The 115,343-nt window shown below is 64.7% G+C and carries 94 protein-coding genes and 6 tRNA genes (1 of these 100 running past the window's edge); 22 read left to right on the top strand and 78 right to left on the bottom strand.

Annotated features, from left to right (window positions below):
• The 9 genes from QF819_01855 to QF819_01815 form a co-directional block, all read left to right on the top strand.
• Window positions 1–546, top strand: the end of a protein-coding gene (locus QF819_01855) for an ATP-binding protein (GenBank protein MDP6801909.1). It extends 1,455 nt beyond the left edge of the window; the window shows 546 of its 2,001 coding nt (coding positions 1,456–2,001); its start codon lies beyond the left edge, outside the window; the stop codon is at window positions 544–546.
• Window positions 531–1,922: a sigma-54 dependent transcriptional regulator gene (locus QF819_01850; protein MDP6801908.1), complete on the top strand. Its 1,392-nt coding sequence runs from the start codon at window positions 531–533 to the stop codon at window positions 1,920–1,922. The genes QF819_01855 and QF819_01850 overlap by 16 nt, the downstream gene beginning before the upstream one ends.
• A gap of 235 nt (window positions 1,923–2,157) precedes the next feature.
• A complete protein-coding gene (locus QF819_01845; protein MDP6801907.1) occupies window positions 2,158–2,577 on the top strand; it encodes a hypothetical protein in 420 nt (139 codons plus the stop codon).
• Complete coding sequence (locus QF819_01840) at window positions 2,574–3,446, top strand: FliA/WhiG family RNA polymerase sigma factor (GenBank protein MDP6801906.1); 873 nt, start codon at window positions 2,574–2,576, stop codon at window positions 3,444–3,446. Before QF819_01845 ends, QF819_01840 begins: the two co-directional genes overlap by 4 nt.
• A 55-nt stretch (window positions 3,447–3,501) precedes the next feature.
• Complete coding sequence (locus QF819_01835) at window positions 3,502–4,704, top strand: hybrid sensor histidine kinase/response regulator (GenBank protein MDP6801905.1); 1,203 nt, start codon at window positions 3,502–3,504, stop codon at window positions 4,702–4,704.
• A gap of 327 nt (window positions 4,705–5,031) precedes the next feature.
• Window positions 5,032–6,018: a hypothetical protein gene (locus QF819_01830; protein ID MDP6801904.1), complete on the top strand. Its 987-nt coding sequence runs from the start codon at window positions 5,032–5,034 to the stop codon at window positions 6,016–6,018.
• Window positions 6,019–6,252: 234 nt separating this feature from the next.
• Window positions 6,253–6,717: a hypothetical protein gene (locus QF819_01825; GenBank protein ID MDP6801903.1), complete on the top strand. Its 465-nt coding sequence runs from the start codon at window positions 6,253–6,255 to the stop codon at window positions 6,715–6,717.
• Window positions 6,718–6,880: 163 nt separating this feature from the next.
• A complete protein-coding gene (locus tag QF819_01820) occupies window positions 6,881–9,172 on the top strand; it encodes a M28 family peptidase (protein ID MDP6801902.1) in 2,292 nt (763 codons plus the stop codon).
• 91 nt (window positions 9,173–9,263) lie between these two features.
• Entirely contained in the window at window positions 9,264–9,944 is a 681-nt protein-coding gene (locus QF819_01815) for a tetratricopeptide repeat protein (protein MDP6801901.1), read from the top strand.
• 655 nt (window positions 9,945–10,599) lie between these two features.
• Here QF819_01815 and leuS read toward each other — a convergent pair.
• The 28 genes from leuS to QF819_01675 form a co-directional block, all read right to left on the bottom strand.
• Window positions 10,600–13,218, bottom strand: a complete 2,619-nt coding sequence (gene leuS / locus QF819_01810; protein ID MDP6801900.1) for a leucine--tRNA ligase — start codon at window positions 13,216–13,218, stop codon at window positions 10,600–10,602.
• Window positions 13,219–13,223: 5 nt separating this feature from the next.
• A complete protein-coding gene (locus QF819_01805) occupies window positions 13,224–13,748 on the bottom strand; it encodes an LptE family protein (GenBank protein ID MDP6801899.1) in 525 nt (174 codons plus the stop codon).
• A gap of 107 nt (window positions 13,749–13,855) precedes the next feature.
• Window positions 13,856–15,274: a sigma-54 dependent transcriptional regulator gene (locus QF819_01800; protein ID MDP6801898.1), complete on the bottom strand. Its 1,419-nt coding sequence runs from the start codon at window positions 15,272–15,274 to the stop codon at window positions 13,856–13,858.
• A complete protein-coding gene (locus QF819_01795) occupies window positions 15,271–16,233 on the bottom strand; it encodes an SDR family oxidoreductase (protein MDP6801897.1) in 963 nt (320 codons plus the stop codon). The genes QF819_01800 and QF819_01795 overlap by 4 nt, the downstream gene beginning before the upstream one ends.
• A gap of 18 nt (window positions 16,234–16,251) precedes the next feature.
• Window positions 16,252–17,550 (bottom strand): nucleotide sugar dehydrogenase, encoded by a 1,299-nt coding sequence (locus QF819_01790; protein MDP6801896.1) that lies wholly within the window; start codon window positions 17,548–17,550, stop codon window positions 16,252–16,254.
• A 676-nt stretch (window positions 17,551–18,226) separates the two neighbouring features.
• The gene (locus QF819_01785) at window positions 18,227–18,913 is read right to left on the bottom strand and encodes a sugar transferase (GenBank protein ID MDP6801895.1); all 687 of its coding nucleotides are present in this window, start codon (window positions 18,911–18,913) and stop codon (window positions 18,227–18,229) included.
• A 336-nt stretch (window positions 18,914–19,249) separates the two neighbouring features.
• Window positions 19,250–20,362 (bottom strand): hypothetical protein, encoded by a 1,113-nt coding sequence (locus QF819_01780; protein MDP6801894.1) that lies wholly within the window; start codon window positions 20,360–20,362, stop codon window positions 19,250–19,252.
• A gap of 67 nt (window positions 20,363–20,429) precedes the next feature.
• Complete coding sequence (locus QF819_01775) at window positions 20,430–22,784, bottom strand: tetratricopeptide repeat protein (GenBank protein ID MDP6801893.1); 2,355 nt, start codon at window positions 22,782–22,784, stop codon at window positions 20,430–20,432.
• The gene (locus QF819_01770; protein ID MDP6801892.1) at window positions 22,781–23,434 is read right to left on the bottom strand and encodes an EpsI family protein; all 654 of its coding nucleotides are present in this window, start codon (window positions 23,432–23,434) and stop codon (window positions 22,781–22,783) included. The genes QF819_01775 and QF819_01770 overlap by 4 nt, the downstream gene beginning before the upstream one ends.
• Window positions 23,398–24,255 (bottom strand): exosortase/archaeosortase family protein, encoded by an 858-nt coding sequence (locus QF819_01765; GenBank protein MDP6801891.1) that lies wholly within the window; start codon window positions 24,253–24,255, stop codon window positions 23,398–23,400. Before QF819_01765 ends, QF819_01770 begins: the two co-directional genes overlap by 37 nt.
• The gene (locus QF819_01760) at window positions 24,252–25,115 is read right to left on the bottom strand and encodes a DUF3473 domain-containing protein (GenBank protein MDP6801890.1); all 864 of its coding nucleotides are present in this window, start codon (window positions 25,113–25,115) and stop codon (window positions 24,252–24,254) included. The genes QF819_01765 and QF819_01760 overlap by 4 nt, the downstream gene beginning before the upstream one ends.
• Window positions 25,109–26,323: a TIGR03087 family PEP-CTERM/XrtA system glycosyltransferase gene (locus QF819_01755; protein MDP6801889.1), complete on the bottom strand. Its 1,215-nt coding sequence runs from the start codon at window positions 26,321–26,323 to the stop codon at window positions 25,109–25,111. The genes QF819_01760 and QF819_01755 overlap by 7 nt, the downstream gene beginning before the upstream one ends.
• Window positions 26,324–26,363: 40 nt before the next feature.
• A complete protein-coding gene (locus QF819_01750) occupies window positions 26,364–27,785 on the bottom strand; it encodes a sigma-54 dependent transcriptional regulator (protein MDP6801888.1) in 1,422 nt (473 codons plus the stop codon).
• A gap of 219 nt (window positions 27,786–28,004) precedes the next feature.
• A complete protein-coding gene (locus tag QF819_01745; protein ID MDP6801887.1) occupies window positions 28,005–32,378 on the bottom strand; it encodes a FlgD immunoglobulin-like domain containing protein in 4,374 nt (1,457 codons plus the stop codon).
• 490 nt (window positions 32,379–32,868) lie between these two features.
• Window positions 32,869–33,903, bottom strand: coding sequence for a FemAB family PEP-CTERM system-associated protein (locus QF819_01740; protein MDP6801886.1), 1,035 nt, complete (start codon window positions 33,901–33,903; stop codon window positions 32,869–32,871).
• 20 nt (window positions 33,904–33,923) lie between these two features.
• Window positions 33,924–34,487, bottom strand: coding sequence for an acyltransferase (locus tag QF819_01735; GenBank protein ID MDP6801885.1), 564 nt, complete (start codon window positions 34,485–34,487; stop codon window positions 33,924–33,926).
• Between the two features lie 38 nt (window positions 34,488–34,525).
• A complete protein-coding gene (locus QF819_01730) occupies window positions 34,526–35,716 on the bottom strand; it encodes a glycosyltransferase (protein MDP6801884.1) in 1,191 nt (396 codons plus the stop codon).
• Window positions 35,713–36,873: a glycosyltransferase gene (locus QF819_01725; protein MDP6801883.1), complete on the bottom strand. Its 1,161-nt coding sequence runs from the start codon at window positions 36,871–36,873 to the stop codon at window positions 35,713–35,715. The genes QF819_01730 and QF819_01725 overlap by 4 nt, the downstream gene beginning before the upstream one ends.
• Window positions 36,870–38,000, bottom strand: coding sequence for a glycosyltransferase (locus QF819_01720; GenBank protein MDP6801882.1), 1,131 nt, complete (start codon window positions 37,998–38,000; stop codon window positions 36,870–36,872). The genes QF819_01725 and QF819_01720 overlap by 4 nt, the downstream gene beginning before the upstream one ends.
• Window positions 37,997–39,349: a putative O-glycosylation ligase, exosortase A system-associated gene (locus tag QF819_01715; protein MDP6801881.1), complete on the bottom strand. Its 1,353-nt coding sequence runs from the start codon at window positions 39,347–39,349 to the stop codon at window positions 37,997–37,999. The genes QF819_01720 and QF819_01715 overlap by 4 nt, the downstream gene beginning before the upstream one ends.
• Before the next feature lie 128 nt (window positions 39,350–39,477).
• On the bottom strand, window positions 39,478–40,458 hold the full coding sequence (locus QF819_01710) for a glycosyltransferase family 2 protein (GenBank protein ID MDP6801880.1): 981 nt from the start codon (window positions 40,456–40,458) through the stop codon (window positions 39,478–39,480).
• Between the two features lies 1 nt (window position 40,459).
• A complete protein-coding gene (locus QF819_01705; protein MDP6801879.1) occupies window positions 40,460–42,205 on the bottom strand; it encodes a glycosyltransferase family 39 protein in 1,746 nt (581 codons plus the stop codon).
• Window positions 42,198–43,142, bottom strand: a complete 945-nt coding sequence (locus QF819_01700; GenBank protein ID MDP6801878.1) for a lysylphosphatidylglycerol synthase transmembrane domain-containing protein — start codon at window positions 43,140–43,142, stop codon at window positions 42,198–42,200. The genes QF819_01705 and QF819_01700 overlap by 8 nt, the downstream gene beginning before the upstream one ends.
• Entirely contained in the window at window positions 43,139–44,122 is a 984-nt protein-coding gene (locus tag QF819_01695; protein ID MDP6801877.1) for a glycosyltransferase family 2 protein, read from the bottom strand. Before QF819_01695 ends, QF819_01700 begins: the two co-directional genes overlap by 4 nt.
• A complete protein-coding gene (locus tag QF819_01690; protein MDP6801876.1) occupies window positions 44,119–45,072 on the bottom strand; it encodes a lysylphosphatidylglycerol synthase transmembrane domain-containing protein in 954 nt (317 codons plus the stop codon). Before QF819_01690 ends, QF819_01695 begins: the two co-directional genes overlap by 4 nt.
• Window positions 45,069–45,848 (bottom strand): CpsD/CapB family tyrosine-protein kinase, encoded by a 780-nt coding sequence (locus tag QF819_01685; protein MDP6801875.1) that lies wholly within the window; start codon window positions 45,846–45,848, stop codon window positions 45,069–45,071. Before QF819_01685 ends, QF819_01690 begins: the two co-directional genes overlap by 4 nt.
• Before the next feature lie 3 nt (window positions 45,849–45,851).
• Entirely contained in the window at window positions 45,852–47,462 is a 1,611-nt protein-coding gene (locus QF819_01680) for a GNVR domain-containing protein (protein ID MDP6801874.1), read from the bottom strand.
• Between the two features lie 16 nt (window positions 47,463–47,478).
• Window positions 47,479–48,528 (bottom strand): polysaccharide biosynthesis/export family protein, encoded by a 1,050-nt coding sequence (locus QF819_01675; protein MDP6801873.1) that lies wholly within the window; start codon window positions 48,526–48,528, stop codon window positions 47,479–47,481.
• Window positions 48,529–48,720: 192 nt separating this feature from the next.
• Here QF819_01675 and QF819_01670 point away from each other — a divergent pair, with 192 nt between their 5' ends.
• Together QF819_01670 and QF819_01665 are read left to right on the top strand one after the other, a co-directional pair.
• Window positions 48,721–50,448, top strand: coding sequence for an ABC transporter ATP-binding protein (locus QF819_01670; GenBank protein MDP6801872.1), 1,728 nt, complete (start codon window positions 48,721–48,723; stop codon window positions 50,446–50,448).
• Complete coding sequence (locus QF819_01665; GenBank protein ID MDP6801871.1) at window positions 50,445–52,202, top strand: ABC transporter ATP-binding protein; 1,758 nt, start codon at window positions 50,445–50,447, stop codon at window positions 52,200–52,202. The genes QF819_01670 and QF819_01665 overlap by 4 nt, the downstream gene beginning before the upstream one ends.
• A gap of 80 nt (window positions 52,203–52,282) precedes the next feature.
• On the opposite strand, the gene QF819_01660 is transcribed toward QF819_01665, so the two are convergent.
• Window positions 52,283–52,639 carry a PEP-CTERM sorting domain-containing protein gene (locus tag QF819_01660; protein MDP6801870.1) on the bottom strand — a complete coding sequence of 119 codons (357 nt, stop codon included), beginning with the start codon at window positions 52,637–52,639 and terminating at the stop codon, window positions 52,283–52,285.
• A gap of 118 nt (window positions 52,640–52,757) precedes the next feature.
• Between QF819_01660 and QF819_01655 the strand changes: the two genes are divergently transcribed.
• Window positions 52,758–53,414 carry a TIGR04282 family arsenosugar biosynthesis glycosyltransferase gene (locus QF819_01655; GenBank protein ID MDP6801869.1) on the top strand — a complete coding sequence of 219 codons (657 nt, stop codon included), beginning with the start codon at window positions 52,758–52,760 and terminating at the stop codon, window positions 53,412–53,414.
• Here QF819_01655 and QF819_01650 read toward each other — a convergent pair.
• From QF819_01650 to miaA, 23 genes are all read right to left on the bottom strand, one after another.
• A complete protein-coding gene (locus QF819_01650; protein MDP6801868.1) occupies window positions 53,411–54,076 on the bottom strand; it encodes a DUF2225 domain-containing protein in 666 nt (221 codons plus the stop codon). The two genes, QF819_01655 and QF819_01650, sit on opposite strands and share 4 nt — an antisense overlap.
• 263 nt (window positions 54,077–54,339) lie before the next feature.
• Window positions 54,340–56,232, bottom strand: coding sequence for a cytochrome c biogenesis protein CcsA (ccsA, locus tag QF819_01645; protein MDP6801867.1), 1,893 nt, complete (start codon window positions 56,230–56,232; stop codon window positions 54,340–54,342).
• Window positions 56,229–57,347 carry a cytochrome c biogenesis protein ResB gene (locus QF819_01640; protein MDP6801866.1) on the bottom strand — a complete coding sequence of 373 codons (1,119 nt, stop codon included), beginning with the start codon at window positions 57,345–57,347 and terminating at the stop codon, window positions 56,229–56,231. Before QF819_01640 ends, ccsA begins: the two co-directional genes overlap by 4 nt.
• Before the next feature lie 35 nt (window positions 57,348–57,382).
• The gene (locus QF819_01635) at window positions 57,383–57,928 is read right to left on the bottom strand and encodes a hypothetical protein (GenBank protein MDP6801865.1); all 546 of its coding nucleotides are present in this window, start codon (window positions 57,926–57,928) and stop codon (window positions 57,383–57,385) included.
• 112 nt (window positions 57,929–58,040) lie between these two features.
• Window positions 58,041–58,117: transfer RNA gene (locus QF819_01630), tRNA-Arg, on the bottom strand.
• Window positions 58,118–58,157: 40 nt separating this feature from the next.
• Window positions 58,158–59,987, bottom strand: a complete 1,830-nt coding sequence (locus tag QF819_01625; GenBank protein MDP6801864.1) for a tetratricopeptide repeat protein — start codon at window positions 59,985–59,987, stop codon at window positions 58,158–58,160.
• Entirely contained in the window at window positions 59,984–61,240 is a 1,257-nt protein-coding gene (locus QF819_01620) for an ABC transporter permease (GenBank protein ID MDP6801863.1), read from the bottom strand. The genes QF819_01625 and QF819_01620 overlap by 4 nt, the downstream gene beginning before the upstream one ends.
• The gene (locus QF819_01615) at window positions 61,233–62,462 is read right to left on the bottom strand and encodes an ABC transporter permease (GenBank protein MDP6801862.1); all 1,230 of its coding nucleotides are present in this window, start codon (window positions 62,460–62,462) and stop codon (window positions 61,233–61,235) included. Before QF819_01615 ends, QF819_01620 begins: the two co-directional genes overlap by 8 nt.
• 5 nt (window positions 62,463–62,467) lie before the next feature.
• The gene (locus QF819_01610; protein ID MDP6801861.1) at window positions 62,468–63,814 is read right to left on the bottom strand and encodes an efflux RND transporter periplasmic adaptor subunit; all 1,347 of its coding nucleotides are present in this window, start codon (window positions 63,812–63,814) and stop codon (window positions 62,468–62,470) included.
• 133 nt (window positions 63,815–63,947) lie between these two features.
• The gene (locus QF819_01605; GenBank protein MDP6801860.1) at window positions 63,948–64,697 is read right to left on the bottom strand and encodes an RNA 2'-phosphotransferase; all 750 of its coding nucleotides are present in this window, start codon (window positions 64,695–64,697) and stop codon (window positions 63,948–63,950) included.
• Window positions 64,698–64,844: 147 nt separating this feature from the next.
• Window positions 64,845–65,813, bottom strand: coding sequence for a bifunctional methionine sulfoxide reductase B/A protein (locus tag QF819_01600; GenBank protein MDP6801859.1), 969 nt, complete (start codon window positions 65,811–65,813; stop codon window positions 64,845–64,847).
• Between the two features lie 19 nt (window positions 65,814–65,832).
• Complete coding sequence (locus QF819_01595; protein MDP6801858.1) at window positions 65,833–66,357, bottom strand: adenine phosphoribosyltransferase; 525 nt, start codon at window positions 66,355–66,357, stop codon at window positions 65,833–65,835.
• Window positions 66,358–66,385: 28 nt separating this feature from the next.
• Window positions 66,386–66,463: transfer RNA gene (locus tag QF819_01590), tRNA-Pro, on the bottom strand.
• Window positions 66,464–66,477: 14 nt separating this feature from the next.
• The gene (locus QF819_01585; GenBank protein MDP6801857.1) at window positions 66,478–67,077 is read right to left on the bottom strand and encodes a YqaA family protein; all 600 of its coding nucleotides are present in this window, start codon (window positions 67,075–67,077) and stop codon (window positions 66,478–66,480) included.
• Window positions 67,074–67,754, bottom strand: coding sequence for a protein-L-isoaspartate(D-aspartate) O-methyltransferase (locus tag QF819_01580; GenBank protein MDP6801856.1), 681 nt, complete (start codon window positions 67,752–67,754; stop codon window positions 67,074–67,076). Before QF819_01580 ends, QF819_01585 begins: the two co-directional genes overlap by 4 nt.
• Window positions 67,751–68,512, bottom strand: coding sequence for a 5'/3'-nucleotidase SurE (surE, locus tag QF819_01575; GenBank protein MDP6801855.1), 762 nt, complete (start codon window positions 68,510–68,512; stop codon window positions 67,751–67,753). Before surE ends, QF819_01580 begins: the two co-directional genes overlap by 4 nt.
• Before the next feature lie 61 nt (window positions 68,513–68,573).
• A tRNA-Pro gene (locus tag QF819_01570) sits at window positions 68,574–68,651 on the bottom strand.
• Window positions 68,652–68,800: 149 nt separating this feature from the next.
• Window positions 68,801–69,154, bottom strand: a complete 354-nt coding sequence (locus tag QF819_01565) for a MerR family transcriptional regulator (GenBank protein ID MDP6801854.1) — start codon at window positions 69,152–69,154, stop codon at window positions 68,801–68,803.
• Window positions 69,155–69,230: 76 nt separating this feature from the next.
• A complete protein-coding gene (locus QF819_01560) occupies window positions 69,231–70,220 on the bottom strand; it encodes an NAD(P)H-dependent glycerol-3-phosphate dehydrogenase (protein ID MDP6801853.1) in 990 nt (329 codons plus the stop codon).
• Entirely contained in the window at window positions 70,217–70,828 is a 612-nt protein-coding gene (plsY, locus tag QF819_01555; protein ID MDP6801852.1) for a glycerol-3-phosphate 1-O-acyltransferase PlsY, read from the bottom strand. The genes QF819_01560 and plsY overlap by 4 nt, the downstream gene beginning before the upstream one ends.
• Window positions 70,825–72,267 carry a ribosome biogenesis GTPase Der gene (gene der, locus QF819_01550; GenBank protein MDP6801851.1) on the bottom strand — a complete coding sequence of 481 codons (1,443 nt, stop codon included), beginning with the start codon at window positions 72,265–72,267 and terminating at the stop codon, window positions 70,825–70,827. Before der ends, plsY begins: the two co-directional genes overlap by 4 nt.
• 107 nt (window positions 72,268–72,374) lie before the next feature.
• Window positions 72,375–72,450 (bottom strand) — tRNA-Gly (locus QF819_01545).
• A 39-nt stretch (window positions 72,451–72,489) separates the two neighbouring features.
• A complete protein-coding gene (gene miaA, locus QF819_01540) occupies window positions 72,490–73,446 on the bottom strand; it encodes a tRNA (adenosine(37)-N6)-dimethylallyltransferase MiaA (GenBank protein MDP6801850.1) in 957 nt (318 codons plus the stop codon).
• A 138-nt stretch (window positions 73,447–73,584) separates the two neighbouring features.
• Between miaA and QF819_01535 the strand changes: the two genes are divergently transcribed.
• Window positions 73,585–76,029, top strand: coding sequence for a FlgD immunoglobulin-like domain containing protein (locus tag QF819_01535; protein MDP6801849.1), 2,445 nt, complete (start codon window positions 73,585–73,587; stop codon window positions 76,027–76,029).
• Window positions 76,030–76,117: 88 nt separating this feature from the next.
• Here the strand turns inward: QF819_01535 and mutL are convergent, their stop codons facing one another.
• From mutL to QF819_01490, 9 genes are all read right to left on the bottom strand, one after another.
• Window positions 76,118–77,845, bottom strand: coding sequence for a DNA mismatch repair endonuclease MutL (mutL, locus tag QF819_01530; protein MDP6801848.1), 1,728 nt, complete (start codon window positions 77,843–77,845; stop codon window positions 76,118–76,120).
• A complete protein-coding gene (gene mutS / locus QF819_01525) occupies window positions 77,842–80,514 on the bottom strand; it encodes a DNA mismatch repair protein MutS (GenBank protein MDP6801847.1) in 2,673 nt (890 codons plus the stop codon). Before mutS ends, mutL begins: the two co-directional genes overlap by 4 nt.
• Window positions 80,511–81,548, bottom strand: coding sequence for an SPOR domain-containing protein (locus QF819_01520; GenBank protein ID MDP6801846.1), 1,038 nt, complete (start codon window positions 81,546–81,548; stop codon window positions 80,511–80,513). Before QF819_01520 ends, mutS begins: the two co-directional genes overlap by 4 nt.
• A complete protein-coding gene (locus tag QF819_01515; GenBank protein MDP6801845.1) occupies window positions 81,545–82,669 on the bottom strand; it encodes a hypothetical protein in 1,125 nt (374 codons plus the stop codon). The genes QF819_01520 and QF819_01515 overlap by 4 nt, the downstream gene beginning before the upstream one ends.
• The gene (locus QF819_01510) at window positions 82,666–83,010 is read right to left on the bottom strand and encodes a LapA family protein (protein ID MDP6801844.1); all 345 of its coding nucleotides are present in this window, start codon (window positions 83,008–83,010) and stop codon (window positions 82,666–82,668) included. Before QF819_01510 ends, QF819_01515 begins: the two co-directional genes overlap by 4 nt.
• Window positions 83,007–84,383: a tRNA (N6-isopentenyl adenosine(37)-C2)-methylthiotransferase MiaB gene (gene miaB / locus QF819_01505; protein MDP6801843.1), complete on the bottom strand. Its 1,377-nt coding sequence runs from the start codon at window positions 84,381–84,383 to the stop codon at window positions 83,007–83,009. The genes QF819_01510 and miaB overlap by 4 nt, the downstream gene beginning before the upstream one ends.
• Window positions 84,380–85,693, bottom strand: coding sequence for a tRNA (N(6)-L-threonylcarbamoyladenosine(37)-C(2))-methylthiotransferase MtaB (gene mtaB / locus QF819_01500; GenBank protein MDP6801842.1), 1,314 nt, complete (start codon window positions 85,691–85,693; stop codon window positions 84,380–84,382). Before mtaB ends, miaB begins: the two co-directional genes overlap by 4 nt.
• Window positions 85,694–85,749: 56 nt before the next feature.
• Window positions 85,750–86,838 (bottom strand): hypothetical protein, encoded by a 1,089-nt coding sequence (locus QF819_01495; GenBank protein ID MDP6801841.1) that lies wholly within the window; start codon window positions 86,836–86,838, stop codon window positions 85,750–85,752.
• A 93-nt stretch (window positions 86,839–86,931) separates the two neighbouring features.
• Complete coding sequence (locus tag QF819_01490) at window positions 86,932–87,897, bottom strand: PfkB family carbohydrate kinase (GenBank protein ID MDP6801840.1); 966 nt, start codon at window positions 87,895–87,897, stop codon at window positions 86,932–86,934.
• A 38-nt stretch (window positions 87,898–87,935) separates the two neighbouring features.
• Between QF819_01490 and QF819_01485 the strand changes: the two genes are divergently transcribed.
• Entirely contained in the window at window positions 87,936–89,045 is a 1,110-nt protein-coding gene (locus QF819_01485; protein MDP6801839.1) for a hypothetical protein, read from the top strand.
• Here QF819_01485 and QF819_01480 read toward each other — a convergent pair.
• Together QF819_01480 and QF819_01475 are read right to left on the bottom strand one after the other, a co-directional pair.
• The gene (locus QF819_01480) at window positions 88,982–90,181 is read right to left on the bottom strand and encodes a glycosyltransferase family 4 protein (protein MDP6801838.1); all 1,200 of its coding nucleotides are present in this window, start codon (window positions 90,179–90,181) and stop codon (window positions 88,982–88,984) included. The two genes, QF819_01485 and QF819_01480, sit on opposite strands and share 64 nt — an antisense overlap.
• Window positions 90,178–90,702, bottom strand: coding sequence for a hypothetical protein (locus QF819_01475; GenBank protein MDP6801837.1), 525 nt, complete (start codon window positions 90,700–90,702; stop codon window positions 90,178–90,180). Before QF819_01475 ends, QF819_01480 begins: the two co-directional genes overlap by 4 nt.
• 81 nt (window positions 90,703–90,783) lie before the next feature.
• On the opposite strand from QF819_01475, the gene QF819_01470 reads away from it, so the two are divergent.
• Complete coding sequence (locus tag QF819_01470; protein ID MDP6801836.1) at window positions 90,784–91,365, top strand: peptidylprolyl isomerase; 582 nt, start codon at window positions 90,784–90,786, stop codon at window positions 91,363–91,365.
• A gap of 17 nt (window positions 91,366–91,382) precedes the next feature.
• On the opposite strand, the gene QF819_01465 is transcribed toward QF819_01470, so the two are convergent.
• The gene (locus QF819_01465; GenBank protein ID MDP6801835.1) at window positions 91,383–91,742 is read right to left on the bottom strand and encodes an STAS domain-containing protein; all 360 of its coding nucleotides are present in this window, start codon (window positions 91,740–91,742) and stop codon (window positions 91,383–91,385) included.
• Window positions 91,743–91,955: 213 nt separating this feature from the next.
• Between QF819_01465 and QF819_01460 the strand changes: the two genes are divergently transcribed.
• Window positions 91,956–92,031, top strand: a tRNA-Gln gene (locus QF819_01460).
• 30 nt (window positions 92,032–92,061) lie between these two features.
• A tRNA-Glu gene (locus QF819_01455) sits at window positions 92,062–92,136 on the top strand.
• Window positions 92,137–92,173: 37 nt separating this feature from the next.
• On the opposite strand, the gene QF819_01450 is transcribed toward QF819_01455, so the two are convergent.
• From QF819_01450 to gltX, 3 genes are all read right to left on the bottom strand, one after another.
• A complete protein-coding gene (locus QF819_01450) occupies window positions 92,174–93,883 on the bottom strand; it encodes a glycosyltransferase family 39 protein (GenBank protein MDP6801834.1) in 1,710 nt (569 codons plus the stop codon).
• A 36-nt stretch (window positions 93,884–93,919) separates the two neighbouring features.
• Window positions 93,920–94,597, bottom strand: coding sequence for an XRE family transcriptional regulator (locus QF819_01445; GenBank protein ID MDP6801833.1), 678 nt, complete (start codon window positions 94,595–94,597; stop codon window positions 93,920–93,922).
• A gap of 183 nt (window positions 94,598–94,780) precedes the next feature.
• Window positions 94,781–96,253: a glutamate--tRNA ligase gene (gltX, locus tag QF819_01440; protein ID MDP6801832.1), complete on the bottom strand. Its 1,473-nt coding sequence runs from the start codon at window positions 96,251–96,253 to the stop codon at window positions 94,781–94,783.
• A 196-nt stretch (window positions 96,254–96,449) separates the two neighbouring features.
• Between gltX and QF819_01435 the strand changes: the two genes are divergently transcribed.
• Together QF819_01435 and QF819_01430 are read left to right on the top strand one after the other, a co-directional pair.
• Window positions 96,450–99,785, top strand: coding sequence for an FG-GAP-like repeat-containing protein (locus tag QF819_01435; GenBank protein ID MDP6801831.1), 3,336 nt, complete (start codon window positions 96,450–96,452; stop codon window positions 99,783–99,785).
• Window positions 99,782–100,456, top strand: coding sequence for a glycerophosphodiester phosphodiesterase (locus QF819_01430; protein ID MDP6801830.1), 675 nt, complete (start codon window positions 99,782–99,784; stop codon window positions 100,454–100,456). Before QF819_01435 ends, QF819_01430 begins: the two co-directional genes overlap by 4 nt.
• On the opposite strand, the gene QF819_01425 is transcribed toward QF819_01430, so the two are convergent.
• The 3 genes from QF819_01425 to QF819_01415 are packed head-to-tail and all read right to left on the bottom strand — an operon-like array spanning window position 100,453 to window position 104,241.
• Window positions 100,453–102,153, bottom strand: coding sequence for a potassium transporter TrkG (locus QF819_01425; GenBank protein ID MDP6801829.1), 1,701 nt, complete (start codon window positions 102,151–102,153; stop codon window positions 100,453–100,455). The genes QF819_01430 and QF819_01425 overlap by 4 nt on opposite strands.
• A gap of 22 nt (window positions 102,154–102,175) precedes the next feature.
• The gene (asnS, locus tag QF819_01420; protein MDP6801828.1) at window positions 102,176–103,468 is read right to left on the bottom strand and encodes an asparagine--tRNA ligase; all 1,293 of its coding nucleotides are present in this window, start codon (window positions 103,466–103,468) and stop codon (window positions 102,176–102,178) included.
• Window positions 103,468–104,241 (bottom strand): TrkA family potassium uptake protein, encoded by a 774-nt coding sequence (locus QF819_01415; GenBank protein MDP6801827.1) that lies wholly within the window; start codon window positions 104,239–104,241, stop codon window positions 103,468–103,470. Before QF819_01415 ends, asnS begins: the two co-directional genes overlap by 1 nt.
• A gap of 48 nt (window positions 104,242–104,289) precedes the next feature.
• Here QF819_01415 and QF819_01410 point away from each other — a divergent pair, with 48 nt between their 5' ends.
• The 3 genes from QF819_01410 (at window position 104,290) to QF819_01400 (ending at window position 108,364) form a co-directional block, all read left to right on the top strand.
• Window positions 104,290–106,053 (top strand): hypothetical protein, encoded by a 1,764-nt coding sequence (locus QF819_01410; protein ID MDP6801826.1) that lies wholly within the window; start codon window positions 104,290–104,292, stop codon window positions 106,051–106,053.
• Window positions 106,050–107,114, top strand: a complete 1,065-nt coding sequence (locus QF819_01405) for a DUF4388 domain-containing protein (protein MDP6801825.1) — start codon at window positions 106,050–106,052, stop codon at window positions 107,112–107,114. The genes QF819_01410 and QF819_01405 overlap by 4 nt, the downstream gene beginning before the upstream one ends.
• Window positions 107,115–107,233: 119 nt before the next feature.
• Window positions 107,234–108,364: an aminotransferase class I/II-fold pyridoxal phosphate-dependent enzyme gene (locus QF819_01400; GenBank protein ID MDP6801824.1), complete on the top strand. Its 1,131-nt coding sequence runs from the start codon at window positions 107,234–107,236 to the stop codon at window positions 108,362–108,364.
• A gap of 85 nt (window positions 108,365–108,449) precedes the next feature.
• Here the strand turns inward: QF819_01400 and pnp are convergent, their stop codons facing one another.
• The 8 genes from pnp to QF819_01360 form a co-directional block, all read right to left on the bottom strand.
• Window positions 108,450–110,621, bottom strand: a complete 2,172-nt coding sequence (pnp, locus tag QF819_01395) for a polyribonucleotide nucleotidyltransferase (GenBank protein MDP6801823.1) — start codon at window positions 110,619–110,621, stop codon at window positions 108,450–108,452.
• Window positions 110,622–110,667: 46 nt separating this feature from the next.
• Window positions 110,668–110,937 carry a 30S ribosomal protein S15 gene (gene rpsO / locus QF819_01390; GenBank protein ID MDP6801822.1) on the bottom strand — a complete coding sequence of 90 codons (270 nt, stop codon included), beginning with the start codon at window positions 110,935–110,937 and terminating at the stop codon, window positions 110,668–110,670.
• Between the two features lie 46 nt (window positions 110,938–110,983).
• On the bottom strand, window positions 110,984–112,006 hold the full coding sequence (gene ribF, locus QF819_01385) for a riboflavin biosynthesis protein RibF (protein MDP6801821.1): 1,023 nt from the start codon (window positions 112,004–112,006) through the stop codon (window positions 110,984–110,986).
• Window positions 112,003–112,887 (bottom strand): tRNA pseudouridine(55) synthase TruB, encoded by an 885-nt coding sequence (gene truB / locus QF819_01380; GenBank protein MDP6801820.1) that lies wholly within the window; start codon window positions 112,885–112,887, stop codon window positions 112,003–112,005. Before truB ends, ribF begins: the two co-directional genes overlap by 4 nt.
• A gap of 13 nt (window positions 112,888–112,900) precedes the next feature.
• Window positions 112,901–113,872 (bottom strand): bifunctional oligoribonuclease/PAP phosphatase NrnA, encoded by a 972-nt coding sequence (locus QF819_01375; GenBank protein ID MDP6801819.1) that lies wholly within the window; start codon window positions 113,870–113,872, stop codon window positions 112,901–112,903.
• Window positions 113,862–114,263 (bottom strand): 30S ribosome-binding factor RbfA, encoded by a 402-nt coding sequence (rbfA, locus tag QF819_01370; protein MDP6801818.1) that lies wholly within the window; start codon window positions 114,261–114,263, stop codon window positions 113,862–113,864. Before rbfA ends, QF819_01375 begins: the two co-directional genes overlap by 11 nt.
• Window positions 114,264–114,266: 3 nt before the next feature.
• Window positions 114,267–114,563, bottom strand: coding sequence for a DUF503 domain-containing protein (locus QF819_01365; protein MDP6801817.1), 297 nt, complete (start codon window positions 114,561–114,563; stop codon window positions 114,267–114,269).
• 27 nt (window positions 114,564–114,590) lie between these two features.
• Window positions 114,591–115,343 (bottom strand): translation initiation factor IF-2 (locus QF819_01360; GenBank protein ID MDP6801816.1); only part of this gene is annotated, 753 nt, incomplete at its 5' end.

Below are 115,343 nucleotides of genomic sequence, written 5' to 3'. Positions count from 1 at the left end.
GTGGGGAGTCTTCTGATGTTCGCTGAGCCCCCGGAACCCGATCTTGAACCGGTGGACCTCTCCTCGATTCTCCACCGGGCCGCCCATCTGGTGGGAGGCCGTGCCGCGAAGCGGGGAGTGACGGTCTCCGTGAAGGCGTCCCCGGAGGTGCCCTGTCCTCTTGCGGATCGCGACCAGATCCTGCAAGTTGTGCTGAACCTGACGCTGAACGGAGTAGAGGCTTCGCCGGAGGGGGGGGAGGTTCGCCTGCTGATCTTCGATGATTCCACCGAAGATCTTCCGGCAGTCCGTGTGGTGGTCGAAGATGACGGCCCCGGAGTCCCGCTGACGATTCGAGAGAGAGTCTTCGATCCGTTCTTCTCAACGAAGTCGGGGGGCACCGGACTCGGGCTCCCTGTCTGCCAGCACATTCTGCGAAGACATGGGGGCACGCTGCGGATGGAAACTTCTCCCGAGGGCGCGAGCCGAGCCACGGCGCTGCTGCCTCTCATCCCGGCGGAGGACCATCCTCGCCCGAGTGGAGGTGAACCGTGGCCGACATCCTGATCGTAGATGACGAACGCAATCTCCGGACTTCCCTGCGCCTGGCTCTGGAGGAGCACGGTCACTCCGTGGAGGGCGTGGAAAGCGGCGAAGCCGGTCTGGCTGCGCTGGCGCAGCACTCTCGGGATCTGGTGTTTCTCGATGTGCGTCTCCCGGGGCGTAACGGCATGGACATCCTCCGCGAAATCAGGCACCACCATGCGGAGACCATCGTCATCATGATGTCCGCCTACGATGCCGACACCGCCGCGCCCAACGCCCTGGAGACGGGTGCGTACTATTTCCTGAACAAACCTTTCGAGCTTCGCAAAGTGCTCGAACTGGTCGAACAGGCCATGGTCAACATCGACATTTCCCGAAAAGCCCAGACCGTGCGGCAGATTCGTGTCGGGAATCGGGATTCGGATCGTTTCATTCTGGGGAACTCACGCTCGATGAATCAGGTCGCGGACATCATCGCGAAAGTGGCGAACAGCCCCACATCTACGGTTCTCATTCAAGGGGAGAGTGGCACAGGGAAGGAACTCGTTGCCAAGGCGGTGCACTTCCTGTCGTTCCCCGAGGAGCGCAAGCCGTTCCTCACCATCAACTGCGCGGGACTCCCGGAGACTCTTCTGGAGAGTGAACTCTTCGGATATGAAAAGGGAGCGTTCACCGATGCACGGGAGAGCAAGCGGGGACTTCTGGAAATCGCCGACGGCGGAACGCTGTTTCTCGATGAGATTGGGGAGATGCCGCTGGGTTTGCAGGCGCGTCTGCTTCGCGTGCTGGAGACCAAGAGTTTCCGAAAGGTCGGCGGAACAAGGGACATCGAGGTGGATGTTCGCATCGTGGCCGCCACCAATCGAGATCTCAAGCGCGAAGCTCAGGACGGTCGCTTTCGTGACGATCTCTACTTCCGGTTGAATGTGGTCCTCGTCCAGGTCCCTCCACTTCGCGAAAGGGCGGAGGATGTGCTCGTGCTGGCCAGCTACTTCGTCCAGCAGTTCAATCGAGAACTGAAACGCTCGGTGCGCGGCTTCACACCGCAAGCCCGCGCGCTTCTGGAGGCCTATGCGTGGCCGGGCAATGTGCGGGAACTGAAGAATGTGATCGAACGCGCCATACTCCTGCAATCGACAGATCTGATTCTCGCGAGTCACCTTCCGCTGGATCTGGACGAGGAGAGCACCGCGTCGAGTTCGTCCACACCGGCCCAACCCCCGAAGTTCTCACCCCGACCGTTGCGCGTCATGGAGTTGGAACACATTGCCCTCACGCTGGAATGGTGCGAGGGAAACAAGTCCCGCGCAGCCAAGCTCCTGGGCATCTCTCGACAAACCCTTCGGGAGAAGCTGAAGAAGATGGAAGCCGCCGACTCCGCCGCTTCCGGCGGCTGATTCCCTCCGCCTGAACCCTGACCATGCTGATCAATAGCTGACCGCCTGTCTGCACTCAAACTGGCCAGATTCCGGGCAGTTTGTAGCCCCCGCCCCCTACATCCCGCGCTCAATCCGCACGAGGGCCGTTCTTTTGCCACTTCTGGCGTTTTTTGCAAGTCTGGCCTCCTCCTTGCTATATCCCACCCCGTAAGCCCGGGAGACCGGGACCTTGAACTCACCGGGGGGAGAGCCAATGAAGGCGACGGGACTCACGCGGAAGGGGAACTCCCCGGAACAACGGATTGAGCTCTTGCGGGGAGGCTACCGCGCACAGCTCAACCGGTACCTCCAGCTGGAGACGCTGGCCGACGAGGAACACGACCTGCTGCGAAGTCGCAATGGTATTCAGCGGGTGAGCGAGATCCTCCAGGCAAAGCGGGAACTTCTCGATGAGATCCGGAGCGTGGATGAGGGCCTCGCAACGGACCGGGCCTGGTGGGTATCCGCACGACGAGACCTTCCCGCCGCTTCGGGTGGGGAACTGATGCAGATTCTGGAGGCCGTCTCCGTGACCGTGGAGCGCATTCTCGCGCTTGAGGCTGCGTGTCGGGACCTCCTGGCGTGTTCGCTGGATTGGAAAAGAACTGAAACGACGGAGGACATTGTCTCATGAAGAGCCGCCCCGCAGACCAGATCTGGAAGGACTACCGCAAGAAGCGATCCCCGGAACTGCGAGAGAAGCTCGTGCTGCGATATGTCCCCCTGGTGAAGTATGTCGCGGGACGCATGGCCATCGGGCTCCCGCCGTCGGTGCAGACCGAAGACCTGATCAGCTCCGGCGTGCTCGGACTCATGGACGCCATCGACAAGTACGACCTCGATCGGAAGACGCGGTTTGAGACCTACGCCGTGACCAGAATCCGCGGAGCCATCCTGGACGAACTCCGCGCTCTCGACTGGATCCCTCGCTCCACGCGTCAGAAGGCCCGCAAACTGGAGGGCGTCTACACGGAACTGGAGGCTTCTCTCGGGCGTTCCGCAACCACCGGTGAAGTGGCCGACCGGATGCAGATCTCGACGCGAGCCCTGCACAAGCTGATGGACGAGGTCCGCTCCACAAGCCTCATCTCGCTGGACGAGTTTGTCTCCAGCAAGGACGGCGACGGGCAGACGCGTCTGGTGGATGCGCTGGAAGATCGCGCCGGTCTCAGTCCCGCGCAGCACATGGACATCGAGGACCTCAAGATCAGCATCAATCGCGCGATCGGTCGTCTCCCTTCGCGGGAGCGGCTGGTCATTGCGCTGTACTACTACGAGCGTTTGACGCTGAAGGAAATCGGGTCGCTCCTGGGTGTCTCGGAGTCGCGCATATCTCAGATCCACACCAAGGCGGTTCAGCGCCTTCGCGGGAAGCTTCGCGGCGAGACTTCGACACTGGTGTCCGGCCTCATGGGTACGGGCATCCCACAGGAGTTCTCCGATGCGGAGAACGATGGCGCCCGCGCCGTGCTCCCTGACATCACCAGCCTTCTGTCGGCTTGAGGAAATCGGGCTCACGCAACGGAACGCCTGATCAGGGCGGAGAGGAAGAGGGTTCATGTCCGACTTCAGAAAGCCCGCCGAGTGCCTGCTCCCCGACACGATGGCAGGACCGCCGGGAGAGCGCACGAGCGCAGTGACCACCACGAGGGAGAAGATCCTCGTGGTGGACGACGACGAGAACATCCGCGAAACGCTGCGAGAATTCCTGTCCATGGGAGACTACGAAGTCGAGGCCGCCTGCGACGGAAGAGAAGCGATGGAACTTCTCGGCCGCGCGAGCTTCGATCTCATGCTGGTCGATCTGCGAATGCCCCATGTCGATGGAATGTCGCTGTTGGAGTGGTCGCAGAAGGCCTGTCCGGAGGCTTCGGTAATCGTCATCACCGGGCACGCCACGGTGGAGACCACCATTCGCGCGCTGCGCCTCGGCGCGTTCGACTATCTCCTCAAGCCGTTCACGCTGGACGAAGTGGCGCGCGTCGTCGGGAACTGCCTGGAACGCTCTCGCCTTCGCCGCGAGAACAGCGAACTCACGCGGGTCAACCAGCGACTTCGCGAAGTGGAACGCATCAAGGATGACCTGCTCGCGACCGTTTCCCATGAGTTTCGTACGCCACTCACCGCGCTCCAGGGCTTTCTGTCGATGCTGGAGTCTCAGCCGGAGCATCCTTCCCGGGCAGGAGACGCGATGGATGGCCTTCGGGACAATGTGAGTCGACTGGATGCGTTGATTTCGAATCTGTTGATTCTGGTGGAGGCCAACAGCGGAGCGCTGACGCCCATACTGGAACCCGTGGCCCTGGGGGAGTTCCTGCGCGCCTGGGTCCGAAACGGTCCCGCAGGAGATCTCCGCGAACTCGTACGGCTCGAAGTGCCCGAATGCGCATCGGATGCGAGAGTGCTCGTGGACCGGACGCGCTTGGGACTGTGTATCGCGAACCTCGTGGACAATGCCCGCAAGTTCACGCGCGATCCCGCGTCTCAGGAGATTCTCCTTCGTGCGTCGGTGGACGCTTCCCGAGTACACATCGACATTCACGACAACGGCATCGGCGTCGACGCTCCCGACCTTGCAGAAGCGTTCGATCGTTTCACGCAGGGCGACATGTCCTCCACGCGAGCGTTCCCCGGCGCCGGGCTGGGACTCTCGGTGACGCGGTGTCTGGCAGAAGCCCACGGAGGCAGCGTGCGCTTCATTCAGCCCGAACTTGGCGGTGCCTCGGTTCGCATCACACTCCCCGGCCCATCGGAACACTGACGACTGAGAGGAATCCCACGCCGTTCCGGGGAGATTCCCCCCGGACGCCGACACACGGCCCGTCGCATCCCTCTGCGGCGGGCCATTCTCTATGCAGCCTTGAGTGATTCTTGCGTTTGACCACGCTGTGCGAAGAGACCCCCTGCACTCAACCCGGCACGAGCCTTGCGGTAGCAGACGGTGGACTCACCACGGGTCCGCGAGACCGACAAGGGCAAGTCCGCACGAGGACGCGCAAAGCCACGGAACCCGAACACACTGAGTTCGGGAAACGCCGGGCCGCCGAAGTTTCGCCTGCCGTTCACAGCGTGACGGAGGCGGACAAGCATGATGAGGAGATGCAACCTCGCGAGCCTGCTTACGCTCGCCGTTCTGTGGGCCGTTCCCCCCGCAAGTGCCTCTCTCCGGCTCATCGACGCACAGGAGGTCCTGAGCAAACACACGACCCTCATCGACGGGACCTTGTGCCTGGTGATGAATGGCCGCTCCTGGCCGCTTGTTACCGATCCTCTGGACAGCGAACTCTCCACTCTGGGGGACGGCTCGTTTCATCCGTTCGAGATCGGGCTGGTTCGCGAGGCGATTGCCTCCGCGCCTGCGGGCGTAGCCTCCCTCGACGCACGCATCGTGGTTCTCCCGTATCCGCGTCGCGGCACTCTCCGGTCCAGCTGTGAAGGGAACATCGTCTTTCTCTCTCCCGGACTCCGGAAGGTGCATCCCGAGCATCTTGCGGCCACGATCGCACACGAACTCGGGCACATAGTGCAGCACGCACTTGCCCCGGATGGCAGCACGCTGTGGGAGGAGTACCTGGACCTTCGCCAGCTGCACTCCGGTCGATATCACCATGCCGCATCCCACCGGGATCGACCGCATGAGATCTTCGCCGAGGACTATCGCTTCCTGCTGGGGCCTCCCGAGGCGCTCTCCTCACCCGGGATCGAGAACGCCGACATTCCTCTTCCGACGGAAGTGGCCGGACTGGTGCCCTGGTTCGACCGGCTTCTGAACCAAAGGGTGGCTCCCGACGAGAGCACCGTCTCGCTGGTCTCGCCGAATCCGTTCCGCGCAGGAAGGGGAGGGGAAGTCCGCATTGTGTTTGCCGCCTCCACGGAACAGGCTGTCCATGCGGATGTTGTCGATGTGGTGGGGCGGCGGGTTGTCAGGCTTCTGCCGACGGCGAGGGGGGAGGAGACCACATTCCTCTGGAATGGACGGACTTCCCTGGGGAATCCGGCAGCCTGTGGAGTCTACTTCGTTCACTGCCCGGCCCTCCCCGAGGCTGAAGTGGCCCTCGTACGCGTCCTCCGATAGCGCTGTCGCTGTTCAGCACCCCCCGGCAGCGCCCGGGGCCAGTGTGCGAAAGTTGCACTCTGCAATCCGGACCGTGCAGATCTGGAACAGCCTGCCGCGAGACTGCTGATCTATCGCTAAAACTCCGCGCACTCCTTGCCGATTCTCACGGAAGCAGGCCCTCCGGAAGTGGCCCCGGAATTGCGAGGGACCGGAGCGGACTCGATCCCGCCTCTCTGTGGAGAGTCGACACCTATGACGGAGGACGAAGAAACCATGAAGATCCCGACGCTGATTTCCCTCACGCTTTCCTGCTTGCTCTGCTTTGCGCTCATCGGCTGTGGCGGCGACGACAACACCGTCTCCACGCTGCCTCCGGGTGACGACGATCCGCCGGTCGATCTGACTCCTCCGGCTGTGCCGTCGAATCTTGCGGTCTCCGAGATTGACGACACGCTCTGGGTCAACTGGGCGCCGAACAGCGAGGCGGACCTCGCCGGCTATGAGCTCCAGAGAAGCCTGGACCACGGCACGACCTGGGAAGCCGTGTCTTCCAGCCTCCTGCAGGACGCCTCGTACTTTGATCAGGTTCACTCACGAGTGGACTATCGGGCCGCTTCGGAGGACGCTTCCGGGAATCGCAGCAGCTACTCGAACAAGGCGATCTACTTCACCCCGTCCGAGGGCGGCGGAAAGATCCCGACCAACCCCACCGGCTGAGTTCCGTGCGGGGTCTGCATGCATGGGGGGTCTGTCGTGAGACGGACCCCCTTTCCTGTGGGCAATGATCAGCGCCTTCTTGACCGACGATTCGGCACAGGCTAGCGTCTCCAGACGGGCGACCCGGGAATCCCCCCGGCTGCACCGTTTTGAGGGGTTCACCATGAGATCGACTCGGTTCGCGGCGGGGGGGCTTCTCGCACTCCATCTCGTGTCCTTCGTACCGGGCGCACACGGGGAACCCCTTCCTGAGGCATTTGATCTCTACTCGGCTGATCGCGTCGCAGAGGAGACCATCGCGGCGTTCGGGAGAGCTCCCGGCGCGTGGCGTGTCCTGCACCGTGAGGCGGTGGAAGACGCGTGGTGGCTGCTTCTTGCACTTCCCCCCGGGCTGGAGGCCGGCAGTCTCCCCAGTGGCTCACGCCCCAACTTCCTGGCGAGCGTCGGCCCCGGCGAGCGCGTCGTCTATGCCCATGCGGAGACGCCAGGGCACCCCCGGCTTCGAACGGGTCGTGCTGTCGCGGTGACCCCCTCCGGAGGTGCCGTCCAGATCACCCGTGAAGACCCGGCTCGTCTGGCGGGGCGCAGTTCGCACGGGTTCCGAATCCTGAATCGCGGCCGGCAGCCCGTTCCCGTCTCCCGGCCCGGTCCGAACACCGCCTGGGCCGCCACGGTGAATCGGGCGCTGAGCGTAGACGCCTCCGCAGACCTTCGCACGGGTGCGCAGGTGGAGACGCTCCGCAACAGCGTGGAACCGGTTCGGCTGGAAGCCCATGTGCGGGAACTCGCGGAACTGGAGAGCGGGGCGCCTTCGTCGCGTTACTGGGCGGAACCCGGCACGGAGAACATCGCGCGGCTCTACATCGGGCAGGAGCTTGAGAACAGCCTCGGAAGCGGCTCCGTCACGACGCATCGCTTTGAGATCACAGCGGACAACACCACGCTGACCGTCTCCAATGTCATCGGAACCTGGCCGTCGGCAACCCCGAACGCAGGAGCCGTACTGGTCACCGCTCACTACGATGCGATTGGACTCCGGAGTGACGCTGTGGAGCTGTGCGAAACGGCCCGCACCGTCCCGGTGCCTGGATGCGACTGCGATGCAGGAGCCGACGCCATCCTCGCCAACCCCCATTGCTCGTGGAACTGGCGCTACGACGCGGCGCCCGGCGCCGATGACAACGCATCCGGGATCAGCTGTCTTCTGGAGTGCGCGCGCATTCTGGCTGCCGGCAATGTGGCGTTCGACTTTGACCTTCTCTTTGTCGCGTTTCAGGGAGAGGAACTGGGGCTCCTGGGCTCGGCAGCCTTCGCGGACTCACTGGCTGCCGAGGGGACTCCCGTGCATGCGGTCCTCAACATGGACATGGTCGGTTTCAATGCGCTGACGAATCGTCTCGATGTCGTCGCCAATGAGGGCTCCGAATGGCTGGCCGATTACATCATCGATACAGCCCAGCAGTTTGTTCCCGAGCTTCAGGCCACCAAGAATGTGGCTTTCTTCGCACGAAGCGACCACGCGAGCTTCTGGAGCGCGGGTATGGACGCCATCCTCCTGACCGAGGACATGGAGATCCCCTATCCGCAGTACCACACATTCATGGACACCTGGGAGAACACTTTCCCTGCCAGCGGTCGGCCCAACTCAGAACTCCAGCTGAAGCTTTCCGCCCAGCTTCTGGTTTCCGGCCTTGCGCGAATGGCTCTTCACTACGACCAACCAGACTTGGCCATCCCGGCGGGGGAGGTGGAGGTCATGCTCCCCGCGGGAGTCGAGTACTTTGAGGCTGGAGATACGGTCCCCATCACCGCGCGTGTCCACAACTTCGGAGCGTCGACACTTTCGTATCAGGGAACGGACACGGATACGCTGTCTGTCCGGGTTTCGTTTTTCGAGGGTGATCCGCAAGCGGGGGGGATGCTCCTGGGGGATGTCGAGCACCTCGGCTTCTTCCCGGCGGGCGGAGCCGTGCCGATGACCTTTGACTGGCAGACCCTCCCGGGGGATGAAGGGGTGCACACCTTCTATGCTCAATTGGAGGGACTGGATGCGGGTTATGCCTCTTCGGAGATCTCCCTGCTCAACAACTCTCACTCGACCGAGTATTTCCTCCGTGCACAGGAGGGGACCGGGCCGCGACTGCTGTCGTTCCATGTTTATCCGAACCCGGCATTCTCCGGGCGGGACGAGCTCCGCTTTCGCTATGATCTGACGCTTGATGCAGAAGTTCGCATTGTCGTACACAGCCTGGCCGGGGAGCCGGTAGGGCGGTTTACAGCGGGCGACCTGTTCACCGGAAACGGGAATCAGGCGGGTCCCAACAATGTGGAGGGCTCTGCGTTTCGCTGGCACGGCGAGATGGAAAGCGGCATCTATGTCTACACCATCCGGGCGCTCGACTCATCGGGGACCATTACCGATCAGGCTTCCGGCAAGTTCGCGCTCGTCAGATAGCTCCGCCGGAGACTTGCCTCAAGCGGCCTCCCGGTGATACTCTTTTCGCCGCTTTGCACAGATCTTTGACGCGAATCAATATGAGGAACCCATGTCCGACAAGCTCACTCGCAAGCAGTTGAAGGAAGACCACTTCGTCGATGCTGTCATGACCGCTTGGGCCAAAGCGCAGGAGCGACCCATTGTTGCCGTGCTTGCGCTGGTCGGGGTGATTGCCATTGTGTCCATTGGCGTGCGCGTGGGGCGCGAGGCCACGGGAGCCGCGTCGCTGAACCCGGTGGCCCAGTCGGCGCTTTCCACCGCTCGCATGGAACTCGCGTTCGGAAGGCTCGAAGAGGGAGTGGAGAGCCTGCAGGCAGTTGTGCAGGACCACCCCGGAACCGAAGCCGCTCGCGAGTCCACCTATCTGCGTGCGACCGCTCTGTTCGAGGCGGGCCGGTTCGCGGAGGCGGCGGACGGCTTCCGCGATTTTGCAGCGGATCCCTTTCTCGACGACCTCCTGATCGACGGGGCGCATCTCGGACTGGCCGCGTCGCTGGAGGAACTGGGAGATATGGCGGCGGCCATGGAGCAGTACTTGCGGGTCTGGGCGGACGGCAAAAGCCCTGCCACGCGCATAGACGGCTGCCTGGGAGCCGCGCGAATCGCCCGGAGCCTTGGGGACGGACAGAGGGCCACGGAGCTACTGAAGGGCCTCCTGGAGGCCTACCCGAACTGCCCGGAGGCACCTGTGGTCGAGTATTCGCTTGCGGAGCTCGCCTCCTCAGCCTGAGGGTTGTGTTCCGAAGATTGTTGTTTTTCCCTCGCAGGCACCGGGCCCCTGTCAATACTGGGTAACTGGTGACTGCAGGCGTAGTTACACCGCCGGGGCAGACGACGGGCCCGCCTGATCTTCGCCCTGGAGGGACGCTGCCCGGAGGCCTTTTGCGCATCTTCGGCCTCCGGAGTGCTGTTTCTCACCACACCGGGTTCCTTTCAGCGCCCGGCACCCGCGGCCTTTCTGCAGCCATCCCGCCCGGACGCCCGCCTCTCGGGAGGCGCAAGCTCTGGAGCCATGCCAGCATCCGCAGCCGAATGGGGGAAGGGCGAGGCGCACGCTCGATGTCGGGCGTGCGAGCCGGCGCGTGAACCCCAACAACAATCACTGCAACACAACTAGCGGGTTGGAGTGTCCGGAAAGAGGGATTATGTCGCGCACCCATACTGCAGCTCCGCGACGCAACCGCGTGCCGTTCCAGCACTTACAACACTATCCACAAGGTATCCCCGGCGAGCGCCGTACGCCCCTTCTTCGCAGCCGTGCGTTCTATATTGTTGGGAGCATGGAAGTTGCTGGGCCTTGGTGCTGGCTGCCCCGCAGCGTGCAGACGCCGGGTGGGTCGGCCTTCACCGGCTGAGACCTTCTGGGGTGGGCTGGCGTGTCCGCCTCAGAGAACGAAGTTCACCAGTCTCCCGGGAACCACGATCACCTTGCGGGGCGTTTCTTCGCCCAGATGGCGGGCTACCGCATCGTCCGCTCTGGCAAGTGCGATCAACTCGTCCTTCGGAGTGTCGCCCTCCGCCTCGATGCGGCCGCGGACCTTCCCGTTCACTTGCACAACGATGGTAACCAGCTCTGGAGTGGCCAGAGCGTCGTCGAAACTCGGCCAGGGCTCGCGGGACACGCCCGATCCGAACTCCAGGCGCTCCCACATCTCTTCCGCGAGATGGGGCGCGTAGGGCGCCAGCAGGAGCGTCAGGACGCGTAGATCCTCCCGGGTGGCGGACTCCTTCGCGGTCAGGCAGTTGACATATTCCATCAGCGTCGATATGGCCGTGTTGAAGCGCACGCGAACCGTGTCCTCGGTCACCTTCCGAATGGTCCGATGCCGGACGAGTTCATGCGGATCCTGCTTGTCTTCCGGCGGTGGGAACTGGGCCGCACGCCAGCAGCGGTCCAGGAACCTCGACGCGCCACGAAGGCCCTTGGTCGACCAGGGCTTGTCCACCTGAAGCGGCCCCATGAACATCTCGTACACACGGAAAGCATCCGCCCCCCGGGCTTCGATCATCTCGTCGGGATTGATGACATTCCCCCGCGACTTCGACATCTTCTCTCCGTCCTCACCCAGAATCATCCCCTGATTCAGGAGCTTCTGAAACGGCTCGGGCGTGGAGACGCAGCCCAGGTCGAAGAGGACCTTGTGCCAGAATCGCGCGTACAGAAGATGAAGCACGGCATGTTCCGCACCGCCGAGATAGACATCGACCGGCATCCAGGACCGCTCAAGATCCGGGCTGACGAGTTCTTCCTGATTCCCGGGGTCGATGTAGCGCAGGTAGTACCAACAGGAACCCGCCCACTGCGGCATGGTGTTGGTTTCCCGGAGGAGGCACTCCCCCGTGTCGGGGTCCGTGATCTCAACCCAGTCGGTGGCCTTGGCCAGCATGGGGTCCGGAGTTCCGGTGGGCTCGAAGTCCGCCAGATCCGGCAGCACCACAGGAAGCGCCGAGTCCGGCAGATCCCGTACTTGCCCATCCGGTGCCGTCACCATCGGGAACGGCTCGCCCCAGTAGCGTTGCCTGCTGAAGAGCCAGTCCCTCAAACGAGTATTGGCGGCCTCGCGCCCGTGTCCGGAAGCAGCGAGCCAGCCCAGAATGGCCGCTTTCCCGCCTTCCGGATCCAGTCCGTTCAGGCTGACTGCCTCGTTCTCCGAGCGCACGAAACGCGCGGTCGGCGGTTCCTCTCCCGGAGCGACCGCCTCCTCCCCTACTGCAAGGATCGGAGCGATCGGGAGCCCATGCATCCGCGCGAACTCATGATCCCGCAGATCATGCCCGGGGACCGCCATGATCGCGCCGGTCCCGTACCCCATGAGCACATAGTCCGCGATCCACACCGGTACCGGCTCCCCGGAGGCGGGATTGATGACGAACCCCCCTGTCGGCACGCCTGTCTTTTCGCGTGTTGGATTCGTGCGTTCGATCTCGCTCGTGCTCCGGGCTTCCTCTCGATACGCGTCTACGGCGGCGCGTTGATCCGGTGTCGCAAATGCATCGACCAGCGGGTGCTCAGGCGCCAGCACCATGAAGGTCACGCCAAACAGCGTATCCGGCCGAGTGGTGTACACGCGAATCACCCCGGGGTCCGGGTCGCGGGGGAACGGGCGCGCGATGGAAGAGGAAGCCCCCGACGGGACGAAATCGATCTCGGCACCGATGGACTTCCCGATCCAGTTGCGCTGCATGGCCTTGACCGGTTCCGGCCAGTCCACACTGTCCAGATCCTCAATCAACCGGTCCGCATAAGCGGTAATCCGGAGCATCCACTGAAGCAGAGGCCGACGCTCTACCGGATGGCCTCCGCGTTCACTCAGTCCGTCAATGATCTCTTCGTTCGCAAGAACCGTCCCCAGCTCGGGACACCAGTTCACCGGAACTTCGGCTCGGTATGCGAGTCGGTGGGCGTCCACAAACTCCGCAACCTTCGCTTTGCCGCACGCGCGAATGTCCTCCGGCACCGGGAGTTCCTCGATCGGGCGCGCACGCCCTTCGTTCTGGTCGTACCAGGAGCGGTACATGCGCAGGAAGATCCACTGGGTCCACCGGTAGTAATCCGGATCCGTCGTGTTGACTTCCCGGTTCCAGTCATACGACAGCCCGAGGCTCTGAATCTGCCGACGGAAGTTGTCGATGTTCCGGCGCGTGGTCACACTCGGATGCGTTCCGGTCTGGATCGCATACTGTTCTGCGGGAAGCCCGAATGCGTCCCACCCCATCGGATGCAGTACCCGATGTCCGGTCATTCGGTGGTACCGCGCAAGGATGTCTGCCGCCACATAGCTCTCCGGGTGCCCCACATGAAGCCCCGCGCCGGACGGGTACGGGAACATCACCAGCGCATAGAACTTGGGCCGCCCGTCTTCTTCGATGTCGGTGGCGAAGGTCTCCTCGCGGAGCCAGCGCTCCTGCCACCCGGCTTCCACCTGCGCGAAGGGATACCGCTCTCCATCCTCCCAGGGGGTCGCTCGTCCGGCGCCCTCTCCCCCGGTCTGACCTTCACTCATACTCGCTACCACCCCTCCACCGTACGCGTCAGTATGTCGTCTCTCAGTCGGACGACCACACGGGCTATCCCGACATCCTCTTCCTCAGCCGGCTGCCCACCGACCTCCGCATGATTGTAGGTGGCCCACTGCCGCATTCTCTTCTCCTCCCAGAGCACTTTGTTCTTTCGCACATCCACAAACCGGACTTCCGCAATGACCTCGACTCGGTACTCCAGCACATTCTCGGAAGCGTCATAGGTGAACGGGGCGCGATGGTATTCCAGAAGGACGGCTTCGAGCAGCGAGTCCGCATCCTTCTCGTCAGCCACCTTCAGTACCGGGTTGTCGATGAACGCTTCGACAAGGGAGTCCGCCAGAACCGAACTGAGATCTCCACGATCGGTACGGTTCTCAGGAAGCGGGATCGCGACCGTTCGGATATGCCCCGGCAACAGAGACGAGGAGAACCCGTACGGACATCCCGAGAGAAGTCCGGTCAGTCCCACAAGGGACAGCATGGCCAGAATGCCGCAGAGACGCTTGTTCATAGTGCCGGGAATCTACGGGAGGTGCGCGCCCGGCGAAAGGCCAAACTCACCGCCTCCGGTTGTCTGCTGTGCCCTCCGGCCGCAGGAGAGCGTCGTGAGGCGTACCGCTAGGCTGCCGGAGGTGTGAGCCCGTGGTTCTTCATTCGGGTTCGGAGCTTGTCCCGGTTCAGGCGGAGCTTCCTCGCTGCACCGGTCTGGTTCCACCCCGTGGTTTCGAGGGCCGCAAGGAGGAGGAATCGCTCTACCGAGCCCGACACCTCTTCGAAGTCCACACCATCGGCCGGAAGACCGTCGTCAGCAATCCCCCGAAGCGCCCCGAGGAACTCGCCCACCCCACCGGGGGAGTGGCTGCTCGTCCCGGGGAGCATCAGCATCGGAGCGGTGAGAATCGTCCCGTCATGCAGAAGAACCGCGCGCTCCATCACATTGCGGAGCTCGCGAATATTGCCCGGCCAGGGGTAACCCAGGAGTGCGCGCATTGCCTCCGGAGCGATGTCCGACATCTCCTGGCTGAATGAGACGGCAAACCGCCTCAGGAAGTGCCTCGCCAGAACGGGAATGTCCTCCGGTCGCTCTCGAAGCGGCGGCAGCGTGACCGGGACGACCTTCAGACGAAAGTAGAGGTCTTCACGGAACTGCCCGCGCTTCACTTCTTCGTCCAGCTCTCGATTGGTTGCCGAGATGACCCGCACAGAGACACGAATATCGCGGGTGCCTCCCACCCTTCGAAAGGTCATCCGTTCCAGAACGCGCAGCAGCTTCACCTGAATGGGCGGGGCCATCTCCCCCACTTCGTCCAGGAACAGCGTCCCTCCGTCCGCCAGTTCCAGAAGGCCGCGCTTCCGCGAACTGGCATCGGTGAACGAACCCTTCTCGTGACCGAACAGTTCGCTCTCCAGCAGTTGTTCCGGCAGGCTCGCGCAGTTCACCTCGAGAAACGGCATCTCCGAGCGCGCCGAAGCCTGATGAATCCGATTCGCAATGAGTTCTTTCCCCGTCCCGCTCTCTCCGTCAATGAGCACCGCGGTTGTCTCGCTGCCCGCCACTCTGCGAGCCAGTTCATGAATGCGCTTCATCTCCGGGTTGCGACTTTCCACATAGTCGAAGCGGCGGTCGTAGTGCTGCCGATAAAGATCCCGCTCACGAGAGACGCGCCCGGCCTCCGCAGCCCGCTCGATGGACACAGCCAGTGCGTCCAGATTGACCGGCTTTGTGACATAATCGAAGGCGCCGGCTCGGATGGCGCGCACCGCCTGTGCAATGTCCTCGGTCCCGGTGACCATGATGGTCCGGCAGTCCGCTGCGGCTGCGCGAAGGCTCTCCAGTACCTCGATCCCATTGGTGTCAGGAAGGTTGAGGTCCAGCAGGAGAACCTCCGGCGCGCGGTTGACGACTTCCGTCGCCACGGCACCCGATCCGTCCAACTCCTCCACGCGAAACCCGCGTTCGCTGAGGTCCGCGAGGAGGATCTTTCGGAACATGGCGTCGTCGTCCACAATGAGAACCCGTGGGAGAGCCCCGCTCATGACGACCCTCCGGAGTCCTGCAGGCTCTCCTGCCTTCGATACCACTCCACCGTTCTGGCGAGGCCCTCGTCGAAGGGGACGGCCGCCTCAAACCCGAGCGTCCGGCGCGCGGCTTCCACTCCCGCGCGGGAATCCCGAATGTCCCCGGCGCGCGCGCCCTCATGAACCGGTCCAGGCCCCTCCGGCACGAGCGCGGAGAGGCAGTTCGCCAGTTCCTTCACAGAGCGACTCTCCCCTGTTCCGACATTGAAGACCCCTCCGTGCGCATCGGTCGAAGTCATGGCGAGCAGGTTCGCCTGGATCACATCCTTCACATAGACGAAGTCCCGCGTCTGGCCGCCATCACCATGGATCACCGGAGGCTGACCGCCGAGAAGGCGCGTCGCAAAGAGAGGGACCACTGCCGAATAGGGAGACTCCGGATCCTGCCGGGGGCCGAACACATTGAAGTAGCGTAGAACCACCGTCTCCAGCCAACCCATTCGATCGAAGAGACGGCAGTACCCTTCGCCCGCCAGTTTGGCGAGCGCGTAGGGCGAACCGGGTTCCGGAGTGTCCGTTTCCCTCGCGACCTCCGCGGGGTTCCCGCCATAAGCGGCGCAGGAACCCGCGAAGACAAAGCGCTTCACGCCGGCCGCCCTGCTTGCCTGAAGCAGGGCGAAGGTCCCGTTCACATTGATGCGGTGGTTCGCTTCCGGGTTTTCCATCGATAGAGGCACACTGACGAGTGCCGCTTCGTGAAAGACATGATCCACGCCTTCCACCGCGCGCGACACCGTGGGCGGGTCGGTGATGTCTCCCTGAATGAACTCAATGCGGTCCAGTGCCTCACCGAGATTGTCCAGTGAACCGGTGGACAGATTGTCCAGCACGCGCACCTGACCGCCGGAACTCACGAGCGCATCCACGAGATGGGAACCGATGAACCCGGCACCGCCTGTCACGAGAAAGCTGGCCACAGCGGCTTCCGCTCCTTGTCAGAGGCGGTGGATGTGCTCTCCCACATGGTCCTTGAGAGCGTTGCGGGTATCCACAACCACCGATGCGTGGCACGCGATCATGGCATAGTCCACACGGGTGTGGTCCGTCACGATCAACACGCAATCCGCCTCTTCGAGAACCTCCGGGGACAGCGTTCGGGACGACATCTGCGTCCCGTTTGGTCGGAGAGTGGCCACATGGGGATCGGTATAGTCGACACAAGCCCCCTGTTCCTCCAGGAGGCGAATAATCTCCAGTGCCGGGGATTCCCGGACATCGTCTGTGTCCCGCTTGTAGGCCACCCCTATCACCAGTATTTTCGTCCCCTTCAGGCCCTCGCTTGAATCCGGGAGGGAGGCTTCCACCCGGGCCACGATGTGCTGAGGCATCTCCTGATTCACGCGGACGGCAGTATCAATGAGTTTGGGGTGGAATCCGTTCACATGAGCCTTCCAGGACAGGTAGAGAGGATCCACCGGAAGGCAGTGACCTCCCAACCCGGGGCCGGGGTAAAACGGCATGAACCCGAACGGCTTCGTGGATGCCGCCTCAATCACTTCCCAGACATCGATCCCGAGCTTCCCGCAGAGGAGCGCGAACTCGTTCACCAGGCCGATGTTGACGGTGCGAAAGGTGTTCTCCAGCAGCTTCACCATTTCCCCGACATCCGGTGAACTCACGGGCACGACGCGTTCCAGGCAATTCTCGTAGAGCGCCACCGCGTGCCGAGTACACTCTTGGGTGCACCCCCCCACGACCTTGGGGATGTTGCCGGTATGGAAGGTCTCGTTCCCCGGGTCCACTCGCTCCGGAGAGAACGCCAGGAAGAAGTCCTTCCCCACGCGAAGCTCTCCGTCCTGAAGGATGGGGAGGATCACCTCGGTGGTCGTTCCCGGGAAGGTGGTGCTCTCCAGGATGATCAGCTGGCCTTCTCGGAGACAAGCCCGAATCTGCGACACCGCATCCAGAATGAAAGTGAGATCGGGATCCTTGGTCTTCGCCTGAAGCGGAGTGGGGACGCAGATCACGATGACATCAGCGTCCGCGAGCAGTGAATGATCCCGCGAGGCGGAGAACTCTCCCGATTGGACGAAACGCGTCACATCCGCATTGTCCACATCCAGAATATAGGACTCACCGTCCCGCAGGTTCTGCACCTTCCGCGCGTCGACATCAATCCCAAGGACACGGTACCCGGCCTTCGCGAACTCCATCGCGAGAGGAAGCCCGACATAGCCCAGGCCGACCACTCCGATCGTGGCCGATCGGCTCTCCAGCTTCCGAAGCAGCATCATCCGCCCTCCCCTTCCCCATCTTCCGCAGCTCCTTCGCACAATGCGGAAGTCCCGAAGCGACCCAAGAGGTGCCGCATCCTGTCGTACCCCAGCCTAGTGTAAGCACCCGTAACTATCCTTGTACTCCTTTCAGCGGCCCTCGTCGAGCCTGATCCCGAGCTATTGGAGGGTCTCCTTGCCCCTTTGCCAGTGCCTCCGGCCGTATTCGGAGTCTACGCCCCCGAGTGACCGCCCTCCGGAGAGCGAAGGCGCCCGCTGCCGCGAAGGCCGCAAAGAGCAGCGCCCCCTCCCTCCGAGGGGTCCCGGTCCGCTCCAGCATTCCCGCGAAACGGATGGCCGCCCATACCAGGAAACCCGCCAGCACCCACAGCAGGACGATCTCGGGTACGCGCTCCCAGAGGATTCGGGCTGGGGAGGAGGTTTGTTCAGGAGAGACCGCAGGGGAGGTGCGCTGGGCCCGCGCAGCACCTTCCACAGGAAGCGGGTCCGGGCGAGTCGTGCCACAGGTCCGGTCCAGGTGCTTCACAGCGTCGCCCTCCGCTCGGGCCGAAACCACCGGCAGACTCCCAACCCTTGCAGCCGGACTCAACCGTATCAGAAGCGCGTGCAAGCTAGCACTCACCCGCGGGGGAGTCAAGGGAGCGCACCGCAAGCGACCGGCCCAACTACTGTATTCCTAATGGGCTCCGCTTCCGCTCAGCATGACCTTGATCGTCTTGAGAAAGATGAGAAGGTCCATTCTGACGCTTCGGTTCTGAAGATACCGGAGATCGTATTCCAGCTTCAGACGAACATCCTCATAGCTGGTGTCGTACTTGTGCTCCACCTGAGCCAGCCCGGTGATCCCCGGAGGCGTCACCAAGCGCCCCGTGTAGGTCGGCATTGAGAGGCAGAACTTCTCCACGAAGAAAGGGCGTTCCGGGCGCGGACCAATGAATGACATCTCTCCACGCAGGACATTCACAAGCTGCGGAAGTTCGTCGAGTCGGGTCTTGCGTAGAATCCTCCCGACTGGAGTAATGCGGGGATCATCCGGTACGGCCCAAGTGGCTCCCACCGCATTCTCAGCCCCGTCCACCATGCTGCGGAACTTGCAGATACGGAAGAGCTTCCCCGCACTTGCGATGACTCGGCGATCTCCGCGCCGACGCTCGGGAGTCGAAACACTCGATGGAGCGCGGCGTTGATCCCTGCTCGTGCGCCGGTTCATCCCGACGCGGGTCTGCAGATAGAAGACCGGGCCCCGCGAAGTCAGTTTGACTGCCACGGCGATGCCAGCCAAGAGCGGCAGAAGAACAAGGAGTAGCGTGAGCGATCCCACGATGTCGAAGATCCTGCGACCCGCTCCCAAGACGAGCGGCATGGGTGCGTCAACGGTTCTGAGTCTCTTCCCCGGCATTGGCCTGCGAGCCACATATGCGTCCACATTGGATGCGGCATTTCCCCTCAGCATATCTGTGTCCTCTCCTGCCGGTTCCAGGGGGACCCGGGTGGAACCGACTTTCTCTCGACGGCATCCGGGAAAACTCGCCGCCATGCTGAATGACACGGTGTAAATCAGGGGGGTCGAACGAATGAACAGTATATGAGGGTGTCAGGGTGCCTGTCAACCACGGCGCAGATTCTGTTGCATTATGCCAAAAGAGCCCAAGTACCGGCTCTGCAGATCACAATCTGCCACAGCCCGCTGGGGAACGGGTCAGAATCCCACTTTCCAGCTCACCTCGGCCAGCACAGGATCGACCGAAAAAGCTCCGGACATGTTCGAATGCCCCCCCGCGGGAGCCCCGAGTTCCGGGGACCAGATGGAGTCGAGTGCTGACAATGCCCACCAGCCCGCCAACAGCCATGCCGCTCGATTCCTCTCCGTCGCCTTCTTCGACTCCTCGAATCGGGCTTCGGCAAGATCTCCCGACAGCAAATGGCCATTCGTAGATTCCTCAATCCTCTTCTCCAACCAGACACGCTGTTGGGTCGCACGATTCTTTGAGTCCATGCTTGCGAGCAGATAGCCTCCGGCCCCGACCGCACCCATCGTGGCGGCAAGACCGCGGCGACCTCGGCCTGCGAAGTCATGCCCCAGACCCGGAAAGAGAAGAGAGCGAGCCAGCGTGCCCGCGCGTCCGGCTTTCTCGGCGCGGAGAACCAGGCCATCCGCACGCGACCGAGTCACCCGAAACGGCCGTCGGAAGAGTGTTGCGTCCGTGAATCCCACACCCCACACCGTGGCGGTGGACACCAGCGCGAGGATGCGACGATCCCTCAGATGATTCACATCGCGCGATTTTCTGGATGCCTGCAGGAAGAGCGCCTCGGCGCCATCGGGATCCGCGGCCGACAAGAGTCGGCCCCTGCTCCGCAAGTCCGCGGCGCGGTCCTCACCCTTCACAATGTCCAGGTGAATCCACAGGGCTGCGGCAAGTCCCGCCGTCGCACCGGAAGCGAGAAATGCGGCTCGGCCTCTTTCTCCCCTGCCGTGCTGGACAAGCCCGGGAAACACCGCCCCGCGAAACGCACACTCGCGAAGCGACTCTCTGCCGAATCCAACAATCCGCGGGCCACCGGTTCCGAGTTCCACCGACAGCACTCCTGTCTGCGGGGCCAACCCGGAGCCGGTGGCATGCAGGCGGAAATCCCCCTCCAGCGGCCCGGGGACGCGCAGTGGAGAAAGTCCCGCAACGGATTGCGGCCCGTCCAGAGTGAAGTACGCCCTCTCATGATCGGTGCGAAACTCCAGCGCAGCGCCACTGGTCCCCACGGACGCCGCGAGCAAGCCCGGCAATATGAGTAGTGCACAGACGACGCGTGACATCCCGATCTTCCCCTTCCAAGAGCGCTCGTTCCAGAGGGCGCAACTCTCAGAGCGCCCCCACACAGTGTCAAGGGGTTTCCCCCATCGCCTCTTGTGTCTGGAGGATCTCTCGCGCCAGGTCTTCATCCCGGGCAAGGTCCCGAGCGACGCGCACACCGCGTTCCATCGCGAGTTTTGCAAATGGCTCGCCGGGCCAGTCGTTCGCAATCCCGATGAGCGACCGGGACACCTCACGCCAGAGTGCTTGTTCCTGCCGATACGAATCCCTGGGCCCCCACCCCACAGCTCCGGCTTTTTGGGCGGAGCGCACCGGCAGCAAAGCGGCCAGTTCCACGGTCTCGGCAGCGACGCGCCGCGCTCCCCTCCGGTCCGTCAGAGTCCCGCGCATCTTCAGCGAACGGCTGCGGGCAAGGATGCCATACGGCGAGCGCGGGTTCGCTTTCGCCACATACTCCAGGATGGGGACGGCCTCCTCCCAGCGCCCGAGAGCGACAAGACACTGCCCACGAAGATAGCGCGCCTCGGCTTCCCTTCCAGCCCGCAGCCGAGCTCCCAGGGCCAGCAGATCCTCCAGTACACTCAACGCCCCCGCCGCGTTTCCTTTGGCCAGGAGAACCCGCCCGAGAAGCAGCCTGGCCTCCGCCCCCTGTTCCGTCCCGGCCCCCGCCATCTGAGCAGCGAGGGCGTTCCGCTCCGCCCCGGAAAGTCCGTCGGAGCTTCGCAGCCAGGCCTCTCCTGCCTCCAGAAGCAGCTGAGCGCGATCCGCTCCTTCCCCGGCCTCCGTGGCAAGATCCTCCAGTGCGCTCGCTCCGTCTTCCCAGTCTCCACACACCAGATGCACCTCCGCCAGCCTCCACCGAACCTCCCGTCCGGCGCGCGTGCCCTCCCGGCCAAAAAGGAGACCACGCAGCCTGGCTCGTTCCTGCACGATGATCCGGTCCACTCCTTCCAGTGCGGGAGTGTGCTTCGCCAAGTCTGCGCGATGCACGGCCAGGTTCAACAGATCGACATTGACCTGCGAAGGCGCACCCTCGACACCGGCACGAACGGCAGGGTACTTGTCGAGAACCCTCGCATAGGTCAGGAGCGCCCTCCTCACATCACCAAGCAGTTCCCAGGCGATCCCTTCTCCCATCCATGCCTGATACTCCAGGTCTTCCGCAAAGCCGTAGATCTCTCCCACCCTCGCAAACATCTCGGCAGCTTCCGCAACTTCACCGGCACGAAGGCCCAGGTGCGCGCTTCGAAGTCCGGCCCGGCCCGCGACAAGGAGGCGTGTCCTCCGGTCCGGATTGGCCAGGTCCTCTCCGGATGGTCGCGCTTCCACACCGAACTTCTGCTCAATCTCCGCATGGAGTTGTCGAGCTCTCGCTGCCGCCTCCACCGGCCCGGAGGAAACTGCCCGAGGCTCGGCCTCCGCCTTTCTTGCCCGCCACTCTTCACGCTCCGCGAGAAAGCGCCGCTCGAACTCGGGGGCGGTCTCGCCGGAGCACCCTGGAAGCGCCGTCCACAACGCGAGAAGTGCCAGACCGCATCCTGACAGGCTGCCTCGCCCCGGCTTCCTCTCCGAAGGCTCAAGCCCCCATTCGTGCAGGTAACGGCGTGTAGTGACCGCCGTGACGCACACGGAGGCCATCACCCCGAAGAGGATCGACAGCGCGGACAGCCAGACGCTCGCCTCCGGAGCCGGCGCAGCGCCCACTTCCACGGCTCGCTTCGCGGCTGTGAGCAAGGCCAGCACGGCCACCAGTGGAATGCTGACAAAGCCCAGTGTCGTCCAGAAGCTGCGCGAGGCCATTGCAGCGCTTCGCTTCAGCGCGGCCAGCGGGGTGAGTCGGCCCAGAAGCACACCGGCGGCTGCATAGGCGAACAGGACCTCCGCGAGGATGACCAGCGCTTGCAATGCCAGTTCCGTGGCAGCCAGCACCCGCGGGCTTCCGTAGAACACGCCGGTGGTCAGTCGATCCATCATCACCACACCGAACACCGCCACCGCCCAAGGCAGAAAGCCCACGCACCACAACGGCCCCAGCCGACCAAGCACCGCACTCATGCGTGGCGCGCCTTCTCCCGACCGAGCGCGGAACGCCCAGGGAAGGAGAACTATCAAAGCACCCCGGCAGGGGACTCCCAGCGCCAGGTTGATGAACAGGTCCGCCCGGTGAAATACACGGGGAAGCGTATCGTAGGCGTTGGGATAGTGAAGCGCGCGCTCGCCACCCAGAGAGAAGAACAACCCCCCGACCAGGTCCGGCAGTGGCCCTCGATAGAACTGGGACAGCAGGAGTAGAGTCAGGCCCTGCACGACCACTTGCGGCACAAACGGAAGGAAGACAAGCGGCCTCCTCGCTGCCGCCAGTGCCGCCAGCCAGCACGATACAAACACGCTTCCGGGCGGCGGGCCCTCCGGGTGAGCTCTCACCCGCCTTGCCTCTCCTCAAAAGGCAGCGAGACCGCAAGCGACTCATCCAACATTCCGGACAGGACCGACAGTCGATCCCACGCATCCTCCGAGGCCTCTCCATCCCCCACCCTGGTAGAGAGACGGACGAGAGCCGCATCCGTGGATCGACCCGCCAGTGCGGACCGCAGCAGCGCGAGCTTCAGGTCCGTCTCCCTTCCGCATCGGCCCCACCGTGTCTCGTACCAGTACTGCGTCACCATCTCACGCTTGTCCCGCAACAGCACAAGGCGCGCGCGTTCCCCCTGCTCAAACGCCTCCACGCTCGTCGTCAGGATCGTCCAGCCCGAACCCGGATAGCAGTGCCGGGGCGAGTGTATTTGCGACCCCACCTTCTGGCTTGCGTGGTAGTCCACAAAGAGCCAGACAGGCTCTCCGCCCTCGGAAGATCGGTACTCGCGGAAGAGAACCTCGTCCGAGCGAAGCGTGTTCAGAATGTCCTCTGGAATGTCCAGGTCTCTGGAGACGAACGAGCCCACTCCACGCGAAATCGCCTCCAGATCCACCCCTCCCGACGGGACTGGAGAGCTGGCACGAAGGCGCATCGCGCCGAACAGCCCTGCCAGCGTCAGTACTATTGCGACCAGCGTCGCGGAGTCTCTTCGACCCAAGCGAGTCCCTCCCGAAGTGCCAGGAGCATTCCCCCGGCGAGCACGAAAAGAAGCAAACCCAACAGCTCATGAAGGCCTCCGCTGACCACATCGGTGCGCCATGCCGCCGCCACTCCCGCAGAGAAACCCACACGCAACACATTCGCCACGATGGACACCGGAACTGCCGCGAGGAACATCATCATGCGCCCCACAGGGCGCCCCGGTCCTCGTCCAGGCACAAGACTTCCCTCCGCCAGCAACGCCGCCAGAGCGGAGAGCGCGACCAGCGACCGCAACCCGCTGCAGGCGTCGGCAACCTCCAGCGTGCAGCCCGGCAGCTGAATGACATTCCCAAGGCGCACGGCTTCCATGCCCGCCATCGTCAAGGCCGTCGCCGTGATCTGCGATGCCAGCAACTGCAGCGGGAATGCCATGGCGTACCAGACCACCGCAGGCAGAGGGATCATGAAGAGCAGATACGCGAACGGGAACCACAATGCACGAAGGCGAGGCACGCCCCAGACCAACAGCGTCCAACCGATCAGGAACAGGACCAGCGAACTTCTCTGCAGGAAGAGTTCCGCGCTCGCGACACCGATCAGCATCTGCATGACGGCCCCGGCCACAACAAGCGCCCCCGGGAAGAACGGACGCGAGGGGATGGCGGAGACCTTCTCCCGTCGATCCCAGAGAAGCCACACGCTGACAACAGGAATGAGGAACCCGTGCGAATAATCCCCCGACCGCATCCAGTCACCCACCAGGTCGGGAATCAGCGTGCCATAGAGTCCCACAAGGGAGAGAAGAAGGACTCCGACCCGGACCCGATCCGTCATCATGGCACCTCAACGACTGGAGCCTCCACCCCAGCGGCTTCCCTGAGCGCGTCGGTCATCGTACCGAACCGGAAGCGCGCAAGGAGATCGTCCAGTCGATCATAGGTCGCGGCGAGGTTCGTGTAGTGCGTCACTCTTCCCAGGCCCCGCACGGGTAGACGAGGCTGCGCAGGATCCAGTTCCCATGGATGCACATACACCACCGCCGGATGTCCCGCACGATTCGCTTGCGTGATGGCAGTGCGGATGATCGCAGGGGGGAACACGCGAAGGTAGCCGCCGCCGCTCGCTCCGACATTGTTGCCGAGCACTCGGAGCGTGGTCAGCGGAAACTCCCGCACCGTCTGTCTTTCCGGCGTGCGAAGAGTGACCGGGAACCGCGAAAACTCAGGCGTCCCGTAGCGCGGGTGACGCACCGGGTAGATACTCGAATCGAACTTGATCCCCCGCTCGGCCAGAACATCCCAGGCCCAGCGGGTTCGCGCATCCATGCTGAAACTCGGCGCGCGGTATCCTTCCACGCTGGCGACCCCACAGCGCATCAGGGCATCCAGCGAGCGGGTCAGATCTTCCGCAAAGGCCTCCGGCGAGAGGCGGTACACCAACTCGTGCCCGTAACCGTGGCTGGCCACCTCATGCCCGGCATCGGCAATCTCCGCCACAAGGTCCGGCTGACGCTCCGCCACCCAACCCAACACGAAGAAGGTAGCCCGCGTGTCTCGCATCTCAAGCAGTGACAGCAAGGTCCGCGTGGAGTCCACGACTCGTGACGGATACGAGTCCCAGGCCGACCGATCCACCAGCGCGTCGAAGTTCGACACCTGGAACCACTCCTCCACATCCACGGTCATGGCGTTCAGCAAGCGCCACCTTCTCTCTTCGACGGCCCTCGTTGCTCCAGTGCGCTCTGAAGGACCCGCTCGTAAGCCAGCGCGGCGGTGTCCCAATCGTGGTGCGCGCGAACGAACTCCAGCGCGCGCTTCGCCATCGCATCCGCCTCGATGGGATTCTCCAGTAGATGCGTGATCTTTGCCACCATCCCGGCGGAGTCCTCCGCAATGTGAAGGTGTTCGGCGTCCACCGCATCGATCCCGCGAGTGGCTGTGTGCGAAGCCACGACCGGCACTCCGGCAGCCATTGCCTCCAGCACCTTGTTCTGCACTCCCTGCGCGATCCGAAGCGGCACCACCGCGATGGCCGCCCCCCAGAGCCAGTTGCGGACATCCGGAACATCCGGCGCAACCTCAACACCGGGGAGACCGCTCAAGGCCCGGACTCCCGCTCCTGGACGCCGTCCCACGATGCGCAGGCGCGCCGTTGGGAACCGGCGGCGTACCGCAGGAAAGACCTCGCGCGCAAACGCGGTGATCCCCTCCGAGTTGGGGAGATAGTCGAGCGCCCCCACAAACACAAGGTCCGCCGTCCCCGGTCGGGCGCAGCCGCGTTGAAGCCTGGCGAGATCCACTCCCATCGGAACCACATCGATGCGGCTCTCTTCACAGAACCCGGCAAGCAGGTCGCGTTCCGCATCCGAGACCACAATGCTCCGATCAAACTCGCCCACCAGGCGTTGCTCATCCGCGCGCAGGAGCCGGGCTTCCAGAGCATAGACCAGCCGTTTCCCTCCTCGCGCTCGACACGCGTACTGCCGCCACTTCTCGGAATCGACATCCACCAGGTCGAGCACGCGTGCGCCGTCGAACGCCTTGAGATACCCGGCCATCCCGGAACAGTACGCCAGGGCAACATCGGGCGTGCGTTCTTGAAGAATCCGGTCCACCGAACGGGAAAGCTCTGTTGAATGAAAGTAGCCTGAGGTCAGCGATCGTCCTGAAGCCGCCGCCATCAAGCCTCGGACGATCCCCTCAGCCCGTGGCCGCCGCCGGGCCGTCAGTTCCGCCGCCCAGGAGCACGACTCGCGCATCGTCTCCAGTTCGGAGTCCTCGTCGTACAGGCAAGCCACCTCCACGCGATGGCGCGCGGCAAGCCTCTTCAGCAGGTGATGCGATCGGATCTTGTCGCCCTTGTCGGGAGGCCCGGGAGGCCTGTGTGAAACAAAGAGTATCTTCACGAGGCGATCTCCGACTCCGATGAGGCTCCACCGCTCCCCCTCATCCCCGCGTGAAGTGCATCCGACTCCGCAGGGTGTTGCGACTGATTCCGAGGACTCGCGCCGCACGCACCTGGTTCCCGTCGCAGTGACGAAGTGCTTCCGTCACGAGAGTCTGTTCTACAAGATCCATGCATGCTCGGTAGACTCCCTGCCCCTCGGTTGCACGCTCTGTGCGCAAGAGTGCACGCGACGCGCGAGCCACCTCCCGCTGAAGACTCTCCAACGGATTCGAGTCGATGGATTCGCCACCCACCGCCTGCCGGAGAAACGGGAAGTCCTCTCTGTCCAGTACTCCTGTCCTGTTTAGCACAACCGCGCTCTGTATGGCATTCTCGAGTTCGCGGACATTCCCTTCCCACGGACTTCCCTGGAGCATCTCCAGGGCTGCGCGAGTAATCCCTCGCATCGGCTGTCGGCCGGTTTCCGCGTACTTGCGAAGGAAGTGCTCCGCTAGAATGCGAATGTCTCCATGCCTCTGTCTGAGTGGCGGCAGGAACAACGAGACCACTTTCAGCCGATAGAAGAGATCAACCCGGAACTCGTTCTTCCGCATCTCCTTCACAAGGCTCTTGTTCGTCGCCGTGACCACGCGGGCATCGGTGGTCAGGCTCTCCTCGCCACCGACTCTCTCGAAGGTCTTCTCCTGCAGCACGCGGAGGATCTTCGCCTGAGTCGCCAGGCTCATGTCGCCGATCTCGTCCAGGAAGATGGTCCCGCCGTCGCACTGTTCGAACTTCCCGCGACGCATGCCCACCGCACCGGTGAAAGCCCCCTTCTCATGCCCGAACAGTTCGCTTTCCAGAAGGGTCTCCGGAATGGCTGCACAGTTGATCGCTACAAAGGGTCTCCCCTGGCGGCGGCTGTTCTCATGGATCGTCCGCGCAGCGAGTTCCTTCCCGGTTCCGCTCTCCCCTTGCAGGAGGACGGCCGCGTCGGACTTCGCGATCCTGCCGATCATCTTGAATATCTCGATCATCTCCGCGCTGCGCCCTACGATCGCCCCTGGTCCGTCGTCTCCCGCTTCGGGGAGGAGCCCTGCGTCGGGCACTGCCAAGGCCCCCGCGCTTCGAAGTATGTTCTCGGCCATCTCACGAATCGCGTTATCGCTGTCCGGCTTTGCGACATAGTCGTACGCTCCGGCATCCATGAACGCGATGGCCCCGCGGGTGCTTCCCCTTCTCGCCAGCACCAGAACGGGTACGCCGCTTCGCAGGCGATGCGCATGCTCAATCAGGCGGAGGTCGTCCTCGCTCGCCTCGTTCCGCACCGCCATGACCAGCGACGGCGGGTCGTTCTCCAACGCGTGGACCGCCTCACCCGTCGTGCTGAGGGAAGTGACTTCACACTGCAGCGTGCGCAGTGCTTCTACCGTTCGGGCGCGTGACTTCGCGTCCGATTCCACATACAGGATTCGCTTCATCCCCATCCTCTCCGGTGTCGATGCGTGGTTGCGCTTCCAGACACCTCCCGCATCGCACGAACCATGCCATTTCCGACGCGCCACAGATGTGCAGCGACCGCAAGAGTCGTTCAAGGTCAGCCAGCAGCGAAGCGGCGGGGCGTGCAATCTGCACGAAGCCATTGCGAAGAGGGTGCCGAGGACGGGGTACCGCCTCGTGAAAGGACGGGGGCTTCCCGGTCAGCGCAGGAGGACCATCTTCCTTGAGTGGATGTCCTGGCCGATGCGAAGCCGGGAGAAGTAGACGCCAGAGGCCAGTGCATTCCCTTCGCCGTCGCATCCATCCCACCGGACCGTATTCTCATCACCCGCGGCCGCGTCTTCAGCGAAGAGGGTGCGGACGCGTCTTCCGTTCAGGTCGAATACCGCAAGGACGGTGCGCTGCGGATCAGGCCCCGCGCCGGCGGGAACCTGGAAGGTGATCGAGGTGCCTGCCTGGGGCGTGAATGGATTCGGGCGACTCTGCCCCAGCGTCCGGAGGTCCAGCCAATCCCCGGGATCGAACACCACTCCCGGGCTTCTTCCACTCTCGTTGCTCCCGGAATCCCGCGCCGTGATCGCATACTCATAGGAGGTGCCGGCCACCAGACCCTCATCTCCCCAGGCGGTGTCCCCGGTCACTTCGGCATTGAGAATGGACCAACCCTGATTGGAGCCGGGCTGGTGGACCCGGCGATACACATGATACCCGAACAGGTCCGCCTCGGAGTTCGGCGCCCATCGAAGCGCCACTCCGTCCTCTTCCGTGAAGGCGGTGATCTCAAGTCCCAGAGGAATGCCCGGTGGGGTGGTGTCCACGCCCGGTCCGCCCGGCAACGCAAAGCTCCCGCCGAGAAGAGAGATGTTCCCGGACAAGTCCGAAAGCTCAATCTCGAAGAGGTAGGTCAAGCCGTCCATCAGCCCCCCCAGAATCACCGAGTGGGAGAGCGACGGCGCTACGGCGGAACCGAGCGGAAGTGTGTTCCCGGCGGGAGAGCCCACTCCCCAACGGATCTCCCCCCAGGAGGGTTCCGTCGTGAGAAAGTCCATCCGAGCCTGACTCAGCGTGAAGGTGTACTCGGGCGTGCTGATCTGGGGTGGCTCCTCATCCTGGGTGATTGTGAAAGCCTGGACCGCAGAGACCGAGACATTCCCCGAACCATCCGCGGACAACACGCGGAAGTAGACGGTCTCCCCGGGAGCCACGCCCGCGACGACTGCGGCGTGCGCCAGCGTCAACGAAGGGTCCAGCACCGTGGAGGAAGTACAGGACGAATCCGCGCCATACTCCACGCGCCCGTCAGCCGGTTCGTCCGTATTCCACACCACGACGAGATTCTCGCCCGTACCGTCTACCGATGCACCCAGCCCGCTGATGGCTGGGGGTACAGCATCCGTCGCCGCCACCGTAATCTGCGAGACATCCGTGGTGTCCGCATTGCCGGAGGCGTCGGCCGAAGTGCTCCGGTAGTGAACCGTCGTCCCGGCGTTGAGCCCCGAAACCTGAAGTTCATGGAAAGTCGTCAGAAGACCATCGCTCACAACATTGGCCAGATCTCCGGACCCCGGCCACGCCGGGTCCCATTCGATCGCCGAGGTCGCGGGTTCATCCGTGCTCCAACGGAAGATCAGCGTGCCGGGGACTTCTTCCTGAGCGGACAGGTCGCTGATGGTCGGCGCAGTCATGTCGGCTCCCGCCGGGGCGGAAGGCGAGTTGGATAGATCCCCGACCTGAAGCGCATCATCCACCGCGCGGATTCCCACATGCCAGACCTCTCCCCCTCCCAGACCCGTCAGGATCATGCTCTCCGCAGATCCGGCCTGCCCCGGAATGGGGGCCCCGGGAACCGGTGTGGCGTCCGACCAGTCTTCGGCCGTGAGGAGCGGCCCCGCGGAGCGCCGCACGAGATAGCTGATGGCCTGGCCTTCCACCCCGTCGTCGCCGGTGGCAGTCCACGCCAGGGAGATCTCTCCCTCACCCGGTCCGCTCACTGCCGCAAGGTCCGTGATTGCGCCCGGGGGAATGGTATCCGACGGCCCCTGCGAGGAAGCCTGCCGCATATACTCCTGTCCCGAGCCCGCCACGACCTGATGCACCTTGGCCTGAAGGAACTCATGAGTCGGGCAGGTGAAGCACCAGGGGTACGCGGAAGCATCTTCGAAGCCCACGCGGGCAATGTCGCGATACCGTTGAGCCACGACAGGGTCCGGCTCATGCCGACCCGCGAAGGTGAACGCATCCGAAGCCCTCAGCGTCCACATATTCACATTGTTGCCACCGGGAATATTCGTCCCGTCCCCCTCCACCTGATAGTGAAAGAATCCGGGACTTCCCGCATCCCTGTCCACCCAGGCGCGCGCCTCCATGAACTCCGCATACCCAAGGAGCGAATCGATGGCCTCCTGCTCCACCGTTCCCTGCTCGATGGCCATTGCCTCAACAAAGCGACCGAGGTTGCGCATGAGAATCGCAATCATCCATGGTTTGCACCGCCAGGTGCCCGACCCCGGGCTCTGCACAAACTCCTTGGTATCCGCGTGGCTCTCGGCGATCAACTTGTGTGCCGCCTGGTAGTATCGTGAATCCCAGGTGAGGAGATACATGTCCGTCAGGATCTGGAGCGCGTGTCCCGGGCCGCGCTCTTCATCCTCGGTCCCGCTTGCACCCGGCATCCCCGGCCCATTCTCCACACGCCAGGTAATGTTCTCTCCCACTTCCAGCGCGCCCTCCAGGACATCGCGATCCCCCGTCAGGTAGTACCAGGCGAGCATCCCCCGATTCCATGAGTGCGCCGCGTTGGGATTGTCCCCTCGGTGCGGATCATCAAAGCCGCTCTTGCCGTGACCGGTGTGATTCCACATCCCTCCCCACATCCACGGAAGCGGACCGGTGTGCACATGGTAAATGTCCACATCGGCGGTATGCTCATTCCCCTCCGCCGCGAGTTTCCACCACTTGTCCGACAGGTCATCGTTCAAGCCCGTGGTGCGAAGCGCCTGCTGAATGAACGCGAACCCGGAGTCGTACTCCAGGTTGTTGGCCGCGTTGTTCGTGTTCGGCGGAGCCCCGCCTCCTTCAAAGTCGCTCCAGACATCTCCGAAGTCCTGCCAGCCGTAGAAGTCAGACTGCTCGCGAATCGAAAGGTAGCCGTCCGCCCCGTACCCGTTGTGCGCTTCGTACTCCGGGAACGCAACCGGGTCGTAAGGTTCCAGATCGTCGAGCGCCTGACTGTCGCAATACCAGGACGCAGGAGCCATCGCGCGGAGCGGTTCCTGAAATGCAAGCGCGGAGGCGGCGACGCCACCGGCCACTTCGTCCCCGGCGTGGAAGTGGTACTGAACCCAATGCGACTTTCGTTCCCCGGGACGATGTTCAAACGGAAGCGAGAAATCACCCGGGAAGAGACCCACCGTGACCGTGCCGTCCGGAGAGACCATGATCTTGTCCGGGAAGTTCTCCCAGAAGTGACGGATGGCGACCGACAGCCCGCGCGTTCCGTCATGGATGTCGGCGAAGCCCTGCGCCCGGGATCCGCTTTCCAGAAGCGTCTGCCCGTGTCGGATTTCGTAGCCCGAGAAGGTGGTTCCGCCGCTCACCTGCCAATACTGGCCCCCGCTGGAATCCTGATACAGCCATGCGTCCGACAGGAGATCTCCCGATGCGATCCCTCCGGCGGGGTCGCCCTGAAGCGCGAAGCTCGGGCTCCCCGAAAGGCTCAACCGCGTGACGAGCGAGAGGTCCTCCATCTGAAGACTCCCTGACGAGCCTCCGACCGGGCCTTCGCCAGCCAGCCAGCGACACTTCGGCTGCCCGCCGTTGCTGTAGGTATCGGTCGGGGTGCGATTGATCTCCGCAAAGCGAACATGCACCTCTTCTCGACCCCGGTACGCGTATATGCGGCCGGAGTAGTCCAGATGATCCCCTGCGGTTCCCGAGTGCACGCCCTCAAATCGAATGACCACACGCAGCGGCCCCGCTTCCTCCACCTCAAGAGTCGCGGGAACCCCGTTCGCGGATGTGTAGTTCTCTCCATCGGTGCCCACGACCCGGGAACCGGTCGAACTCCCCGGAGAGACCAGCCGCTCCGACTCCGCAAACGAGCCGTCCTGATTGAGGTCGATCCAGGCTTCGTCGAAGAGGTTGAATCCGTTGCGTTTCAGAGTGAAGCGGAGGGGGCCCGTGTTCACGGTCACCGTCTGACCGTCATCCACCGCACTGAGCACGCCGGACGGCGCATCGCCGGCTCCAGAGGTGAGCTGATAGATCGCGGTTCCATAGGCGGAAACCGTGGCCGGGAACGACACCTGCAGCCACTTCACGGACCCGTCTGACCACTCGGCCAGCGACCGGAACTGCGCGTCGACCCCACCCATGGCGGCTTGCTGTTCGTCGAGAAGCTCACCCCGGGGAATGGGAACACCCGAAGTGACGATCTCCGCGGAACGCGGGACGCCTGCGGTCTCACGGATTCGCAGCGGAACATCCAGAGCGGAAGCGTCCCGCGCGATTCCTCCACTCACAAGACAAACCGCCGTCCCGACGGCCGCCATCCAGAGCTCAGTTCGACGAATCAATGGGGGGCCTCCACAAACCACCTGCCACATACCTTCGGGACCATCCGTCGCGAGTGAGGCTCGCAGACCCGGTCCGGCCGAACTCTCCCTACGCAAGGAAAGTGCCGGTTGGCGTGCAAAGCCGCATAGACCTCCAACTCATTGAAGAACCACAAGTCCGACAGCCGATCGCCAGATTTTCAGGCCGTGGGGGAGTCAGCCGCTGTCCGCATGCTGACCACATCGGGAGTGCTGTTGCTCACGCCTTGCACAGTTCCAGCTCCCGCGGAAGCACAGTTCCAGCTCCCGCCGGAAGCCACTACCTTGCGTGGGCACTCCCGTGCCGGGTTGCCACCCCCTCGCCCTGCCGCGCCATCCGCACACCCGACAACGGAGGTAGGATAGAATCGCGCCAACATGGTGACAAGGAATATGTCTGGCAGCCGGGGGCACTTCGTCGGCCGCGCGACGCGTCCCTGGGGCTGCCCGGACCGCCCGCGGGAGACGGATCTCAGGGGAGGTGACGCACGATCGGAGGCCCCAGAATGCGGGTGACAGACAGCGGCAGGCGCTGCCAGATGCGAACGGCAAGCCGGAAGCGCGGATTGTCCGGATTCAGCTCCGGAAGCCCCCCTCCGGCCGAAAGGAGGTACTCCCACCGGAGCGGAACGGGCTCCGCGCCCCACTGGCGCTTGAAGCGGTACGGGCCCGATCCCTCGGTGGACCGCCCGAAACAGAATGTGCGCAGCCCCGTCTCGCAGGCGTCCCGGATGGCATCCCAGTAGAGCAGCATATTGGGGGAATCGCGACGGAACTCGCGGCGTGACGCGGCCCAGTGGATCTCCGTAAACCCATTGTACTGGAGGCACAGTCCCCCTGCGGCGGCCACCCCATCCCGCTCCACCAGCGTCAGTCGGCAGTGGTCGCCGAAAGCACCCAGCACCGCCCGGAAGAAGCCCGGGGAGTAAACCGGCGTGCCCAGATCCCTCATGTTGACTGCGAAGAGTTCCTGGAATGTGGCCAGATCCTCCTCCCCCTGCCCTTCGCGAACTTCCAGTCCTGCCCGCTCCGCCTTGCGCACCAGGTTCCGCACTTTCGGCCCGACTCGCTTCCAGAGGAGCTCGGGGTCCGCGTCCAGCGTCAAAGCCATCGACACCTTGGCGGTTCGGGCGGGAAGGCCTCCGATGGCCTCTGCTTCCGTATGCCGAAGCTCACAGTAGGCCGAACCCGTCTCCCGCAGCAGCGTCTTCGCTCCCTCCAGGAGTGCGTGGCGGGCGCGGTCCGTTTCAGCCAGGATTCCCCCGCGATTCAGGAAGGGCATCGACACGAGGTACTTGCCGAAGACGAAGTGAGAGAACGCGAAGAGTGGGAGCACCCCTTCGATTCGCCCCTTGGACTCCGCGATCAGGTAGATGGGTTCCTGGCCAAAGGCCTCTTGAATCACGGATGCCCAGCCCGCTCGATGATAGAGCGTCGCCCCCGGCACGCGACCTGCGAAGTCATCCCAGCGGGACTCATCGCCCTTGGCCAGACGAGTCCATTTCACGGGCGCGGGGGATTCTCCCGTCATGCTCCCTCCGACTCCGTCCGCTCTCCCCTTCGCCCCACAATCCGCGCGGGGGAACCCACCGCAATGCCCCCGTCGGGCACCGGGTCCCTGACGACACTTCCCGCTCCGATCACGCACTTGTCACCAATGTCAGCCATGACCAGCGCTCCGCTTCCAATCCAGGAGTCCCGCCCGACACAGACTCGTTCGAATCGGCCTCCCTGCTCTCGAACCGGGATCTCCTCATCCTCGAAGGTATGTTGCCGCCCGCCCGACATCACCTCCACTCCTGACGCCAACAGCGCATCGTCACCCAGCTCCACCAGACCCAGATTGCAGCGGGTGCCGACATAGACCCGTCTCCCGATGCGCGCGCCCCGCTTCGACAGCACCGTCCCGAACCCTATGCAGCAATCGGACGAACATCGGTCAATCGAAAGACGCAGAAACTCCCGGCGCAGGTACTCCCCCACTACGCCCGGCACCAGCGACATTTCCTGACTGACGCCGTGGAATGCCCGATCCGGGTCGACCAGAATGCACTCCATGCGGTAGATCAAGTACCGCGGGATTATGCTCACCCGGCACACTCCCCGGGCCATCGCCTTGAGAGCCTCTCTCACGATTTCTCTCCCACTCGGATGAGAACCTCTTCCACCTGTCGCGCCGTATCTTCCCACAAACACTTTCCGCCTCGCGATGCAATCGCTCTCCGATCCCATTCTCGCGAGAGTGCGATCCGGATCGCGTCCGCCAGACCAGAGCGGTCTATGGATTCTACCAGAAGCCCATTCTCCGTCCCTCCCACCACATCCGGAGTGCCCCAGACCGCCGTCGCCACGACCGGAGTCCCGCAGGCCTGCGCCTCCACCAGAACATTCGCGCGCCCTTCCTTCTCACTCGCCAGACAGAAGAGATCGCTCGCCTGGTAGTACGGGGGAAGGTCCTCGTGCGCGACCGCGCCCAACAGCGTGACCCGATCCGACACACCACACTCCTCAATGGTCCGATGAAGCTCGGCCGTGATGTCGCCCTCTTCCCCAGGGCCTCCCGCAATCACAAGCCGGGCGCGGGGCACACTCTCCAGCACCTTCGGCAAAGCCCTCACCAACTGGCAGAATCCCTTTCGTGCCACAAGATGCCCGACAGATAGAATGACCCGCGCTTCCGAATCCCAACCGAGATCCCGGCGAGCAGCACTGGCTTCACCAAAGCAAAACCGCGACGCATCCACGCCGTTTTCCACCGTTCTCACTCGCGCAGCGGGCGCTCCCGCCTCCAGCGCCGCAACCCGAAGCGCGTCGGCCACCGGCATGATTCCGTCGGCGTTTCTCAGCGTCCACCGGACCTGTGACCATCGACAAGGGAAACGGGGCAAGTCGTTGATGTCGTGCCCGCGCAGAGTCACGGTCACCGGCACTCGCAACACACGGCCCAGCCACACCGCCGCCCAGCCATCCGGGAACGCCAGATGCGCGTCAATCCGGTCCACCGGAAAGTCGCGCCGCATTCGCAGCGCAGCCGCCAGGCACGCCGCGAAGAGGAACACTCCATCCAACGGCTTCAGGATACGCGGGATCGACAGGAATCGGGGATACCCCACCGACACTCCCCGCCAATCCGCATGCTGCGGGATTCCGCGACGGTGCGCGTATCGAGCCATGCGCGACACAAGAGGGAAACTCGGAATGGGGCACAGCACCCGAACCGGGAAGCGCTCCGCCATGGCGCGCACGCGCTGCTCCACGAACAGCGCGTGAACGGGTTGGGCCGCATTCGGATAGAGCGTACTGATCACGAGAACATTCACAGGCCGGCTCCCGCCACTTCTTCCGCCTCTCCGAGTGCGCGAGAAAACTCCTCGGTTCGCGCTTCCCAGCCTTCGGACTTCATCGCACAGGATCGAGCGGCGCGTTTCACCGGGTCCTCCGAAAGAGCCGCCCGAAGCGCGTCCTTCCACGCCATCGGGCCTCCGGCCGGGTAGAGATGCTCTCTGAGGACCACAACCTCCGGGAGCGGCGTGGCAACCACGGGCAGGCCAGCGGCCAGGAACTCACGCAGCTTCAAGGGGTTGATGCAGTCCGTCAAAGTCGATTCCACATACGGAAGAAACGCGGCATCCAGCGCAGACAGCACGCCCGGAACCTCCGCATACGGCACCGCATCGCGGAAGTACACATTCGGGATGGCATCCAGCTCGCAGCGTGGCAATTGCCGTGGCCCGACGAACACAAACGCTACCTCCGGCATCTCCCGTGCGATCTCGCCCACGAGTCTCACATCCAGCCGCAGGTCCACCAATCCGGTCAAGCCCACACGGGGTTGCGGGATCTCCTGCAGGTGGGAGGACTCTCCCCGGTTCCCCTCCGCGAAGGTTCGCCAGTCGACACCATGGCGCAGGAGGCGAACTCGCGAATGCAGGAGAGACTTCGCGTCGAAGAGTTCCTGCGAGGTCGCAACGACAAGATCCACTTTCCTCAGAAGCTCCGCCTCCATCTCACGCATGGCGCCGCGGGACGCTCCCGGCCACTCGGAGAACTCATCCACACAGTAGTACACGCTGGCGCACTCGCCCACTTCTCCCACGAGCGAGAACGCATTCGGAATCGTCGTGACCAGAAACGGATTCCGCATCCCATACGCATCGATGGCTTTCCGGACCGACCTTCGGAGAAGATGCCCATTGAGCGACCGAAAGGGGCGCCACTGATCGAAAGGGGTCATCACCGGGTTCCACACCTCCACGATCTCCCCGGCAACCTCCCCTGGCGCCCTCCCCATCCATCCACGAAACTTGTCGCGAACGCGGGCGAAGTCCGACGCGGAGAAACTGGAAGCCCGCGTGCCGATGGTATTCACCCAGAGCACACGGTTCTCGGGGGCGAGTCGTTGGAAGAGGTGCTGGCAACTGGAAGGGTGACGCCCCCAGTCATCCGCAAGGACGACAAAGTCGCGGCCTCGAATCACTGCGCGCCCTCCTTCAGAAGGTCGCGGTAGATCCCCTGATACGCGCTCATCATACTCGCCTCGGTGAATCGCTCTTGAACGCGTGTCCGGCCCGCCGCGCCATAGCGCTTCGCCAGATCCGGGTTGAGGAGCACCGCTTCCAGCGCCTCGGCCATCTCCTGGACTCCGCCTCTGGGGACGAGACGCCCCGTCATTCCGTCCTCCACGATCTCCGGATTCCCCCCCACATCTGTGGCCACGACGGGCAGCCTTGATGCCATCGCCTCCAGCAGCGTCACACTGGTGCCCTCGGACAGCGAACTCAAAGCGAAGACATCCCAGGTGGCCATAAGCATTGGAATATCGCGCCGCACACCCAGGAAACGGACTCGCTCCTTCACGCCCAGCGACCGCGCGAGGCATTCCAGCTCCGGCCGAAGCGGACCCTCCCCCGCCAGGACCAGGCGAACCTGCGGGACACGATCCGCAAGAACTGCAAACGCGCGAAGCAGAGTCTGGTGGTCTTTGACCGTGTCCATCCGGGCCGCCAGGCCCACGACCCGGTCATCCGGATCCAGTCCCTGCGACTGACGAACGGCTTCGACTTTCGTCTGCGCTCCGCCAAAGCGGGCCGGGTCGATTCCATTGTAGACAATGCGCACCCGCGAAGACGGCAGTGCCTCATTCTCTTCCAGACACCGTGCCACAAACCCGCTGACCGCCACCACCATGTCTGTCGCGCGCAGCAGAACCCGATTGAACAGAATCCTCTTCCATCTGCGAGAATCCGGGTAGTGCCTGCCGTGCTCCGTAAACAAGACTCGCGGCCGCCGCCTGACCCGGGCCGCCCCCGCCAGCGTTGCGTAGAACCAGGGCGTGTACTGGTGCGCATGCACAAGATCCACGCGCGCGCTCGTCAGGCATTTCCTCAACCGAAGCACCATACCGATGTCGACGCCGGGTCTCCGCTTCAGGTGGGTCACGGGGATGCCCATTCCCTTCAGTTCCTCTCCGAGGGCGCCGATGTCGTCCAGCACAAACACATGAAAGTCGTACTCGTCCGAGTACCGCGAAATCAATCGGTGAACGAGGACCTCTGCTCCGGCCACCTTCATCGAATGAAGAACATGGGCCACCCGGGGCTTCATGCGATCCGAGCCTCCACAGGTTGCTTCTTCAGGCGGGCCGCCGTCACCCGGTCCAGCGACTGAACGAGAGCCACCAGCAGATAGAAGAACTCGAAGTCTTCCATCGACAGGAAGAAGCCGCACACAAGGTAACCGATCAGGCTTCCGGAGAATGCTCCTTCCAGCGTCCTGACGGTACGCCGCTGTTCCTCCTGCAAGAGGGGGATGCGCTTCCGCGTCCTGTAGAGAGAGAGCGCCGTCAGGACAATCAGTGCGCTATAGGCGCCGACCGCCACGAATCCGCACTCCGCGGCCAGCTGAACCCAGGAGTTGTGCGCCACCCTCGGGTGCGAGTTCGAATAGTACGGAAACGCTGTCATGTATCTTCGCAGGCCTACTCCGAAAAGCGGGTTGGATGCGGCCATCTCCATTCCGGCACCCCACGACTCCAATCGGCCCGTCGCGGACGCATCCTCCTCATACTCTCCGATGGTCGCGAGCCTGTCCCGATACTCCGACCCTGCCAGGCGCACGAAGAAGGCGACCCCCACCAGGAGGATCCCCAGGCGAAGCCACCGGCTCTTCTCGCGAAGAGCAATCCATGCCATCGCCCCGCAAAGTCCCAGGAACCCTCCCCGGGAGAATGTGATGAAGACCCCGTGCCACGCAAAGGGGAGAAGCCCCAGGAGTCCCAGCGACACGAGACGGTTCTTGCCATACCTCATGAAGTACCAGATGAACGGCACCGCCATGACCATGACCATCGCGAAGTCGTTCTCGTCGTAGAAGGTCGCGCCCGGACGACCGGGGCCGTGGACATGTCTCCATCCGTGGAACAGGTATCGGTCGTTGGCCCAGAGGCACAAGTAGCCGATCGAGATCGCGATGACCCATGACAGCACGGCGAGCTTCTTCTCGGAGGTGGCCAGCGCCAGAACCACGAAATAGATGATGAACATCTTGTTGTAGTAGGCCATCCACTTGGCCTCCGGCACTCCGAAGTCGCCGTACTGCGTGGACAGGTAGAGGAACAACCACTGAACCAGAACAAACAGGCACTGTGGCTTGCGAAGGAAGGACAGATCCGGTCTTACTGAGAAGTGCAGCATGGCTGAGACGAGCGTCGCCCCGGAGACCAGTGCCGTGAGGCGGGCATCTGCCAGTCCCCAGAACACTTCCTGCGGTCGGAGAAACGCCAGGATGAAGTAGACCACCACTCCGAGAAACGGCGCGGCCATGACAGCCACACCCACGATCATCGTGCCGAAAAGCGCCATGGCAAGGCGCATCGGGAATGTGACGACAATCCAGCCGGCCAGGAGAGCGAGTCCGAGAAGAAGCGCAAGCCCCAGGGATTCCCGCTTCGCCATGAAGCGTGGAATCTCGTGAAGTCGCCAGCTTCCAGCCGGGTCCACAGAACCGAAGCGTCGGTCTTCTGTGCACCGATCCGGGTTGGGAGCCCCCTCCCGGTGGGAAGGCGGCGCGGATTCCGGCGGAGTCACTGGGGAGTTCCGGCGCGCTGGAATCCTCCACACGCCCACTTCAGCATATCCCGGTATCTCGGGAGGATTTCATCGCGCAGCAGAGCTCTCTTGCCACCCCGCACCACGCACGAGCGAATCCCCTCCAGAATCAGCCAGAACAGCGCAGCACTCCCCATCAGGCACCGGTAGATCAGCGCATCGGTCACTCCCCGGTTTTTCCGGAAGAAGTAGTTCATGGATTCCAGTGTCTCCACAAACATCCGGCTCGCAACCTGAGAACTGGAACTCTCGGACAGATGGAGGATGTTTGCCGAGGGGACATATCGGATTCCCATGCCTTCACGACCGACACGCCAGCAAAGATCCAGGTCCTCGCCGTACATGAAGAAAGAATCGTCCAGCCCGCCCACGGCTTCGATGATCTCGCGGCGCACCATCATGCAACAGCCCGACACCGCCTCCACAAAGCGTTCATCCAGGTGGTCCCACGATCCCATACGAAACTGACCGGTCATCGGATGATGGGGGAACTTGTGCGGGAGACCCGTGACTTCCAGGACCTGATTCCAGAGAGTCGGAAAGCGCCGCGCACAGGAGAGTTGGATCTGCCCCGAAGGAACACGAACCATCGGCCCCACGGCTCCGGTTCCCGGGTAGGAGTCCAGCGAATCCCGCAGTATGCGCACCGCCCCCTCCGAGACTTCCGTGTCCGGGTTGAGCAGCAGCACGAACCGCCCTGAGCACCGCGCGAAGCCGAGGTTGTTCCCGCCGGAAAACCCCAGATTACGGCCAGCCTGAATACCGATGACGCTCGGGTACTTCTCGGCAAGCATCTCCATCGTTCCGTCCCCGGAGTCATTGTCGACAACGATGACTTCCATCGCCACGCCCGGTGAGCGCGACAGCAGCGTTTCCAGACAGCGATCCAGAAGATCCCGCACGCGCCAGTTCACAATCACCACACTGACATCCGGGCGATCCGGAAGCGACTCCACGCTAGTCCGCCTCCGAGCCCGTGGATGCCGATGCCCCGAGACGCCAGATCTCGATGTGGTAGCCGGGCGAATCGTCATCCGCGGGGTCAAATGCAGCGACCAGTCGGCACTCCGGGTCCGCCAACATCTCTTCACGGAAGGCCAGGCGCTTCGCCACGATCTCTTCACGGAATCGGCCCCGTCGCCAGTTGCCCGGCGTGAACGCCTCCCGCCGGATCACCGCGTACTCAGCCCCGAGCAGACGGTACTTCTCCAGCGTGTCCCACAACTCGAAGTCCCGGACAGCCAGAAGGTCATAGCAGATTCGCGTTTCCCACGCGTGCATACGGAGACGCCAGAGCTCCGCCTTTCCGGCATCGGTCAGCTCCAGACGCATGACCATCTCGAGAATCCCGTCCTCATCCGGACGAAGGGGGATCGACTGTTGAGAAGGATCCTCCGGGAAGCCCTCCAGAAGAACCGTGGTCCCGTTCGCGACATTCGCCTCCATCCACTCCGCCGCAAGGGTCCTGGTGTCCGTTCGAGTCATCTTCTGGTTGAAGCGGACGCTCTCCGCGGCAGGTCCCAGCACCAGCATCAGCGCGACGAGCATCCCCACGGGAGCCATCACCGCGCGATCCAGGCGAAGCGCACGAAGGAGTCCATCCAGTCCCAGCCCGGCCAGCAGACACAACCCGGGAAGCATGGGGACGATGTAGCGATCGTAGTACAAGTGAGGAGAGGAGGTCGCCGTGATCAGCACGAAGAACGGCAGCAGGAACGACAGGTGCAAAAGCATGGCCCCTGCCCTTCTCCGAAGGCCAAACACCACACCCATCAGCGCAAGGCTGAGTCCAACCGGACCCTGGGAGTGCAGCAGTGAGCGAAAGTAGAACCCCCACAGACTCACGCCGCGCACCATCTCCGACGCGTCTCCGGGATCTCCAGGCGCCCCGGAATTCGTGCCGCCGAAGAACCCCAGCGCTTCCGAGAAACCGAGAACCACGCCCGGGTTGAGCCCCACATACAACCCGCAAGCTCCGAAGAAGGGCAGCCAGGTGGCCTTCGTGAAGAGGCCGCGTTCTTCGTCACGCCCCCCCCTGGCCACCCCACCCCTTATCATGGAGTTCACGAAGTACGGCACGAACAAGACGATGGCGGGCACCTTGTGGAGGAGTGCAATCCCCGCCACCAGCGCGAAGGCCCAGCCGCGAAGGCGCCGCACGCCGCAGGCCTCCTCCACGATCATCGCGACCGCCCAGAATGTGAAGAGAGCCATCGGGACATCCACCGTGACCGTGTGCGATTCCACGACATGGCGGAAGGAGAACGCGAGGAACCACGCGGCATAGAGACCCGCACCCACCCCTGCGAGGCGGCGTCCGTGGCGCCAGACCTTCCATATCGTCCAGGTCCCGAGGAAGGCCACCGTGACACGCCCGATCTTCCAGAACACCGTGGGATCCTTCGCGAACTCCATGGCAAAGGCATCCACGCTGTTCACCGCCCCCTGCACACGCTGCACCAGGAAGTACACCCCATACTCCACGCAAAGAAGCATGTAGAGGCCGCCCTTGGCCCAGCGCTCGATGTCGAAGCCTCCCTTTGCGAGGCGCAGAGCGCGATGGACCTCGAACGCTTCGTCCGAATGGAAGATATGGGGAAGCCCGAACGAATCTCCCCACAGGCGCATGACCAGTCCGACGCACAGCGTCGTCAGAAGAAACAGGAACGCGCGCACATTCAGTCGGTTTCCTTCCTCAGTCATCCCGGCCTCCTTTGCGAGCTATCGGAACAAAGAGCGTGAGTACCCCCCCGATCATCGCCAGCGTCAAGGAGACCGCGAGCCATGACAGACTGAGCGCGACGGCACCGGAAGCCTCAAAGCCGGAAGCACGGAAGAACACTTCGTAGGCGGTCTCCCGAACCCCCAGCCCACCGAAACTGACCGGGATCATGGTGGTCGCCTGCACGACCGGCACCAGGGCCACAAGGCTCTTCACAGGTGCCACCCCGCCCAGGCCCGCCGATAGAATGGCGTTGGACGCGATCAACAGCGCCTGCCAGCCCAGCGACAGGACGCCCGCTGTGACCAGCGCACCAGGGCGAAACCCGTACGCGCGAACCTCCAGAGCGGTCCGCCTCATCCCGCCCCACAAGCGCGACCCGGCGCCATCCCCCCCCGCAGAGGGAAGCGGCAATGCCAGAAGAAGGAGGAGTCCCACCACGAAGACGGCACTGGCGCCCAGGAGAATCCCACGCGCCAGAGCCAGTTCGGGATGCGTGAGCGCGGCTGCCAGGCCGATCACCAGGAGGCAGGCGAACCCCAGAATGCGCTCCACGAGAATCGAACCGGCCACTACGGTTGCCGGATGCCTCGCTTCGATCCCGAGACCTCTGGCGACATCGCCTCCCACCGTCGTCGGGAGAAAGGTGTTGAAGAAGTAACCCTGGAAGTAGAGACGCACGGTCTGCGAGTACGGCACGCTGACACCCGCGCCTTCCAGCAGCACCTTCCACCGCGCTGCGGAAGTCCCCAGCCCGACTGCCAGACACCCCAGAGAAAGGAGCCATGTGCGCGGTTCCAGCTTTGTGATCGCCGAACGGAACGCGGCGTCTCCACCATACCGATGCGCGATCCAACCCAGAAGGCCAAGGCTGACCCCCACCTTCAGTGCGCGTACCAGACCGCGGGACAGTCTCACGACAGATCCCCTTCGTCACTTCCCAGGGTCTCCCGCACGACATAGGTCGGCTTGGACTGAGACTCGTGGTAGGTCCGAATCGTGATCTCGGCGAGGAGGCCCATGCTCACCAACTGCACCCCCGCCAGAATCAGGAGGACACCCAGCAGGAGCAGCGGTCTGTCAGCAAGCGGTACTCCCCGGAAGATCCGAAGAAACCCCAGGTAGAGCGAGATCAGGCTTCCTGCCGTCAGCATGAAGAACCCACCGACGCCGAAGACCTGCAAGGGCCTGGTGGAAAACGCCAGCAGGAACTTCACGGTCACCAGATCCAACACCACACGCAGTGTTCTCGATATCCCATACTTCGACGCGCCGCGTTCCCTTGCACGATGGCTCACGGGGATCTCAGTGATCCTCGCTCCACTCCAGCTCGCCAGGGCTGGAATGAACCGATGCATCTCGCCGTAGAGACGCACATTCCGCAATACTTCGGCCCGGTAGGCCTTGAGCGAGCAGCCATAGTCGTGCAGGCGGACACCCGTGATGCGACCAATCATCCAGTTCGCAATCCAGGACGGGACTTTTCTCGACAGCAGTGCGTCCTTTCGGGACTTGCGCCAGCCGCTTGCGATGTCGAATCCGCCCTCCTCGATCTCCCGGACGAGCATCTCCATGTCCTCCGGATCGTTCTGGAGATCCCCATCGATTGCCACGACCACATCCCCGCGTGCCCGATCGAACCCTGCGGACATGGCGGCCGTCTGGCCGAAGTTCCTCCGAAACACCACACCGCGAATGCGGGGGTTCTCCCGCGCGGCTTCCCGCACTTTCTCGGCAGTTCCGTCTGTGGAGCCGTCGTCAATCAGGAGGATTTCTGCGCGGCGTCCGGACCGTTCCAGCGCGGCCTCAATCGCTTCGACGAGTGGCACGACATTCTGCGCCTCGTCAAACAACGGCACGACCACGGACAGCGTGAGCTTCTCGGGAGTTGTCTTCATCGCGGCACCGCCGCTGTCTCAGTCGACAGCCCCTTCCACGCGAAGAGCCCGCCTCCCACCAGCGCGAGGAGTGCCTTCAGCGCAAACGACACACCCGCGAAAACGGCACCCACGGTAGGATCAACCCCCGCGCGTTCCAGGAGAACGACATAGCCCATTTCGCGAATCCCCAGACCGTTTGGAGTGATCGGGACTGCCGCGGCCAGTTCCACGGCGGGCACCAGAACGAAGAAGATCGAAAGGGGCAGATCCACTCCCAGCGATCGCGCGACCGCCCAGTGAAACACGACGGCGAACCCCGCAAGCCCCAGCGATGACACCAGCGCCCGGGTCACGGCAGGGCGATGTTCCGCAAGGAAGGACGACGCCTCCACCACGCGGTGGAGCCGGGCGCGCAGGCCTTCTCCACGCAGTCGGCGCAATAGTCTCCGCAGAAGGGCAGGGCGCGTCACCACAGCCAACCCGAAGAGAACGCAACCGGCGACGGTCGTTGACAAGGCCCACGGCGCCGCCCCCGGCAGAAGAAGCATCCCCGCCAGAGAACCCGCGAGCGCCACCAGACCCAGCGCAAAGGTGCCCACCATTCGGTCTCCCACCACAGAGGCGATCACTGCGGCTCGTGAGCGGCCTGCATCGGACACCCCGATCCCGCGCACGACATCCCCTCCCACGGACCCCGGAAGGAACATGTTGAAGAAGAGTGCCACGAGGATCAGACGGAAGACCTCAAGCAGGCCGCGAGTCATCCCCACAGCGCCCAACAGGATTCTCCACCGGATCGCCCAGCAGGACTTGGCCCCGACCTGCATGAGAATGGCCGCGACAATCCACGACGGCGCCGTCTGCCTCGCCAGAGCGAGTGCGTCCCCCCCGTTTACGCGGGTCGTCAGGAACGCCAACAGCCCCAGTGCAAGAAGCACCCTTGCGCCGACAAGGAGAGAGCGTCTCATGCCGTCGGGTCCTTCATGGGCTCTTCCTTCACTTTGCGGGAGCGCCCTCGACGCCGCTTCTCCGAACGCCGTTCCCCCGCAGTTCGCGAATAGCCGTAGTAGGCGTGGCCGTAGTAGTACGGCAGGACATCGTCCACATTGTTTACAATCACACCGATTCCGTTCCCCCCCGCTGCCTGTAGAATCCCCTGTGCGCGAACGGCGACATCCCGCTGGGTTCGGCCTGCGCGTACAAGCAGCGCCACGCCATCTACCTCTCGGGCAATCACGGAAGGATCGCTCACCGGGAGAAGCGGAGGAGCATCCACAACCACCAGATCGAACAGCAGCCGGAGCTTTCCGAACATCGCGGCCAGACGATCTGGAACGAGAACCTCCGAGGGGGGCACCTCTCCGCCCCCGGCCGGGATCACCTTCAGCGAATCGTGGCGCGTGTCGTGAAGGCAGGCCTCGATCGGACTGCGCTGCAGCAGGATCTCCCGAACTCCCGGCGAAGACGGGGTCTCGAACAGGCCGCTGATCTGCGGCCTGTGCAGGTCCCCGTCGACGAGCACAGTACGCAACCCCTGGTGAAGGCACGACACCAGCGCGAACAGCGAGGCGCAGGTCGTCTTCCCCTCTCCTCTCTCCGCGCTGGTAAAGAGAATGGACCGGAGCTTCTCGTCTTCGCCGTGGCGCGCGATCCGGGTGAATATGCGTCGAAACTCGGTCGTCTCCGGCGCTTCCGGATCGAATGTGTCGTAGATGCTATCCGGTCGGACATCTTCTCTCGGCATGACTTACCCGACGGCCCGAAGACGGACCAGATAGAGGTAGGCGACAGTGAGAACCACCACGGCACCGATGATGACGACAGGCAGTATCACCCGGAGCCGCCGCCGCCGCTTCAGCATGAGATCCCTTCTTATGGCGGATTGCATCCTCGGAACCGCCCCGATCACCGGCATGGAGAGCACCAGCTCAATCTCAGCGACGGACTTGAGCGTCATGTCCAGATACTCCATCGCCACCGCCCCGGCCAGGCCGAGAATCACGCCCATGATCGCCGCAAGAACCATGATCTTCTTCTTCTCCGGAGCGAAAGGCGCCAGTGGAATCTGTGCCGGTTCGATCAGGACCAGCTGGTTTCCCACCTTCGCGGATTGGACCGCTTTCGCGATCTGCATGGTGGTCGCCTGTTCAAGCCATGTTTGATAGAGACGATTCGCGCTGGCCACCTCTTCGGTCAGGCGATTGACTCGCAATTCCTCGGCGGGGATGCTGGCCAGATCCGATGCGTACCACTTCAGAAACTCGCCGAACTTCCGGCTGCGCTCCTCGGCCGCCGCCACTCCAAAGCGAGTGAACTCCGCATCCACAATCAACCGACGCGATTCCTCGAGAAGCGCGGGGTGCCGCTCCAGACAGAGTCGCTCGAGTTCCGCAAGCGCCTGCTGACTCTTGACCGCGATCTGGTTTCTCCCGGACAGGACGGCCGGATCCTCTTCCGTGTATTCCACGAGAACCAGCGCCTGATGGCCTTCCAGTTCCAGCATCGTTGTGGCCAGAGCCCGGGCCTGAGAAGCATCCTCACCCATCGTGCTTCCCAGGCCCTGGAGTCCGCGTCCCACAAGTTGGGACTCCATGTCTGCCAGACGCGCCTTCAGGAACTCCACATTCGTGTCGGCCTCCACGCGAAGCGCGTTCACGCGGTTCACATTCTCGGCAGTGATCGGAGACGACGACAGGGGCTTCAGGGCTCGCCGCTGTTCGTTGCCTCTCAGCTCAAGGCGCTTCTCCTCCAACTTGGCCTCATAGATGGTCATCTGTTCGAGCGCGAATGTGTGGGCCTGCTCCGACTGCCGCAGCTTCGATTCGCGATTGGACTGGATGTAGAGATCCGCGACGGTATGTGCCACGCGAAAGCAGAGATCGGGCGAACTGGACACCGCGCGAACATAGTAGATGTCACCGCCCTCGTTTCGTATGTCGAGCATCCGAGTCAGCGTCCCGACACACTCGCGCATGAGCAGATCCTCTGGATCGTGTCCGGGGTGCTCGCTGGCCTGCCGCTGGGCCCGCGCACGGATGCGGGGGTTTTCATGAAGCCCGATGCGCATCGTGACCGACTCCAGGAAACTCGACGAAAGGATCCGCTTGCGGATGATGCGGATTCCCTCCCGGTCATTGCGCCCCCGCTCCCCAGCCGCTGTGGCGACCGTGCGCGTCAGCGGCGCAGGAGAGTTGGCCGCCAGCGTCGCCATGGACGAGTACTGCGGCTTCATGAAGAAGACGCCGACAAGCCCCACGACCACGGTGACAACCATGGGCACGAAGACCACGAGCTTCCGTCGCCAGAAGACGCGGCGGAACTCCCGAAGATCCAGGCTGCTTCGATTCTCAAAAATCAAGGCGTCCTCCCGGACTTCACTCCGCCCGGGCGGACTGGTCGGGGGTCTGAGTGGATTCTCCGTCTCCCCGCAGGTTCGTGAAGAAGAAGAGCGAACTGAGCATTCCACCGGCCACCCCGGCTACATCCCTGACACCCGCCCACAAGGCGGAACTTCGCTTGCGCGGGATGGTGACCGTGTCTCCCGGATGAAGGTCCAGGTCCGGAAACAACACGCCCCGGTACAGGTAGTCCGACAGGTCCAGCGTGAAAACCCGCGCACGGAAGGCCCCCGGCCGAACCACTTTCACCCGCCCCACATCGCCGTCCGGGAGAGGCCCGCCAGCGGCAAGAACCGCCTCCAGAACGCTTCCGGCCTTCTCTATGCTGAAAGTCCCCGGACTGGCCACACGCCCGAAGACATGGATGATGTCTCCTTCCGGTCCGACCGCTTCAGTCATTCGCGGGATCAGCAGCGTCGCTCCGGGCGCAAGCGTGGGGAGCGAGGCGAAGTCCCCCGAGTCCAGCACCTCTTCCAGATTCAGCGTGCGAGGGACACCTTCCCCGGGTGGCGGGATGAAGCGGACACGCGAAAGAGCGGCGTCCGGCCCCGGGCCGCCCGCCTCGCGAATCGCTTCCCACACGCCGGGCACGCTCGGGCCGGAGTAGGGACCCGGACTTTCCACCTCTCCCAACACGAAGACCCGCCGGGAATTGTACTCACTGACTTCCACCGAGATCTGACTCACATTGCGATCCACCAGAGAGAACCGGCGCGTCAGGTCGGCCGCCAACGCGCCGGGCGACAACCCGCCTGCGCGAATCCGCCCGACGAGGGGGAGGGTAATGCTCCCTTCGGAATCTACCGTGAAGACCCCGCCCAGGTCCTCCCGGTGCCACACGCGGATGGACAGCACATCTTCCGAGTCAATCAGGTACTCCTCCGCCGGAGCACAGACCGCCCACAACACGACCAAGGCCGCGTATCCGGCTTTTCGCCAGACACTTCGAAGCTGGAACTTCATGTGAACTCCCCCCGCGAGCATGCTGCCCATCTCCGGCTGCCAGAGCTGAGTATCCCGCACCACTTCCGGCGAAGATTCTACCCCCAACCGCAATACCCGACAACCACAGCGAATATCTGCTGAAGACAGGCACCCGAACCGGATATCGGCCTCTTTTCCCCGGCGCTTGAACCGCCGGTTGCCCCTTCACGCGCCCCGCGCTAGGTTCTCCCAACCTGTCAACGGGGGAGATTTCCCATCCGCTCGCTGCGCTCCATGCTTCGCCTGCTCCGCCCGTATCGTGCCGATGTCGCCAAGGGGCTCCTGGCACTGCTCTTTACCCACGCATTCGCGGCGCTGGGCCCCTGGATCCTCAAACTGGGGATCGAAGCCATCGAAGACGGCCCTCACGGCCCGCCGCTGTGGCGTTTCGCGATCCTGCTGGTGCTCGCCGCAGGCTGTGACGGCGTCTTCCGGTACGCCTCCCGTCTCCTGCTCATCCGCGCCTCACGGTTCGTGGAATACGATGTACGCCGCAGTCTCCATGAACACCTGCAACGCATGCCCGTTCCGGCGCTCTCCCGCTTCGATGTGGGAGATCTGATGGCGCGCATCACGAACGATCTCAACGCCGTACGGATGTTCATCGGACCGGGGCTCATGTACACCTCGGGCACCGCCCTCGCGCTGATCTTCTGTATCACGCTGATGCTGCGCCTCTCCCCGGAGCTCGCGCTGGTGGCGATCGCTCCGTTGCCGGTGATGACGATCGCGGTCGTTCTCGTGACTCGTGCGGTTCATACGCGGGTCGCCCTCGTCCAGGAAGGATTCGCCCACCTGACTACACGCGTTCGCGAGAGCCTCTCCGGAATCCGCATCATCCGCGCCCACGCTCGCGAGGAGGGCCAGATCGCACTGTTCGAGGAAGCTTCGAACGAATACCTCCGACGGAATCTCTCCCTCGCAAGAGTGCAGCGGGTCTTCATGCCCGCCATGATGCTGTTCACCGGACTGGCCCTGGCCCTTGTCCTCTGGCGGGGCGGTTTGCTCGTCATGTCGGGGCACCTTTCCCTCGGAGACTTTGTCGCCTTCACAGGCTATCTCTTCCTCTTGATGTGGCCGATGGCAGCGCTGGGCTGGACGATCAATCTCTTCCTTCGAGGCGCGGCCGCATGGAACAGAATCGAAGCCATCCTCCTGGAGGAACAGGAACCTCTCCTCGAGCGCGGAGCTCACCCTGATGGCGCCGGCACGCTTGGCTTCGAAAATGTGACCTTCTCCTTTGGTGAGCGCCCGGTTCTCCGTGGAGTCACTTTTGACATTCCCGCCGGCACCACGGTGGCCCTCGTCGGACCGACCGGATGCGGGAAGACCACGCTGCTCGCCCTTCTTGCGCGACTGCGTGTTCCCGATTCCGGCAGAATCCTCCTCGACGGGACCCCCCTCCCGGAGTGGTCGCTGACCTCGCTTCGCAGGGAAATGGCGTTCGTCCCGCAGGATCCGTTTCTCTTCAGCGACACCATCCTGGCGAACCTCCTTGTCGGACACCCGCAGGCCACACCCGAAAGCGTGCACGACATCCTTCACGAGGTCTCGCTGGCCGAAGATATTTCGGGGTTCTCCCGGGGGCTCGACACCCGGATCGGAGAACGAGGGGTGGCCCTCTCCGGTGGCCAGCGCCAGCGAGCCACACTCGCCCGGGCGCTTCTGCGCTGCCCTCGGCTTCTCGTGCTTGACGACCCCTTTTCGAATATGGACGGAGCCACCGAAGAGCTGATTCTCCAGAGGATTGACTCCCGCCTTCGCGACTGCACCGTCCTCTTGACCTCGCACCGACCCTCCACGCTCCGCCGGGTGGACCATATTGTCTTTCTGAAAGAAGGCCGAATCGTCGAGGAGGGCTCACCTGGGATACTGGCGGATGCGGGCGGGCACTTCGCACACTACCTGGAGCGACAGAATCTGGCTGAGGGCCTCCGCGAAGATGCCGGGGATGCCTCATGAGCGTCCTCCGATCCTTCCGCGCATCTCGCGACACCGCGCTCCTCAAGCGACTGTTCCCCCTCCTTGCCCCTCGCCGGGCGGGACTTGCGGGGAGCTTTCTCCTCCTGTTTGCCAGCGGCGCGCTCGATCTGACGGGGCCGTACCTCACCAAACTCGCCATCGACAAGGCACTCCCCGCTCACGATACGGCTCTCCTCGGGAAGATCGTGGGGCTTTTTGTCTGCGTTCTCCTGCTCTCCTTTGCGGCGCGTTACGCTCAGAATCTGCTCATGCAGGAAACCGGGCAGCGCCTCATGCGCGACCTGCGCTCGCGTCTCTTCGCGCACCTGCAACGAATGGACATCCGCTACTTCGACCGCCATCCCGTGGGAGGACTGGTCACGCGCCTGACCAATGATGTGGAGGCACTCAACGAGCTCCTCTCCTCCGGTCTTGTGTCGATTGTCGCGGATGCCGTCACGCTCACCGGCATCACGATCATTCTCTTCGTGATGGATCCCGGCCTTGCGTTCATCACTTTCCTGGCGCTCCCACCTGTCATCTTTGTCAGCACTGTCTTCCGACGCCGTGCCCGGGCCGGATTCCGCGCAACCCGGGAGCGCATCGCCGGGATTCACTCGGTCATGCACGAGTCGTTGTCCGGGAGCGAGGTGGTGAAGCTGTTCTCCCGCGAACACGAGAATGACCGCCTCTTCGATGTGCAGAACGCCGGGTGCCGGACCGCTTGGCTCGACACGCTTCAGGTGTTCGCGCTGTTCTTCCCGATCATCCAGTTCCTGCTCGCCGTCGCGCTTGCGCTCGTACTCATGTCCGGAGGTCATCGCATCCTGCACGACGCGCTGACCTTTGGGGAACTGGTCGCGTTTCTCCAGTATGTGCAGCGCTTCTTCGGGCCCCTTCGCGACCTCAGCGAGAAGTTCAATGTCCTTCAGGCCGCCGGAGCAGCGGGAGACCGCATTCTTCGTGTTCTGGACACCCCGGCTCTTGAGGATTACCGGGAGCGACCGTCGCTTCCATCCTTCTCCGGGAGCATTGAGTTTGATCGTGTCTCGTTTCGCTACCGACACGAAGAACCCGTCCTCCGGGATGTCTCCTTTCAAGTCGACCCCGGCCAGAGAGTGGCACTGGTCGGCCCCACCGGATCCGGCAAGTCCACGGTCATTTCGCTGGTTCTCGGGCTTCTCAATCCGGACTCCGGCCGAGTCCTGATCGACCACCAGGATCTCAAGGACTTCGATCCCCGGAGTCTGCGGCGACACACCGGTACCGTCCCGCAGGATGTCTTTCTCTTCTCGACCGATGTCGGATGGAATGTCCGCCTGGGAGACTCCTCCCCCGGCTGTGATGACGACATTCGCACGGCCCTTGAGACTTCCCGCGCGCTGTCTGTAGTCGATGCCCTGCCGCAGCGACTCAACGAGCCTCTCGGGGAGCGTGGGCATCGACTGTCCGCCGGGCAGCGACAGTTGCTGTCATTCGCGCGAGCGCTCTACGCACAACCCGACCTGCTCATTCTCGACGAGGCCACCTCTTCGGTGGATCCTGCAACGGAGACACTGATCCGCGACGGTCTCGACCGCTTGCTTCGTGGGCGAACATGTCTGATCGTGGCTCACCGCCTCAAGACGGTTCAGCATTGCGACCGGATTCTCGTTTTCCGAAAGGGCCAGATCGTAGAGGAAGGAACTCACGAGGAACTCACCCGGGCGGGAGGTCTCTACGCCCGTCTCGCGCAGCTTCAGTTCCAGGACTGACCCGACGGCAGTCGGGAGCGCACAAAGAAGGGCCGGGCACGAATACGCCCCCGACCCTTTCTTGCCAGTTGTGGCAGAAGCTACCGCCGAGCACGCCTTCGGGCTGCGCCAAGGCCGGCAAGCCCCAGTCCTAAAAGAGCGATCGTCGCCGGTTCCGGAACGGCCACCATGTTCCCATTCGGATGATTCATGTCGTCTTCGAACTCCAGCCAGCCGGTGGGACTTTCGATGTTGTCCCCGGCATCAGCCTGGTTGTCGGACTTGGACAGCACTGCGGGGAATCCGGGGACTTCAGCAGGCGGGGCGGGAGCTTCTGAACCGGCCCCCACAGCCATGACGCCCGAAGTAGCCTCCGCATGGACAGAACTCACAGCCCCCACGGAAATCGCCCCCGCAAGAACCATCAACAAAAGGAGTCGCGCAAGCGTGATGCTCATAGTGTTAGCAAGCCTCCAGTGATGCAGTACCGGGTCTTGGGGGATTCTCGATCTTTGTCAACGAGCGATGTTTACTATAACCTTTTCCTATCTTCTGCGTCAAGCTGTCAGGTGAACTATGTCAACGCTAGCCATTGTGGCAAAACCCCCTGTCGCCGGGAAGGTGAAGACCCGGCTCGTCCCTCCCTTGAGCCCCGAGCAGGCTGCCGAACTGTCTGCGGCGTTTCTGGACGATCTGATCGTCCGACTGTCTTCCCTCCCCGGGGTGGCTGTGCATCTCCGAATCCCCGGCAGCCATTGGCCGCGTAATGCTCAGGCGGTTCCGGCCCGCTCAACCATTCCCGTCAAGGACCAGGGTTCCGGCGATCTCGGCCAGAGGCTCGCCCACGCGTTTCAGGATTCTTTCGAGACCGAACCCGGCCCCGTCGCCGTCATGGGAGCGGATCATCCGACGCTCCCCCGCCGCGCTGTTCTTGCGTGTCTTCAAGATGCCGCTGCCGGGAACGCCGCCTGGATTACGACCGACGACGGCGGCTATGCGCTCCTCGCGCTGCCCGAGTTCATCCCGAACCTGCTTCGTGACATCCCATGGAGTACGCCTGAGGTCGCGCGTGAGACACGGCGCCGTGCGAAGGAGTCGAGCATCGGGCTGATCGACCACGGCCCCTGGTACGATGTCGACACCCCGGCGGACCTGGACCGCCTGCGTCGTGAGCTTCGTCAAGGCGACGGCTGTCCCCGAACCCGGGCACTCCTGAAGACGCTGGCGTTCTAGTCCAGCATGTCGCAGGGACTCTCCATCTGGCGTGCAATCTGGTCCCCCAACCATTCCACTGAAGTACGCGTCCTCTCTTCCAGCAGGTCGTATTCCTCCCGCGCACGAAGGAACCAGCCCTCGGCACGGCGACGGCGATTCAAGCGGCGGTGAATGTCTCCCACAAGATAGGACACGACGGCCCGCGTCTCTGGATCCTCACACTCGCCGATCTCCAGCGCTTCCTCAAACCGACGGACCGCTTCCCGCTGATACAGTCGCTCCTTCTCGCGATTCGCAACCGTCCGCGCCATCCAAGACGCACGGAGAAAGCTGTCTCCAACCTCCAGCGAGGAACGATCCTCCCATTCATAGATCAACGCCAGAAACTCGTACTTGTAGAAAGCGGTGTCCGGCAGGGAGATGTCTCGCACGCGGGGACTGAGGAACTTCCGGATCTTGCGCAGTACCGATTCCTCGACTCCGTCCAGGTAATCCTGGGCATAGCCTGAGAATCCGCACTCCTCGCAGGACTGCACCTGAGCTCCCAGCGGATCCGCCCCCCAGAAGTGTGGGCGAAAGTCCGAATCTGCGGCGTGGCTACCCGTGCACAACGGCGTCACGCTCTGAAAGCGCGCCTCGCACACGGGGCAGATTCGAATCTCTGCACTCTCCATCGTCATGCAACCCTCCTTGTCTCCTGCACTGTGTCTGGATCGACATCCGACCCCTTCCGTTGTCTATGAGATTCGGCGGAGAGACCCATAGTCTGGAGTGCGGAGATCTGCAAAGGGTGTGCAGCTTGCAGTGTTCACCGCGCTGGTTCGGGAGATGTGCGCGAGGGGATCGGTCGGTCGCGCGAGAAGGACCGACCATTGCCGCGACTTCCAGTTTCGCTGCCATCATCTGCAACGACCACCCACTCGCCCGGACCCTCCCTGCCAGGCTAAGAGTAATCGGGCCGCGACCGCGCCCACGGCAGGCCAATCAGAATGAAGAGGACCTCGAAGCCGCAGAAAATGCCCAGGTTTACGGCGATTGACTCCGTGAATCCGTAGGTGTGCAGTCCCACATTCAGGAGGTTTACTCCAAACCACGCCATGGCCACGATGACATTCCCGAAGACAAGACCCGCCGCAAAACCCGCCGGTTTGAAGTGCCCGGACAGTCTTCCGTGCAGGAGAAGAAGCTGCCACATCACAATCAGCAAGGCCCCGTTCTCCTTCGGATCCCACCCCCAGAATCGACCCCAGGACTGGTCGGCCCAGATTCCACCCAGAATGGTACCCAAGAGCGTAAAGAAGAGCGCCACCAGCGTGAGGCCGGTGAGACTGCGCACCAGTCCGGCCATTTCCTCGCGATCTCCACGCCTCGCGATCCGGCGCACCAGATAGACATGCCCGGCCAGTCCGGCAACGACCGAACACCCATAGCCAATCGTGATGGTCACGACATGGGTGGCCAGCCAGAAGTTCGAGTTGAGCACCGCCACCAGCATCCCGAGCGTATCGCCATCTGCTGCGTAACCGAACCCCACGAAGTGCAGCAGTGCTCCCAGAATGGAGCCGACAAAGAGCCCCAACCCATCCTTGCGCAACCACTCGACAATCATCCCGGTGAGCCCGGCCACCAACCCGACAAAGACCACGGACTCGTAAAGTGTCGAAACGGGCGGCCTCCCCATGATGATCATGCGAAGGAGGAGACCTCCCGTGTGAATCCCTACGGCCAGTCCGAGAGACACCATCGCCAGGCGTCGGAGCAGGTGCGTCTTTCCGAGCCAACTGACAGCCAGCAGAAGAAATGACAACACATAGAACGAAGTGCTCTTGGGGAAGATCCCGGCGGAGTTGGACCAGGCCTCCAGGCGCAGGAGGCGCTGCTCTGGAAGGCCGTCTTCGCCGGTTCCCACCACCGCAAGGAGGTCCGTCACGAGCGCGCTCTCTCGATCCAGGTCTCCGGCTGCGCGAGCCGCCAGGACCTCTTCCCATCCGTCCATCACACTCAGTTGGAGCGGTGCGGGTTCCCGCCCGTCCAGCAGATCCCAGGGAGCCACCCACTCCCGGGAGCCGGTCCCCTCCTGTGGCGGAATGATAGCGAGGCTGGCATTCCCGGCCTCCATGCGCACTTGCCCAAGCCTCCGCGCAAGTCGATCCAGTTCCAGATCCGCCGCGGTCCACTCCTCTTCGGGCGTCGCTTCCAGACGCTCCAGCGCATGCTGAAACACCGGTCGACGCAGAGCAAAATGCCGGTAGCTGGCCATCTCTCCCGCCAGCAACTCAAACTCCGCCGCCAGTGTAGAATCTTCCAGCGCAAACTGGCGCACGAGACACGACATCGCACCCCCAAGACCCCGGTAGCGAAGCGCAGCCATGTGCAACTCCACCAGTTGGGTCTCCACCAGCGTTCGTTCCGCTCTTTCCCGGGAGTGAAGCACACGGAGGTTCGCTTCCTGCGGAATCAGCGCATCGCGAACTTCCGGGAAGGTGTACTTGCCCTTCGCACGCTCCGGAAGCTCCAGCGCTGCCACGACCTCGGGGTTTCGGATTCGGAAGAAGCGCCGCTCATCCGCCGCCTCCGCGTCCAGAACCACCTCGGCCCACCATGCTGCCGGGCCGATCTCTCGAAGTGAGCGCCGTCCATAGGACGACAGAAGATGCACTCCCGCAACGGTGTCCACCGGCTTGATTCGGCCTTCGTGTTGTACGGGAAGATCTCCGATGGAAGGAGCCTTCGCGAGAGCGGAAACCACTCCGGCCGTCTGCACAAGAAGACCGCCCAGCAGGAGCCCCGCCATACCGCGCCGCAGGAGATTTCTCCGCCTCTTCGGATGCCTCATGCCTCCCCCTCCTTCTTCCGTGCAAGTCGAGGCACCTGCACAAGAAGGTGAAGCAGAAGGCCCACGCACATCACCACGCTCGCGATGTAAGGCATCATCCGCCCTGCGTTGCGGACGACGGCCAGAATGGTGGTGTCTCCCGCCGCGCCCTCAATAAACGAAGATTGGTAAAAGGTGTGTCCACGATACCGAAGCGGTTCATTCATGCTGATCACCACACGCCTGCGCGTCTCCCCGTCCACGACATACACGACCGACTGGTAGCTCTGCGCCATCCCGGTCCCCGGATGAAGTCGCTTCTCAAAGTCGTCCAGTTCGATGGAGAAGGGCAGGTAGCGCCGTGCGCGGCGGAAGATCAGTTTCCGCGCATTCTCTTCGGACCCGATCTCCGGGGAGACCTTCTGTCGTTCCACGAGGGCGTAAACGCCATCCTCTTCAGCAGTCCCGAGGACTCGGTAGAGAAGCCCGCGAAGGTTCTGCTCGTCCTCCGCGGCCGACGGCTCTTCCACCAGGTCCAGGCGCTGGTACAGCCCCCGTGCATCCTGCGGGGGATCTTCCGAACGCTCGACAAAACGGCAGTTCTCAAACGCATGGAGAATCTCAACCTGCCACGACAGGTCCGGCGCCGAGAGAACTCCTCCCGGGCGAAGCAGGCTCTCCCCGAACGCAGTCACGGAGTCGTGACCCTCCGGCCCGCTGTTTACCAGTACGAGTTCCCGCTTGTGATAGTCCGTCACGAAAGACGCACTCTCTCCCTCGCCGATGGCCATGCTGCCCTCTGACGCGAAGTAGGCGGTCACGAATCCACCGATCAACAGGAGAAGCCCACCCGAGTGCACGATGGTGATCCCCAGCTTCCGGGGGCGCAGACTGAAGCGACGGACCAGAAACAGCGTCAGGCCCATGAAGACCACCAGCATGGTCAGGCGGCCGCCGGGCAGCGGCACGAACCCCCACACCGTCAGCACCCACGAGGAGAAGTAGCGCGCCTGGGCCGCATGGAGGCCGATCTCGCGCTGCGCGACCGTCCCGATGACCAGCAGGGCCATCAGCCACCAGCACGCGTATACGAAGACATCCGTCCGGGACATGAGGCGCACAAGAAAAAGCGGCAAGTCCTGACCGCCCTTCGGGCGAGAGAGGGGCGCGCTCAGGAGTCCGACTCCCTCAGCGAACGGCACAGCCCGACGAAGGCGTCATCGGCCGAATCCACAAGCCCCACCGGCCCCGCAAGCTTGACGAACAGCGTACGAGCACCGCCGGGAATCATCGCGACCAGAAACGCGGCGTCCGCATTGTCCGGATTCACCAGACGAAAGATCCGATACTCTCCGAGACCACCGGTCTCCTCTCGGGACGCGGACAGGATGGCCTCTTCGGAAGCGCCAGCAAGGCCGATTTGACCTCGCCACCGATTCACATTCGGCACCAGCCCCCCCCCGTCCCCGCCCAGCACGATGATGGAGCAATCTCCCGAGTTCACTCCCTCCGGACCCGGCACGGAAAAGCTGGCCAGCCGCATGGAGGAACCCTCTGATGCGGTCCACCCGTCCGGAGTCTCCCACAGGAGTTCGCCGGATGCATGAGCGTGCGCTTCGGTCGGGGGAGCCTTCTCCACCGTGTAGGTCTTCACATCCTCTTCCGCACACCCCGCCAGAAGAAGCACACCCGCCAGGACCATCATGCCGCGTATCACTTTTCGCGCCTCCCTTGCGATTTCAATCCGGACCAAGTTGTCCGCGATAGGTTCCCCCGTCAAGGGTGCGAGTATTCCTCGGATCGAGCCACCACTTCGGTACCCAGTCCCCTGGCGCCCCCGGGGCGACTCGAACACCCGACACGCGGTTTAGGAAACCACTGCTCTATCCACCTGAGCTACGGGGGCGCGGCAGGCGGGGCGAAACTACGCTCCCCGCCCTGTTTGGTCAATCCCGGGTCGATCCAGCCTCCTCCGCCTCTACGCGCATCAGAAGATCTCGTGCCCGCGGCGCCTCAGACGAACCCGGACGCGCCCGGAGGAAGGCACGGAGCACTTGTGCGGCGTCCTCTTCGCGCCCGGATCGTGCCAGCACGACAGCGCGACTCACGACGGCTTCATCGAGCGACGGGTCCAGGCTCGCCGCGCGCTCCATGAAGCGCAACGCGGCCTGTGGGTTCCCCGAGAGATCGTGCAGAACGCCTGCCTCCAGGTGGAGGGCGGCGTCGTGCGGACGCTTCGCAAGCAAGGCCTCCACGCTCTCCAGCGCGGCCTGCGAGCGTCCCATCCGTCTCAACGACTCCACCCTCGCTCGTTGCGCCGGATAGTAGTTCGGGTCGGACTGCAACGCACGATCCAGCCATCTGAGCGCGCGCACCGGTTCTCCACGCGCCCGCTCCGCGTCCGCCATCAGCACGAATGATCCGACCCACGGCGCCCCCTGCACGCCGCCCGGATTGCTCCGCACCGTCGCAAACGCCAGCACAAACACTCCCGCACCCACCGCGAGATGCCGTCGCGCGCGCGCCTCCCGCCAGAGGCGTGGAAGCCCCGCCAGCCCCCCGGCCCCGAACGCAAGGAGGATCGGAACCGCCGGAAGCCGAAACCGCGCGCAGGTGAAGAAGGCCACCGAGACGGCAAGTACCGTCCCCACTGCCGCCGCCGCGAACCCGGCGCTCGCGCTCATCCGTCGCCGGAGAAGCACCGCGCCGCACAGCGCCAGCGGTGCCCACAGCCCCCACCCCGGCAGCCACCTCAACCAGGGAAACGCCTCCGCAAAGAGCACCGGGTCGTGGTTGTTCGGAATCTCCCGCGCCCCGCAGAAGAGCAGTGCCTTCCGCCCGAGGAGCCGGACCCATCGAACGGGGTCCGCTGCAATCTCCGAGGCCGTGCGCAGCGCGTAGTGCCGGGACACCTCCGAGGAGCGCAGAGTCCGCCCCACACTCCGCTCCGCCAACGCGTGCGCCGCTTCCATCATGCGATACCCCCCCGCTTCCGGGTGATCCGGGAAGGTCGCGGTCATGCCATCAGCCAGGCGGTGGTTCCCGAGGTACAGATTGAGTCCCCCCTGCGATGCGACGAACACCGGATCCCCCGCCGACGCATTCCGAAGCGTCACCGCCAGTGCGGGGAGAAGGAGAGCCAGCGCCACCACCGCCGCGAGTCGGCGTCGGCGATTCGTGACCAGCCACACGACAAGCAGCACCCCCGGAAGGAGCGCGGGAGGCCGCACGATTCCCGCGATCCCCCACAGCCCGCCGGCAAAGCCAGCCCGGACACGCCCCCCGCGTCCCTCCACGAGATCCGCCGAGGCGAGGAGCGCGGCCGTGAAAAGCGGCACCCCGATGGAGACGGCCAGAAACTGCCCATCGAAGAACGGAAGCACGGGATAGACCGCCGCCCCCAGCCCGGCGATCCACGCGGCCGACCGACCGAAAAGTCGCCCCGCGAGACAGGCCGTCAGTACGGGAGTCGCCGCTCCGGCGAGCAGCTGAACCGTCCGCGCCGCGGCGGGGTCCCCCCCACACACCGCGCGCAATCCCGCAAGCCAGCCCACATAGCCGGGCGCGCGGAAGAAGGCCTCTCCGGCGGGCGGCCATGCGCCCGCGAGCGCATCCCGCGCCCAGCTCCAATGGGCCGCTCCGTCCAGGATCGGCTGGGCAAACTCCGGCGACTCCGAGAGGAAGCGAAGGTAGAGCGCCCTGTAGAGGAGAGCCACCACACCCGCGGCCACCGCCGCCCCCGGAATGCCGGACAGAGTGCGACGCATATCACTCATTCGTAGCGCAGCGCCTCAATCGGATCGAGTCGGGCTCCCCGAACCGCCGGGTAGAGGCCGAAGAACACTCCGATGCTGATCGAGAAGAGGGCACCCCCGAGCACAATCCAAGGGCTGATGTGCACCGGAAAGTGCGCGACACGCCCCACGCCCCACGCGACGACCGAACCCAGCCCGACGCCCACGAGGCCGCCGAGTCCGGTCAGCGTTCCGGCCTCCACCAGGAACTGGAGGAGGATCGTCCCGCGCCTCGCGCCGAGTGCCTTGCGAATACCGATCTCGCGCGTTCGTTCCGTCACGGACACCAGCATGATGTTCATCACGCCGATTCCTCCCACTGTCAGGCCGATGGATGACATCACCAGAAGCACCAGACCGATGGGTCCGGTGATCTTCTGCACAAACTCGGTGATGCGATCATTCGAAATCGCGGCGAAGTCGTTCTTCTCACCCGGCGCGAGTCTGTGGCGGGCACGCATCACCACCGTTGCTTCCCGCACGACATCCTCGGCGGTGTATCCTTCCGCAATCGTCATGTAGACATAATAGGGATCGTGCTTGCGACCGTAGTTCTTCTTGAATGTCGTCCAGGGGATGAAGGCGAAGTTCTCGCTCATGCCCCCGAACACGGACTTCCTCTCCGCAAAGACCCCGACGACCTCGTACTCCTCTCCACCCAGCCGGATTCGCTTGCCCACGGGATCGAGGATCGGGAACAGATCCTCCGCGGGGCCGTGCCCCAGCACGATCACATTCCGGCTCGCCAGGAGTTCCGCATCGTGGAAATAGCGTCCCACCGTCACCGGGAGGTTGTACACGAACGGCACATTCTCTCCCCCACCGGCAACAAAGACGATGCGTGTCTTCTGGTCCCGATAGTGAAGGATGGTCCCGCGATTCGCGTCGATGAAGAACTCCGCCATCTCCACGGATTCGCACAAGTCCTCAAGAGCGGCCGCGTCCTCCGGAGTGACATCCGGCCGGGCGAGAATCTTCTCCTGATGGGGGTCCCCCTCGGTCAGGAAGTCGAACTTGCTCAGCGTCACGACAGGCCGTTCGCTGGCGGTGATCTCGTCTTCGATCTTCTGGCCCAACCCGGTGAGAACCGCCACCATTCCCATCAGAACCGCCACGCCGATGGCAACGCCGAGGATCACCAGAGCCGAGCGCATGCGATGTGCCCGCAGGACCTCAAGCGCCAGACCGATGCACTCCCGAATGACCGCGCGCTGCTCCGAGACTCCTCTACTCATGGCTCAGCGCCTCCACCGGGTCCAGCTTTGCGGCGCGGTCTGCCGGGTAGATTCCGAAGAACAACCCCACCAGGAGCGTGACGAGAAGCCCTGCGGCAATCGACCAGGGCTCGATGGCATACGGGAGCGGAGACACGACCGCCACCAGGCTGGCCAGACCAAAGCCCAGCAGAATGCCGAGAACTCCGCCCACCAGAGACAGCGTCATCGCCTCTACGAGGAACTGCCACAAGATGTCCGCCCGACGCGCACCCAGCGCCTTGCGCGTGCCGACCTCCCGGGTCCGCTCCGTCACCGACACCAGCATGATGTTCATGATCACCACCCCGCCGACCACCAGGGAAATCGACACCAGCATGATGAGCGCGGAGAAGATGGCGCGGGAGATCCCCTTCCACAAGTCGAGGATGCGGTCTGCGGAGGTGATCGCGAAGTCGTCACCCTGGCCGGGCTCTCGAGCGTGTCGGATTCGCATGTGCATGCGCACTTCTTCCCGGGCGTCCGGGATCAGGCGCACATCGGGCACCTTCAGCCGGATCGCCAGAGACTGCCGCGAACCGTAGATCTTGAAGAAACGCCCAAGTGGCATATACACGACGAGATTCGGGTTCTGCCCCATGATCCCGCCCTCTTCCTTCAGCACCCCGATCACTTCCACATGTCGACCGTTCACCCGGAGCATCTTCCCGAGGGGCTCCCGCGTTCGGAGGATTCTCTCCGCAATATCCGAACCGATAATGGCCACCGGGCGGCTTGCACGGGATTCAAATGCGTTGAAGTGTCGGCCGTCCGAGAGCTCCAGATCCAGCAGGTGTGGATAGTCCGCAGTCCAGCCACGGATGGAGGCTTCCTTTGCGGACCTTCCCCCATGCGAGACCCTTCCTCGCGAGGACCGATACGCCGCGAGATACTCCACATACTGGAGGTCGGCGTCACGAAGCGCCTGGAAGTCATCGAGCGTGATCCGGGGATTGTGCAGCGCCTCCAGAAACGCCTCGAGGTTGGTCAGCGCCTGGAGATCATCCATGCGGCGAAGCGTCAGAACGGTGGACCCCTCGTCCGCGATCTCCCGCCGCACAAACAGGTCCATTCCGTCAATGAGAGACACCACCGCAATCACGGAAGTGACGGCCACGACATTCCCAAGGACGGTCAGAAAAGTGCGGAGCTTGTACGCCCACAGTGAAGACAGCGCAACGCGGACGCCCTCCTGGAGATGCACGAGGCCTACCCGACTTTCACGGACATCGACGACTTGCCTTCGGCCGCATCATCCGCCGGCTGGCGTTCGTCGTCCCCGCCGGGCTTCTCCCCGGGTTCCTCATAGCGAACCGGTTGCCCGGACTCCAGCTTGCGGAGCGCCTCAAACGGCCCCGTTACGACGGTCGCTCCCTCCTGGACCCCGGAGAGCACTTCGAAGTGCTTCTCGCCCGCGATCCCACGCTCCACAGCGATGAACGAAACCCGGTCTCCGGAGCAGAGGAATACCCCCTCGGCTTCCTCCTTCAGGCGTTCGGCCTCTTCCGGGCCCATCTCCTCCTGCCCGGAAGAGGGGGCCGTCTTCCTCGGGTGGTTCTTGCTTTCCGCATCCCTTTCCTTCGATGGAATCCGGATGGTCAGGGCTTCCATAGGGACGGCCAGTGCATCGACAACCCGCGCCGTCTCAATCTTGGCGGTTGCCGAAAGCCCGGGCCGAAGCCTTGAGGAGAGATCGTCCAGAAGCACCCGTACGCGAAAGTCCATGGACTCCTGCGTTCCGAGCGGCCCCGCATTGTAGGCCGAGTTCCCGACTTCAATCACCTTCCCGGTCAGCTCAAGATCCGGGAACGCATCCACCTCGATCGTGGCCGGTTGCCCGGGGTGGATCTCGACGACTTCGGTCTCGTCCACCAGGACTTGTGCCTCCATCTCGGTCAGATCCGCCACGACTACGATGGCAGAGCCCTGATTGTACAGATCTCCCGCGAGGACATTCTCCCCCTCTTCCACGGAGAGACGCACCACCACGCCCGCGATCTCCGCCCGCACGACGGTCTTCTCCAGTTCGTGCTCGGTCTGCCGGAGTTGAGCCTCCGCGTTTCGAACATCTTCCCGGGCTGCGGCCACGGCGGCGACTTGGACATCGTGATTGGTTCGTGCGGATTCCAGCGTCTGCTCGGAGGCCAGGTCCGCCCGGACAAGCCCCTTCACTCTCTTGTACTCAAACTCGGATTCTCGAAGGCGCGCGGCGGACAGTTCCAGATTCGCACGCGCGCGCGACAGCCCGGCGTGTGCCTGATCGACAAACGCCTGTCGCTCCCGGGGGTCGACGCGCAGAATGAGCTGGCCCTTCTCGACGAAGTCGCCTTCCTCGACCGCCTTCTCGACGACCTTCCCGACCACGCTCGCCGTCGTGCTGACCGAACGGCGGGCCTCAATCCGTCCTGAAGCGGACACGCGGGCGACGAGTTCCATTCGTGCCAGTTGGCGGACTTCCACTTCGGTCGCCTTGCCACGGGCACGGTGGAGGTTCAGACCCACGACAAGTCCGCCCACGACGAGCGCGACTGCGATCCACAGGATTCTCTTCTTCACGGAGCCCCTCTCTTCCATCTTCGGTGCCACGCGCACCGCCTACTGGCCCACAACGCACCCGGGGAGGGAAAAGTTGCACATCCGGGAGCGACCCCGGCATTGAACTCAGCGCGCGCGTCCTTCTGTCCGGCCCCTATCGCCGACGAACAGCCTTCTTTCGCTTCCGCGGACTGAACTCCCCCGGCCCCGGCTTCTCCTCCGGTTCCGGCGACGAGGTGGCCGGAGAGACAGCCTCCGGACGGGAAGGCCGGGGGCTGTGCTCACGAGGCTCGCGGTCCCTCCGCCCTCGCCCGCGATCGCGCACGCGAGTCTCCACGGGGTCTTCCTCCGGGAGTTCCGGCACTTCGCAGCAGTCCGCCGGGATGGATCCGCAAAGCCAGATCAGTTCGTTGGCCTGGTGGAACGATACGCCCGCCTCCCGCGCACCCCCCGTGTCCACGAGAATCACGACCGGGTGGTCCGTGTGGCGCCCCCCGACGGCTAGGGCTTCCTCTGCGGTGGAGGACAGGTGCACATACGCCCGCCCCATCGGCAGCACGCCCGCTTCCCCCACTTCTCGAGCGGCGGGTACGGTAGAGCCGTGGTAGAGCGTCTCCGGCGGCGTCTCATCGGGATACTCCAGCGAGACGCGAGACGAGTGTCCGTAGAGCGCACAGATGCGTCCGTCCTCAAGGCCGAAGCGGCGGCGATCCGAGGATTCCACCAACTCCCGCACAATCTCCTCTCCGTCCTCGACAAGGATGTCCTCCGCCACGAGCACATCCACCAGATCCTCAAGATCCACCCAACCCTCGGCATCCATGCGAAGACCGTATTCTTCCGGGCGGTGGCGAAGCACCAGAGAGAGAAACTTGCTGAGTCTGGTGGCGAGTCGTGGGTCCATGAGCGACCTCCGGGGAAACACCCCTGTACGGTTCAAACGGCGACCGAAGCTTCCGCTTTCCTTCAGAATACGGAGCCTCCGGGCAGGAAGCCCGACATTATCCACCCTTCGGCCAAAGGTGTCAAAGACCCGCTCAAGGTGCGCAGGTCAGTCTTCGAAGCGATTCTCCGGCGCGTGGCAGTAGGGGGCCTTCCCGGTGCGCTCGTAGTAGTCCTGATGAACCGCTTCTGCGGGCCAGAAGAGGCGTGCAGGGGAAACTTCGGTCGTCACCTTGTAACCTCGGGCGCGAAGTGCCTCGCTCAACTCCGCCACGACGGCGGCCTCGGCCTCACTGGTGGCAAAAACCGCGGATCGATACTGGCTCCCGATGTCCGGACCCTGGCGATCGAGTTGCGCAGGATCGTGGATTTCAAAAAACCGTCGGGCCAGTTCGCGAAATGAAACCCGCTCCGGGTCGTAAAAAACGCGGACCGCCTCCGCGTGGCCGGTTTCTCCCGAGCAGACCTGTTTGTAGGTGGGAAATGCCACCCCCCCGCCCATGTATCCGGACTCTACGGAGAGCACGCCATCCATCTGCTGCAGGAAGTGTTCCACGCCCCAGAAGCACCCGCCAGCGAAGTAGGCACTCCTTCGAGAATCCGACTCGAACCCCAATGCCAGCGAGTTCACACAATGGCGGGTATTCTGCTTCGTCATGTGTTCGCCGCGAAAGACATGCCCCAGATGGCCGTCGCAAGCGGCGCATCGAATCTCCGTCCGTCGCCCATCTGAACCCGGGTGCTCCGCGACCGCTCCCGGAAGAGCTTCGTCAAAGCTGGGCCACCCGCTGCCCGAATCGAACTTCGTCCCCGAAGCGAAGAGCGGCGAATCACACCGCGCACAGACGAAAGTGCCGGGATCGTGATGATCCAGAAACTCCCCGCTGAACGCGGGTTCGGTGCCCCCGTCTGCAAGGACGGATCGCTGCGCGTCGGTCAGGGGATTCCAGCCGCCTCGTTCCGCCACTTCCGTCTCTCCTTCTCCCGAATCCGCCAGCGCCGGGGCGACGGCACCGGGCGCCGGAGTGAACATCATCCACGCGAGGAGCGACCCCAACCCCGGGAGGGAGACTCGCACCGTCCGCTTCTCCCCGGATTCAGTAGGTCACGAGGGACTGCACGGGCGCATCCCCCAGCCCGTCCGCTCCCGGGAGGAACGAGAGATGGACGAGGAACGCAAATCCCGCAACCGCGCCGCCCGCTTCACGGATGAGGCGACCCGCAGCCGCGGCTGTTCCGCCCGTCGCCAGCAGGTCATCCACGATGAGGATTCTCCCGCCCTTGGAGACGGCGTCGGCGTGCATCTCCAGCGAGTCCTTTCCGTACTCCAGTTCGTAGGACACCGCGATGGTCTCGGCCGGGAGCTTCCCCGGCTTGCGGAGCGGAATGAAGGGGAGCGCCATCCGGTCTGCAAGAGCGGCTCCGAAAATGAAGCCGCGCGCCTCAATCCCCGCGATGGCATCCAGCTTTTCGCCCGTCCACCGTTCCTGCAGGAGGTCCAGCGACTCCCGGAAGCAGGCCGGGCTCGCCAGAAGTGTGGTGATGTCCTTAAAGCCAATCCCCGGGGTGGGGAAGTCCGGGATTTCGCGAATGGCGGCTCTCAGGCGCTCGGCGGATTCCATGCGAACCTCCGGAAACGCAAACGGGAAATGGTCGGGGTGAGAGGATTCGAACCTCCGGCCTCCTGCTCCCGAAGCAGGCGCGCTAACCGGACTGCGCCACACCCCGACCTACTGCTGATTCTAGTGGTCGATCCCCAGCTTCACGAGGAAGAAACCCCCCACGAGAAGCGCCAGAAACGCGAACGCGAAGAGATCGAAATAGCGTTCAATCTTCTCTCGCACCGCCGGTCCAAACCGACGGATGAGCCACGCCACCAGGAAAAACCTCGCCGATCTCGACAGCACGGACGCCATAAAAAACGGCCCCAGCGGGACCGCGCAGGTTCCCGCCGCAATCGTAAAGACCTTGTACGGAAGGGGCGTGAATCCGGCCGCGAAAATCGCGAGGAAAGTATACTCGCCGAAGTTCTCCTGTAAAGTCAGGAATTGGGTCTCGTAGCCCAACCCGGCGATGATCCGGGCACCGATCGCCTCATACGCACCGTAGCCGATGGCGTACCCAAGGAGTCCGCCCGCCACGGAGAAGACCGACGCCACCAGTGCAAAGCGCAGGGCGCGACGCGGTTCCGACATGGCCAGAGCCATCAGCAGCGGATCGACCGGTATCGGGAAGACGAAAGATTCGGTGGTTGCGTGAACGGCCAGCGCTGGGGTGGCCCAGCGCGTCTCCGCCCAGCCCATCACCCAATCGTAAAGACGACGGACAACGCGGAGCTTCATGGCGCGTCCCATCCTTCCAGACCCAGCAGCGGAACGAAGGCGCAGTCGCAGAGAGTTCGTACCGAAACACGAGAGCCTTTCCTCTCGTGCGCGACGAGGCTCTGGATCTGGCGGTCCCCCACGGGAATCACCAGAATACCACCCTTCGACGAAAGCTGGTCCGTCAGCGAGTCCGGAACGACCGGTGCCCCGGCCGTCACAATGATGCGGTCATAGGGAGCGTGCTCCGGCCATCCGCGGCTTCCGTCGCCGGTCTTCGTGATGACATTTCCGCATCCCAGCTCCGCCAGCACAGCCGCCGCCGACCGGGCCAGTACCGCGTGTCTCTCGATGGTGAACACCCTTGGCGTAAACTCCGCCAGAATCGCTGCCTGGTATCCCGACCCCGTGCCGATCTCCAAGATCTTCTCGCCACCCTTCAGACGGAGGCACGCCGTCATCAGCGCCACCATGTACGGTTGCGAAATAGTCTGGCCTGACCCGATGGGAAGTGCGTGGTCGCCGTAAGCACGACTCCGGAGCGCAGGATCGAGGAATCGGTGGCGGGGTACTTTCTCCATGGCAGCCAGGACGGATTCATCCTCGATTCCCCGCTCCAGCAGCTGTGCACGCACCATTTCGCTGCGTGCGCCGCTCAGATCGTCCCGGCTCGCCGGTGTTCTGCCGTGCGGAATCATTCCTTGCCCCCGCGGGCCGCTTCCGCCTGGATGAGCGCCTCGCGAGCCTCTTCATCCGTCAAGTCCAGATGAAGCGGGGTGATGGAGACCCCACCGGAGTTCACCACCGAGAAGTCCGAGTCCTGCTCTCCAACCCATTCCGGCTCCGCTCCACCGATCCAGAAGTACTTCCGGCCACGAGGATCCAACTTCTCGATGATCTCGTCCGAGTAGGCTCTCGTCCCAAGGCGGGTGATCCGTCCGCGACCCCAATCATCGGCTGAACCCGGCGGGAAGTTCACATTCAGAAGCGGCGGTCTCCCTCCGACTCCGGCGGGAAGCCGCCCCACAAGATCCGCCACAAAGCGCGCCGCCGCTTTGTAGTCCCCGTGTTCGCGGTCCTTCATGGATGCGGCGACCGCAGGGATCCCGAGAATGGCTCCTTCAAACGCTGCGGCAACCGTCCCCGAGTAGGTGACATCCTCGCCCATATTCGGGCCGTGGTTGATCCCCGAGACGATCAGATCCGGGTCCCCGCGCAGTACTCCGTGCCGACCCACAAGAACGCAATCCGTCGGCGTTCCATCCACCGTATAGACGCCGTCTTCGACCTCGTGAATGCGCAGCGGTCTGTCGAGGGTGATCGAGTGACTGGACGCGCTCTGCTCGCGATCCGGAGCCACAATGGTGAGATCATGACCCGCATCGCGAAGCGCCTCCCCGAGGATGCGAATGCCGCGGGCCAGAATGCCGTCATCGTTGGTCAGGAGAATTCTCAATGGACCCCCGGAACTTCCCGGCGGTGCCGGAGAGGAAGTGTCTCGTCATACCGCAGGATAATGGTCGGGGCGACTGGATTTGAACCAGCGACCTCGTGCACCCCAAGCACGCGCGCTAACCGGGCTGCGCCACGCCCCGACCCACGAAAGAGGCGGAAGCGAACTTACTGCCCGAACGGATGCTGTTCAAGCGCAAACCACGCCGATTCGAAGGCGGCCCGGCCGACCGGCGGGAGTGTGCTTCCACACGACAGGCCACGCGGGCTCATCAGCAGGCGCCGGGGAACACTAGGGGGACAGGGTCTCCAGAATATCCTCAAGACCTTTCCGGATCGCGGTCAGCCCCTGCTTCCTTCGGGAGTCCGTAAAGGGAATCTCGATCTGATCGAGATCCTTCGCACGCTTCTCCCTCATCTTCCTGCGCGCGCCCTTGATGGTATACCCGTCTTCGTGCAGGAGCCGGCGAATCAGGAGAACCTGCTGGACATCTCGATCGCGGTAGGTGCGGTTCCCGGCGCGGTTCTTGCGGGGAGCAAGCCCGGGGAACTCCGTCTCCCAGTATCGCAGAACATGCGGCTTCACCGATGCCATCTCGGCCACCTCGGTGATGGAGTAGTAGATCTTCCCCGTGCGTCCGGCCATGGCATCCACCTCCGATCCCGCGGATACTAAGCTGCCGCCCCACCCGGGCGCCAGTGGGAAAAGTGGTTTGCCTGCCTCAACCCGCCTCGGCTCTCGGGTCCCGGCTCATCAGTTCGTCCAGTGCTGCACGGGGATCCTTCCCGGCAAAGAGGATTTCCGACACGGCCTTTGTGATCGGCAGTTCCACTCCCGCGTTCACGGCAATCTCCACGGCAGAGCGGGTCGTTCCGACCCCTTCGGAGACCATGCCGATTTCCCGGGCCGCATCCTCTACGCCAGCGCCCTTCCCCACGAGTTCGCCCAGATGACGATTCCGGCTGTGGCGACTCATGCAGGTCGTTACCAGATCTCCAATCCCGGCCAACCCGAAGAAGGTGGCCTCCTCCGCACCCAGCGCAGCTCCGAGGCGCGACATTTCTGCCAGGCCCCGGGTGAGGAGTGCGCCCTTGGTGTTGTCGCCGAAACCGAGTCCGTCACAGATCCCGGCAGCAATCGCGATCACATTCTTCAGCGACGCGGCGGTCTCCACTCCGACGAGATCTCCGTTCGTGTAGACCCGGAAGGCCTGCGAATGAAAGAGCTGCTGGAAGGTTGTCTGCGTATCCGCGCGCAGAGACGCGACCACCACCGTCGTGGGAATCCCCCGGCCCACCTCTTCCGCATGGCTCGGTCCGGCAAGAACCGCCACTCCCGCACTCCCCGGAAGTTCTTCCGCCAGAACTTCCGACATACGCTTCCGCGAATCCGGCTCGTAGCCCTTGGCCGCACAGATCGCCGAACCGGGAGCGCAGCACGCCACCGCGTCGGCCAGGACTCCGCGGACGGAGCCGGTTGGAACGGCCAGTACCCACTCGGACGCCTCGGCGGCCCGGGCGATCTCTGCCGTGACCTCCAGCTCCGCGGGGAGTTCCACGCCCGGCAGGTACGCCGCATTGCAGTGTTCCCGCGAGATCCTCTCCGCCGCATCCGCCCGACGCGCCCAGAGCACGGTCGGCACCCCATTCCCCGCGAGAACCGCAGCCAGCGCCGTTCCCCAGCTTCCCGCGCCGAAGACGCTCACGCTCATGAGCCGTCCCCTTTTCGACGGCGGAAGCTCACGCGGTTCTCTGTCCCGGTTGCCAGGCGACGCACATTCTCCCGATGCCGCACAATCACCAGCGCCGCCACGGCCAGCCCACCGGCCATCACGGGAGCCGCCGCACCCAGGCGAATAATCGAAGCCGCCAGCACCACCGCCGCCACCATCGAAGCCACCGAGACATACCGGGAAAGCAGCACCACCACCACGAACGCGCCGGTCGCAATCCCCGTCGCGACAGGCGCCAGTCCGAGGAATGCTCCCCCGGCGGTCGCGACCCCCTTCCCGCCACGGAAGCGCGCGAAGACCGGCCAGACATGACCCGCCACGGCGGCCGCCGCGCAAAGCACACGCGTGTCCGGGGCGACACCACCCTCCACCACGGCGGGAATCAGGGTCGTCGCCACCACACCCTTCAGCACATCCAGCCCGAGGACCGGGATACCGACGCCCGGCCCGAGAATGCGGATGGCGTTGGTGGCGCCCAGGTTTCCGCTGCCGTGCTCGCGGAGATTCACGCCACGCAGTCGCCCCGCAAGATCGGAGAATGGAATCGACCCCACGAGATACGCCAGAAGCATCAAGAGCCCCTTCATCGATCCCGCTCCCTGCTCTTTCGCTGGCGAAGGACGACCTCCACCGGGACCCCCGTGAACCCGAGATCCTTCTTCAGGCGGTTTTCCAGGAATCGGTGGTAATGCCCCTCCAGGTTCTTCGGGCGATTCACGAACACCACGAACTGCGGAGGGGAAGCCCCGACCTGGGTCGCGTAGAGAATGCGGGTCGTGCGTGACGACCGCCCCGAGGGAGGGGGATTCTCCGCAACGAGTCTCTCGATCACCCGGTTGACCTCCGCCGTCGGAATCCGGCGAGCTCTCAGTGCCGCCAGCCGCGCCACCTCCGGCAGCAGTCGATCCACGCGGCGTCCCGTCAGCGCGGAAGAGTGAATGAGTGGCGCGTCCTCCAGAAACGGGAAGTGCCAGGCGACGCGCTCCGCGAATCGTTCTGCCACATGGTGATCCTTCTCCACGGCATCCCATTTGTTCATCACCAGCACGATGCCCTTCCGCCGCGAAATGGCCTCTCCCACGATCTTCACATCCTGATCGGTGATCCCCTCGGTGGCGTCGAAGAGCACAGCGGCGACATCGCAGCGTTCGAGGGCACGCATTGCGCGAAGCGCGGACCAGTACTCCACGCCGCGCGAGATTCGGCCACGCCGTCGAAGCCCCGCCGTATCGATGATGCGAAAGCGCGTGCCGTCTCTCTCGACAATCGTGTCGATGGCGTCTCGCGTCGTCCCGGCGACTTCGCTCACAATCATCTTGCGCGTCCCCACCAGTGAGTTCACCAGGGAAGACTTGCCCACATTGGGACGACCGACGACTGCCAGCGCCACCTCTCCCGGGATCGCCTCCGGGGACGGCTCCTCCGGGGGAAGATGCGCCACCACCCGGTCCAGGAAGTCTCCGATTCCGCGCCCGGCCATCGCGGAGATGGGTACGATTTCGCCCACCCCTCCTACATCAATCGATGCCACATCCCAGGCGGCCTCCCCGTCGTCCGCCTTGTTCGCCGCCACCAGCACGCGCCGCCCCGTCCTTCGCAGCAGGCGAAAAGCCTCTTCGTCCTCTGCCGTCGCTCCCACCCGGGCGTCCAGCACGAACACCACCAGGTCCGCCTCTTCGATGGCCAGTTCCACCTGTTCCTGGATGGCCGGGTCCATGCCCAGGCCGTCTTCGAAAGTCATGCCGCCGGTATCGACCAGCCAGAACCCACGCCCGCCCCACTCCGCAGGCGCGTAGTTTCGATCTCGGGTGACGCCGGGTTGGTCGTCGACCACCGCCAGCCGACTCTTCACGATGCGGTTGAAGAGCGTAGACTTGCCCACATTCGGCAAACCGACGATGGCCACCACGGGAAGGCGGTCAGACGCGCTCCCGTGCGAGATGCCCTCGCTCAATCCTCCCGCAGCGAACTCCTCGGTCACGACCGGTCTCCCTTCGTTGTGGACCATCCCCGCAGACGATACCATGTCGAGACGCGGTCCGTCCCCGCCCGGAGAATGTACCCACGACGGATCCTCTCTCATTCACGAGAGTTCCCCCTGACAGCGCCGGGTGCACACGAGCAGGAAGGGGATGGAGCGGGCAACGGGATTTGAACCCGCGACTTTCAGCTTGGGAAGCTGACACTCTACCAACTGAGTTATGCCCGCATCCGGGGATGCACCCTAACATTCCGCGCCCTGTCGCGGTCAAGGCGATTCCATTGCGTGACGGATTCCCGCCGCCACGGTCGCGGCGGCAGTCGCCAGGTCCGCGTCCGATCGAATGCGAATCCGGCAAACACCCTCCACTCCGCGAAACCAGGTTCGCTGCCGCTTTGCGAACCTCCGTGTCTGCATGATGATGCGATCTCGCGTCTCCTTTCGCGAAACCTTTCCGGCCGCAAGCAGCGCCACCTCCGCATAGCCCAGCGCACGGAAGGCGGGTGCCTGCTCGGAGAGTCCCTCCTCCAGCAAGCAGCGAACCTCCTCCTCCCACCCCGCGTCCAGCATCCGGTCCACACGCCGGGCGATTCGCGCCGAAAGCGCGTCCGAGTCCCATTCCAGTCCGTACCTCACCGGCCGCCAGCGCGCGGGAGCCTCGCGATGCCGACGGTGATGCTCCGAAAGAGTGACCCCCGTCAGTTCCAGCACTTCGATGGCGCGGATCACCCGCACCCGATCCGCGGGGGCCAGGCGCGCTGCCGTCTCGGGGTCCGCATCCGCGAGGCGTCGATGAAGCCTCTCCTCCCCGTCCGCATCCGCCTCCTGATTCAACCGGGCTCGCAGCCCAGGATCCGCCGACGGCCCTTCGAAGAGCCCGCCCTCCGCCGCGCGCAGATAGAGCCCGCTTCCACCCACCAGAAAGCCCACGCACCCGCGCCCGATGATCTCGTGAAGGGCCGCCGCCGCTTCCCGCCCAAAACGCGCGGCTGTGTAAGTCTCCTCCGGGTCGACGACATCCACCAGGTGATGCGGGGCCGCCGCGCGCTCCTCCAGAGTGGGCTTGGCGGTCCCCGCGTCCAACCTGCGGTACACTTGTCGTGAATCCGCCGACACGATCTCCAGGCCCAGTTCGACCGCCACCTTCACCGCGACACCGCTCTTGCCGGAAGCCGTCGGACCGGCGAGACTCGGAAGAAGAGGGAGCTTGCTGTTCTCGGACAAGGGGGTCTCCCGCAATCGGGGGTGGACCGGTCTCCGCTATCGGCCGGTGGCACCCGAAGGCTAGCTTGGCGTCCCCTTGGACTCCAGACATAACGAAGCGGCGAAGACCTCTCGATCACCTCGTTCCCGGGAGCCGAAATGACACGCCTCACGCGCCTGTGCCCGGCTCTTCTGACCCTCCCGCTGCTCCTTGCGCACGCCGATGCCCCGGCGGCCGAGTGTGTCGACCATCAGGGATTCCTTCATTGGAAGGGAACGGTGGACACCCCCGGCAGCGCAAGGGACGCCGCACTGTCCGGAGACTGGGCCTTTGTCGCCGATGGCGACTCCGGGCTCCGGGTGATCGACCTCTCCGATCGAACCGCACCGATGGAGGTGCACTCGGTGGATACACCCGGCTCCGCGGAGGCGGTGGCTCTTTCCGGGAACCACGCCTTTGTCGCGGCGTCGGGGACACTACGCATCATCCGCATCGCGAACCCTTCCATCGCCTGGACTGAAGCCACGCTCACCCTTCCCGGGCCTGTGCGCGGCGTCGCTCTCGACGGATCGACGGTGGTGCTCGCGGCTTCCTACCAGGGTCTTCATGTCGTCGATGTGACCGATCCGGGCACGCCGGCACTCCTCCTGTCGCTCTCCACCAGCGGGAATGCCACGGGCGTGGATGCCGGGAGCGGACTGGCCGTGATTGCCGACGAGACTCAGCTGGTCGTGGTGGACATCTCGTCCCCCGCTTCTTCGTTCATCACGGACACAGTCGGGATGCCCGGAACCGCCACCGGCGTTTCGCTCCGCCACCCGTACGCCTATGTCGCCACGGGTTCCGCGGGCCTCACCGTGGTGGATGTCACGAACCCGTCCCTTGCGACGATCTCGGACATTCTCGCCACCCCCGGAGTGGCACGAGGCGTCACTCTCCTCGGTGACCTCGCGGCGGTCGCGGACTACGACGGAGGCTTCGCCGCCTTCGACCTGTCGCAACCGGCCCATCCCGTCTTTCTCGGATCGCTGGACACCTCCGGATTGGCCGTGGGGGCCGGAAGCTGGGGCGGTACCGTCGTGATGGCCGACGGCGCATCCGGACTCCACGCATTCCACGCGGCGGATCCGTGGCTTCTTCCGCCGCTGGGAAGCACGCCTCTCCCCGGGATCGCGCGGTCCGTCATCGCCACGGCCGACGGCCAGCATGCGCTGGTCGCCAACGGACTCAGCGGCCTTACCGTCGTCGACATCGCGGATCCCGCCACACCGACGGCGCTCGGAACCACCGACACCCCCGGAGAGGCGAATGCCGCGGCGCTCGCCCACCCGGTTGTGTGGATCGCCGATGGCCCCGGCGGACTGCGCGGATACGACATCACCAGCCCGGGGATGCCGGTCCCCGCCGGAACCATCGCGCTGTCCGGAGAGGCCCACTCCGTGGCCGTCTCCGGAACTCTTGCCGCCGTGGCTGCCGCGGACCCCAGCGGATTCCAGGGTGTCCACCTGCTGGACCTGTCCAATGCGAACTCTCCGACCGTCCATTCCAGCCTTCCACTCGACGGCTACCCGACCGGCGTTGCGCTGAGCGCGGACCTGGCTCTGGTCGCAGCCTATTCGGCCGGGCTTCATGTGGTCCGCGTCGCGACCCCCTCCGCGCCGGTCCTCCTGGGTACGGTGGACACTCCCGGATACGCGACCGCCGTGGCGGTACATGACTCGACCGCATTCGTTGCCGACGCCGGCGGCGGGCTGCAAGTCGTGGACATCTCCAACCCGAGTGCGCCACTCCTTGTCGCTTCCCGCGCCACGCCGGGGCTTGCGGTCGGTGTGCATGTGGCGGGCGCACATCTCTATCTCGCGGACGGAGACGCCGGGGTTCATATCTTCGACATCACGAATCCGGCTGCCCCCCGGGTTCTCGGAAGCGCGGCGACCGGTTCGTCTGTTTCTTCCGTGGTCGTCACGCAGGATGTCGCCATCTCCTCCTCCACCGACACCCTCTTCGCCACACCCCTTCAATGCATCGACACCACTCCGCTCTTCCTCCGCGCATTCAAACTGGAGGCCGCTCCCGGCGTGGTGACCGCCACCTGGCATGTGGCCGACTCCGCCGATCCTTCCGACTTCCGCCTGCTCGCCGGGCATCCTTCCGCCATGCGGGTTGTCCCCGGCGTGGAACAGTTCCTGCCCGGTCGTTTTCGTGCGGTGGATCGCGATGAGGAACTCGCGGCCGGCACGACCATGCCCTACTCGCTGGAGTACCGCGCCGGAGGAGTGTGGTCGCGCCTTGCCACGGCTTCCACCGCCGTCCCCGCAATCGCGCCCGCCCTCCTGCTGCACCCGCCGTATCCCAACCCGGCTTCCGCGCAGATCACGCTCTCCTTCGATCTTGCGCGGGAAACACACGCCCGGCTCTCCATCGTGAACACCGCCGGGCGAATCGTCGCACGACCGTGGGCAGGGCTTTCCGGCCCCGGAACTGTTTCTGTGGAATGGGACGGACGCGACGACTCGGGGAAACGCGTCGCCTCTGGGGTCTACCTCCTTCAGATCCGTTCCCCCGGTGGCAGCGCGGCCAGAAGCGTCATTCTCACGAGGTAAGAGGCGACCCGCTCCCCGGGAATCCCAGAGAAGCCGGGGGAGGACAGTCACCTATCTGACATGGGTGCGTTGGGTTGCGCCTGCTGGCTCAAGTTCTTTCGAAGCGATCGTCCAGTTCTTCCTTCCGAACCTCCAGATAGATCGGACGGCCGTGGGGGCAAAGACGGGGGACATCCGTCGCCGCCAGCCGCTTCAGCAGGTAGTCGATCTCTTCCGCATGGAGCCGTTGGCCGAACTTCACCGCCCCTTTGCACGAATACGACTTCGCAAGGGCATCGCGGAATCGCGCAGCCCCCGCCCGCGCCAGTTCCGCGGAACCAAACAGTTCCGCGAGAAACTCACCGCCTCCCCATTGCGAGAGACTTCCGGGGATCCCATCCACCAACAGGCTCGTGGGGCCGCCGGGGCGCGCATCAAACCCCATCCCGGAAAGAACCGCCGCTGCGTCCTCCGGATTCTGTCCCGGCGCCAGGTCCACGACATACGGCTCCAGAAGCCCCTGCACCGGAACGCCCCCCTCCGACGAGGCCAGAAGGCGTATCTCGTCATAGAGGACCCGTTCGTGCGCGGCGTGCTGATCCACGATCAGGAGCCGGGCTCCGTCCTCCACGACCAGATACGCGCCCCACACTTCTCCCACTGCGCGAAGTGTCCGCCCCGCCTCCCGGGGTTCCGTGCCCGACTCCGCAGGAGCCGGGCGTGCCGCCGTAGCCGCCGCGCTTCTTCCGGCAAGCGGCAGCGATCCCTGCCTCGTGTCCTGCGCTGGCGGATCCCCCCTTGCGGACACTTTCCACGAGAGGGCCCCTTCCCTGCCCATGCGGTCAAAGCGCACACCGAAGACCGCCTCTGCCACCGCTCCCCGCACTGCCGAGAACACGCGGTCTTTCGCGGTGAAGCGCACCTCCCGCTTCGTCGGGTGGACATTCACATCCACGCGAGACGGGTCCGTTCGAATGTGCAGCGCGAAGAGCGGGTGTTTCCCTCCTGGTACGGCGCCTCCGATTCCGGAAACGACCGCATGCGCCAGAGAGGCATCGGAGACCACACGCCCGTTCACCAGAAGCACCTGATGCCCCGGACGCGTTCTGGAGAAGTCCGACGCCGACACGAGGCCGGTCACCTCGATCCCGTCCGCGCCCCCCTTCACCTCCACCATCCGTGCCGTCGCCTCCTTCCCCAGAATCTGCGCGGCCCGAGCCCGGAAGGGTGCGTCCACGGCGATGTCCAGCACTTCGCGTCCATCGCGTGTCACTGCAAATCCCACGCCCGGAGCGGCGAGCGCAAGCTCCCCGATGCTGCGTACCAGCACGCGGCCTTCCGTCGCCGGAGTACGCAAGAACTTCCGCCGGGCCGGTGTGTTGTAGAACAGCCCGGTCACCTCCAGCGTCGTGCCTCGCGCTCTCCCCGCCGGAGTCTCCTCCAGCACGCGGCCGCCCTCAATCCGGATGCGTCCCCCGGCTGCGTCTCCCCCCGTGCTGGTCACCAGTTCCACCCGGGCCACCGCTGCGATGGACGCCAGCGCCTCCCCCCGGAAACCGAGGGTGCCCACCGTGCCGAGATCCTCTGCCGAGGTGATCTTGCTCGTGGCATGGCGCTCGAAGGCCAGCCGGAGTTCATCCGCCGGAATCCCGCACCCGTCATCCGATACGCGAACGCGATCCAGCCCGCCCCCGTCAATCGTGATCTCCACGCGGGTCGCCCCCGCATCGATGGCGTTCTCCACGAGTTCCTTCGCCAGAGATGCCGGTCGCTCCACCACTTCTCCGGCAGCGATCCGATTCGAAACGAGCGGCCCCAGTGCGACGATCGGCTTCATGATGTGTTCTCCGAGTCATTGCCCGTCGTGCGGCGCTTCCACTCCGCCAGGACCGCCAGCGCCTCCATCGGAGTCAGCTCCTCCGGGTGGAGCGTCGCCAGTTCCGAAAGAACGGCGGCCGCCGCGCTGGAGAAAAGGTCCAGCTGACTGCCCCGCGCCTCCGCATCCCGCTGGCGCCCCTCAAAGAAGGTCCCCTCCTCCAGTCCGCCCAGGATGCTCCGCGCACGAGTTGTGATCTCCGCCGGAAGCCCCGCGAGTCGCGCCACCTGAATACCGAAACTCCGATCCGCTCCCCCTTCCACCACCTTGCGAAGGAAGACGATCTCCTCCTTCCATTCGTGAACGGTCACACGGAGATTCCGTGCACGGGGAAGGCGCTCCGCCAGTTCCGTCAGCTCGTGGTAGTGCGTTGCGAAGAGAGTTCGCGCGCACCGCTCTGCCGAGTCATGAAGGAACTCCGTCACCGCCCACGCGATGGCCAGGCCGTCCCAGGTGGAAGTCCCGCGGCCTACCTCGTCCAGCAACACGAGACTTCGCGGAGTCGCCGACGAGAGAATCCGTGACACCTCCACCATCTCCACCATGAAGGTGGAGCGTCCCGCAGCCACATGATCCGAAGCTCCGACCCGCGTGAACACCCGGTCCACGACGCCAATCTGCGCGGCCTCCGCCGGCACGAAACTGCCCGTCTGTGCGAGGATGACGATGAGTGCCACCTGTCGAAGAAAGGTGGACTTCCCCGCCATGTTCGGCCCCGTGATCAGGAGTATCTGCCGCCCGTCCGCCTCACCGTCCAGCACACTGTCGTTCGGCACGAAGGACTGGGTGGGCAGCATCTGTTCGACCACCGGATGTCGGCCCTGGCGGATCTCGATTCGCGACGAGTCATCCACGCAGGGGCAGATCCACTTTCCGCGACGCGCCACTTCCGCAAACGACAGCAGCGTGTCCACCGCGGCCAGTCCCCGGGCGCACTCGCGAATCCTCGGGCAGGACCGTGCAATGCGCTCGCGCAGTTCGCGAAACATCTCGTACTCCATCCCGCGACCCCGCTCCTCCGCGCCGAGGATCTCGGCCTCCCGCTCCTTCAGTTCCGGCGTGATGTAGCGCTCCGCATTCACCAGCGTCTGCCGCCGCTCGTACCGATCCGGCACGAGCTCCCGATTCGTCTTGCTCACTTCAATGTAGTATCCGAAGACTCGGTTGTATCCGATCTTCAGCTTGGCAATCCCGGTGGTCTCCCGCTCCCGCGACTGCAACTGCGCGATCCACCCCTTCCCGTCCCGCTGAAGCGACCGCACGCGATCCAGTTCCGCGTCGAACCCGTCCCGAAAGAGGCCGCCGTCCTTCAGCGACAAGGGCGGATCCTCCGCGATGGCGGCGTCGATCGAATCCACCTCCGGCGAAAAGTCCCCGATGCGCGCCGCCAGATCCGCGAAGATCCCGGCCTCCGCGCCCTGAAGGAGTTCGCGCAAGCGCGGCATGGCCGCCAGCGAATCGCACAGCCCGCGCAGATCCCGCGCGTGCCCTCGACCGGCGGCGATGCGCATCGACAGTCGTTCCAGATCGCCGACTCCGCGCAGCACTTCCGCCACAGCATCCCGGAAGCCCCCATCGGAGACGAAAGCCGACACGCCCCCCTGCCGCGCCGCAATGCCATCCACCGAGAGAAGCGGGCGGGCGAGCCATTTCCGGAGAAGCCGCCCGCCCATGGGGGTGCGCGTCCGGTCCACCACGGACAGCAGCGTCCCGTCCGTTCCATCCCCTTGAAGAGGGCGCAGGATCTCCAGGTTTCGCAGGCTGATCTCGTCCAGCACAAGGACGCCTTCCCCTTCGTCCAGTTCCAGCGCGGCCAGCTCGGAGCGCTCCGCCTTCTTCAGGCTCTCCAGATACCCCAGGAGGCCCGCTGCCGCGGTCCATGCCAGGGGATGGAACCGCGCCCCTCCTTCGCCCGATGCGCAACCCGGTCCGTCGGACACCACGCGGACCGCATCCTCCGGATAGGGGAAGTCGCCCAGAGGAACTCGCTCTACCGGCACTCCCCCGGGAAGTGCCGCACGGAGGATGTCGTCGCCGGGTCCATCGGGCATCAGGATCTCCGACGGGGCAATCCGCACCAGCTCATCCGCAAGCCGGATCGCCGCCACCTCGGTCGCCGCGAACTCGCCCGTGGAGAGGTCGCACCGGGCCACCCCATACCGCCCCGCGTCGGCGTCCGGGAATACCGCAGCCAGGTAGCGACTCTCACATTCCTCCAGAAGGCCCGGCATGGTGGCCGTTCCCGCAGACACCACTTCCACGACTTCGCGCCGAACCAGCCCCTTGGCCTCGGCGGCGTCCTCCACCTGATCGCACACGGCGACGCGAAGCCCGGCAGTCACCAGCCTGGACACGGATGCCTCCAACGACCGAAGCGGGACTCCTGCCAGCGGTACGCCTTCGCCCTTCTCCGTACCCCGCGTGGTCAGCGCAATGCCCAGCACGCGTGAGAAGGTCTCCGCGTCTTCATAGAAGGTCTCCCAGAAGTCGCCCATCCGAAACAGAAGTACGGAATCCGGGTGGGCCTCTTTTGCGCCCAGGTACTGCCGCATGAGCGGGGTCAGCCCCGGATCCGTGGGCGAAGGCCGCCTCGCCGTCTTCGGCACCGGATGGGAAGGCGCGCTGCTCACGGTGCCGCCGGGGACACGGTCGGGGCCAGCCCCCCCAGCATCCGGATGGAGTCCGCGGCTGCCAGGGCATCTTCGCGGCTCGGGAACGGGCCCACGAAAACGCGGTGCACCGGACCTCGCGACCCCTGTCCCGGCTCGACCCGGACCTCGCCGAGTCCCAGTCCCAAGAGAGCCTGCCGCAAGGACACGACATTGCGGGGATCCGCCAGCGCCGCCACTTGAACCTGATGGGGAACGCCTGCGCGGTCTCCCGTCTCTTCATCCTCCGGGGGCTTCGTCTCGAACGGTCGAGCCAGGTCCCCTCGGATCATGGTGGCCTCCGGCGAGGCGGGATAGTTTCGTTCGATCTCCGCGGCCAGCGTCCGGGCATCTCTCTCCCGCCCAAGCAGACGCAAGCACTCCACACGCTGACGCGCGGCCGCACTGGCGCGCGGATCGTGGGGATAGTCCCCCTCAAAACGATCAAACCGCCGCTGCGCCTCCACGAGGTTGCCGAGATGAAACGAGGCAAACGCCCGCCCGAAGCGCGCAGAGGCCATTTCCGCCGGTTGGCTCGCGGCGTCCTCCGCCTGCTCGAAAGCCTCCGCGGCACGCCCCGCTTCATTGGCTCCGAGCAGCGCGCGCCCCTTCCACAGGAACGCCTCACCCCGATCGACGAGCCCGGCGGGTTCTCCGGCCAGAAGGGCAAACTCGGCCGCCGCCGCCACATAAAGCCCGGCGGAGTACGCGTGAATCCCCTTCATCCGCCGAGCCCGGATGGCGGTGGCGCGATCCGGATCCCCGTTCAGCACGAGATCCCAGAATGCCAGTGCCTTGGCGGGATCTTCCTCGGTCAGCGCGAGAAGCTCCGCGCCGCGGGCTGTCTCCGCCAGTTCCGGGTAGGCCGTGAGTTCGGATCGAAGGAGTTGCCCGGCGTCGCCCGTACGGCCGTCGGCCCAGGCTTCTTCGGCTTCTTCCAGGTCCGCGCGCACTCCTCCCGCAACCAACGCGGCGGCCAGCGCCCCGGCCAGCACGGCGTGGCCCCGTCGCTTCACCGCGAAGTCTCCGTCAGGGAGCTTATGTCTGTCTCGGAGGCACCATCGGCCTCCTTGGACTCCCCGACGATTCCCCCGACGCGAGGCACGGCACTTGCAATCCGTTCATCGAGAAGCTCTCCCGCCTCCGCCACGCGATCCATCTGCAGAAGGAGACCGACCTCCAGATCCGCGAGCCGGTCGGACTCCGGATGTTCATCGCGCCCGCGATGCACTTCCGCCAGGGCGCCATCCAGTTCTCCCTTCCGCCGGAGGAAAAGGGCCAGTCCAAAGGAGCCCGCTTCGTGGCCGGGACACGCTTCCAGAACCCGACGGTAGGAGCGTTCCATCTCTCCGAAACTCCCGTCAAGGAAGCGGACTCTCTCCAGATGGGGGAACAGATCACTGGCGCCTACCGGGTCTGCGGCAAGGGCGCCCTCCCACGATTCGATCGCCGCCCCCAGCTTCCCCTGCGCCTCCTCCACGAAGCCCTGAACTCGCCCGACCAGCGCACACGACGCGTCGATCTTCCGCGCCTCTTTCAGCGTTCGGGCCGCCCCGTCGAGATCCCCGTCCTCCAGGAGCCGCTCTGCCTGCGAAGCGCGGTATGCCGCGAGTTCCGCTGGTCCGAGATCCTCCGAGAGACGCGCAAGATCCCGGGTCGCCTTGAAGGCTCCATCGAACTCCCCCGCCTCTTCGCGGGTGTACGCGAGAACGCGAAGCTCCTCCTTCGGGTTCGACGCAAGGCGGACCGCCTCCGCAGCCGCTTCCGTGGCTGCCTTTGCTCGCCCGAGGTCCAGCAGGTCCAGCGCGAGCGATCGCTGCACGCGAGCTCGCACCGTCCGCGACAGGCCGCGCCGCGTGGTCAGCTCGCGGTGAACCTGGAAAGCCCGCCGCGCATCCCCGCGCTGTCGGAACAGCTCTCCCAGCCGAAGGTAGGCATCGACGCCACCGGAACCTTCACGGGCGGCTTCGCGAAACTGCGTGAGCGCCGTCTCGTCGTCCCCGTCCGCCAGTGCTCGCAAGGCCAGAATATACGGCGGGGTTCGGTCCGCCCGGTTTCGCCGGAACGCAGACCAGCTCTTCGCGCCGATGAATGCCACGATCCCAAGAGCCACCGCCAGTCCGACCCAGAGCATCACGACGGCGTCCCTCCCTCTGAGCTGTCGTCTACCGGATCTTCCAGCGGAAGATTGCGCAGACTGGTGAGCTCATCCTGCACGCGCCCGCGCGAACGCTTCAGACTTCGAAGTGCCGCGCCGAGTTCCATGATCCGAAGAACGGACACCGCGTACCCGACGACCATCCCGATCACGAACACGCAGAACAGCGCCCACGCCAGCGGAGCCGCCTGCACGCTGGTGAAGAGAAGGTCCAGATCCACCTGCTGCTCCGCGGAGTTGTTCAAGGCGGTGAACCCGAACCAGACCACCAGCAGGACCAGCAGGAGCCCCGCGCGGATTCCACTCAGAAATCTCATCATGCCCCCGTTCCAACCGGGATGCCCCGGTATGTCGCGCCCGATAGCCCCGTCAGCCGAGCCGTCACGAGATCTCCCGCACGGCCTGACCCCCGTGGCAACACCACCATGAACCCGTTTCGCGTTCTCCCCATCGGCTCTTCCCGATCCCGCCGACTGGGCCCTTCGACCAGAACCTCCATCTCCCTCCCGAGATTCTCCTGGAGGATCTCTTCACCGATCCCCCGCTGGAGTTCGATGAGTTCCGTCAGGCGAGCCGCCTTCACTTCCTCCGGCAGGTCGTCGGGCAGGCGCGTCGCGGGCGTCCCCTCCCGCGGAGAATAACGGTACATGTACGCTTCCGAAAAGCGAACCCTCTTCACAAGATCCAGAGTCTCCTGAAAATCTTCGTCCGTCTCCCCCGGAAACCCCACGATCAGATCCGTCACGAACTGAACATCCGGGATCCACTCCCGGGCCCGATCCACCTGGCGAAGATACCACTCTGCGCTGTGGCGGCGCTTCATCCGTCGCAGAACGGTGTCCGAGCCGCTCTGGACCGGGAAATGGAGATATTCGCAGACCGATGGGCACTCTGCAACGGCCCGGAGGACATCGTCCGTCATATCTCGCGGATAGGACGAGGTGAAACGAATCCTCGCCAGCCCCTCCACCGCGTCCAGTCGGCGGAGAAGTTCCGCGAAGTCCACCTGGCCGTCACGATACGAGTTCACATTCTGACCCAGCAGTGTGATCCGCCGAACACCCAGATCCACCTGCCTGCGCGCTTCGTCGACGACCTCGCGCCAGGCCTTTGATCGTTCCCGGCCCCTCGTGTAGGGAACTATGCAGAAAGTGCAGAACTTGTCGCACCCCTGCTGGATGGTCAGATGGGCGCAGACTGACGACTGCGGCCGCGCGGCACCCTTCACCGCATAGGTGTGTTCCGCGTCAGGCGTCGTCTCAACCACGGGGGAGTCCGGAACGCCGCGGAAAGTGTCGATCAGGCGAGGAAGATCCCGGTAGGAGTCCGTCCCCGCAATCAGATCCACCTGCGGCGACCTCTCCCGGAGCTTCCCGCCCAGCCGCTGGGCCATGCAGCCGACCACGCCGATCATCACGCCCGGGCGGCGCGCCTTCAGCGGGGCGAGGTTCCCCAGTCGTCCGCGAACACGATCCTCCGCCCCGTCTCGGACGGAGCAGGTATTCACGAGGAGGACATCCGCGTCGGCCGGATCCTCCACGGGCGCATACCCCTCCGCAATGAGACGCTCGGCGATGAACTCGGAGTCGTACTCGTTCATCTGGCACCCGAAGGTCGACAGGTGGAAGGTCGGGCGATTCTCCCGCGCAAGCCCCGTTGCCGGACGCCCCGGCCCTCCCAGCGGCCACTTCATTCCCGCTCCAGACGCCGGCCGAGGACTCCGTCGTCGGTCAGCGATTCAAGACGCACCGGCTCCACGCTCGCTCGCTTCTCACCCGGACCCAGATCCACGCGGATGTAGTTGTCCGTGAGGCCGCTGAGGAGTGGCGAACCGTTTCGGCTTCCCTCTTCGATCAAGACCGGCATGGTACTCCCCAGATGCCGCTGCCGGAACTCCCGCGACTTCCGCGCTGAGAGCCGCTTCAGTGCACGGGTGCGCCGCTTCTTCTCATCCGCGGGAACATCGTCGCCCAGTGGCTCCGCATGGGATCCCGGTCGAACGGAGTAGGGGAATGCGTGGAGATAGGTGAATGGCAGTGCCTCCAGAAGATCGAAGGTCTTGCGAAAGTCCGCTTCCGTCTCTCCGGGGAAACCGCAGATGACATCCGTCCCCAGGCCACAATCGGGGATGCGGGAACTCAATGCCTCGATCCGTTCCACGAAGGTGCCAATCCGGTAGCTTCGTCCCATTCGCCGCAGCACCTCCTCGCTCCCGCTCTGCATGGGCACATGCAGGTGCCGGCAGAAGCGTTCATCCTCCGCGACGAGATCCAGGATTCCGTCGCTCAGCGTGGTGGGTTGGATGGAGCTCAGGCGAAGGCGTTCCAGCCCGGGCACCGCGAGAACCCCCCGCATCAGCGATTCCAGACCGCGCTCCGCGTCCGGCAGGTCCAGACCGAAGTCGCCCACATGCACGCCCGTGATCACGATCTCCGTGTAGCCGTTCGCGACAAGATCTTCGACCTGCGTCCACACACTCTCCGGGCGGCGGCTTCGCGAAGTCCCCCGTGTGGAAGGGATGATGCAGAACGAGCAGGATTCGTTGCACCCCTCCTGAACCTTCACGAAGGCGCGGGAGTGCCCCATCATCTCCGTGATCGGGACATCCACGAAGGTACGGGCTTCGGAAATGGGGGACACCGCCAGACGCACCTGACCCGGAACCGTATGCCCCAGTTCTTCCGCGACGCGCTCCCGATCCGCGGCCCCCAACACCAGGGACACGCCATCCAGTTCGCCCAGTTCCTTCGGCGCGCGCTGCGCATAACACCCGGTCGCCAGAATCCGCGCGTGAGGGCGCTCACGGTGAATCCGGCGGATTGCGCTTCGGGCACGCGAGTCCGCCCGCGCGGTGACGCTGCAGGTGTTTACGATATACACATCCGCCTCCTCCCGGAACGCGACCGTCCGCCAGTCGCCTTCTTCTTCCAGAAGGGTCCGCATGGTCTCGGTATCGTACTGGTTCAGCTTGCACCCGAATGTGCAAAACGCGACGCGCTTCAAGGAACGGTCCTCCGACGATGGGTGCGGATGCGCGAACTGCCGGGGGAATACTCCGCCTAGAAGGCTACTCCGCCGCTCACCCTGTGCGTATCCTCGAGGTCTGCGTGCCCCCGGAAGGCGTAGTCGAAGGAAAGGCGTCGGAATCGGAGCCCGGTGCCCGCCGTGAAGCGACCCTCCTCCGAACCCACCCGAAGAGCCACGGTATCCCGGAAGAGGTACTCCAGCCCCGCGCGGAGATCTCCTGAAAAGATGCTGAACGCAACGGTGGCCTGGTCCTTGCGCTTCTCGAAACGGAAGTCCACATCGCAGACCGCCGTGATGGACCCGCGAAGCCGGGGCAGTTCCCGCGTCCAGGCTGTCCCGAGCTTGAGCGTGGGGCTGATGTACTCCCGTGATTCGCTGGGTGTGCCGCTCCAGTCGAGGAAGGTGGTGGTGATGTCCTGCATATTCAGGCCGACCACCCATCCCGGACGAAGCTCATAAAGCGCCCCGACATCCAGTCCCATGCCCCAGGCCGCGTAGGAACCCACTGCCTTGCGGACGAACTTCACACTGGCGCCCACGGAGAGTTCCGGTCGGAACACCTGCGTTCTTCCGTACGAGAGGAAGAGGCCCGTCTCGCGATCCGTCACTTCCTGTGCGGTGGCGTTCAACAGGTCCAGATCCAGGCGTTCGCCCGGGTCCAGCTGCCCGTTGCCCTGGGTTCCATCCGTATCGATGGTATCGAAGTCACCGTCCGCGCCACTCTCGATGTACTTGAGAATGTCCGGATCCGTCGTGTTGAAGACGATGCCCGGCACGGACACCATCAGGAACCCGATTCCGAAGGCGCTCCGACCGCCATCCTCCCGCTCCCGAGGCTTGAGCACCAGCGCGCCGCAGTCGTAGTTCACGAGATCCCGGAACCGCTCCGAGTGCATGTAAACCAGTTGTCTTCCTTCGTTGCGTGGAAGAGCCGCCGGATTCCAGTACGCGGCGGTGGCGTCGTCGACGAGTCCTACGAATGCGCCGCCCATCCCCAGCGGCCTGGCACCGATCCCGGTCGAAAGGAATTCACCCGCATACGGCGTGGCAAAAGCCGAACCGCCCGTCCACAGAGCGAGAAGAACTCCCGCCCCCAGGGCCATGGATCTTGGAAGGGTCATCCGCGAGGTCTCCCGGAGGCTCGTGGGCGCGAAGGGGTCTCACCGACAGATTCGGAGGACTTCACACAGGCGCTGAGTGTAGAAATGCCTTCGCTACCTGTCAAGATCGGCTCTCGGGGTGGTTCGCAGGAGCTTTTGCACCTCTTCCTCCTTGGGAAGGCCCATTCGTCCGCCTGCCACGCGGCACTTCAGCGCCGCGACGGCCGCCCCCGCAATCAACGAATCCTCCCACGGGAGCCCGCGCAGAAGCCCCCACGCGGTCCCTGCGTGGAAGGCATCGCCCGCCCCCGTGGTGTCCACGGCCCGCACTTCGAAAGCAGGCACCCGAAGCACCTCCGGACTTCCCTTGCGGGCAGCCACCACTCCCTTCGCACCCCGCGTGACGGCCGCGTGAGACGGCCCTCTCGCGAGAAGGCACGCAAGAGCCGCCTCCGTTTCCCCCGCCCCGGAGAGCGCGTCGGCAAACGGCTCGGACACGATCGCGTAGTCCGAAACTCCCACGAACTCGCGCCAGTCCTCACGCAGCGTCCCCGCATCGAGAAGAACGTGCGCACCCGCCGCTCGGGCGTTCTTTGCCAGTTCCACCGACTCTGCCCCCATCCATGTGTCCAGAAGAAGAAGGTGCGGGGCCGGATCCGGCAGGTCGGGCACCGCGGGAAAGCGCGGCCGCGCACCCGTGGAGGAGAAGATCGTCCGGCTGCCGTTCGCCCGATCCACCAGGATGACCGAGACGACCGACTCGTGGGTTTCGTCCACCACCATCCCGGAAACCTCCACCCCTTCGCGAGCCAGCTCCTCAATCTGCGCCTGCCCCGCCGCATCCCCCCCGACCGCTCCGGCGAAAGAGACCCGCATCCCCAGGCGCGAGAGCGCCACGGCGGCATTCGCGGCCGGCCCCCCTCCTTGACGGACGATTCGGTCCAGTGAGAGTTTGCAGTCTCGGGGGATCGGGAAGTCGGTGGGCACCAGAAGATCCGACGCCACGAGTCCCACGCACAACACCCGCGCTTCCCCGTCACGCGGGGGAAGATCCGGAAGGCTGGTTTTCTCTGAACTCACGACTTGCCCCCTCCTGTTCGTCCGGAGCCCTCCCCGGAATGCTGGCCGCGATGGTCTCCGCGCGGGAGGTCGTTTCGGCCAACTCCCGAACGCTCCCACCCGAGGCTGCGGTCCTGGCCGTCCTTGCGTGGTGCGTCTTCGGCACGCTCGTCGGAGTGCTGGCTGCGCGAGTCGCGAACCGGCTCCCCCTTCGGCATGCCAACGCTCCGATGGCCTACCTTGCCACGGGGGCTCTCTATTGGCACCCGATTGCCGCCGTTGTCGGGGCCGCGTTCCTGGCCATCGCCCGGGCCGCGCGCCGCCGTGTACTCCCCGGACGAACCCGCCTCGATTTCCTGCTGGTGCTTGCTGTTCCCCTGGCGGTGGCAGCCACTTCCCCGGACCCCTCGCGCAACCTGCCGCCGGGCACCGTCACGGCCTCCGCCGCAAGGCCCGCCACGACACCCCATGCGCGTGCGGTCCCGGTGACGCTGGCAATCCATGTGCACCCCACTTCGCCGCCCCCCGACGCAGGGCATCTTCCGCTTCGGGCGCTGGCCGCATCCGGCACCGGGCGCCGCGCCGCGCTGGCAACCGGTCGCGTCCCTTCGCGCACGCGAGTCGGGGCGGAAACGCCACGCCGGTTTCTCGGGGGTGGGCTCACCTCCATCCCGCACCGCCCCGGGCCGCGCCTCCTGTCTCTCCTGCTTCCAGCCGGAACGCCCGGCGAAGGCCCGTTCCGCCCCGTCGGCACGCTGAGCGATTTCTGCGCCAGCGCGGGAATCCCCGTGCTCACCGAACCGCCCTCCCACGACGACCCGCCGCTCTTCCTTCGACTCCTGCCCGGCGGACACTTCCCCTCTCCCGGCGGCGGGGGGACGCCCGCTCAGGGCGTGCGAATCGACATCTCTCTGAAGACGAACGGCGGGGGCGTCTTCTTCTCGGGTTCCGGAATCCGTGCCGACATTGCGCCCGCACCGTGCACGCTCATGGATGTGACGGCCACCGCCCTCCATCTCCTCGGGATTGCACTCCCGCGAAACCTCGACGGACGGGTTCTTGTCGAAGTGCTGGAGGCCGCATCGGGACTCGCCCGTCCCGTCCGCTACGACTCCCGCCTCCCGGCCTCCTCCCGGGACCCGGTCAGCCTTCTCACCACATCCAGATAACCCGCGCACTCCTTCTCCCACGAATGGGCCTCATAGATCTTCCCGCCGCGTTCCACCATATGCTGCCGCAGGTTCGCGTCGCCCAGCGCGTTCCCCACAACCCGGACCATGTCCTCCAGTGATCCCGGGTCGAAGAAGAGAAGGTCCTCCTCGCCAAACAGATCCTGGATCGCGGGGGATCTGGAAACAGCCACGGGTCGCCCGGTCCCCAGGTATTCGAAGAGACGCGTCGGCAACGCCAGATCGCTGAACGCCCCGCCTCGATTCGGTACGATGCCCAGATCGCATCCCGCCACCTCGGCCGGAATGTCCTCCAGCGGAACCGGGCCGCGAACTTCTACCCATTCGCGGCGCCCTTCCTGAGCGACCATCTCCCGAATGACGGGCAGATAGTCTCCGTCGCCCAGAATGGTGAAGCGCACGGCCAGCCCACCTTTCCTGACGCGCTCCGCCGCAAGAACCGCAAGATCGACCCCGCTTCGCCGGGTCACGGTTCCATGAAACAGGAGCCGCGCCTCTCCGACCGCTTCCGGGCGTGGGGGGGCCGCCTCAAAGAGCCCGGGATCCGGCGAGTTCAACACCACGCGAATCCGGTCCGCCGGCCGCCCCCTTTCCAGCAGACGACGCCGAAACGCCCCGGTGGCCGCCAGCACGGCATCCGCAAAGGCCACCGACGCGCCCTCGATGCGCGTCAGGAGACGAATGAGCAACGAGTCCCGGCCAAGGCCGAACTTCGACTCGTAAAGCTCCGGCACCGGATCGTGGAGGTCGAGAAGCACCGGAACCCCCGCGAACCAGGGGACGAGGGTCGCGAAAACAAGGAAGTCGGGCATATTGTGCACCTGCACGAGCCGGTAGCGCTGTGCGCCGTAAAGCGCACCCACAGCGAGGCTTCCGACCCCACAGATCATGCAGTACTCAAAGGCGTACCGAAGCAATCCCCCGCGCCGTCTGCGAAGCGGCAGGCGAAGATAGCGCACCCCCGCCACCCTCTCCTGCCACCGCTGCCCCCGATCCCGCAGGCAGAGGACATCCACACGATACCCGGCGGCCACCAGCCCTTCCGCCTCCCGGCGCACGCGCGGGTCCGCCGGGCAATAGCTGTGTACCAGCATGAGAACCCGAGGGAGGCTCATCGAGAGCCCTCCGCCACGGCCCCGGGCGAGAGGTGCGTGAGAAGCAGTTCGACGAACGCGGGTTCTCCGCGCAATGGATCCAGCGCGACTTCACGCCGGATTCTACCCGGGTCGGACATTCCCGCCTCCAGCGCGCGGCCAAGGAGTTCGAGGGCTCTCTGCGCATCATCCGATTGCGCGGTCAGCCTCGCCGCAAGATACCGCCCGTCCGCATGATCTTCGTAGAGCGCGAAGAGCGTCTCCAGCGTTCTCATGGCATCGGCATCTCGACCGGCCGCCTCCTGCATCTTCGCCAGCTCGTAGTGGATGACCCGGGAACGCGGCCGGGCATTCGCTGCCGCCGCCAGGAGAGTGCACGCGCGATCCAACTCCCCGGTCTCGGCCCGCGCCCGCCCTTCCCGGAGAAGCGCCGCCCCGTTTCCCGGCCCGATGAAGAGCTGGACCGCCAGCGCTCCGCCCACAAGCAGCATCAGGCCCGCCATCAATGCGCCGCGAACATCTACCGAACGCGTTGAGCGCATGACCCTCTCCCTTCCCTTGACGCGTGCAGGCCGGATGATACGCTCCGACACACGATTCCGAAACTTGGAAGGGGCGCTCCCTTGAGGCTCTGTCTGTCTCTCTCTGTCGTGCTCGCGCTGGCTTCATCGGCTCCTGCCGAGACGCCTTCCCCCGACGCCCTTCCCCGGGTCGAGGCGGTCGTTCGCGTGGAGAAGTTCGGCACTTTCGTCCTGCGGTTCCACGCGGCCATCGCACCCAACCAGACGGCGAACTTCCTGCGGCTTGCCGATGAAGGATTCTTCGACGGCCTCCCATTCCATCGGGTGGTCCCGCGATTCCTGGTTCAGACCGGCAATCCGGATTTCCGCGAGGGTGGCGGCGACGGGACCGGCGGCCCGGGCTACTTCCTGCCTCCTGAACCGAATGACATTCCACACACGCGGGGAGCCGTCGCCATGGCCCGCCGGGATGGCAAGGACGGCACGGCGGGGAGCCAGTGGTTTGTCTGCCTGCTGGACAATCCCGGACTGGACGACCGATCCACCGTCTTCGCCTGGGTCGCCGAGGGAATGGACACGCTCGACCGCGTGGCGCAGGTGTCTACGGATCGGAAGCGCGTACCGCTGAAACCGGTTCGCGTCCTGAGCGTGGATCTGCGGGAGATCCCTCCGCAAACCCCGTGAGTGACGAGCGCGCCGCCTCAGGTTCGGGAGGGCTGCGGGCCGTCGAGGCTTGCGAGTGCGTCCTCCAGCAAATAGTAGCTCTCGAAGACCGTCAGAAGCTTCGTCACCATGAGAATGGCCTTCACGCGCTCGTTGATGTTCAGGAAGACCACGCGCGCATCCGCGTTCCGCATGCTGGTGTATGCGGAGATGAGGATGCCCACGCCTGAGCTGTTCATCCAGGGGACATCGCTCAGGTCGATCACGAGCTTCTTCACTCCCTCTTCGACCAGACCGGACACGGCCTCCCGGAAACGATCCGAATCCGGCCCGCCCAGTACCTTCCCGGAAATGTGCAGGACGACGGTGTCTCCCCGATCGCTGCGCTTGATCTTCACGAAACCTCTCCCTTCGGGCCTGGCCTCTCGGCGCCCCCTTCAAGACTCTCGCGAACGCCCCGTCGGGGTCGCGGGTCCGCAGTCTATCCGCCCCGTCGTCCGGCGTCACGCGAAAGGCGGCGAGAACCACGCTTCCCCCCCCCCCGGCATCGCCTCCAGCCGAAACCGGCTTGACGCGTGAGGGCCAAATCCCTACCCTGCGTGTCGATCTGCTGGGGAGTCGTCGAATTGGTAAGACGCCTGACTCTGGATCAGGAAGCTGGAGGTTCGAGTCCTCCCTCCCCAGCCAGAAGTCCGGCACACGCGGATCTTGCAACACGGGGCCATCGTCTAGGGGTTAGGACGGGGGATTCTCAGTCCTCAAACCGGGGTTCGATTCCCCGTGGCCCTGCCAAGCAGCCCGGGGCGGAAGCAAGCGCTTCTCCCCGGGCTTACTCTTGCGCAGTCCTCTCAGGCCCGGCCTCCAGCATCTCTCGCGCCCGACGGAGATTCCGCCGCGCGCCCGGGTCATCCGGCGAGAGCTGGACCGCGCGCTCGAAGGCCACCGCCGCTTCCTCCAGCAGCCCCTCTCCGGCAAGGATCGCGCCCCGCGTCATCCATGCATCGAAGAGGGCCGGGTTCCGTCGCAGCGCTTCCGTGGCCGCCGCCAATGCCTCCCTCCGGCGCCCCAGGGCCAGCAGGCTCACCGCCCTGTTCTGGTAAGCGCCCGGGATCTCGGGAGCCTGCTCGATGGCGGCATCGGTCATCGCCAGCGCCTCCTCGTGATCTCCCGCGCCCTCCAGCGCCGCCCCCACGGCCAGGAGGCGAAGCGCCGGATCCGCACGCACCCCGGGATCGCGCAGCCCCGCCGCCAGCACCACCGAGACCACGAGCGCGGGAAGTGCCAGCGGCCTCCACTTTCGGAGCCGCGCAAGATCCAGGATCCGGCAAACACCCACCGCGCCGAGAACCGCCCCCGGCACCGCCAGAGGAAGTCGATAGCGGGAGTTCACGAAGAACACGAGGAGACTGATCGCATAGACCAGCGCAAAGGCCAGCAGCAGAAGGTGCGACTCCTTGCGGCGCCGGACCGCAACGACCGCCCCCGCCAGCGCGGCCGCCATCCCGATCGCCCAGGGTGCCGGAATCCACCTCAGCACGACGGACCTCTCCCGCATGAACTCCAGGTCCAGATTGTCGCCGATCTCCCGCGCATTGAAGAGGAGCGCCACTTTGCGCACCACCAACCGCGCCGCCCCCGCCGGATCGTTGCGCACTCGTGACACCGCAAGGTCCCGGTGGTACCGAGACGCCTCCGCCAGCGAAACACGCCTCCCGAGGGCCTGCTCCGCCTCGCGCTGGTACGACCCTCCGGGCCCAAAGTCCGTGGGGCCTCGCAGCCCGGCACGCCCGCCCACAGAACCCTCTTCGAATGAAGTCGCCAGAATCATCCCGCCGTTGACTGTCATCGGCGTCCACTCGCCACTTGTGACTCCGTTCCGAAGGAGCACCGGGAGAAGCATCACGCAGACTCCCGCGCCGAACAGCACCCCGGACCGCCATCCCCTCCGCCACAGCAGAAGGAGCGCCCCCACGGGCGCGAAAAGAAGCACATTCGACCGCGCAAGGCCCAAGAGCCCCAGTGCCAGCCCGGCCCAGACGCTGTACCGCAACGCCCCCCGTGGTTCCTCCCACGCCTCCACCAGAAGGCGCAGGAAGAGCGCCGTACCAAACAGCGTGATCGATGTGTAAAGGAGTCGTCCTTCGAAGAAGAGAGCCGCCGGAAGCACGGCCAGCGCCAGACCCGCCATCAGTGCTGCCCGGCGCGATGCGACCCGCCCCGCGAGGCTTGCCACAAGAACCGCCGTCCCGCAGCCCAGCAGGGTCTGGACCCACCGAATGACCTCTGCGGAAGGACCGGCCACCGCGAAGATCAGCCCGAGAAGCGTCGGGTAGAGCGGCGCAAACCACAGCGGCTCCGCCCCGAAGCCGTAATCTCCGGAGGCGAACTGCTGCCCGAGGCGGAAGTACAATCGCTCGTCGATGGCCAACAGGGAGAACAGGGAATCGCCGCCCGTTTCCATGCGGAAGAGAAGGCGCGCCACGACGGCGACCCCCAACACAAGCAGCAATTCCCGGGCATGACGAATGCGACGGCGCAACGCAGACTCCCCCGGGCAATGACTGTGCGGCCTGCGCTAGCTTCGGGCCTTCACCGAAGCCCTCCGGTCCGTGTCTGACCCCCGCACATCCATCCGCACCCTGAGGTTCTCCCGGGTGACGGGCGGGGACACGGTCGAGATCGCCACAGAACCCGGTGACCCCGTGACCGCGTGCGCGCGAGGCGCGTCGAACTGCGCAGTCTCCCCCTGTGAAAGATGGAGCACTTCCTCATCCACTTTCACCTGCAGAGTCCCGACCGCGCAATAGATCTCTTCGTTCCCGTCGTGGGAACGGAAGTCCGCTTGCTCTTCCGGAGTGGTCGCCCGGAAGGTGTATGCGCGCACGGCCGTGGCCTCTGTCGAGTGCAGCCTCCTCACCGTACTTCCCGGATAGGTCTCCGGATCCAGTTCCCGGGTCCCCTCATCGATCTCCGACTCCACCGCCATGGTCAACTGCCGCAACAGTTCCAGCTTCTCCGAATGAGAGAGCGTGTCGTCCGCCAGATCCGGCTTTCGGCTGTCTCCCAGCAGGACTTCGATGTCCACGCTCAGCACACGAGCGAACCGTCTGGCCACAGGCAGGCTGGGAATGCGAAGACCCGACTCAATCTGACTGATGTACGCCGGTGCCACGCCCACTTGCCGGGAGAGTTCCGCCTGCGTCAGTCGCCTGAGCTTCCGGTAGTACCGCAACTTGGATCCGAAGACTTCCATGGACCGTTCCCTTCTCGGTTCCGGCCCGCAGGGGAACGGGCACCAGAATAAACCTGCATCCTGGGGGGAGCAGTCTATGGTCCGGGGGACGACCATCAGGACGACGCACTTTCCGGGGGGCGGAAACGCGCGGCAAGAGTCAAGTATACTCGGCTTTGCTCAATCTCTGCAAGCCCTGCCGCATCAGGACTCGTCTGCCCGGGGGGGGTGGGCGGTTCCGAACGCGCACAGGCGGGAAACCGAGCGCTCCTTTCCGAGGAGCGTGATCGACTCGAACATCCCGGGACTCTGGCGCTTCCCGGAAACAGCAAGGCGCGCCGGGCCGACAATGTCGCGCAACTTCAGCTCCGACTCTTCCGCAAAGTCCCGGAAGGCGGTCTCCACACCGGCGTCATTCCACGGCTCCACTGCATCCAGTCGCCTTGCCAGCGCGCAAAGATCCGTGTGAACCGCGCGCTTCACCAGCACGCCTTCGATATCTTCAGCGCTCGGGGTAATGCTCTCCTCAAAGAAAAACCCGGCATAGTCCAGAAACATGGGCACCGTTTTCATTCGATCTCCGACCAGTGCCGCCAGTTCCCGGGCGCGCGCAGGACTCACCTCCTGCCCCATCTCCCTCAACCCGCGCGACTGGAGGAATGCGTGGACCAGCTCCCCCCGCTGCTCGTCGGGGAGATCCGCCAGATAGCGACCGTTCATCCACTCCAGCTTTGCGGGGTCGAAAGTCGCGGCGGTGCGTGCCACACGATCCAGACTGAACGCACCCACCAGTTCTTCCAGCGTGAAGAACTCGCGATCGTCACCGGCTCCCCACCCGAGGAGCGCCAGATAGTTCACCAGCGCTTCAGGCACAATCCCGGCGGCGAGAAAGTGCTGCACGGAGACGGAGCCGTGCCGCTTCGAAAGGCGCGTCTTGTCCGGACCGAGAATCATGGATACATGGCCGAACTGCGGGACCGCGTAACCGAGGGCCCGGTAGAGCAGGATCTGCCGCGGAGTATTCGACAGGTGGTCCTCGCCGCGCAGGACCGGATCGATCCGCATGGCGGCATCATCCACGACCACGGCGAAGTTGTAGGACGCCCGTCCGTCCGACTTCACAATCACGAAGTCGCCCAGATCCTCATTTCGAAAGCGCACCTCTCCGCGCACGAGGTCGTGGACCACCGTCTCCCCCGGTTCCACTCGGAATACGACGGCAAAGGGTTCGCCCGCATCCATTCTCCGGGCCTCCTCGTCCCGATCCAGCTCCGTATACCGCGCCTCCGCCTCTGCACTCTCGCCGCGTTCACGCGCCTGGCGCACCAGCGCCCGTTCCTCTTCGGTCTGGAATGACCGATACGCCTTCCCATCTGCAAGAAGCCGCTCCGCAGCCGCCCGGTACAGCTCCAGTCGCTCCGACTGGAAGTACGGGCCACACTCCCCTCCGCAGCCCGGGCCCTCGTCCCAGGAGAGGCCCAGCGCCTCCAGATCGCGGATAATCGAAGCGGCGGACTCTCCGGTGGAGCGCTCTGCGTCGGTGTCCTCGATGCGCAGAACGAAGCTCCCGCCCTTCGCCCGCGCATACAGCCAGTTGAAGAGAGCGGTCCGGGCGCCGCCCACATGGAGCGATCCGGTCGGACTCGGGGCGAATCGGACGCGCGGGGAGGAACCCATCGGACACTCCGGCGTGAAAAGGGGAATGCTGAGTCGGCCGAGGCACGCTATCAGGGTCCCACTTGCCGCGTCAAGAAAGCGGCACGGACCGGTCGGTCGCCTTTCTCGCTGGCCCCGCCCGAATGATGCGACTACAGTTTTGCTCCGGCCTCCAGGCGACCCGAAACTCACCTGACCCCGCTCAAGGAGTCCCGCCGTGTATCCAGTACACTTCCCGCGACGCACCACCTTTGTCGCCGCGCTGGCCTTGCTTCTCCCCTCGGCTTCCCGGGCCACGGACCTTGCCCCGAAAGCGGAGGACCAGCTCTGGCTCCACCGCAATCTGGGCGCAGTCCACTTCGTGAACGACAGTTGGCCCGAAGCTTCCCGCGAACTCTCCGCCGCATTTCGTCTGGCCCCCCGAAGTGCGGGTGATGCACGGAATGCGGGAGTCGCCCATCTTCTCGCCGGAGATCTGGAGAAAGCCCGCGCCGCGCTCGACACGGCACGCAGGCGGAACCCGTCGGATCCGGCGGTACTCTACGCGTGGGGGATCCTCGAAAAGCGCGCCGCCAACGCGGACGCCGCCCGCGCGGCACTTCTCGCATGCCGGGAGCACGGCGGCACCGCACCGGAGCTGGCCTACAACCTCGGCATTCTGGCGGTGCGTGCCCGCGACAGCGAGACCGCGCTGGCGGAGTTTGAGCGAGTGCTGGCCATCGGCCCCGATCTCGCACCCCGTCATCACGCTTCCGCGCTCTATCGGGCCGCCCGCACGCTCATCCAGCTGGGCCGCCGCGCCGAGGGCACGGAGTACCTCCGCGAGTACAAGGCTCTCGTGAAGGCGGGAAAGGGAGCCCAGTTGTCGGAAGAAGACCTCGAAGGCGGCGAGCTGATGGAACTCGCCGACTTTGACCGCCCTGCCGATGTCCGGGCGGCCGGCCCCCTCCCTGTGTTTCGTACGACCGATCTCCCGGGTGGTCCCATCACCTGGGCGGAGTGCGCGGATCTCGACGAAGACGGCGACCGGGACTTTCTCCTCGGAGATGGAAACGCGCTGCACGACCTCCGGACGGACGCGGACGGGGCACGCACCGATGTCACCGGAAGCCGCGGCCTTGCCGGTCTCACCGGCGTGACGCACGCCCGGGCGCTGGACATGGACAATGACGGTACGGTGGACCTCCTTCGCTGCGGGGCGGATGGAATCCACCTTCACCCTGGAGTGTCCGGCGCATGGGAAGTGTCGCAACCGGTCTTCCCCGATGAAGCCCGCAGCTTCTGTCCGGTGGACTTCGATCATGACGGCGACATCGATCTCCTGGCATGCACCCCCGGCGGCCTCCGCCTTCTGCGGAACCACGGAGACCGCACATTCTCGGACGCCACCGCGGAGTCCGGCCTTTCCGGCGCCGGGGCGGTTTCGCTGGGCCTTTCCGGCGACCTCGACGACGACATGGATGTGGACCTTCTCCTCCTGACGGAAGACGGCCGGGCACTTCCGGCTGAGAGCCTTCGCGGGGGAGTCTTCCGCCTCCACTCCGCCCTGGACGCACTTCCTTCCGGCGCCGTGGACCTCCTTCTCGGCGACTTTGACTCCGACGGAGATCTCGACATCGCAGCCGCCGGACCCGACGGCGTCCATCTTGCTTCCAACGAAGGCGCGCTTCGGTTTGCCCCGACCGCCGCTCCGGCGCTCTCCGGCCGCGTCACTCGCCCGGTGGCGGGGGGGCGTTCGCTCTGGTCCGCCGACTTCGACAACGACGGCCGTCTGGATCTCCTGGCCGCGTCGGCGACCGGTGCGGCACTCGCCCTCAACGAGGGAGGGTTTGCGTTTGTGAACGCGACGGCGGCGCTGGCCACCCTTTCCACCCCTGCGATTCGCCCCGTCGCGCCGGTCCTTGCCGACAGTGACGGGCGGATGGATCTCATCATTGCGGGTCCCACCGCCCGTCTCGCCACGCACATCGGGGAGGTCGGCGGATGGGTCGTGCTGGAACCCGTGGGCGTGAAGAACAACCTCGACGGGCTGGGCACCCAGTTTGAACTTCTCGCGGGCTCCCGCTACGCACGCCGCGAGGGGAAAGGCGGCCCCGTTCACTTCGGTCTCGGACCTCAGCCCCGCGTCGACGCCATCCGCGTACGATGGCCCAACGGCATTCTTCAGGGCGTGACCGATGCCACACCCGGAACGCTCACGACCGTGGAGGAGAAGGCCGGTCTCGTCGGTTCGTGCCCATTCCTCTACACCTTCGACGGCCACCGCCTCGTCTACATCACCGACATCCTTTCCGTCACGCCGCTGGGCCTTCCGATTGCGCCCGGCTTCTATGTCCCGCCCGACTGGGACGAAGCCATCCGTGTCACCTCCCGACAGCTGCAGCCGGACGCCGACGGCTACCTCGTGGCGCAGGTTACCGAAGAGCTCCGCGAGGTCACCTATCTCGACCGCGTTCAGCTCTACGCCATCGACCACCCGGAACACACCGAGGCGCAACCCAACGAGAAGTTCAAGTTCCCGCCCTTCCCCGAGTTCGGCGTGCACCTGCTGGACGAACACGCACGCCCGCCCGCCACGGCCATCGATCACGAAGGCCGCCCGGTCACCGAACGCCTCCTGGAGGTTGACGACCTGGTTGTCGGCGATCTCCCGCTCACGCAGTATCAGGGCATTACGAAGATGCACGCGCTGGAACTCGACTTCGGCGAAGTCCCCCCCGATGCGCCGCTCACGCTCCACCTCACGGGCTGGTTCTTCTGGACGAACGCGTCGATCAACATCGCGATTTCGCAGGACCCCCGGCACGACTTCATCCCGCCGTCGATCCTGGTCGACGACGGGAAGGGAGGCTGGTCGGAACTTCCGATTGAAGTGGGTTTCCCCGCCGGGAAGATGAAGTCGATTCCCGTCGACCTCACCGGCGCCTTCCCCCACGGCCGCGCACGCCTTCGCATTTCCACCACGCTGCGCATTTACTGGGACCGCGCGCGGCTCCAGGTGGGGGCGCCTTCCGCGCAACCGGTCGTTCGCGTCCTCTCCCCCGACTCCGCCCACCTGCATTATCGCGGCTTCTCGGAACCCATCTTCTCGGCGTCTGGTGAGGAGCCCGAACGATTCGAATACGATGAACTTCGCGCCACCGACCCACCGTGGGACCCGCACGCCGGGCTGTATACGAAGTACGGCGATGTCACCCCGCTGGTCCTCGACCCGGAGGACATGTTCGTCATCATGGCCACCGGCGATGAATGCACGCTCAAGTGGCGGGCCGATCGCCTGCCACCCCTGGCGCCCGGTCTGCAGCGCACTTACCTCTTCCTCTTCGAGGGGTGGGCGAAGGATGGAGACCCGAACACCTCCCTGGCGCAGCATGTCCGGCCTCTGCCGTTTCACGCCATGTCCGGGTATCCATACGGTGCCCAGGAGCATTACCCGGACGACCCTCTCCACCGCGCCTACCAGGCTGAATGGAATACGCGACGCGCAAGCCGTGTCACACGGGACTTTGTCGCCGATGCGGCGCGCGCTCCCGGGACGACAGGCAGCCGGTGAGCGGATTCCCGCTCGTGTTGGGCCACCGGGGCGCGAAGGCCTGCGCCCCGGAGAACACTCCGCGGGGCTTCCTCCGTGCCATCGAAGACGGGGCCGATGGCGTCGAGTTCGATGTACGGTGCTCCCGTGACCGCGTCCCCGTCCTGCTCCACGACGCGACGCTTCTTCGAACGGCCCACCGCGCTGCCCGTCTCTCTCAGTTGGACGCTGCGGAAAGCCGACTCCCCCGCCTTTCGGCCATCCTCGACGAGTTCGCGCGCGTCCTCTATCTGAACGCCGAGGTCAAGGAACCGATGCCCGCCGCGGCATGGGAGGTGCTCGCCGCGAAACTCCCCTGCCCGGAAGGCCCCGGCGCCCTAGTGTCCTCGTTCTCGCAGCGCGCACTTCGCGAGGCCCGCCTTCACGCGCCCTCGATCCCCCGGGGCCTCCTTCTCGGCCCCGCTGACACGCTCCCCCAACCCGCGCTCGTGGATGAGCTTGGCCTTTCGGTGCTGGTGCTTCACGACTCGCTGATTCACGGCCCCGCTGTCGTGGAGTCCTGCCGGTCGCTCGGCACGCGGCTCTGGTGCTATGTCGTCAATGAGCCGGAGCGTGCCCGGCGCCTCGGGGAATGGGGTGTCGAGGCGGTGATCTCCGACGACCCCGGCATGATCCTCCGCTCCCGCCGCTAGCCGAAGCGAACCCGCTCTTTCGGGTACTCGTACCGGCCGCCACGACCTCGCCGCACCAGTGCCAGCCCCAGTGACATCGGCCCGATCCTGCCGAGGAACATCGTCACGATGATGATCACCCGCCCCCACGGTCCAAGTGAAGCCGTGATCCCCCGCGACAACCCGACCGTTCCGAACGCCGAAACCGATTCGAACAGCGTGTCCTCAAACGAAAACGGTTCCACCGCGGCCAGAAGGATCGCCGATCCCCCCGTCAGCGCCGCCCCGAGGACGATGATTCCCATCGCACGCGAGACATCGCCGGGGTCCAGTGTCCGCCGGAAGATCTCCACCCGCCGCCGTCCGCGCAGGGCTGAACGAAGCGCCGCCAGAAAGACTCCCAGCGTCACCGTCTTGACGCCGCCACCGGTAGACGCCGGGGAGGCTCCCACAAACATCAGGAAGAGAAGAACCATCGTCCCGGCGTGCGTCATGGACGACACATCCACCGTGTTGAAGCCCGCCGTTCGTGCCGTCACCGAAAGGAACACCGCCTCCACGACGCGAGCCCCGGGCGCAAGACCCTCCCCGGTGCCGTCCCCCTCCAACAGCCAGAGGATCGCCGCGCCTCCGAGGAGCAGCACCAGAGAGACGCTCACCGAAAGGCGCGTTCCAAGCGCATAGCCCGACTCCTCCCGCTTCGCGCGAAGCCGCCCGAGCAGATCCTGCAGCACGAAGAACCCCAGCCCTCCGGCCAGCACCAGGATCGAGATCACCCCGTAAGTCCAGGTGTCTCCCGCGAAGCGTTCCATGTTCTGCGAGAAGAGGGAGAAGCCCGCGTTGCAGAACGCGCTGACGCCATGAAAGAGCGCGGTGAACAGCCGCTCTCCCCGATCGGGGAACGCCTCCGCCCAGTGGATGTAGAGCGCGGCGGTTCCCGCGGCCTCCAGCAACAGCGTGAATCCCGCGATCGCGACGAGAGTCCGCCCCACGGTCGCCAGGCTCTCCGCGCCCAGGACATTTCGCAGGAGTTCCCGCTCACGCAATCCGAGACGGCGCCCGAGGGCCGCGGCGAAGAGCGTGGTGAAGGTCATGAGGCCCAACCCGCCCACCTGAATGAGGACGAGCAGCACGCCCTGCCCGAATCCGGAAAGGTCCGTGCCCGGATCGATCACCGTAAGTCCCGTCACGCAGGTTGCGGAAGTTGCGGTGAAGAGCGCCGTCAGGAAGTCCAGTCGCTCACCGCTGGCCGCCCCGGGTAGCGAGAGGGCAGCGGTGCCGAGCGCGATCATCCCGAGGAATCCGGAGACCAAAGCGCGCGCCGGTCTGACCCGGGCGACCGCCAGGACTGCGGTCAATCGATTCAGTCGAAAAACCAGCGAGAGCACCAGAAAGCCACGGAGGAGGAACGCATCCCATGCACGCGGCGGTCCCCATGGCCCCCACACGACCAGAAGGAACACGCCTCCCGCGATCAGCGTGGGCCAGTCTCCACCGGAAGCTGTGGGCTTCCCTCGCCGCAGACCGCGACAAAGGAGCGGTTGTATCGCGAGGCACAAGGCGAGCCACAAGAACATCCCGGCGGCGGGAGCGCCCGCCCCGCCTCCAGCAGGAAGGCCCGCCTCCAGGAGGACGCCCCCGGCTCCGACGAGTGCGGCCACCGCGCCAAACGACTCCAGGCCCGCAGCGAGCTTCCAGGCAGCCGCTCTGGTGCTCAATGTCCCTCCCGGAACAGAGGACTCAAGGATTCAGACGATGAATCAGCCGCGGGAAGGGAATCGTCTCCCGCACATGGGTGATCCCGCACAGCCACGCCACCACGCGCTCGACACCCAGACCGAAGCCCGCGTGCGGAACCGTTCCATAGCGCCTGAGGTCCGTGTACCACGACAGCGTTTCCTCCGGGATCTCCTCGTGCCGCATCCGCTCCAGCAACCGGTCCAGGTCCGCTTCTCTTTCGCTGCCACCGATGATCTCCCCATACCCTTCCGGAGCCAGCATATCCACACAGAGCGCGCGATCCGGCTCTTCCGGATCCCTCGCCATGTAGAACGCCTTCACTTGCTGCGGGTAGTGCGTCACCATGACCGGCTTGTCGTACCTCTCCGCGATCCGCGTCTCGTCCGGCGCGCCGAGATCCTCACCATCGGTGACTTCCGAGCCACCTTCCCGTGCGATGGCAATGGCTTCGGCGTAACGGAGTCTCGGGAAGGGCGGCACGATCTTCTCCAGCCGTGAAAGATCCCTCCCCAGCGATTCCAGCTCGAGGCGACGGTTCTTCAGCACCGACTGGACGATATGCGAGACAAACTCCTCCGCCAGTTCCAGAAGCCCCGGGAGGGTCAGGTGCGCCACTTCCGGCTCCACCATCCAGAACTCGGTGAGATGGCGGCGCGTCTTCGATTTCTCCGCCCGGAAGGTGGGCCCATAGCAGTACACCTTGCCGAAGGCCAGAGCGGACGCCTCCGCATAGAGCTGACCGCTCTGCGAGAGGTAGGCTTCCTGCCCGAAGTAGTCGGTGGAGAAGAGCGTGGAGGTACCCTCGCACGCATTGGAAGTGAGAATGGGGCTGTCCACGCGGAGGAAGCCTCGGGTGTCGAAGAACTCCTGAAGCGAGCGAATGACTTCCGCCCGCACGCGCAGGATGGCGTGCTGGCGTGCCGATCTCAGCCAGAGATGCCGATGGTCCAGCAAGTACGCCGCCCCATGCTCCTTCGGCGTGATCGGGAAGGGCTCCGCCTCGGCCAGTACCTCTACGCCCGAAGCGTGCAGCTCCGCGCCACCGGGAGCCCGATCATCCAGCGAGACGGTCCCCGTCACCGTCACGGCCGACTCCTGCGGAAGTCCCCGAGCCCGATCGAAGAGTTCCTCGCCCACTTCCTTCTTCGCAAGGACGCACTGCACTCTTCCCGTTCCATCCCGGAGGATCAGAAACAGGATCTTCCCGCTCGATCGGACATTGTCCACCCACCCGCGCAGCGTCACGGTCTCTTCGGAGTGGTTCCGAAGGTCTTCCACATCAGTCGGTTTCATCACGCCCTCCACTTCCCGGACCACTTCTCCAGATCCTCGGGCAGCCCCATCATGATCAGAATGTCTCCCGTCTCGACTACGGTCTCCGCTGCGGGGATCTTCAGAGACTTCCCTCCACTCCGGTCCATCTTTCTCACCAGAAGCACGGAGGTCCGGGGCCGTCCGGGGAAATCCCCATCCAGCGGGCACCGGCCCACCGCCTCCTCAGGCGCGGGGATGCTCGCCAACGCGTAACCTCCCACAAGATCCGCATACCCCACCAGTCCGGGGTGATGGATCTTCCGGGCCACCCGCCGTCCCGTCAGATCCTCGGGGAACACCACCTCATGGGCTCCGACCTTGCGGAGGATCTTCCCGTGGGTCTCCGTCTTTCCACGCGCGATGATCTGCGAGCACCCGAGCTCCTTGAGAAGCTGCGTGACGAGAATGCTCGACTCGAAGTCCTCTCCGATGGCCATGACCACCGCGTCCATTTCTTCCAGACCCTGAGAGGCCAGCGCCTTGCGGTCCCTGGCATCCATCACGACGCCCACCGAAAACCTGGACTCATAGCGCGCCATCGCGGAGGGATCCCGATCGATCACGAGCACTTCTCCGCCCAGATCCATCACTTCCTGCGCCGTGGACAGGCCGAAACGCCCCAGTCCGATCACCGCCACCTTTTTCGACATGACCCCTCCTTCCGGGACTCCCCCTGCCGCGCATCCTACCGGGTGTCCACAATCCTGGCAACGCGACGCACGCGGTGGCCGGTCAAGCGCATCCCACGCAATGCCGATAACGCCGGGGAGGTGTATTGCGCCGACTCGGAGGAATGCCCGGTGTTTTCATCCCCGAATGATCGACGACTCTCTCTGGCCGCGGGCCTTGGACTGGTGGTCCTGTTCGCCACGGAGGGAATCGCGGGCGTTCCTGAGTTTCCGTGCGAACAGAGTGCGCGGGATCGCCTTCAATCCATGTCCGAGGCCGGAGCCTCGCGTGACCTTCACTGGGCTCGTGGATTCTCCACACTGGCCGATGCCACGCCCGGCGCGGCGGCCCGGGCTTCTGTTCTTCTCGCTGCGGGTCACTTCGATGCGGAGTCGCCCTCTCTTCACGCGCGGACCGCCACGGCGCTCCTTCGCAGTGGAGACGCGCGCTGGACGCAGGAAACGGCGGCGGTGTGGCGGGCCTGGTCGCACTCCTTCCCGTCCCAGCTTGCGACGGTGCAATGGGTCCTCTCGCGCGGGGCGTGCATCGGGCTGTGGGTGCTGATCGTCGCCGGGATGCTTCGGATCGCGTCCACGCTCCCCGGCCTTCATCATGCCATCCGGGAGCGCCTCGCTTTCCTCCCCCCGAGGCTGCGCTCCCCGGCGGCCTTTCTGCTGCTGCTGCTGCCCACTCTTCCCGTGGCTGCGCTGGGGGCGACGGCGGCGCTCCTCTGGACCCTTCTCATCGGAACCGTCGCCGCGTGGCCCTCGATCTCTCTCCGCGAGAGACGCGCACCCGTCGCGGCCGCACTCCTGCTCGCGCTGTCGCCGTTTGCGCTGACGCTGTGGGCCAGTTTCGTTCTGCCGGGTTCCCCCGGCTCCGCGCTGCACACGCTCTGGGAGGCCCGAACGACCGCCGGAGAGGTTTCGCCTCCCCGCCCCGCGTCCGCCCAAGCGCCGGGTGCCGAAGACGCCCTCCGGCGTGCGCTCGTCGGGATCCGTGCCGGGAACCATGGCGACGCCAGGACCGCCCTGGCCGAACTCCGCGCCGCGGTAGCACTGGAACCCACGCGCTGGGAGTATCGCAACGCGCTGGGATCCGCTCTGCTCGTCGCGGACGACCCGACTGGAGCACTGGCCCAGTACGACCGCGCCACGCTCCTCGCGCCCCGCGAACCGATACCTCACGCCAACCGCGCGCGCGCATGGAACGCACAGCTGGAATTCGCCCGGGCGGACGCCGCATTCCGCCGCGCACTCGAACGAGGGTACCGCGTACCAGAGACCGGCCTCGACGGACGAACCCATCCGGACCCGCTCCCGGGCGCGGCCACATTTTGGGAGATCCTCCTCCGTCGCGGCGCAGAGGACTTCTCGTGGGCTGCCGCTTCCCGCGCATCGCTGTCCCTCCTCGTTCCGCTTCGACCGGTCTGGTGGTGCGTCCCCCTCTTCCTCGGCGCACTCCTCGCCACGCGCTCCCGTCGTCTCCCCCGCGCCCGAGTCTGCACCGAATGTGGACGCTCCGTATGCCGAAAGTGCCACTTCCGCGAACTCCGTCGAAGCCTCTGCCCGGAGTGTTATCGCCTTCGGCATCGCGTTCGGACTCCGCTCGCCCGCGACGCCGCACTGGCGCGCCGCCGACACGCCACGCTCCGCGCCGAGCGCCGCGCCACGCTGGCACTGTCCGTCCTCATTCCCGGCGCGGGACACTGGACTCTCGGGCGATCCGCCACGGCGCTGGCACTCTTCGCCGCCTGCGCGACCGTCTCCGTCTCTACGGGCTCCTTCTCCCTGTCGGCCACCGCACTCGAGCTGGCATCACTCTCGATCGTTTCGCTCATCCTCTGCGCCCGGGCTACGCGAAGCCGGGGACGGTCTCCCCGGGGAGGGCGATGATGTCGTTCCGCGGACCGCTTCACGAGGTCGGTCTTCCCGAGGTGCTCCAGTTGATCGCCTCCCAGCACAAGACCGGCTGGCTCAAGGTGATCTCCGGCGGGAAATGCCGCTTCCTCTTCTTCCGCAAGGGGCGCATCACTTCCACCGCGAATCCCGCCGACCGCACCGACCGCTTCGCCGAATACCTCGTGCACGGGCGTCGCCTTCCGGTCTCGCTGCAAGAGCGTCTCCTCGCAGAGACCTCGCGCACCGGCCACGACACCGCGACCGTACTCTCCCGGGGCGGCTTCCTCCCCCGCGCCGACGTGCGCACGCTCTTTGAGGGAATGATCGAAGAGGATGTCTTTGAACTCATGGCGATCCAGCGCGGACAGTACGAGTTCGAGTCCGACGACTCCCCGGACTCCCCGTCCGCGCACCTTCTCGCGGTCGAGGTGGGACCGATGCTCATGGAAGCCGCGCGCAAGTCGGACGAGATCCAGGAGATGCGATCGGCCCTCGGTTCGGACCAGTCCATTCCCGTGCTGATACACGCGGAAGCGGTGGATCCACAAGATGAGGCCGCGGGCATGGTGCTTCGCCTGGTCGACGGCCGACGCAGTGTCGGTGAGCTGGTGAACGAGTGCGGCATGGACCGTCACTCCACGATGAGAATCCTCCATGCGGGAGTGCGCGAAGGAATCCTGTCGCTCTTGCCCTCCACTCCCGGATCCGCGCCGACGCCGCCCGGTTCCGGCCGCGCTTCCTCCACGGCCGCAACCCGACTCGGGCTGTCCGCCGCCTTTCTGCTCGCGGTGATCTTCACCGTTGCGCAAGCTCCGGGGCGACACGAAGACCCCGTATTGCGCGAGTACCTGACGCTTCGCGACACCATGAAGCGCGCCTCCGCTCGTCATGACCGCTTTGTCGAGAGCGGCATCCCGCCTGCCCTCCTCGCCGAGTGCGAAGCCCGTTCCATGCCTGCGGCCAGCGACTCTTCCTCCATCGTCCCCCCGCCCACCTCCGCGTCGATTCTCCCGGCGGTTCCCTCTCCCCCCGCCGGGTCTGCCGGAGTACACTGACGGCAAGCGCTCCCGGGCCGCAGAACGCCGCCCGGCACCACTTTTCCGCCAACCCGAGGTGTGGCATGTCCCGCGCAGCTGATCGGATCGCCAAATCGCGACCCTACATCTTTCAGACCATGAACGAGATGAAGGCAAAGGCCGTTGCGCGCGGAGTCGATGTCATCGATCTCGGCGTCGGAAATCCGGATCTTCGCCCGGACGACACCATCACGCGCGCCCTTCACGACGCGCTGGATGACCCCGCGCACCAGAACCACCGCTACCCGCCCTTCGATGGAATCAGCGAGTTCCGGGAAGCCATCGCCAGTTGGTACGATCGTCGATTCTCCGTCACGCTGGATCCGGACACCGAAGTTCTCCCCGTCATCGGAACCAAGGAAGGCATCGGGCACCTGTATCTGGCGCTCCTGAACCCCGGCGACACCCTCCTGGTGCCCACCCCCTGCTACCCGGCCTATCTCGGTGCTGCCGGCATTGCGCAGGCCGAAGTGCAGGAGATGCCGCTGCTGGAGGAGAACGGCTTCCTGATCGATGTGAACCGGATCCCCGATGATGTCGCCAATCGCGCGAAGATGATGCTCGTGAACTACCCGGGCAACCCCACCGGGGCGGTCTGTGATCTGGACCACTACCGCGAAATCCTGACCTTCGCGGAGAGGCACGACATCGTCATCGTGTCCGACATTGCCTACGCGGACCTCACTCTGGACGAGGACGCTCCGGCACCCAGCTTTCTGGAGATTCCTGAAGCCCGAAGCCGCACCGTGGAGTTCTACTCTTTCTCGAAGACCTTCAGTATGGCCGGATGGAGAGTCGGTTTCCTTGCCGGGAATGCGGAGATCCGAAGCCTCCTGCTGAAGGTGAAGAGCAATCTCGACTTCGGCGTCTTCATGGCCGTACAGCGGGCCGCCGCCCAGGTTCTTCTCGGCTCACGCCGCCCCATCGACGACCTGCGCGGGACCTATCGGGCACGCCGCGATCTCTTCGTGGCGGGACTGGCGGAAGCGGGCTGGGAAGTCACCGTGCCTCCTGCCACGCTCTACCTCTGGACCCGGATCCCGAGAGGATTCACCGACTCCGTGAGCTTCGTAACGAGCCTCTTTGACCAGACCGGCGTCCTCATCAGCCCCGGTGCAGGGTTCGGGGATGCCGGGGAAGGGTTCTGTCGCATCTCGCTCATTATCGACGAAGAGCGCGTGCAGGAAGCCGTCCACAGAATCCGCGAGAGCGGCATCCTGAACACCTGACGGCCACTCCACCGGGCTCGGCTGCGAACAAAAAGGCCCCGGTCCGCATGGGACCGGGGCCTCGCGTCATCTTGCCGCACAGCGGTCAGCGACGAGCGCCCACCGGGCCACGGCGTCGCGGTCCTCGCGAATCGCGCCGGGGGCCACGAGTCGACGGGACATACTCCTCGCCCGCCTCCTCCATGATCACGGCCTTCCGGGACAGCCGGACCTTGCCGGAGTCGTCGATGCCAATGACCTTGACCGTCAGCACATCGCCTTCCTTCACGATGTCCGTCACCTCATTCACACGCTCCCGATCCAGCTCGGAGATGTGAACCAGTCCATCGCGTCCCGGGAGGATTTCCACGAACGCCCCGAAAGGCTCGATGCGACGAACCTTGCCGGTGTAGGTGGCATTCAGTTCCGGGTCCGTCACGATGTCCTTCACCCGCTGGAGCGCAGCCTGTCCGGCCGCACGATCCACCGACGAGATCTTCACCGAGCCGTCATCATCGACATCGATGTTTGCGCCGGTCTCCTCGCAGATGCTGCGAATCATCTTCCCGCCGGGGCCGATGATGTCGCGGATCTTCTTCGGGTTGATCGAGAGCTGCAGGATGCGCGGGGCAAACTCACTGAGTTCCTCGCGCGGAGCCTCCAACGCTTCGGACATCTTGTCGAGAATGTGGATACGACCGTCGCGGGCCTGCATCAAGGCTTGCTCCAGCACGGAGAAAGGAATCCCCCCGAGCTTGTTGTCCATCTGGAGGGCTGTGATGCCATCCCGCGAACCCGTGACCTTGAAGTCCATGTCGCCGAGGTGGTCTTCCACCCCGAGGATGTCACTCAGCACGGCGTACCGATCTCCTTCGCCGATCAGCCCCATGGCAATCCCCGCCACCGGAGTCTTGATCGGAACGGCCGCGTCCATGAGAGCCAGCGAGCCTCCGCAGACGCTCGCCATCGAAGACGAACCGTTCGACTCCGTGACCTCCGACACCAGACGCACGGTGTAGGGGAAGATCTCATCGCTGGGAATCACCGGCTCCAGTGCCCGCTCCGCCAGCGCACCGTGGCCGACTTCCCGGCGACTGGTGCTGAACATACGGCGCACTTCTCCGACGCAGAACGGCGGGAAGTTGTAGTGGAGCATGTAGCTCTTGTAGGTGGCCCCTTCCAGCGCATCGATCTTCTGTTCGTCGGTCGTGGTTCCAAGGGTGGTCACAACCAGCGCCTGAGTCTCGCCCCGCGTAAAGAGCGCCGATCCGTGCGGACGCGGAAGCACACCCACCTCGCACGAGATCGGCCGGATGTCCTTCAGACCTCGACCGTCCGCGCGCCTCTCTTCGTCCAGAACCGCAAGACGCAGGTCCTCCTTCTCCATCGCGGAGACGACCGTGCGAATGTGCGACCCATCTTCCGGGAACTGTTCCGCAAGGGCTTCCATCACCTCTGCGCGAACGGCGGAGACGGCCTCCGAGCGCGTCTTCTTCTCCTGGTTCAGGTTGGCCTCGTGGATCTTCCCGCCCACGGCCTCGTGGACCGCGGCAGTCAGTTCCTCCGAAGGCGCCGGGGCAGTGAACTCCACCTTGTCGTGCCCCACACCGGTGGCCAGCATCTCTTCCTGAAGCCCGATGAGCTTCTGGATTTCGTCGAAGGCAAGCTGAAGAGCCTCGACCACGACGCTCTCTTCCACTTCCTGCGCGCCACCTTCCACCATGACAATGGAGTCCTTCTTCCCTGCCACGGCCAGGATGAGGTCTGCCTCTTCCCGTTGCTCAAAGGTGGGGTTGACGATGAACTCACCGTCCACGCGCCCGATTCGGACCGCCCCAAGCGGACCGTCGAACGGGATATCCGACAGGCAGAGCGCCATGGACGCCCCAGTCAGGGCAACGATGTCCGAGTCATTTTCCTGATCGGCGGAAAGGACATAGGCGATCACCTGCGTCTCCTGGCTCCAGCCCTTGCTGAAGAGGGGACGGATGGGACGATCGATCATGCGGCAGGTGAGAATCTCCTTCTCACTCGGCCGCGCCTCCCGCTTGAAGAAGCCGCCGGGGATCTTCCCGGCTGCGTAGAACTTCTCCCGGTACTCGACCGTGAGCGGAAGAAAACCCCGGCCGGGATCATCCTTGCCGGAGGCCTGGGCAGTCACAAGGACCACCGTATCGCCGTAACGAGCCATCACCGAACCGCTGGCCTGCTTGGCCACATGCCCGGTCTCAAACGAGAGCTCCGCGCTCCCGATACGCACAGACTTCGTGGTTTTCATGGAATTCCTCTCTGTCCCGCCCTGCGATTGATTGAGGGCGGACAACCTACTTTCGGAGACCCAGCTCTTTCAGAACGGCGCGATAGCGCTCGATCTTATTCGCTTTCAGGTAGTCGAGTAGGCGACGACGGCGCCCGACGAGCTTCAGGAGTCCTCTACGCGAATGGTGGTCCTTCTTGTGATTCTGGAAGTGACCGGTCAGGTAAGTGATCCGCTCTGTCAAGAGAGCGATCTGCACCTCTGGTGAGCCCGAGTCTTGCTCGTGCTTCTGGTGCTTCTGGATAACATCCGCTTTGGCATCCCTCGACAGCGTCATGGCCTGCTGGGTTCTCCCTGGGTGCCCCCCCATGGGGCTCCTCGCTTCATCTCTTTCGCTTCCTATCGACGACAGCGCGAGAATCTAGCAGAGCCCCCCCGGGGACACAAGGGGGAAATACCTGCTTTCTCGCCACCTCCAACACCTTCTTTGTGACCTCCACATCCGCCGAAATCTGCGCCGAGAGGGCCTCCGGGGAGGCGAATCTCCTCTCGTCCCGAATCCTCTCCACCAGCGCCAGTCCCGCCCAAGCCCCCGACAGGTCTCGGCTGAACCCCGGAATGTGCGCCTCTACCACCACTTCCGGCGAATCTCCGAAGGTGGGGCGCGTCCCGATGTTCACCACCGCATTCCGCGGATCCTCCCCCTTCAGCGACACGAAAGCCGCATAGACTCCGTGAAGCGGGAGGAGCTTCCTTCGATCTTTCGTATCGACATTCGCCGTGGGGAACTGGAGCTTCCGTCCCATTCCTCTGCCCCGCCCCACCGTTCCCTCCAGCGTGTAGCGGTGCCCCAGAAGTTCCGTGGCTTCCCGAACGCGCCCTTTGGTAAGGAGCGCCCGCACCCACGACGACGAAATGGAGCGGTCGCCTTCCATTGTGGCCGGAATCTCCACGACCCGGAACCCGCGCCTTTCCCCTTCCGCCCGAAGTTCCCGCGTGCCGCCGGTACGGTCCTTCCCCATTCGGAAGTCATGCCCGGCCACCAGAAGCCGAAGCTCCGCTCCAGGCGGGACCAGCCGTGCAAGAAACTCTCCCGGCGATAGCCCGGCGACAGTCGGGTCAAACGGATACACGAAGGCCGCATCGACCGCGCACTCCCCAAGGAGCGCCAGGCGTTCTTCCACCGTGGTGAGCAGCATGGGTGCCGCATCCGGGCGAAGAACCTCCAGCGGATGCGGGTCGAAGGTCACGACCATAGAAGCCGCCCGTGCCTCTCGTGCGCCATCCCGGAGCGCGGCAAGTACGGCCCGGTGCCCGCGATGCACCCCGTCGAAAACTCCCAGCGCGACCGCAAGCGGTCCGCTCCCCACCCGCTTCAGATCGTGCGAGCCGGCGATGCGAATCAACTCTTCGCCTCCCGGGGTGCCGTGTGCGTGACCGCCCCAAAGACGAAGACCACCTCCCCGCCCGCCTTGCCCACGCGACCCAGCCCGCGCGGCGAACCGTCCGCTGCCACCAGACGCACCAGTCCGGAAGGCCCCGAGGCTACGGCGAAGCCGGACCCCACACGCAAGAGGGAACCGCGCGGCATCTCCAGCTGCGGCAGATACGCGAAAGCCTCTCCGGCGGGGCGAATCCTCTGGAGGATCCTCTCCCCGGCGTCCGGGGACTTCAACACCTCGCCGGGCAGCAGGTCCGCCTCGGCGTAGCCCGCCTGGCGTGACCGACGAAGCTGCGCAAGGTGCCCCCCGCAGCCCAGCGCCTCTCCCAGGTCGTGAACCAGCGTGCGGGCATAGGTCCCCTTCGAGCAGCGCAGGCGAAAGTCGAACACCGGAGGCGCCGCCGAGAGGATCTCAAACTCCTCCACCGTGACTTCGCGCGGCTTGCGCTCCACGGTGACCCCTTTTCGCGCAAGCTCGTAGAGCTTCTTTCCATCTACTTTGACTGCCGAATACATGGGCGGGATCTGCTGGATGACCCCCACGAAGGCCGCCGCTTTCGCGCGGACTTCTTCAGCGCTGCACTCTACGACGGCCTGACTCACGAGCTGACCCGCCGCATCCTGAGTGTCCGTTACGATTCCCAGGTGCCCCCGACCGAGATACTCCTTGTGCGACTCCATGAGGAATGCGGAGACCTTCGTGGCACTCCCCACGCAAAGGAGGAGGACGCCGGTCGCGTCCGGATCCAGCGTGCCCGCATGCCCGACGCGCACACCGCCGAGAATCCCGCGCACTTTTCCCACTACATCGTGCGAGGTCCAACCCGACGGCTTGTCGAATGCCACGACTCCGTGGATGTCAGGAGTCCGCCCCGTCGAGGTGCGCCTTGATCGCCTGGAGGAGGACTTCTTTCGCCTCCTCGATCGGCCCCGGAATCCGGGCTCCTGCGGCGGCGGCGTGCCCCCCGCCTCCAAACCGGCCTGCCAGTCCATCGATCTGCACTCCTTCATTGGATCGGAAGCTCACCTTGACATCGCCCTCCACGGTCTCCCGAAGGAAAAGCCCCACGCGAACCCCGCGAATGGACCGGGCGAAGGTCGCGAATCCCTCGGAATCCTGCGTGGATGCACCCGTCTCCGCCAGCATCTTCCGCGTCACCAGAAGGACACCGACTCGCCCATCCCCGGTGACCTCCAGGCTGTCCAGCGCTTTCCCCAGCAGTCGGACCCCGGCAGCCGGCAGGCGTTCGTAGATCTGCGTGGCGATCCCCCGTGGATCCGCCCCGTGTCGCACCAGTCCCGCGGCCACCTCCAGCGCCCGGGCATCCGTGTTCGAGAAGGTGAAGCGACCGGTGTCCGTGAGGAGTCCCGTGTACAGGCAGAACGCCGCACCCGGGCTGACCGGAAGAGAGGCTGCGCTCGCCAGCTCCGCGATCAGCTGTGCGGTTGCAGCCGCCGTGGGATCTACCCAGGCCACATTACCAAACCGCGTATTGTCCGGATGGTGATCGATGTTGAGAAGCGGCACACCCTCTTCCACCGCGCTCTGGAGCGGTCCGAGGCGTTCCGGTGATGTGGAGTCCAGGACGATCACTGCATGCCCGTCCGGCATCCGCCCTGCGGGAGATTCCAGCACCTGGTCCACGCCCGGGAGAAAATCGTAGGAAGCGGGAAGCGGGCCGTGGACCAAGACCTCACACGACTTGTTCGTGGCCCGCAGAATGTTCGCCAGCCCCAACTGACTCCCCAGCGAATCCCCGTCGGGATCCCGGTGTGCCAGGATCCGGAAGCCGTCGTACTCCTGCACAAACTCCAGAACCTTACGCGTCATCCCGGTCTTCCTCTTCCGGTTCCCCGTCCCCTGGGGTCGGTCCGTCGCTGACGAGACTCTCCAGAATACCGTCCATCCGCATGCCGCGCACAATGCTGTCGTCGTAGATAAAGGTCAGTCGCGGAGTTCGGCGAATGCGTACCGTCCTCCCGAGTTCGGCCTGAATGAAACCCGCCGCTCCCCGGAGGCCCTGCATCGCCTCTTCCCGTGCCGTTTCGTCCCCCAGAATGGACACAAAGACGCGCGCCGTGTCGAACTCCGGCGAGACTTCCACTGAGAGCACAGTCACGAAACGAAGACGCGGGTCTTCCACACGAACGGAGAGAATCTGCGCGATGGTCTCACGCAGTCGACCGTCCATCTTACGAAGCGTTCGGGATCTGGATCGCATTTCTCACCACTGTCCGTATTCACCGGTGCCATGGTCCTGGCGGTCCATGCTCACCACCAGAACTCCGGGTTCGGATTCCACAAGGCGGACGATCGCGTCCAGCACGGTCGTGAGCTTTCCGCCCTCCGCTCCCACCGCCGCAACCCCCAGCTCTGCTCTCGCACGGAGGTCCTGGCTCCCCACTTCCGCAACCGCCACAGGATAACGCGCGCGAATTCGGTCACGCAGACTGCGAATCACCTTTCGCTTCGCCTTCAGGGAATCGCTCTCCGGTAGACGGAAATCGATTTGCAGACTCATGACTCTCACAGGGAACACCACCCGCGATCAAAGGCGTCGCGCAACCTTTACATCTTCGAAGACCTCCAGGATATCCCCCTCCTGAAGCCCGGGGAAACCCTCCACGCCGATGCCGCACTCAAACCCGTTCTTGACCTCGGCGACATCGTCCTTGAAGCGTCGGAGCGAAGCCACGGCCCCCTCGTGGAGAGTCTCGCCTTCCCGGATCACGAGAACGCCCGCCTTCCTGCGAACCTCTCCGGACAGCACCATAGACCCGGCAATCGCGCCCAGCTTCGGGACACGGAAGATCTGGCGGACCTCGGCACGACCGACTTGCTTGCGAACGACCTCCGGCTCCAGGAGCCCCTCCATGGCAGCGCGGACATCTTCCACTGCTTCGTAGATCACGCCGTAGGACCGGCAGTCCACGCCCTCGCGCTTGACGGCCCCGGCGGCGGTGGGATCCGGCTTCACATGGAATCCGAGGATGATGGCGTCGGAGGCCGCCGCGAGAAGAACATCCGACTCGGTGATCGCCCCGGCTCCACGGTGAATGATCTGGATGTGGACATCTTCGGTGGAGAGCTTCTCCAGCGAGTCCGCAACCGCTTCCACGGAACCGTCCACATCTCCCTTCACGATCGCGCGAAGTTCCCGGGCAGTCCCCTCTTGAATCCTCTCGAAGAGGTTCTCCAGGGTCGTGTGCGTCTGGCTGCGGCGGGCCTGCTCACGAAGAACCATCTGGCGACGACGGGCCATGTCTCTGGCCTCGCGATCCGACGGCATCACCAGGAAAGA

The sequence above is a fragment of the Gemmatimonadota bacterium genome, assembly GCA_030747075.1.
GTDB lineage: Bacteria > ARS69 > ARS69 > ARS69 > ARS69 > ARS69.
This window is presented reverse-complemented; position numbering and strand designations above follow the sequence as displayed.

Coding starts and splice junctions, on each gene's coding strand:
- QF819_01405 (MDP6801825.1), top strand. CDS start 106,050: ATGATGTCGTTCCGCGGACCGCTTCACGAGGTCGGTCTTCCCGAGGTG.
- QF819_01790 (MDP6801896.1), bottom strand. CDS start 17,550: ATGATGCTGCTTCGGAAGCTGGAGAGCCGATCGGCCACGATCGGAGTG.
- QF819_01825 (MDP6801903.1), top strand. CDS start 6,253: ATGACGGAGGACGAAGAAACCATGAAGATCCCGACGCTGATTTCCCTC.
- leuS (MDP6801900.1), bottom strand. CDS start 13,218: ATGAGTGAAGGTCAGACCGGGGGAGAGGGCGCCGGACGAGCGACCCCC.
- QF819_01665 (MDP6801871.1), top strand. CDS start 50,445: ATGAGCGTCCTCCGATCCTTCCGCGCATCTCGCGACACCGCGCTCCTC.
- QF819_01565 (MDP6801854.1), bottom strand. CDS start 69,154: ATGGCCGGACGCACGGGGAAGATCTACTACTCCATCACCGAGGTGGCC.
- QF819_01510 (MDP6801844.1), bottom strand. CDS start 83,010: ATGATGAGATTTCTGAGTGGAATCCGCGCGGGGCTCCTGCTGGTCCTG.
- asnS (MDP6801828.1), bottom strand. CDS start 103,468: ATGAAACCGACTGATGTGGAAGACCTTCGGAACCACTCCGAAGAGACC.
- plsY (MDP6801852.1), bottom strand. CDS start 70,828: ATGAAGGGGCTCTTGATGCTTCTGGCGTATCTCGTGGGGTCGATTCCA.
- QF819_01800 (MDP6801898.1), bottom strand. CDS start 15,274: ATGAGCGGGGCTCTCCCACGGGTTCTCATTGTGGACGACGACGCCATG.
- QF819_01605 (MDP6801860.1), bottom strand. CDS start 64,697: ATGGACCCACGACTCGCCACCAGACTCAGCAAGTTTCTCTCTCTGGTG.
- QF819_01690 (MDP6801876.1), bottom strand. CDS start 45,072: ATGAGACGCTCTCTCCTTGTCGGCGCAAGGGTGCTTCTTGCACTGGGG.
- QF819_01560 (MDP6801853.1), bottom strand. CDS start 70,220: ATGAGCGTGAGCGTCTTCGGCGCGGGAAGCTGGGGAACGGCGCTGGCT.
- QF819_01785 (MDP6801895.1), bottom strand. CDS start 18,913: ATGCCGCTCGTCTTGGGAGCGGGTCGCAGGATCTTCGACATCGTGGGA.
- QF819_01805 (MDP6801899.1), bottom strand. CDS start 13,748: ATGAACAAGCGTCTCTGCGGCATTCTGGCCATGCTGTCCCTTGTGGGA.
- QF819_01475 (MDP6801837.1), bottom strand. CDS start 90,702: ATGCGCTCAACGCGTTCGGTAGATGTTCGCGGCGCATTGATGGCGGGC.
- QF819_01660 (MDP6801870.1), bottom strand. CDS start 52,639: ATGAGCATCACGCTTGCGCGACTCCTTTTGTTGATGGTTCTTGCGGGG.
- QF819_01495 (MDP6801841.1), bottom strand. CDS start 86,838: ATGACCCTTCCAAGATCCATGGCCCTGGGGGCGGGAGTTCTTCTCGCT.
- QF819_01715 (MDP6801881.1), bottom strand. CDS start 39,349: ATGGCGAAGCGGGAATCCCTGGGGCTTGCGCTTCTTCTCGGACTCGCT.
- QF819_01815 (MDP6801901.1), top strand. CDS start 9,264: ATGTCCGACAAGCTCACTCGCAAGCAGTTGAAGGAAGACCACTTCGTC.
- QF819_01620 (MDP6801863.1), bottom strand. CDS start 61,240: ATGAGTAGAGGAGTCTCGGAGCAGCGCGCGGTCATTCGGGAGTGCATC.
- QF819_01845 (MDP6801907.1), top strand. CDS start 2,158: ATGAAGGCGACGGGACTCACGCGGAAGGGGAACTCCCCGGAACAACGG.
- QF819_01720 (MDP6801882.1), bottom strand. CDS start 38,000: ATGAAGCCCCGGGTGGCCCATGTTCTTCATTCGATGAAGGTGGCCGGA.
- rpsO (MDP6801822.1), bottom strand. CDS start 110,937: ATGACGCTGTCGAGGGATGCCAAAGCGGATGTTATCCAGAAGCACCAG.
- QF819_01445 (MDP6801833.1), bottom strand. CDS start 94,597: ATGGAAGTCTTCGGATCCAAGTTGCGGTACTACCGGAAGCTCAGGCGA.
- QF819_01820 (MDP6801902.1), top strand. CDS start 6,881: ATGAGATCGACTCGGTTCGCGGCGGGGGGGCTTCTCGCACTCCATCTC.
- QF819_01765 (MDP6801891.1), bottom strand. CDS start 24,255: ATGATGACGGATCGGGTCCGGGTCGGAGTCCTTCTTCTCTCCCTTGTG.
- QF819_01595 (MDP6801858.1), bottom strand. CDS start 66,357: ATGGAATCCGCCGAGCGCCTGAGAGCCGCCATTCGCGAAATCCCGGAC.
- QF819_01670 (MDP6801872.1), top strand. CDS start 48,721: ATGCTTCGCCTGCTCCGCCCGTATCGTGCCGATGTCGCCAAGGGGCTC.
- QF819_01650 (MDP6801868.1), bottom strand. CDS start 54,076: ATGACGATGGAGAGTGCAGAGATTCGAATCTGCCCCGTGTGCGAGGCG.
- pnp (MDP6801823.1), bottom strand. CDS start 110,621: ATGAAAACCACGAAGTCTGTGCGTATCGGGAGCGCGGAGCTCTCGTTT.
- miaB (MDP6801843.1), bottom strand. CDS start 84,383: ATGAAGTGGCCGCTGGGAGGGCCGGGGCGTCCGGCAACGGGGCTTGCG.
- QF819_01585 (MDP6801857.1), bottom strand. CDS start 67,077: ATGAAGCTCCGCGTTGTCCGTCGTCTTTACGATTGGGTGATGGGCTGG.
- ccsA (MDP6801867.1), bottom strand. CDS start 56,232: ATGAGGCATCCGAAGAGGCGGAGAAATCTCCTGCGGCGCGGTATGGCG.
- QF819_01400 (MDP6801824.1), top strand. CDS start 107,234: ATGAACGAGATGAAGGCAAAGGCCGTTGCGCGCGGAGTCGATGTCATC.
- rbfA (MDP6801818.1), bottom strand. CDS start 114,263: ATGCGATCCAGATCCCGAACGCTTCGTAAGATGGACGGTCGACTGCGT.
- QF819_01625 (MDP6801864.1), bottom strand. CDS start 59,987: ATGAGTGATATGCGTCGCACTCTGTCCGGCATTCCGGGGGCGGCGGTG.
- gltX (MDP6801832.1), bottom strand. CDS start 96,253: ATGGGTTCCTCCCCGCGCGTCCGATTCGCCCCGAGTCCGACCGGATCG.
- der (MDP6801851.1), bottom strand. CDS start 72,267: ATGGTATCGTCTGCGGGGATGGTCCACAACGAAGGGAGACCGGTCGTG.
- QF819_01830 (MDP6801904.1), top strand. CDS start 5,032: ATGATGAGGAGATGCAACCTCGCGAGCCTGCTTACGCTCGCCGTTCTG.
- QF819_01580 (MDP6801856.1), bottom strand. CDS start 67,754: ATGATTCCGCACGGCAGAACACCGGCGAGCCGGGACGATCTGAGCGGC.
- QF819_01535 (MDP6801849.1), top strand. CDS start 73,585: ATGACACGCCTCACGCGCCTGTGCCCGGCTCTTCTGACCCTCCCGCTG.
- QF819_01840 (MDP6801906.1), top strand. CDS start 2,574: ATGAAGAGCCGCCCCGCAGACCAGATCTGGAAGGACTACCGCAAGAAG.
- QF819_01750 (MDP6801888.1), bottom strand. CDS start 27,785: ATGAAGCGAATCCTGTATGTGGAATCGGACGCGAAGTCACGCGCCCGA.
- QF819_01780 (MDP6801894.1), bottom strand. CDS start 20,362: ATGTCACGCGTCGTCTGTGCACTACTCATATTGCCGGGCTTGCTCGCG.
- QF819_01695 (MDP6801877.1), bottom strand. CDS start 44,122: ATGAAGACAACTCCCGAGAAGCTCACGCTGTCCGTGGTCGTGCCGTTG.
- QF819_01835 (MDP6801905.1), top strand. CDS start 3,502: ATGTCCGACTTCAGAAAGCCCGCCGAGTGCCTGCTCCCCGACACGATG.
- mutL (MDP6801848.1), bottom strand. CDS start 77,845: ATGAAGCCGATCGTCGCACTGGGGCCGCTCGTTTCGAATCGGATCGCT.
- QF819_01365 (MDP6801817.1), bottom strand. CDS start 114,563: ATGAGTCTGCAAATCGATTTCCGTCTACCGGAGAGCGATTCCCTGAAG.
- QF819_01705 (MDP6801879.1), bottom strand. CDS start 42,205: ATGACTGAGGAAGGAAACCGACTGAATGTGCGCGCGTTCCTGTTTCTT.
- QF819_01685 (MDP6801875.1), bottom strand. CDS start 45,848: ATGCCGAGAGAAGATGTCCGACCGGATAGCATCTACGACACATTCGAT.
- QF819_01655 (MDP6801869.1), top strand. CDS start 52,758: ATGTCAACGCTAGCCATTGTGGCAAAACCCCCTGTCGCCGGGAAGGTG.
- QF819_01375 (MDP6801819.1), bottom strand. CDS start 113,872: ATGACGCGTAAGGTTCTGGAGTTTGTGCAGGAGTACGACGGCTTCCGG.
- QF819_01480 (MDP6801838.1), bottom strand. CDS start 90,181: ATGAGCCTCCCTCGGGTTCTCATGCTGGTACACAGCTATTGCCCGGCG.
- QF819_01485 (MDP6801839.1), top strand. CDS start 87,936: ATGCTGGCCGCGATGGTCTCCGCGCGGGAGGTCGTTTCGGCCAACTCC.